Annotated in this window: 98 protein-coding genes, 4 tRNA genes and 1 pseudogene; 63 read left to right on the top strand and 40 right to left on the bottom strand. The window is 66.8% G+C overall.

What is annotated here, in order from left to right; genetic code table 11:
• Positions 1 to 538: 538 nt before the first annotated feature.
• The 3 genes and pseudogenes from QRN21_RS14670 (at position 539) to QRN21_RS14660 (ending at position 3,306) form a co-directional block, all read left to right on the top strand.
• Complete coding sequence (locus QRN21_RS14670) at positions 539 to 2,485, top strand: hypothetical protein (protein ID WP_285364838.1); 1,947 nt, start codon at positions 539 to 541, stop codon at positions 2,483 to 2,485.
• 47 nt (positions 2,486 to 2,532) lie between these two features.
• A pseudogene (locus QRN21_RS14665) lies at positions 2,533 to 2,751 on the top strand (hypothetical protein); the annotation flags it as partial.
• Between the two features lie 24 nt (positions 2,752 to 2,775).
• Positions 2,776 to 3,306: a hypothetical protein gene (locus tag QRN21_RS14660; protein WP_285364835.1), complete on the top strand. Its 531-nt coding sequence runs from the start codon at positions 2,776 to 2,778 to the stop codon at positions 3,304 to 3,306.
• Between the two features lie 597 nt (positions 3,307 to 3,903).
• Here QRN21_RS14660 and QRN21_RS14655 read toward each other — a convergent pair.
• From QRN21_RS14655 to QRN21_RS14645, 3 genes are all read right to left on the bottom strand, one after another.
• Positions 3,904 to 5,040 carry a plasmid recombination protein gene (locus tag QRN21_RS14655; RefSeq protein WP_285364833.1) on the bottom strand — a complete coding sequence of 379 codons (1,137 nt, stop codon included), beginning with the start codon at positions 5,038 to 5,040 and terminating at the stop codon, positions 3,904 to 3,906.
• Complete coding sequence (locus QRN21_RS14650) at positions 5,040 to 6,818, bottom strand: DNA primase family protein (protein ID WP_285364830.1); 1,779 nt, start codon at positions 6,816 to 6,818, stop codon at positions 5,040 to 5,042. Before QRN21_RS14650 ends, QRN21_RS14655 begins: the two co-directional genes overlap by 1 nt.
• A gap of 568 nt (positions 6,819 to 7,386) precedes the next feature.
• On the bottom strand, positions 7,387 to 8,910 hold the full coding sequence (locus tag QRN21_RS14645; protein ID WP_285364827.1) for a recombinase family protein: 1,524 nt from the start codon (positions 8,908 to 8,910) through the stop codon (positions 7,387 to 7,389).
• Positions 8,911 to 8,976: 66 nt separating this feature from the next.
• Here QRN21_RS14645 and QRN21_RS14640 point away from each other — a divergent pair, with 66 nt between their 5' ends.
• On the top strand, positions 8,977 to 9,312 hold the full coding sequence (locus QRN21_RS14640; RefSeq protein WP_285364824.1) for a DprA-like winged helix domain-containing protein: 336 nt from the start codon (positions 8,977 to 8,979) through the stop codon (positions 9,310 to 9,312).
• Positions 9,313 to 9,347: 35 nt separating this feature from the next.
• Positions 9,348 to 10,250 (top strand): tyrosine-type recombinase/integrase, encoded by a 903-nt coding sequence (locus tag QRN21_RS14635; RefSeq protein WP_285364822.1) that lies wholly within the window; start codon positions 9,348 to 9,350, stop codon positions 10,248 to 10,250.
• Positions 10,251 to 10,266: 16 nt separating this feature from the next.
• On the opposite strand, the gene QRN21_RS14630 is transcribed toward QRN21_RS14635, so the two are convergent.
• Positions 10,267 to 10,794: a murein hydrolase activator EnvC family protein gene (locus tag QRN21_RS14630; protein WP_285364821.1), complete on the bottom strand. Its 528-nt coding sequence runs from the start codon at positions 10,792 to 10,794 to the stop codon at positions 10,267 to 10,269.
• A 305-nt stretch (positions 10,795 to 11,099) separates the two neighbouring features.
• On the opposite strand from QRN21_RS14630, the gene rpsB reads away from it, so the two are divergent.
• The 9 genes from rpsB (at position 11,100) to QRN21_RS14585 (ending at position 17,809) form a co-directional block, all read left to right on the top strand.
• Positions 11,100 to 12,044, top strand: coding sequence for a 30S ribosomal protein S2 (gene rpsB / locus QRN21_RS14625; protein WP_053095994.1), 945 nt, complete (start codon positions 11,100 to 11,102; stop codon positions 12,042 to 12,044).
• A gap of 44 nt (positions 12,045 to 12,088) precedes the next feature.
• Positions 12,089 to 12,916: a translation elongation factor Ts gene (tsf, locus tag QRN21_RS14620; protein WP_053095995.1), complete on the top strand. Its 828-nt coding sequence runs from the start codon at positions 12,089 to 12,091 to the stop codon at positions 12,914 to 12,916.
• 90 nt (positions 12,917 to 13,006) lie between these two features.
• Complete coding sequence (pyrH, locus tag QRN21_RS14615; protein ID WP_056278675.1) at positions 13,007 to 13,723, top strand: UMP kinase; 717 nt, start codon at positions 13,007 to 13,009, stop codon at positions 13,721 to 13,723.
• A gap of 66 nt (positions 13,724 to 13,789) precedes the next feature.
• Complete coding sequence (gene frr / locus QRN21_RS14610; protein ID WP_053095997.1) at positions 13,790 to 14,344, top strand: ribosome recycling factor; 555 nt, start codon at positions 13,790 to 13,792, stop codon at positions 14,342 to 14,344.
• A 5-nt stretch (positions 14,345 to 14,349) separates the two neighbouring features.
• Entirely contained in the window at positions 14,350 to 15,489 is a 1,140-nt protein-coding gene (locus QRN21_RS14605) for a phosphatidate cytidylyltransferase (protein WP_056278676.1), read from the top strand.
• The gene (locus QRN21_RS14600) at positions 15,489 to 16,073 is read left to right on the top strand and encodes a DivIVA domain-containing protein (protein ID WP_056278677.1); all 585 of its coding nucleotides are present in this window, start codon (positions 15,489 to 15,491) and stop codon (positions 16,071 to 16,073) included. The genes QRN21_RS14605 and QRN21_RS14600 overlap by 1 nt, the downstream gene beginning before the upstream one ends.
• A gap of 48 nt (positions 16,074 to 16,121) precedes the next feature.
• Positions 16,122 to 16,796: an aggregation-promoting factor C-terminal-like domain-containing protein gene (locus QRN21_RS14595; protein ID WP_285364813.1), complete on the top strand. Its 675-nt coding sequence runs from the start codon at positions 16,122 to 16,124 to the stop codon at positions 16,794 to 16,796.
• A 9-nt stretch (positions 16,797 to 16,805) separates the two neighbouring features.
• Positions 16,806 to 17,093, top strand: a complete 288-nt coding sequence (locus tag QRN21_RS14590; protein WP_082586579.1) for an Rv1322 family protein — start codon at positions 16,806 to 16,808, stop codon at positions 17,091 to 17,093.
• Positions 17,094 to 17,095: 2 nt separating this feature from the next.
• Entirely contained in the window at positions 17,096 to 17,809 is a 714-nt protein-coding gene (locus QRN21_RS14585) for an alpha/beta hydrolase (RefSeq protein WP_056278678.1), read from the top strand.
• Here the strand turns inward: QRN21_RS14585 and QRN21_RS14580 are convergent.
• Positions 17,806 to 18,867: an AI-2E family transporter gene (locus QRN21_RS14580; RefSeq protein WP_053096001.1), complete on the bottom strand. Its 1,062-nt coding sequence runs from the start codon at positions 18,865 to 18,867 to the stop codon at positions 17,806 to 17,808. The two genes, QRN21_RS14585 and QRN21_RS14580, sit on opposite strands and share 4 nt — an antisense overlap.
• Before the next feature lie 179 nt (positions 18,868 to 19,046).
• Here QRN21_RS14580 and QRN21_RS14575 point away from each other — a divergent pair, with 179 nt between their 5' ends.
• Both QRN21_RS14575 and QRN21_RS14570 read left to right on the top strand, forming a co-directional pair.
• A complete protein-coding gene (locus QRN21_RS14575; protein WP_285364809.1) occupies positions 19,047 to 21,065 on the top strand; it encodes a DUF8094 domain-containing protein in 2,019 nt (672 codons plus the stop codon).
• A complete protein-coding gene (locus QRN21_RS14570) occupies positions 21,062 to 21,991 on the top strand; it encodes a tetratricopeptide repeat protein (RefSeq protein ID WP_285364806.1) in 930 nt (309 codons plus the stop codon). Before QRN21_RS14575 ends, QRN21_RS14570 begins: the two co-directional genes overlap by 4 nt.
• A gap of 70 nt (positions 21,992 to 22,061) precedes the next feature.
• Here the strand turns inward: QRN21_RS14570 and glgB are convergent, their stop codons facing one another.
• The 3 genes from glgB to glgX form a co-directional block, all read right to left on the bottom strand.
• Positions 22,062 to 24,266, bottom strand: coding sequence for a 1,4-alpha-glucan branching protein GlgB (glgB, locus tag QRN21_RS14565; RefSeq protein WP_053096004.1), 2,205 nt, complete (start codon positions 24,264 to 24,266; stop codon positions 22,062 to 22,064).
• Positions 24,263 to 26,326, bottom strand: a complete 2,064-nt coding sequence (locus QRN21_RS14560; protein WP_285364803.1) for an alpha-1,4-glucan--maltose-1-phosphate maltosyltransferase — start codon at positions 26,324 to 26,326, stop codon at positions 24,263 to 24,265. Before QRN21_RS14560 ends, glgB begins: the two co-directional genes overlap by 4 nt.
• Before the next feature lie 76 nt (positions 26,327 to 26,402).
• Positions 26,403 to 28,475 carry a glycogen debranching protein GlgX gene (gene glgX / locus QRN21_RS14555; RefSeq protein WP_285364800.1) on the bottom strand — a complete coding sequence of 691 codons (2,073 nt, stop codon included), beginning with the start codon at positions 28,473 to 28,475 and terminating at the stop codon, positions 26,403 to 26,405.
• Between the two features lie 95 nt (positions 28,476 to 28,570).
• On the opposite strand from glgX, the gene QRN21_RS14550 reads away from it, so the two are divergent.
• The 4 genes from QRN21_RS14550 to QRN21_RS14535 are packed head-to-tail and all read left to right on the top strand — an operon-like array spanning position 28,571 to position 33,684.
• A complete protein-coding gene (locus tag QRN21_RS14550) occupies positions 28,571 to 29,746 on the top strand; it encodes a cysteine desulfurase family protein (protein ID WP_056278682.1) in 1,176 nt (391 codons plus the stop codon).
• Positions 29,747 to 29,755: 9 nt separating this feature from the next.
• The gene (gene mnmA / locus QRN21_RS14545) at positions 29,756 to 30,853 is read left to right on the top strand and encodes a tRNA 2-thiouridine(34) synthase MnmA (RefSeq protein WP_187249587.1); all 1,098 of its coding nucleotides are present in this window, start codon (positions 29,756 to 29,758) and stop codon (positions 30,851 to 30,853) included.
• Between the two features lie 42 nt (positions 30,854 to 30,895).
• Entirely contained in the window at positions 30,896 to 33,211 is a 2,316-nt protein-coding gene (gene ligA / locus QRN21_RS14540) for an NAD-dependent DNA ligase LigA (RefSeq protein ID WP_285364795.1), read from the top strand.
• The gene (locus QRN21_RS14535; RefSeq protein ID WP_285364793.1) at positions 33,208 to 33,684 is read left to right on the top strand and encodes a hypothetical protein; all 477 of its coding nucleotides are present in this window, start codon (positions 33,208 to 33,210) and stop codon (positions 33,682 to 33,684) included. Before ligA ends, QRN21_RS14535 begins: the two co-directional genes overlap by 4 nt.
• 103 nt (positions 33,685 to 33,787) lie before the next feature.
• On the opposite strand, the gene QRN21_RS14530 is transcribed toward QRN21_RS14535, so the two are convergent.
• Both QRN21_RS14530 and QRN21_RS14525 read right to left on the bottom strand, forming a co-directional pair.
• Complete coding sequence (locus QRN21_RS14530) at positions 33,788 to 35,632, bottom strand: DEAD/DEAH box helicase (RefSeq protein WP_053096010.1); 1,845 nt, start codon at positions 35,630 to 35,632, stop codon at positions 33,788 to 33,790.
• Positions 35,633 to 35,679: 47 nt separating this feature from the next.
• Entirely contained in the window at positions 35,680 to 37,380 is a 1,701-nt protein-coding gene (locus QRN21_RS14525) for a long-chain-fatty-acid--CoA ligase (RefSeq protein WP_053096011.1), read from the bottom strand.
• 67 nt (positions 37,381 to 37,447) lie between these two features.
• Here QRN21_RS14525 and gatC point away from each other — a divergent pair, with 67 nt between their 5' ends.
• From gatC to QRN21_RS14495, 6 genes are read left to right on the top strand one after another with little or no spacing between them, the layout of a single operon-like run.
• Entirely contained in the window at positions 37,448 to 37,747 is a 300-nt protein-coding gene (gene gatC / locus QRN21_RS14520) for an Asp-tRNA(Asn)/Glu-tRNA(Gln) amidotransferase subunit GatC (protein ID WP_285364790.1), read from the top strand.
• Complete coding sequence (gene gatA / locus QRN21_RS14515; protein ID WP_285364787.1) at positions 37,744 to 39,261, top strand: Asp-tRNA(Asn)/Glu-tRNA(Gln) amidotransferase subunit GatA; 1,518 nt, start codon at positions 37,744 to 37,746, stop codon at positions 39,259 to 39,261. Before gatC ends, gatA begins: the two co-directional genes overlap by 4 nt.
• Positions 39,261 to 40,775, top strand: a complete 1,515-nt coding sequence (gatB, locus tag QRN21_RS14510; protein ID WP_285364784.1) for an Asp-tRNA(Asn)/Glu-tRNA(Gln) amidotransferase subunit GatB — start codon at positions 39,261 to 39,263, stop codon at positions 40,773 to 40,775. The genes gatA and gatB overlap by 1 nt, the downstream gene beginning before the upstream one ends.
• 47 nt (positions 40,776 to 40,822) lie before the next feature.
• Positions 40,823 to 42,079 carry a DNA polymerase IV gene (dinB, locus tag QRN21_RS14505; protein WP_285364783.1) on the top strand — a complete coding sequence of 419 codons (1,257 nt, stop codon included), beginning with the start codon at positions 40,823 to 40,825 and terminating at the stop codon, positions 42,077 to 42,079.
• Positions 42,080 to 42,116: 37 nt separating this feature from the next.
• Positions 42,117 to 42,434, top strand: coding sequence for a hypothetical protein (locus tag QRN21_RS14500; RefSeq protein WP_053096016.1), 318 nt, complete (start codon positions 42,117 to 42,119; stop codon positions 42,432 to 42,434).
• Entirely contained in the window at positions 42,418 to 42,999 is a 582-nt protein-coding gene (locus QRN21_RS14495) for a nucleoside/nucleotide kinase family protein (RefSeq protein ID WP_285364780.1), read from the top strand. The genes QRN21_RS14500 and QRN21_RS14495 overlap by 17 nt, the downstream gene beginning before the upstream one ends.
• 1 nt (position 43,000) lies before the next feature.
• Here QRN21_RS14495 and QRN21_RS14490 read toward each other — a convergent pair whose 3' ends face one another.
• The 6 genes from QRN21_RS14490 to orn form a co-directional block, all read right to left on the bottom strand.
• Positions 43,001 to 43,492, bottom strand: coding sequence for a DUF2017 family protein (locus QRN21_RS14490; protein WP_285364778.1), 492 nt, complete (start codon positions 43,490 to 43,492; stop codon positions 43,001 to 43,003).
• Positions 43,489 to 43,782: an ATP-dependent Clp protease adapter ClpS gene (gene clpS, locus QRN21_RS14485; RefSeq protein ID WP_053096019.1), complete on the bottom strand. Its 294-nt coding sequence runs from the start codon at positions 43,780 to 43,782 to the stop codon at positions 43,489 to 43,491. Before clpS ends, QRN21_RS14490 begins: the two co-directional genes overlap by 4 nt.
• On the bottom strand, positions 43,779 to 44,126 hold the full coding sequence (locus tag QRN21_RS14480) for a metallopeptidase family protein (RefSeq protein ID WP_056278692.1): 348 nt from the start codon (positions 44,124 to 44,126) through the stop codon (positions 43,779 to 43,781). The genes clpS and QRN21_RS14480 overlap by 4 nt, the downstream gene beginning before the upstream one ends.
• 36 nt (positions 44,127 to 44,162) lie before the next feature.
• The gene (locus tag QRN21_RS14475; protein WP_056278693.1) at positions 44,163 to 44,792 is read right to left on the bottom strand and encodes a LysE family transporter; all 630 of its coding nucleotides are present in this window, start codon (positions 44,790 to 44,792) and stop codon (positions 44,163 to 44,165) included.
• Positions 44,793 to 44,917: 125 nt separating this feature from the next.
• Positions 44,918 to 44,993: transfer RNA gene (locus QRN21_RS14470), tRNA-His, on the bottom strand.
• Between the two features lie 36 nt (positions 44,994 to 45,029).
• Positions 45,030 to 45,656 (bottom strand): oligoribonuclease, encoded by a 627-nt coding sequence (gene orn / locus QRN21_RS14465; RefSeq protein ID WP_053096022.1) that lies wholly within the window; start codon positions 45,654 to 45,656, stop codon positions 45,030 to 45,032.
• Between the two features lie 59 nt (positions 45,657 to 45,715).
• Between orn and QRN21_RS14460 the strand changes: the two genes are divergently transcribed.
• Positions 45,716 to 45,791 (top strand) — tRNA-Arg (locus QRN21_RS14460).
• A gap of 24 nt (positions 45,792 to 45,815) precedes the next feature.
• Here QRN21_RS14460 and QRN21_RS14455 read toward each other — a convergent pair.
• Complete coding sequence (locus QRN21_RS14455; protein ID WP_053096023.1) at positions 45,816 to 46,085, bottom strand: hypothetical protein; 270 nt, start codon at positions 46,083 to 46,085, stop codon at positions 45,816 to 45,818.
• Between the two features lie 202 nt (positions 46,086 to 46,287).
• On the opposite strand from QRN21_RS14455, the gene QRN21_RS14450 reads away from it, so the two are divergent.
• From QRN21_RS14450 to QRN21_RS14435, 4 genes are all read left to right on the top strand, one after another.
• A complete protein-coding gene (locus tag QRN21_RS14450) occupies positions 46,288 to 46,833 on the top strand; it encodes a single-stranded DNA-binding protein (protein ID WP_053096024.1) in 546 nt (181 codons plus the stop codon).
• 81 nt (positions 46,834 to 46,914) lie between these two features.
• Entirely contained in the window at positions 46,915 to 47,418 is a 504-nt protein-coding gene (locus QRN21_RS14445; protein ID WP_072591251.1) for a DUF6993 domain-containing protein, read from the top strand.
• Between the two features lie 83 nt (positions 47,419 to 47,501).
• Positions 47,502 to 49,181 (top strand): energy-dependent translational throttle protein EttA, encoded by a 1,680-nt coding sequence (gene ettA / locus QRN21_RS14440; RefSeq protein WP_053096025.1) that lies wholly within the window; start codon positions 47,502 to 47,504, stop codon positions 49,179 to 49,181.
• 7 nt (positions 49,182 to 49,188) lie between these two features.
• Positions 49,189 to 49,677: an acyl-CoA thioesterase gene (locus QRN21_RS14435; RefSeq protein ID WP_285364770.1), complete on the top strand. Its 489-nt coding sequence runs from the start codon at positions 49,189 to 49,191 to the stop codon at positions 49,675 to 49,677.
• 29 nt (positions 49,678 to 49,706) lie between these two features.
• Here QRN21_RS14435 and QRN21_RS14430 read toward each other — a convergent pair whose 3' ends face one another.
• Positions 49,707 to 50,594, bottom strand: a complete 888-nt coding sequence (locus QRN21_RS14430) for an acyl-CoA thioesterase (RefSeq protein ID WP_285364768.1) — start codon at positions 50,592 to 50,594, stop codon at positions 49,707 to 49,709.
• Positions 50,595 to 50,645: 51 nt separating this feature from the next.
• Between QRN21_RS14430 and QRN21_RS14425 the strand changes: the two genes are divergently transcribed.
• Positions 50,646 to 51,311 (top strand): DUF8185 domain-containing protein, encoded by a 666-nt coding sequence (locus tag QRN21_RS14425; RefSeq protein ID WP_285364766.1) that lies wholly within the window; start codon positions 50,646 to 50,648, stop codon positions 51,309 to 51,311.
• A 12-nt stretch (positions 51,312 to 51,323) separates the two neighbouring features.
• Here QRN21_RS14425 and QRN21_RS14420 read toward each other — a convergent pair whose 3' ends face one another.
• The 4 genes from QRN21_RS14420 to pepN all read right to left on the bottom strand — a co-directional run bounded on the left by QRN21_RS14420 (position 51,324) and on the right by pepN (position 57,124).
• Complete coding sequence (locus QRN21_RS14420; protein ID WP_285364764.1) at positions 51,324 to 52,982, bottom strand: FAD-binding dehydrogenase; 1,659 nt, start codon at positions 52,980 to 52,982, stop codon at positions 51,324 to 51,326.
• Positions 52,979 to 53,470, bottom strand: coding sequence for a globin (locus tag QRN21_RS14415; protein ID WP_285364843.1), 492 nt, complete (start codon positions 53,468 to 53,470; stop codon positions 52,979 to 52,981). The genes QRN21_RS14420 and QRN21_RS14415 overlap by 4 nt, the downstream gene beginning before the upstream one ends.
• Positions 53,425 to 54,498, bottom strand: coding sequence for a mechanosensitive ion channel family protein (locus QRN21_RS14410; RefSeq protein ID WP_187249620.1), 1,074 nt, complete (start codon positions 54,496 to 54,498; stop codon positions 53,425 to 53,427). Before QRN21_RS14410 ends, QRN21_RS14415 begins: the two co-directional genes overlap by 46 nt.
• 73 nt (positions 54,499 to 54,571) lie before the next feature.
• Positions 54,572 to 57,124, bottom strand: coding sequence for an aminopeptidase N (gene pepN, locus QRN21_RS14405; RefSeq protein WP_285364762.1), 2,553 nt, complete (start codon positions 57,122 to 57,124; stop codon positions 54,572 to 54,574).
• Between the two features lie 124 nt (positions 57,125 to 57,248).
• Here pepN and QRN21_RS14400 point away from each other — a divergent pair, with 124 nt between their 5' ends.
• Genes QRN21_RS14400 through QRN21_RS14380 form a run of 5 tightly spaced genes read left to right on the top strand, consistent with a single transcriptional unit; the run spans position 57,249 to position 62,114 of the window.
• Complete coding sequence (locus QRN21_RS14400) at positions 57,249 to 58,433, top strand: ferrochelatase (RefSeq protein ID WP_285364760.1); 1,185 nt, start codon at positions 57,249 to 57,251, stop codon at positions 58,431 to 58,433.
• A 37-nt stretch (positions 58,434 to 58,470) separates the two neighbouring features.
• Complete coding sequence (locus QRN21_RS14395; protein ID WP_053096034.1) at positions 58,471 to 58,956, top strand: ribose-5-phosphate isomerase; 486 nt, start codon at positions 58,471 to 58,473, stop codon at positions 58,954 to 58,956.
• 1 nt (position 58,957) lies between these two features.
• Positions 58,958 to 59,956, top strand: coding sequence for an Fpg/Nei family DNA glycosylase (locus tag QRN21_RS14390; RefSeq protein ID WP_056278701.1), 999 nt, complete (start codon positions 58,958 to 58,960; stop codon positions 59,954 to 59,956).
• A gap of 23 nt (positions 59,957 to 59,979) precedes the next feature.
• Positions 59,980 to 60,621, top strand: a complete 642-nt coding sequence (locus QRN21_RS14385; RefSeq protein ID WP_053096036.1) for an FMN-binding negative transcriptional regulator — start codon at positions 59,980 to 59,982, stop codon at positions 60,619 to 60,621.
• Positions 60,618 to 62,114: an amidohydrolase gene (locus QRN21_RS14380; protein ID WP_285364757.1), complete on the top strand. Its 1,497-nt coding sequence runs from the start codon at positions 60,618 to 60,620 to the stop codon at positions 62,112 to 62,114. The genes QRN21_RS14385 and QRN21_RS14380 overlap by 4 nt, the downstream gene beginning before the upstream one ends.
• Positions 62,115 to 62,171: 57 nt before the next feature.
• On the opposite strand, the gene QRN21_RS14375 is transcribed toward QRN21_RS14380, so the two are convergent.
• On the bottom strand, positions 62,172 to 62,657 hold the full coding sequence (locus QRN21_RS14375; protein WP_053096038.1) for a Dps family protein: 486 nt from the start codon (positions 62,655 to 62,657) through the stop codon (positions 62,172 to 62,174).
• Between the two features lie 140 nt (positions 62,658 to 62,797).
• Here QRN21_RS14375 and QRN21_RS14370 point away from each other — a divergent pair, with 140 nt between their 5' ends.
• Positions 62,798 to 63,334: a gamma carbonic anhydrase family protein gene (locus tag QRN21_RS14370; RefSeq protein ID WP_230100818.1), complete on the top strand. Its 537-nt coding sequence runs from the start codon at positions 62,798 to 62,800 to the stop codon at positions 63,332 to 63,334.
• A 29-nt stretch (positions 63,335 to 63,363) separates the two neighbouring features.
• Positions 63,364 to 63,437 (top strand) — tRNA-Ile (locus QRN21_RS14365).
• Here QRN21_RS14365 and QRN21_RS14360 read toward each other — a convergent pair.
• From QRN21_RS14360 to QRN21_RS14335, 6 genes are all read right to left on the bottom strand, one after another.
• Positions 63,419 to 64,045 carry a DUF2238 domain-containing protein gene (locus QRN21_RS14360; protein WP_230100817.1) on the bottom strand — a complete coding sequence of 209 codons (627 nt, stop codon included), beginning with the start codon at positions 64,043 to 64,045 and terminating at the stop codon, positions 63,419 to 63,421. The genes QRN21_RS14365 and QRN21_RS14360 overlap by 19 nt on opposite strands.
• The gene (locus tag QRN21_RS14355; protein WP_285364754.1) at positions 64,042 to 64,875 is read right to left on the bottom strand and encodes an endonuclease/exonuclease/phosphatase family protein; all 834 of its coding nucleotides are present in this window, start codon (positions 64,873 to 64,875) and stop codon (positions 64,042 to 64,044) included. Before QRN21_RS14355 ends, QRN21_RS14360 begins: the two co-directional genes overlap by 4 nt.
• Positions 64,872 to 65,702, bottom strand: coding sequence for a glycosyltransferase family 2 protein (locus QRN21_RS14350; RefSeq protein ID WP_230100815.1), 831 nt, complete (start codon positions 65,700 to 65,702; stop codon positions 64,872 to 64,874). Before QRN21_RS14350 ends, QRN21_RS14355 begins: the two co-directional genes overlap by 4 nt.
• Positions 65,703 to 65,779: 77 nt before the next feature.
• A complete protein-coding gene (locus QRN21_RS14345) occupies positions 65,780 to 66,112 on the bottom strand; it encodes a DUF7882 family protein (RefSeq protein ID WP_056278704.1) in 333 nt (110 codons plus the stop codon).
• Between the two features lie 86 nt (positions 66,113 to 66,198).
• Positions 66,199 to 67,137 (bottom strand): helix-turn-helix transcriptional regulator, encoded by a 939-nt coding sequence (locus tag QRN21_RS14340; protein ID WP_230100814.1) that lies wholly within the window; start codon positions 67,135 to 67,137, stop codon positions 66,199 to 66,201.
• Positions 67,118 to 67,870, bottom strand: coding sequence for an exonuclease domain-containing protein (locus QRN21_RS14335; protein WP_285364749.1), 753 nt, complete (start codon positions 67,868 to 67,870; stop codon positions 67,118 to 67,120). Before QRN21_RS14335 ends, QRN21_RS14340 begins: the two co-directional genes overlap by 20 nt.
• An 80-nt stretch (positions 67,871 to 67,950) precedes the next feature.
• Here QRN21_RS14335 and QRN21_RS14330 point away from each other — a divergent pair, with 80 nt between their 5' ends.
• Positions 67,951 to 68,850 carry an alpha/beta fold hydrolase gene (locus tag QRN21_RS14330; RefSeq protein ID WP_053096042.1) on the top strand — a complete coding sequence of 300 codons (900 nt, stop codon included), beginning with the start codon at positions 67,951 to 67,953 and terminating at the stop codon, positions 68,848 to 68,850.
• On the opposite strand, the gene QRN21_RS14325 is transcribed toward QRN21_RS14330, so the two are convergent.
• Positions 68,822 to 69,295 carry an Lrp/AsnC family transcriptional regulator gene (locus QRN21_RS14325; RefSeq protein WP_053096043.1) on the bottom strand — a complete coding sequence of 158 codons (474 nt, stop codon included), beginning with the start codon at positions 69,293 to 69,295 and terminating at the stop codon, positions 68,822 to 68,824. The genes QRN21_RS14330 and QRN21_RS14325 overlap by 29 nt on opposite strands.
• Before the next feature lie 168 nt (positions 69,296 to 69,463).
• Here QRN21_RS14325 and pdhA point away from each other — a divergent pair, with 168 nt between their 5' ends.
• The 3 genes from pdhA to QRN21_RS14310 are packed head-to-tail and all read left to right on the top strand — an operon-like array spanning position 69,464 to position 72,953.
• On the top strand, positions 69,464 to 70,579 hold the full coding sequence (gene pdhA / locus QRN21_RS14320) for a pyruvate dehydrogenase (acetyl-transferring) E1 component subunit alpha (RefSeq protein ID WP_072591265.1): 1,116 nt from the start codon (positions 69,464 to 69,466) through the stop codon (positions 70,577 to 70,579).
• Between the two features lie 2 nt (positions 70,580 to 70,581).
• A complete protein-coding gene (locus QRN21_RS14315; protein ID WP_056278708.1) occupies positions 70,582 to 71,592 on the top strand; it encodes an alpha-ketoacid dehydrogenase subunit beta in 1,011 nt (336 codons plus the stop codon).
• Positions 71,589 to 72,953, top strand: coding sequence for a dihydrolipoamide acetyltransferase family protein (locus QRN21_RS14310; protein ID WP_056278709.1), 1,365 nt, complete (start codon positions 71,589 to 71,591; stop codon positions 72,951 to 72,953). Before QRN21_RS14315 ends, QRN21_RS14310 begins: the two co-directional genes overlap by 4 nt.
• On the opposite strand, the gene QRN21_RS14305 is transcribed toward QRN21_RS14310, so the two are convergent.
• Positions 72,946 to 73,539 (bottom strand): TetR/AcrR family transcriptional regulator, encoded by a 594-nt coding sequence (locus QRN21_RS14305; RefSeq protein WP_053096047.1) that lies wholly within the window; start codon positions 73,537 to 73,539, stop codon positions 72,946 to 72,948. The two genes, QRN21_RS14310 and QRN21_RS14305, sit on opposite strands and share 8 nt — an antisense overlap.
• Before the next feature lie 112 nt (positions 73,540 to 73,651).
• Here QRN21_RS14305 and QRN21_RS14300 point away from each other — a divergent pair, with 112 nt between their 5' ends.
• Genes QRN21_RS14300 through QRN21_RS14280 form a run of 5 tightly spaced genes read left to right on the top strand, consistent with a single transcriptional unit; the run spans position 73,652 to position 79,614 of the window.
• The gene (locus QRN21_RS14300; protein WP_285364741.1) at positions 73,652 to 75,205 is read left to right on the top strand and encodes a carboxyl transferase domain-containing protein; all 1,554 of its coding nucleotides are present in this window, start codon (positions 73,652 to 73,654) and stop codon (positions 75,203 to 75,205) included.
• A gap of 5 nt (positions 75,206 to 75,210) precedes the next feature.
• A complete protein-coding gene (locus QRN21_RS14295; protein ID WP_285364739.1) occupies positions 75,211 to 77,133 on the top strand; it encodes an acetyl/propionyl/methylcrotonyl-CoA carboxylase subunit alpha in 1,923 nt (640 codons plus the stop codon).
• 2 nt (positions 77,134 to 77,135) lie between these two features.
• Positions 77,136 to 78,284, top strand: a complete 1,149-nt coding sequence (locus QRN21_RS14290) for an acyl-CoA dehydrogenase family protein (RefSeq protein WP_285364736.1) — start codon at positions 77,136 to 77,138, stop codon at positions 78,282 to 78,284.
• 47 nt (positions 78,285 to 78,331) lie between these two features.
• The gene (locus tag QRN21_RS14285) at positions 78,332 to 78,811 is read left to right on the top strand and encodes a MaoC family dehydratase (protein WP_056279055.1); all 480 of its coding nucleotides are present in this window, start codon (positions 78,332 to 78,334) and stop codon (positions 78,809 to 78,811) included.
• A complete protein-coding gene (locus QRN21_RS14280; protein WP_056278712.1) occupies positions 78,808 to 79,614 on the top strand; it encodes an HpcH/HpaI aldolase/citrate lyase family protein in 807 nt (268 codons plus the stop codon). The genes QRN21_RS14285 and QRN21_RS14280 overlap by 4 nt, the downstream gene beginning before the upstream one ends.
• A gap of 26 nt (positions 79,615 to 79,640) precedes the next feature.
• Here QRN21_RS14280 and QRN21_RS14275 read toward each other — a convergent pair whose 3' ends face one another.
• Together QRN21_RS14275 and QRN21_RS14270 are read right to left on the bottom strand one after the other, a co-directional pair.
• Positions 79,641 to 80,228 (bottom strand): histidine phosphatase family protein, encoded by a 588-nt coding sequence (locus tag QRN21_RS14275; RefSeq protein WP_053096051.1) that lies wholly within the window; start codon positions 80,226 to 80,228, stop codon positions 79,641 to 79,643.
• A complete protein-coding gene (locus QRN21_RS14270; protein ID WP_053096052.1) occupies positions 80,225 to 81,064 on the bottom strand; it encodes a Sir2 family NAD-dependent protein deacetylase in 840 nt (279 codons plus the stop codon). Before QRN21_RS14270 ends, QRN21_RS14275 begins: the two co-directional genes overlap by 4 nt.
• Positions 81,065 to 81,162: 98 nt before the next feature.
• Between QRN21_RS14270 and QRN21_RS14265 the strand changes: the two genes are divergently transcribed.
• The gene (locus QRN21_RS14265; RefSeq protein ID WP_072592278.1) at positions 81,163 to 81,966 is read left to right on the top strand and encodes a TrmH family RNA methyltransferase; all 804 of its coding nucleotides are present in this window, start codon (positions 81,163 to 81,165) and stop codon (positions 81,964 to 81,966) included.
• Between the two features lie 18 nt (positions 81,967 to 81,984).
• On the opposite strand, the gene QRN21_RS14260 is transcribed toward QRN21_RS14265, so the two are convergent.
• Positions 81,985 to 82,812, bottom strand: coding sequence for an SGNH/GDSL hydrolase family protein (locus QRN21_RS14260; protein ID WP_053096053.1), 828 nt, complete (start codon positions 82,810 to 82,812; stop codon positions 81,985 to 81,987).
• A gap of 147 nt (positions 82,813 to 82,959) precedes the next feature.
• On the opposite strand from QRN21_RS14260, the gene QRN21_RS14255 reads away from it, so the two are divergent.
• Positions 82,960 to 84,702 (top strand): DEAD/DEAH box helicase, encoded by a 1,743-nt coding sequence (locus tag QRN21_RS14255; RefSeq protein WP_072591269.1) that lies wholly within the window; start codon positions 82,960 to 82,962, stop codon positions 84,700 to 84,702.
• A gap of 125 nt (positions 84,703 to 84,827) precedes the next feature.
• A complete protein-coding gene (locus tag QRN21_RS14250; protein ID WP_056278715.1) occupies positions 84,828 to 85,925 on the top strand; it encodes a VIT1/CCC1 transporter family protein in 1,098 nt (365 codons plus the stop codon).
• A 122-nt stretch (positions 85,926 to 86,047) separates the two neighbouring features.
• Here the strand turns inward: QRN21_RS14250 and QRN21_RS14245 are convergent.
• Positions 86,048 to 86,130: transfer RNA gene (locus QRN21_RS14245), tRNA-Leu, on the bottom strand.
• A 113-nt stretch (positions 86,131 to 86,243) separates the two neighbouring features.
• Here QRN21_RS14245 and QRN21_RS14240 point away from each other — a divergent pair.
• Positions 86,244 to 87,539: a M20/M25/M40 family metallo-hydrolase gene (locus tag QRN21_RS14240; protein WP_056278716.1), complete on the top strand. Its 1,296-nt coding sequence runs from the start codon at positions 86,244 to 86,246 to the stop codon at positions 87,537 to 87,539.
• 45 nt (positions 87,540 to 87,584) lie between these two features.
• Positions 87,585 to 88,409 (top strand): undecaprenyl-diphosphate phosphatase, encoded by an 825-nt coding sequence (locus QRN21_RS14235; RefSeq protein ID WP_053096057.1) that lies wholly within the window; start codon positions 87,585 to 87,587, stop codon positions 88,407 to 88,409.
• 18 nt (positions 88,410 to 88,427) lie between these two features.
• Here QRN21_RS14235 and QRN21_RS14230 read toward each other — a convergent pair whose 3' ends face one another.
• Positions 88,428 to 89,276, bottom strand: coding sequence for a PAC2 family protein (locus QRN21_RS14230; protein ID WP_053096058.1), 849 nt, complete (start codon positions 89,274 to 89,276; stop codon positions 88,428 to 88,430).
• Between the two features lie 91 nt (positions 89,277 to 89,367).
• Here QRN21_RS14230 and QRN21_RS14225 point away from each other — a divergent pair, with 91 nt between their 5' ends.
• The 9 genes from QRN21_RS14225 to lnt are packed head-to-tail and all read left to right on the top strand — an operon-like array spanning position 89,368 to position 99,083.
• Positions 89,368 to 90,051: an HAD family hydrolase gene (locus QRN21_RS14225; protein WP_072591272.1), complete on the top strand. Its 684-nt coding sequence runs from the start codon at positions 89,368 to 89,370 to the stop codon at positions 90,049 to 90,051.
• A complete protein-coding gene (locus QRN21_RS14220; protein WP_053096060.1) occupies positions 90,048 to 91,067 on the top strand; it encodes a tRNA (adenine-N1)-methyltransferase in 1,020 nt (339 codons plus the stop codon). The genes QRN21_RS14225 and QRN21_RS14220 overlap by 4 nt, the downstream gene beginning before the upstream one ends.
• A gap of 10 nt (positions 91,068 to 91,077) precedes the next feature.
• Positions 91,078 to 91,995: a hypothetical protein gene (locus tag QRN21_RS14215; protein ID WP_285364721.1), complete on the top strand. Its 918-nt coding sequence runs from the start codon at positions 91,078 to 91,080 to the stop codon at positions 91,993 to 91,995.
• Positions 91,995 to 92,990, top strand: coding sequence for a helix-turn-helix transcriptional regulator (locus tag QRN21_RS14210; RefSeq protein WP_285364720.1), 996 nt, complete (start codon positions 91,995 to 91,997; stop codon positions 92,988 to 92,990). Before QRN21_RS14215 ends, QRN21_RS14210 begins: the two co-directional genes overlap by 1 nt.
• Complete coding sequence (locus QRN21_RS14205) at positions 92,987 to 93,976, top strand: helix-turn-helix transcriptional regulator (protein ID WP_285364718.1); 990 nt, start codon at positions 92,987 to 92,989, stop codon at positions 93,974 to 93,976. Before QRN21_RS14210 ends, QRN21_RS14205 begins: the two co-directional genes overlap by 4 nt.
• Before the next feature lie 27 nt (positions 93,977 to 94,003).
• A complete protein-coding gene (gene tatA, locus QRN21_RS14200; protein WP_053096064.1) occupies positions 94,004 to 94,261 on the top strand; it encodes a Sec-independent protein translocase subunit TatA in 258 nt (85 codons plus the stop codon).
• A 54-nt stretch (positions 94,262 to 94,315) separates the two neighbouring features.
• Positions 94,316 to 95,074, top strand: a complete 759-nt coding sequence (tatC, locus tag QRN21_RS14195; RefSeq protein WP_056278720.1) for a twin-arginine translocase subunit TatC — start codon at positions 94,316 to 94,318, stop codon at positions 95,072 to 95,074.
• Positions 95,071 to 97,548: a DEAD/DEAH box helicase gene (locus tag QRN21_RS14190; RefSeq protein ID WP_285364716.1), complete on the top strand. Its 2,478-nt coding sequence runs from the start codon at positions 95,071 to 95,073 to the stop codon at positions 97,546 to 97,548. The genes tatC and QRN21_RS14190 overlap by 4 nt, the downstream gene beginning before the upstream one ends.
• An 11-nt stretch (positions 97,549 to 97,559) precedes the next feature.
• Positions 97,560 to 99,083, top strand: coding sequence for an apolipoprotein N-acyltransferase (gene lnt / locus QRN21_RS14185; RefSeq protein WP_285364714.1), 1,524 nt, complete (start codon positions 97,560 to 97,562; stop codon positions 99,081 to 99,083).
• Here the strand turns inward: lnt and QRN21_RS14180 are convergent.
• The 4 genes from QRN21_RS14180 to QRN21_RS14165 all read right to left on the bottom strand — a co-directional run bounded on the left by QRN21_RS14180 (position 99,080) and on the right by QRN21_RS14165 (position 101,768).
• Positions 99,080 to 99,463 carry an RNA polymerase-binding protein RbpA gene (locus QRN21_RS14180; protein ID WP_053096068.1) on the bottom strand — a complete coding sequence of 128 codons (384 nt, stop codon included), beginning with the start codon at positions 99,461 to 99,463 and terminating at the stop codon, positions 99,080 to 99,082. The genes lnt and QRN21_RS14180 overlap by 4 nt on opposite strands.
• A 125-nt stretch (positions 99,464 to 99,588) precedes the next feature.
• On the bottom strand, positions 99,589 to 100,362 hold the full coding sequence (locus QRN21_RS14175; protein WP_285364711.1) for a glycerophosphodiester phosphodiesterase family protein: 774 nt from the start codon (positions 100,360 to 100,362) through the stop codon (positions 99,589 to 99,591).
• Entirely contained in the window at positions 100,359 to 101,285 is a 927-nt protein-coding gene (locus QRN21_RS14170; protein WP_053096070.1) for an SPFH domain-containing protein, read from the bottom strand. The genes QRN21_RS14175 and QRN21_RS14170 overlap by 4 nt, the downstream gene beginning before the upstream one ends.
• Positions 101,286 to 101,294: 9 nt before the next feature.
• On the bottom strand, positions 101,295 to 101,768 hold the full coding sequence (locus QRN21_RS14165; RefSeq protein ID WP_053096071.1) for an NfeD family protein: 474 nt from the start codon (positions 101,766 to 101,768) through the stop codon (positions 101,295 to 101,297).
• Between the two features lie 120 nt (positions 101,769 to 101,888).
• Between QRN21_RS14165 and QRN21_RS14160 the strand changes: the two genes are divergently transcribed.
• Positions 101,889 to 102,653 (top strand): SDR family oxidoreductase, encoded by a 765-nt coding sequence (locus tag QRN21_RS14160; RefSeq protein WP_056278725.1) that lies wholly within the window; start codon positions 101,889 to 101,891, stop codon positions 102,651 to 102,653.
• Positions 102,654 to 102,775: the final 122 nt, after the last annotated feature.

Genomic DNA, 102,775 nt, shown 5'->3' with positions numbered 1-102,775 from the left:
TGGCCGTGATGTGGCCGCTTGCTGGTCAGTTGCCGGTCAGGCAGGGGGAGTCGGCGGGAGGGTGGCCGTGATGTGGCCGCTTGCTGGTCAGTTGCCGGTCAGGCAGGGGGAGTCGGCAGGGGGATGGCCGTGAGGTGGCCACTATCCTGTCACTTTCCGGTCATCGCTGGGGGATCTCGTCCGAGGTGGCCGCGAGGTGGTCACCTGTGGCCGCCTTCCCGTCGCTCTCTGGCCACACCCGCATGACTGAAAAGAGGCGGGGTCGTGCAGTGGTCCGCACCGGCCGTTACGGGCCAGATATGGCGGTTCATCCGCGTGGCCTCGGCGATTGGCCCCAACCGCGACTTCTCGGAGTCAACGCAAGGCGCAGATCGCCTGAGTGCGTATCAGGCGGCCCCGGCGGTCACCGGCCTATCCGAACCTACGTTTGATCTGTCGGCTCCTTTGCGACTCGTCTCTGTGGCATGTTCGCCTTGAGTCGGGGTATCCGCGTCGGAGGTGGAAGATAGCCTAACGTCGACAATGGGGGGACTCACGAATGGCACGACGGCGACTGCGTTACTACGGTTCGGGGGACTTCTCAACGTATTGGCAGGTCGACGACGCGGCATCGATCTTGCGAGCCTTCGGCCGTGGGGCACCGTTGGTCGACGCGACGCACGCCATCGAACTGTACAACGCGCACCGCTTCCAGGATTCAGGCTTCGTACCAGTGTCGACCACAGAGGCGGAGCGGACTGCCCTCGCCGAAGAGAGCGCCCGCGCCAGAATCGCTGTCGCCCGCTTCTTCACTGAGGTGGATGAGTCCAACGTGCGTGATCGCATTCAAGGGATCCCGCGCGAGTACCACTCCGACGTGCTCACGCTGCTCGGCAACAATCGTGCGTTCGAGCGCTGCAGTGCTGAGGTCATGCTCCCAGTACTCGTTGACAACGACATTCATCTGAGCGAGATGTTGTCCAACAAGACGTTGGTGAGGACGTACGACTTAAATCTTCGAGAGCTACTTTTGAACGATTCGAAGAACGCTGAGTTGCTCATACGGCAGCTCTTTTCGAAGGATCGGCGGAAGACGCGCTACCTTCCCAGATCCCTCACCGCTGCAGACTCCCGCGCGCTGATGGCCCGCTATATTCAGGCCACGGATGCCAACTCCCACTACTTGCGTCTTATAGAAACCGCGCCAATCAGCGAGAAAGTTACCGGCGTTGATGCGCGGTTGAAGCTCGAGGCTAGGCGGCGACGGGATCGCGAGACCGAGGCGATCTTCAAACAGAACCCCGGCATCAAGTCAGGTGCCGAGCTACGGATCGTTGACGACCAAGAAGAGCCGGTCGTGTCGCGCCTTGATGGCATGGTCGTGCACTCCTCGTACAGTCGAGCGTGGTTAGAGAAGACCACCGACAACCCGAGTGTTCTGAACAACTTTCAGTACCTCTTCGAGTTCGCTAACGAGAACGCGCTGCTCTTGCTTCCGTCACACCAGGCAGAGCTCGGTGTGTTCGAACGCTTCATGATGACGACGGGACAGACCGACTATCACGTCGGTGCGGCCTACCGAGTTCGAGACATCATGTCGACGCTGCAGACGCAACTCGTGCTGAACTTCCTGGAGAGCAAAGACGTCGAACTGGAATCCGTCGTGTCCTGGTTCTTTCATGACTACCTCCCCGGTGAGTTCGGTGCCCGAGGGTTCTCGTTTAGGGCATCGGCCAGAAGCTCCAGTTTCCTTGAGAAGACAAGGCACCTGCTCGTCGAGATGGAGAGCGTGGTTCGTCAATTCGCGCTGTACGCAGAAGACGGTGGCATCGACCGCGAGCTTCTCGGAATCGCTTCCGACAACGTTCGCTACCACCAGATACCGAGCCTGTTGGACAGCAAGTATCTCTACTCGAGCAATACGCCGGAGATCGAGGGGATTCTCTACGCGCTGTTCTCGGACCAGTCGGCGATGAACTACATCAGCGAGGATCTGCAAGCCGACGACCTGGCCACGTTGCTGCTCCGCAACCGGGTCACCTACGACCAGTTTGAGGAGCATCAGAGGCCGACGCTTGACCAACTCATCGGACTCGGAGTCTTGCTGAACTCTGGCAACCGGGTTCAGATTGGTAACGCGCCCCAGTTCTTGATCCTACGGTCGTTGGTGTCGAACGAAGCTGCAAGCTATGTCCATCTCACGGATCGTGGTCGTGCTGCAGCCGACGAGATGGTCGACCGAGGCTGGCTGCGGCTAGCCGCAACCTTGCTCACGACTGCCGAAGCCGGCTACTTCAACTATCAGCTCAACAAATCGCAGTTTCACAATGGGCCGGAGATCCGCAACAAGTACCTGCACGGTTCGCAGGCGGACCTAGACGGTCCCGGCGCTCACTTCGAGGCGTACATCACAACGCTGAAGCTCACGATAGCCCTAATAATCAAGATCAATGACGATTTCGCGTCTGCAGCGATGCTCATGGGGAGCGAAGAGCAGGATCTCTAGCGAGGCGGCATCCGCAATCAGCGCCGCCCATCAAGTTCTCCCGGAGCACGACCGAAGCTGTGCAGGCATCTGGCGTCGTCGTCACCATGGGACGCGGCGACGCTTGCCCCTACCTACCCGTGAAACGCTACGAGGACTGGAAGCTGGTCGACTCAGCCGGTCGAGGCATCGATGCCGTCGGTCCCATCAGCAATGACAGCCCTGAGCACCCGGCTGTCCTTGAGGCCGACCCATCGCCCAGTGAGTCGGACCTCGTGCGAGCATAGAGTCATCGAGGTCGGGAGGACCAAATGGCGAGTGGCTTCAAGATCAACAAGCAGGTGATTCGGAAGATGACCCGGGAGCTCGAGCGTGAGTTCGCCAAGAACCCGGTTCGCGTGCCTCTTCAGGCAGATGCTTCAGACGTTCGTCTTCCGGCCGCGATGACCATCAACAACTACCACGGCCCCGTAGTCACCGTTACAGGTGATGGCGCTCAGCTCGCTTGGGACAATCACGACGTGACACAGGGGAAGACGAACGTCCAGCAGGTTGCGACTGGCTATGAGGAAGTGGCGGACCTCGTGACTCGTCTGCTCGCCGGGGTCGCGACGTTCAAGTTGGATCCGCAGGACCAGGACGAACTGGTTGAAGCGAGCGAAACGATCCTTCATGAGACCGTGAAGGATCAGCCTGACCGAGGCGTGGTGCGCCGCGGTGTCACGATGTTGAAGGGACTGCTTTCTCCGGTTGCCTCTGGAATCAGTAACGCGGTCACGGAAGAGACTGCGGATATGGCTCGAGACCTGATCACCTCGCTGGGCGCAGCGCTCCCGTCGTAGCGCTCGTTGGAGTGCGTGCGACGAGGTCCGGCAACGTCTGAAGTGAGCGATACTTCGGCTGCATCAAGTCCGATGACGGAGGCCTCATACCATCCGCCGCGTATCCATACTCCGTTGCAATCTCGCGACTCAGTGAACGCGAGACATCGTGTGAGCCGCGGTAAACCCAGGCGATTCGCGGTGTAGCCGGAGTGCCGATCAGGCGGGCGAGCGGGTCGGCGTAAAGCTGTACGGTGCCGACAGCGTCGAGCGAGAGGACCTCGTCCTCGACGATCCCAGGCGACTCAGCTCACACGAGGTACAGGGGTACCGATTTCCGAGGTCCTTCGGACTCCGGGCGCACCGTAATCAGGCGGCACGTTGTCCGTGGCGCAACTCCAGAACTCGTCGGAGGTGCCCTCGCTCGACCGGAGGATGAGGCATGTTCAAGCGTTTCGCAAAACAGACGCGAGTGGCCGTTTAGCCACTGCCACGTGGCAGCCCACCAACTTCGCTGCTTGGCTCTTAACCGTGACGACCCCATCCGATCCGTCCGACGGCTGCGGTGACGGGTGAAGTGGCTACGCAGTTCGTTTTTTCGCAGCCACCTCACGCCCGCTATGGAAGGTCCGGCTCCGCGCGGCCATCGACCGTTAGATCTTGCTCCCGATAAGTCGAGCCAAAGACTTGCCGCCGCATACTCGCTCGGTCGGCCTCGAAGCGTTCCCGAAGCGGCCTCCCCTTGCTGGAGGACCTATCGAGCCAGCGCTCGAAGAAGGGCGGTAGAGCCTCGAGCCGAGCACTAGCGTGTTCCAGGCGCGCCCGCTCCATCTCAGCATCTTCGCGCGCTCGAAGAGCAGTCGCGCGTGCCAACCGCGCGCTCTGTTCGAGCTCCTGGGCATCCTGTTGTATCTGTCGGGACGACGACTTCAGCGACTCCGCTTCGCGCTCGCGCTTCGCCAGCTCGGCTTCGCGATCGTCCACAGCTGACAGTCGCGCGTGCATCCTCATTCTGAGCATCTCCGCGTTCTCACGTGCATCCGCCAGCATCTGCGCTTCCGCGCGCAGTCTCTCCGCGCGAGCTTGAAAGTCGCTACTGCTCAGATGCTCTCTCGACCGTTCGGTCACCCGATACTCAACGTCGTAGCCGCTTGCCGCGACCGCCTCGCGCAGTTCACGATGCTGGCGTTTGAGATCGTGCGGCCCCTTGAAGAAATCCTTCTGTGACAGCCGACCATCGTCGGTCACAGGGGTCATCAAGACTTGCAACTGAGGGTGATACTCATCTAGATGCAGCGACCAGCCGACGACATTCGTTCGGCCGAACTCCCCACACAACCAGTCCAGGGACGCTCCCATATAGCGACGGGCTTCAGCATTGAGACGACTCTGACGCCAGTCAGCGTTGTTCGAAGCGAACCAGGCCGGGTCAAGTTGCAGGACGATCGGCCGCATAAGTACTGCATCGCGGCGGAGCGCTCTGTGTACACTCGTGAGGCGCTTCTGTAGATAGTCGTTCAACTCGTCAGAGGGCGGACGACCCTCGACTGAAGCGGGCGAACGAAACCCTCCGTGACCGTCATTGACGACGGTCACGTTCAACGGGGTGCGCGCGGAATCGATATTCACGTTCAGCTGCGGGAAGTCGAAGCCAGCGGCCTGATCGACATCCCTCGCGATATGCCGGAAGAGATTCCTTGCGTGCGCGCCGCGCTTCACCTTGACGGAGGCATCGAAAGTCATAGTGAAGGCCATCAGTTCGCGCCTCCAACTGTAATTGCAACCGGTACCGGTACCCGCAGGATTCCCTTGTAGTTCGTCTTGAGAGGAAATGGGAAGGTTCGCTTGAGCGGGTCTGAACCCGAGCAAGTCTGATTCATCCAAGCACTCAGCTTGTGCTCGTCGACAAGGGGCTCTGGTGCCGACATTCGCGACCCCGGCCGCATCGACGAAGAGATCACCGACCAGGACTCCGAAGCCTGCAGGTGGTCCTTGAGAGACTCACCGAACTGATTGAACCCTTCCACGGTGCCGCTGGGCTCGACGTTCGCGTACCAGGCCTTGTATGCGTCGTACAGGAAGGCCCAAGGAAGGAGGTCCCAGACAAACTGATCCTTATGCTCTTCCCACCACCCGACGACCTTGTTGTTTGCAGCGAACCATCGTTCCAAGGCAACCCGGGATACTTCAGGAACGGTGAACGAGGTGTGCTGCATGTGGAGGGCGCGCTTGAGCACGTAGCTCAGAACGCCCGGATCTGCCAGGTATTTCTCCTTGATGTCTTTGTTCTCAGAACCCTTGAAGTTCTTCACCATCGGAACGATCAGCATTCGCCGCATCAGTGACTCTGACTTGTCTTTCATGCGCGGGGTCATCTCGTTGTAGCACTGCACCTCAAACCCGTTCCACCGCATCTCAACGGGATCCTTATACTTCGCTTCGACACTGATCACGTCCCCGGTCACGGTCGACTTCCAGTCGCCGAGTTTCGTGGCGAAGGCGCCGACCTCGTTCTCGTCGACAAGATTGACGCTCTTGCTGATGAGTGCTGTAAGAGCGAACCTGTTGCCGAAAGCCGCTAGCGGGATAGAAGCGTGTGCGCGCGGTCCGAGGAGGCTCCGGATGAGGCCGAGCAGCGTGCCCTTCCCGCCCATGCCTTTCGGGCCAACGAGCAAGGCCGACTGATTCCATGCGCAGAACGGGCGAACGGCTGCGCTAACGATCTGCCAGAGCAACTCAGGAACCCCGATGTCGTCCGACAAGCTGCGGAACCACTCCTCCACCTCCCACTCGGTGCCGTCGGGCTGAAGGATTCGAGGACTCCGCGCTGCCGGATCGTAGCTCGATCCGGTCTTTGACAAGAACACCCAATGCGGCGCGAACGGGCGCAGGACTTGACGCGCATGATCGAACACTCCGTTCGCCACAGGAATGAGATGCGGCAGAACGGTGCGACTCACCACCGGTGCATGTGTTGGCATGCGGTTCAGCGCGGAATCGAGCGCGGAGTCTTTAAATGATGGCCGCAGTTCGCTGATCAGCGCCTTGAGGCGCGACACACTCGGGTTGTAGATGCCTTCAAGCGATCCCGATGACTCATAGATCGCGAGCACGCCGGCATCCTCACTCCCATGGCCGTCGGTGAGGTCGATCTTGACCATGCGGTGGCGGGCGAGGAGCATCTGGACGACCGAGTGTTCTTCCAGCGCGTATAGCGGTTTCAGCAGAGGAGCAGGTGTGCCTTTTCGTTCAGCGTTTTCCAGCCAGATCTCCGCATTGACTCTTGTTAGGGCGTTGTCTCGGAGTTGTTCGGGCGACACAGGAACGTCGCCACTGATCTCCTTCAGATAGCGCCCGATGGTCTTGTCGACGAGAGTCTCGACAGAGACACGTACCTGCTGCGTCGTCGTATTCCGACCAGCCGCGGAAGTATTGCTCGTAGCCGTAGCGCTGTTAAGATTGGAGGTGACGCCGCCAAACGTCTGATCCGCTTCAGTGTTCACCGCGCTGGGGCGGATTTCGTTGTTGCTCACGCCGCGGCACCTCCGCGAAGAAGAGCTGCGAAGTGCGCGCACTCGTCATCAGTGAGCGGCCCGCTGGTCGCTAGTACCCGATTCGCGGCAAGGCGAAGCTCGGCTCGGGCAGAGTCGGCCGCGACAGGTGAATCTGCCAGCTCAAGCTGCTCGAGGTCGGAGAGCGTAACCAAATACTTGCGGTTGCTCTCGCTGCGGCTATGGGGGAGAGAGCCATCCTTGAGGCGACGACGCAGAGTGAAGACACTGCCGAAGCGACGGGATCCGTCAACGTTTCGGATCTCTGCGGCTTCGTAGAGGTCAAGAACCCTTTCGACAGCGGTCGGCTTCTGGGAACTGGTTTTAGGCATGGTCGGTCCTTTGTAGGACCGACTTCTGCCACGCTCTATCGCCGGGTTAGTTTCCGAACCTTTCGATCCGGTGGAACGCACGTGGTTCCTATGACGCAACTCTATTCCGGGCAACCCGGATTACAAGTGGGGCTTCGTCATTTTCGTCTTATCAGGACACCAATCTAACACAGCGGTGAAGCAGATATTGCCAAAGCGATATGGACTTAACTCCAGAATCACCCACCTCCGCCTCCATCTCCGTCCCAGTTCCAGGCGACACGGCGCATAGCCCACGCGCGTTCGGAGTGAACCTGTCCGGTTGCGAGGTCAATGGTGCGCTTGCCTTTGTCGGCAGCGTTGATCGTGAGTTTGAGGCCGAGCCTCACTATCGCCCTCCTTCGTGCGAGCACGGGGAGGGCGGACCATCGCTCGGGTATCGAGTCGGACAGCATCAGATCCGTAATTGGTGAATCGGATCGGAGCCGTTCCATTCGCGAGAGTGCGCTTTGCAGTCGCCCCGCAATCTCGTTCAGTTTCTCCCGCGCGCGTTCTCGGGGAATGAGGCCGTCGCCGATCATGTCCGTGAGGTCGTCACGTCGCTTGTGAAGGTCTGCGATCTCTGCCTCGAGGGGAGCACTGTCGTCGGTTGTTCTCAACGCCTGGACTACTCGGGGGTCCGAGAGTTTGAGAGAGATGACCTCTCCGACAAGAGCCTCAACGTAGTCGGCTCGGATCGACACGCAGTGCTTGTCGACGCAGACGTATGTCGTGTGCTTGACGCGCCTTCCTGCGGCGTCAAGGACTGGTAGCCGAGCCTTACCCGCGTCCGCGGCGCCCTTCCGTGTGGTTTGATCTTGGGCGTGCGAGTAGAGGGTGCCGCCGCACACGCCGCACTCAAGCAGTCCCGATAGAAGGTGCTTCGGCGACACCGCCCATGAACGCTTCGTTTTCCGAGCCAGTTTCAGCTCCCTGAAGGCTCGCCAGGTGTCCTTGGTGATGAGCGGAGTCCACTGAGGAGCTTTCCCCGGGGGTAGCTCGACTGGTTCACCTTGATATGTCACGACGCCCGCGTAGTGAGAGTTTTCCAGAAGCCTCTGAACTCTTGAACTCGCCCAGGTGCCGCCCATGACGGGTCTGAACCCGGGGGTATCCCAGCGCTCGATGAGACGGTTCCACCGCTTTGCGACCGAACGGTAGCTGTCACCGCGAAGCACGCACCGGTAGCCGTCACGGATAAGTTTCGCTTCTGAGTCGAGCACGATGATGTCACCGTTGACGCGCTCGTAGCCGAAAGGACGCAAGCTGAACTGCCAGTGGCCGTTGGCTGCGGCCTGGCGATTGGATGCCCTCTGACGCAGCGCCTTCTGCTCAGTTTCGAACTGAGACCACGCGGCGACGGTGCGGGCGACGGCTCGCCCCGAGGGTGTGCTCAGGTCCAATGATCCGGCTGTCACCATGTGCACCGGAATTTCCAGTTGGATGACCTTCTCAAGGTCGCTCGTGAGCCGAAGTAGGCGATCCTGATGCCAGGCAATGACGGAACGGGGGCGATCCATCAGCATCTCTTCGAACTCGGGACGTCGCGCGCCGCTCGTCGCGCTGATGTCGTTATCGACGTACACGCGCACGACGTGAAGGCCCAGGCGCGTGGCCAGTTCCTGACACTCCCGCTGCTGGCGCTCAACCCCGAGTTCTTCGCCGCTACGGTCTTGGGAGATGCGTACGTAGATTGCGCAGGTTGCCTCAGCAGAAAGTGCCACAGACCGAGGGTATCCGTTCACATACCCGCCGGGCACGCGGCTGCGCTCGGACGGCCGCTCGGTGCGGTGCCTGGGCCTGTGACCTCCGCATCGTCGGCCGGCTGTCATCGGCTTCTTCGTGAATACGACGCGAGATGCGTCACTACCACCGCCGAGATACGCGAGTTGTGGGGTGACGCCGCACCCGGGACGACCGTTGGCGGAGCCACGGACCCGGATCGGTCTCGGGTGCTCGACGCCCTGAGCAGTCGCTCCGCACGACCCGTTCTCGAGCTGTCCCGAAGATCGGGGCTCGCTCCCGAGAGGATCGGCGCCCTCCTCGGGCTCCTAAAGCTGGATGGGATTGTCACGCGCGTCGAGAGCGGATGGCGGAAACGGCCGGACGGAGAGCGGCGCGGCTGACACCGCGCGGATTCGCGCTCCTGCACACTTGATCCATGCAGTTCCAGGCAGCAGCACACGCCTTCACCGAGCATCTCTCCCGAGTGCGTCGGCTGTCTTCAGCGACTGTGCGGGCCTACCGATCTGATCTCCGTGATCTCGCGGAGACCGTCGGCGATCGCGAGCTCGAAGACGTCACACTCGAGACACTGCGCGACTGGCTGTGGCGCGCGACTCAACGGGGGGACGCGCGGTCAACACTCGCGCGGCGCGCCGCGGCGGCGCGGTCCTTCTTCAGCTGGGCGCAGGAGCAGCAGCTCGTCGCACACGATCCGAGTCTCCGGCTGGTAGCCCCGAAGCGGGGGCGGACGCTGCCCGTCATCGCCTCTCAGGACGCGATGACGACTCTTCTCGAGGCGCAACGGCACGCCGCCGCCGCCGGTGATCCGATCGCGCTCCGCGACCATGCGATTCTCGAGCTGCTGTACGGGGCAGGGATCCGAGTCTCCGAGCTGTGCGGACTCGATGTCGACGATCTAGACCTCGACCGGGGCACGGCGCGCGTGATGGGAAAAGGCGCGAAAGAGAGGGTGGTGCCCTACGGTGCTCCTGCACGTGATGCCACCGGTGCCTACCTGTCTCGAGGGCGCCCCTCACTCGCCGCACGAGCTGCCCGACCGGCCCCGGCTCTGCTACTCGGCAGTCGAGGCGCGCGGATCGGACCGCGCGCGGTCTATTCGCTCGTCGCCGACGTGCTCGCACCGTTCATCGGGGCGGACACGGTCGGCCCGCATGCGCTGAGACACACTGCCGCGACCCACCTCCTGGACGGCGGCGCGGACTTGCGAGCGGTGCAGGAGATCCTCGGCCATGCGAGTCTCGGTACGACCCAGATCTACACCCACGTGTCCGCCGAACGGCTGACCGCGACGTATCGCCTCGCACACCCGCGCGCCTGAACACCCGGTCACCGATTCACGGGGTCGTGCAGCAGGGGAGCAGCACCGCCCTGGGTACGGCGCCGAAGAGGAGCATCGGGTTGATGTACGCGCCATCCATTCGCACACCGAGGTGCAGAGTGCCGGGCGCCGCGTGGCCACCGGCAGCCACGGTGCCGATCACCTGCCCCGATGAGATCGCGTCTCCCGGCGAGAGCTCGGAGGACAACGGCTCGAACGTCGACACGTAGCCACCGGGGTGCTCGATCGTGATCAGAGGCCTGTCGACGACGGTTCCGCGGAATGCGATCGTCCCGTCGGCGGGAGCGCGGATCACAGCCCCCGGCGTCGTCGCGAGGTCCATCCCTCGATGGCCGGCACCGTACTCGTGCGCGGGAGCGCGATACGGCGACGCGATCGCGCGGCGCTCATCGGTCGGCCAGAGCCAGACGGGATACTTCGCACCTTCCGCGGATGACGCGCGCGCACGCGCCGGGATCGGAGCGACGAGAATCAGGGCGACCAGCAGAAGGAACGCGATGGTCGCGCGTACGCGGGAGTTCATGAGGCAATGGTCCGTCGCTCCCGCCGGCGGCGGGACGCGTCATCGCAACCCCCGCGATCCATGTGGGGAAGACATGGCTTCGGTGCATCGTGCAGGAGGAGTGAGGCCGCCGCATCCTGTATGCTGTTGGAGCACCTCGATCTCGGGGTGACTACGCGTGCCCAGAGCGACTTCGGTCGTGGCATCCACTCCCACTGGTCCTGATTTCACTCAGGCGGGTGTGCGCCGGGCACCAGGGAGTTCGGTCGTCCGATCGACTCGACAACCTCAAGGGCGCAGAATCGCGCCGGAACAAGGAGACGACCATGGCTGTGGTCACCATCCGCCAGCTGCTCGACAGCGGCGTGCACTTCGGACACCAGACCCGTCGGTGGAACCCGAAGGTCAAGCGCTTCATCCTCACGGAGCGCAGCGGCATCCACATCATCGACCTCCAGCAGTCGCTCGGCTACATCGACAAGGCCTACGACTTCGTCAAGGAGACCGTCGCGCACGGCGGCACGATCCTCTTCGTCGGCACGAAGAAGCAGGCGCAGGAGATCCTCGCGGAGCAGGCCACGCGCGTCGGCCAGCCCTACGTCAACCAGCGCTGGCTCGGTGGACTCCTCACCAACTTCCAGACCATCGCGAAGCGTCTCGCTCGCATGAAGGAGCTCGAGGAGCTCGACTACGAGAACCCGGCTGCCTCGGGCTTCACCAAGAAGGAACTCCTTCTCAAGAAGCGCGAGCTCGACAAGCTCCACAAGTCGCTCGGTGGTATCCGCAACCTCACCAAGACGCCGTCCGCTCTCTGGGTCGTCGACGCCAAGCGCGAGCACCTCGCCATCGACGAGGCCAAGAAGCTCGGCATCCCGGTGATCGGCATTCTCGACACCAACGCCGACCCGGACGACTTCCAGTACCCGATCCCCGGCAACGACGACGCCATCCGCTCCGTCTCGCTGCTCACCCGCATCATCGCGGACGCAGCGGCAGAGGGCCTGCAGCAGAAGCACAACCCCGAGACGGGTGACGCTGAGCCGCTCGCCGACTGGGAGAAGGAGCTCCTCGAGGCTCCCGTGCAGGAGTCGGCTGACGCCGCAGAGGTCGATGACGCCGCAGCTGACGAGGCTGCCACCGTCGAGACCCCCGCTGCCGACGAGACCGCTGCTGACGAGGCCGGCGCCGAGGCGCACGACGAGGCCATCGCTGCCGCTTCCGGCGAGGAGACCGCTGAGGTCGCCGCCGCCGAGGCAGCAGACGCCAAGTAATTCCGCGACCACCACACACATCACGAAGCAAGGAGCCACCACACATGGCCAACTTCACCATCGCCGACCTCAAGGCGCTGCGTGAGCAGCTCGGAACGGGAATGGTCGACACCAAGAAGGCGCTCGAGGAGGCCGACGGAGACGTCGAGAAGGCCACCGAGATCCTGCGTCTCAAGGGTGCCAAGGGCAACGCGAAGCGTGCCGACCGTTCGACCAGCGAGGGCCTCATCGTCGCTCGCGAGCAGGACGGCGCAGTGACGCTGATCGAGCTCGCCTGCGAGACGGACTTCGTCGCGAAGAACGAGCGCTTCATCGCACTGGCCGACAAGGTCGCCGACGCTGTCGCGGCCGTCAAGGCCGACTCGGTCGAGGCCGGACTCGCCGCCCAGGCAGGCGACAAGAGCGTCGAGCAGGTCATCTCGGAAGAGGCTGCGATCATCGGCGAGAAGGTCGAACTTCGTCGCGTTCGCACGATCACCGGCGACAACGTCGAGGTCTACCTGCACCGCACGAGCAAGGACCTCCCGCCGCAGATCGGCGTCGTCGTCGCCTACACGGGTGACAACGCCGAGACCGCTCGCAGCATCGCGCAGCACATCTCGTTCGCGAACCCGTCGTACCTGTCCCGCGAGGACGTCCCGGCTGACGCCGTGGAGAAGGAGCGCGAGATCGTCACCGAGATCTCCCGCAACGAGGGCAAGCCGGAAGCGGCTCTGCCCAAGATCGTCGAGGGCCGTGTCTCCGCGTTCATCAAGCAGGTCGCACTGCTCGAGCAGGACTACGCGAAGGACAACAAGCTCTCCGTCGCCCAGGTGGCGAAGGACGCCGGTATCACCGTGACGGACTTCGCGCGCTTCAAGGTCGGCGCGTAACACCGTCGAAGGGGTTCGGATCACATGATCCGAACCCCTTCTTCATGCCCAGAAGGCACTATCTTGAATCGGGACGAGAGGAACACCCCCATGACCGAAGGCAACGGACGCCGTCGCGTTCTCCTGAAGCTCTCCGGTGAGGCGTTCGGCGCCGGACAGCTCGGCGTCAACCCCGACGTCGTCAGCCAGATCGCCCGTGACATCGCCGCGGCCGTCGACCGCGTAGAGATCGCGATCGTCGTCGGCGGCGGCAACTTCTTCCGCGGAGCGGAACTCAGCCAGCGCGGAATGGACCGGGGGCGAGCCGACTACATGGGCATGCTCGGCACGGTGATGAACGCCCTCGCGCTGCAGGACTTCCTCGAGCAGGCCGGAGCGCCGACCCGCGTGCAGTCCGCGATCTCGATGACGCAGGTCGCCGAGCCGTACATCCCGCTGCGGGCCGAGCGGCACATGGAGAAGGGCCGCGTCGTCATCTTCGGCGCCGGAGCGGGCCTCCCGTACTTCTCCACCGACACGGTCGCCGCGCAGCGCGCGCTGGAGATCGGGGCGCAGGAGGTGCTCGTGGCCAAGAACGGCGTCGACGCCATCTACACCGCGGACCCGAACAAGCACGCCGACGCCGAGCGCATCGAGCGCGTGACCTACCGCGATGCCCTTCAGCGCGGCCTCAAGGTGGTCGACTCGACCGCGTTCAGCCTCTGCATGGACAACAACATGGACATGAGGGTGTTCGGCATGGAGCCGGCGGGCAATGTCACGCGTGCGCTCCTCGGAGAGCCGATCGGCACTCTCGTCACCGCCTGAGTCCCTGACGGTGCTCACGCGCCGCGCCAGATAGAATTTCAGAACACCCCGACGATAGGAGTCACCGTGATCGCGGATGTCCTCGCTGAAACCACCTCCCGTATGGCACGAGCGGTCGAGGCCGCCAAGGAGGACTTCTCCACGGTGCGCACGGGTCGCGCCAACCCGCAGCTCTTCCAGAAGGTGCTCGTCGACTACTACGGAACGCCGACGCCGCTCGCCCAGCTCGCCTCTCTGGCGAACCAGGAGGCGCGCACCCTCATCATCACTCCCTACGACAAGAGTGCTCTGAAGGGGATCGAGCAGGCGATCCGGGACATGCCGAACCTCGGCGCGAACCCCACGAACGACGGCAACCTCGTCCGCGTGACGATGCCCGAGCTCACGGCTGAGCGCCGCAAGGAGTACGTCAAGCTCGTCAAGACCAAGGCCGAGGACGCCAAGGTGCACGTGCGCGGCATCCGTCGCAAGGCCAAGGACGAACTCGACGGTCTCAAGAGCGAGCTCGGAGAAGACGAGATTTCTCGCGGAGAGAAGGAACTCGACGCCCTCACGCGCCAGCACGTCGACCTCATCGACGACGCACTCAAGCGCAAAGAGGCTGAGCTCCTCGAGGTGTAGGCGGCATGTCCGACGAACGCACCGATGACGGCACCGACAAGCCGCAGACGCGCCGGGAGGCGCGCGACTCGTCGACCTCGACCGGCGCCATCCCGCTGGTCGATGGCGCCTTCCCGGCGTTCGACGCGACGAGCATCCCGCCACGTCCACCTCTCCCCGCCGAGGAGCGCGCGATGACGGAGTCTCCGTTGGACACAGCTGATCACAACGCGATCAGAGAGCAGTGGCGTGCCGCACGCGACGAGTTCGGGACCCACGTCACGAATGCTCGCGGGCAGCTCGACCAGGCGAACGAGCGCATCAAAGAGCGCACAGGGCGTGACCTGATCCTCGCGACGCTGATCGGGCTGGCGTTCGGCGCCGCCCTGCTCGCCTCGCTGTTGTTCATCAAGGTCCTCTTCGTGCCGTTCGCTTTGGCAGCGGCGCTGCTCGGGGTGTACGAGCTTTCCCTGGCACTGCGCGCGTCCGGGCGGCGGATCGACGTGATCGCTCAGTTCGTGGCGGCGACGCTGCTCGTGCTGTCCGCGTTCTTCCTCGACCTCTGGTTCGTCTGGGTGATGCTGTTCTTCGCCGTCGCATTCGTGATCGTGTGGCGGTTGGTCGCCCAGATGGTCGCCAAGGACGGCAGAACCTACGGCGATGTGCTGACGGATGCCGTCATCGGAGGCTTCGTTCAGATCTACGTGCCGTTCCTCGCGGCGGTCGCCCTGATCCTGCTCAAGCAGGAGGGTGGCCAGTGGTGGGTGCTGAGCTTCATCGCCATCGCCGTCGTGGCGGACACCGGCGCGTATGCCGCCGGGCTGGCCTTCGGCCGGCATCCGATGGCCCCGCGAATCAGTCCCAAGAAGACGTGGGAAGGGTTCGGTGGAGCCGTGGTGGGTTCCATCACGGCGGGTGTCCTCCTCGCGATCTTCCTGTTGCACCTGCCGTGGTGGATCGGCGTGATCTTCGGCGTCGCCATCCTGCTGTCCGCGACCCTCGGCGACCTCGGGGAGTCCATGCTCAAGCGTGATCTCGGAATCAAGGACATGAGCTCCTGGCTGCCCGGTCACGGCGGGCTCCTCGATCGACTCGACAGCATCCTTCCGTCGACGGTGCCCGCGCTGTGCCTGTATTTCCTCTTCTCCTCCTGGGTGGTGCTGTGATGGTCTTCGACGACGTGCGAACATCGGACGGTTCGGTTCAGCCTCCGGCCGCGTTCTCTGTGACGACCGGGCGCGTGCGCGGCTATCACCGCGCAGCGGTCGACACGTTCCTCGCAGCCGCTCGGGCTGCATTCGAAGGCGACGCGGACGATCTCGGCGCAGCCGACGTACGCGTGGCGTCCTTCCCGCTCGTGAAGAACGGCTATGTCGTGGCAGAGGTCGATGCGGCGCTCGGGAGAGTGGAGGACGCGCTGGCGGCTCGCGCGCGTGACCGGGCCGTCCGGTCGCAGGGCGCGGGGGCATGGGTCGAGCAGGCACGAGACGATGCCCAGATCATCCTCGACCACCTCGCGCGTCCGAAGCGTCAGCGTTTCGCGCGCACGGGCGTCCTCACCTTCGGGTATCGCATCGACGAGGTCGACCATGTGGGCACCCGCATCGCCCGCTATCTGCGAGACGGCGAACCGCTGACGGCCGAGCAGCTGCGTTCGGCGGCGTTCCGCATGCAGCGCGGCGGGTACCGGGAAGAGCAGGTGGATGCCCTTCTCGACGCTACCGTCGATGTGATCCTGGCGGTTCGCTGAGCGTTCTGATGGCCGACTCACGCCTCACCGGGTAGACTGCCACTCATCGTGAACTCCCGAAACGACATCACACCTCATCGCAAAGACGTCACGCCGGTGCCTGCATCGGCGGCGCTTTCGGCGCGCAGCGGTAGCCGCCGACGGGGCGTCGTCGGTTTCGTCAGCGCCCTCGCGGTCGTGGGTTTCGCGGCCGCGATGGTCGCCCCGACCGGCGTCGCGCTGGCTCAGCAGCCTGACACGGAAGGCCCCGAGTCGGCGTACTCAGCGGCGCTCACGGAGACGCAGAATCTCACGGTGACCGCGGAGGGTGCCGCTATCGCACCGGTTCAGCGTGGATCGTTCTCGGTCTACGTGACGCCCAAGCCGACTCCCACCCCGACACCGACGACCGCGTCGTCCGGGTCATCGAAACCCGGTCCCAGCGCTCCTCTGTACTACACCGGCGGGGGAGCCCCTGCGGAGTGGATGGCAGCAGCGGGCATCGCGGAGTCCGACTGGGGCTTCGTCGACTACATCGTCTCCCGCGAGAGCGGCTGGAACCCGAACGCGACGAACAAGTCCTCTGGAGCGTGTGGGCTCGTCCAGGCTCTGCCATGCAGCAAGGTTCCCGGCAATGGCTACGACCCGGTGGACAACCTGCGCTGGGCAACGGGATACGCCACGGGTCGATACGGAAGCTGGGCGGGCGCCCACGCCTTCTGGACGAACAACCACTGGTGGTGAGTCGGCCTCATGGCCCGCTCTCGCAGACGCCGTCCGACGCGCCCTGACACCGACGATTCGCTCGATCGACTCCTCGCGTCCTGGAAGCGCACGGAAGTCCGTCGTGGTTCCGAGTGGACCGTCCAGCCGGTGTCGGCAGCTCAGGCGCTGAAGGAGTACATCTGTCCTGGGTGCGGGCGATCGGTTGTTCCCGGAACCGCTCACCTCGTGATCTGGCGCGCAGACGGGGTGCTCGGTGACGCCGCAGACCTCGCGGCACGCAGGCATTGGCACACACACTGTTGGAGGATTGCGTGAGCATGGAGATCCGTGGACCGATCGAGCTGCCTGCGCGGCGCGAAGACATCGCACTGGAGACCGCAGACGAGCTGACACTGGTCGGAGAGCTGGCGGTTCCCGAGTCGTCGGCGCCCGTGGCCACGCTCGTCACGCTGCATCCTCTCCCGACGGCCGGCGGGTTCATGGACTCGCACATCATCCGCAAGGCTGCCGCCCGTCTGCCTGCGCTGGCGGACCTCGCTGTGCTGCGCTTCAACACGAGAGGGACGACCTCTCCGCGTGGCACCAGCGATGGCGCGTTCGATGGGGGAGAGGCGGAGCAGTTCGACGTCGCGGCGGCGATGGGCTTCGTGCGCGAGCGCGGTCTTCCGCGCCCATGGCTGCTCGGCTGGTCGTTCGGCACCGAACTCGCGCTGAAGTACGGTCGGGAACACGATGTCGAGGGGATCATCCTCCTGTCCCCGCCACTTCACCGCGCCACAGACGCCGAGGTGGCGGAGTGGGCCGCCTCCGATGCTGACGTCGTGGTGCTGGTACCCGAGCTCGACGACTACCTCCGCCCGGCCGAAGCACGCGAGCGCTTCTCCGCGATTCCGCATGCGAAGCTGATCGCCGTCGAGGGTGGCAAGCACCTCTGGGTGGGGGAGAGCCAGACTCGGAGAGTCCTCACTGAGATCGTCGCTGCCGTGAACCCGGCAGCTCTTCCGCTGCCGACGGAGTGGCCCGCCGACTAGAGCTCGTTCATGCGAGGGATCAGCACCTGCCGGTAGAGGATCAGGATGCTGGCTGCCACCGGGATCGCGATCAGCGCGCCGAGCAGCCCCAGGAGGCTTCCGCCCGCCAGCGCCGCGACGACGACGACCGCTCCGGGTACGGACACGGCCCGGCTCATGATGCGCGGCGAGATCACGTACGCCTCGATCTGCATGTAGATGAGGTAGTAGATGGCGGCGGCGATCGCTGTCGCCGGTGATCCCAGGCCGGGGATCAGGCACACGAGCACGATGATGGTCGACCCCGTGAGGGTGCCGACGAGTGGAATCAGTGAGAAGAAGAAGGCGACGACGGCGAGCACGGCCGGGAACGGCGCATCGATGATCGTGAGGAAGATCATGCTCAGGATGCCGTTGATGACGCCCTGGGAGACCTGGCCCATGACGTAGTAGCCGACCGAATCGGTGATCTGCTCGGCCAGGTCGATGAAGCGCTCGCGCTTGGATGCAGGAGCGAGCTGGTAGACGGCGCGCTTGAGCGACGGTGTCGAGGCGGTCAGATAGATCGTCAGGATGAGGATGATGAACGCGCCGAACAGTCCGCTCAGCAGTGCCCCGCCGGCGGCGAGCACGCCCTGCCCGATGGACCCCCCGATCTGGGCGAGGTTCGTCTCCAGCCAGTCGGTCACATAGGCGAAGACGTCATCCACCTTGAGATTGGGGAACGTGTCGACCATCCACTGGCGCAGGTCGAGGAGAAAAGTCCCGCGTTGGACGATGGCCGTGATCTCGGCGATGAGCTGCGAGATCTGGTCGACCAGCACGGGGATGACGATCAGGATGATCCCGGCGAAGATCCCGAGCACCGCGAGGATCGTGATGAGCACGGCGAGCCAGCGGGGGAGACGCCTGCGCTCGAGGAAGGAGACGAGCGGGTCCAGGCCGAGACTGAGGAAGAGAGCCGTACCGACGTAGAGCAGCACGGTCGACAGGCTCTCCACGCTTCCGATCAGCAGGATTCCCAGTCCCACGCCGAGCGTCGCCACGAGGGCGGTGCGGAACGGGTTGTGGATCTTCATCGTTGCTCCTCGGAATGGGGGACTCTGCAAGCGTATCCACCGCACCACGACCGGCCGGGACGACGTGCCGCACGTGGTGCCGCATGCCCCTCGTGGGCAACACACAGGTGATTTCGCTAGTCTGAAATGTCGAGTGTTGCGACTCGGGCGTGCGTCCGGGCCGTGTGAGGAGACTATTCGTGCGTTTCGTATGGGCCGTCGTGGCCTTCGTGCTGGCTGCGGGACTGATCGCTGCGGGCATCGCGCAGCGAACCATCTTCATGGGTCCGTCGACTCAGGAAGTCTCAGTCGCTGCAGAGGAACCCGCCCCGTTTGTGCTGATGGACGGCGACGTCCTTCGTGAGCACCCGGGATCTCAGACCTTGCTGGTGCGCGGAGAGGGCGAGATCTTCGCCGCCTATGGCCGCACCGCCGACATGGAAGCGTGGCTTGCCGACTCGTCGTACAACCGCGTGACGGTGGGCGACGACGGTGACCTGGAGGTCGAGCTGGTCCCCGCCGGATCAGCACCGGAAGATGATGGGGCCTCCGAAACCCCCGCCCCTGCCGAGACCCCGGCCGCGGCCGAGACTCCGGCACCGGCGGAGACGCCCGCCGAGGGCGATGCAGCCGCAGAGCCGGGCCGCAACCCCGCCGGCTCCGACCTCTGGCTGGACTCCTTCACCGAGACCGACACACTCATCGCAGACAACATGCAGCTGCCCGAGGGCGTGAGTCTGATCATCGCGTACGACGGCACCGCCGACGCACCGGACGACATCGTGGTGTCCTGGCCGCTGGACACGTCCACCCCTCTCGCCGGACCGCTCATGGCGGCGGGCGCGGCGATGCTTCTCGTCGGACTCGTGCTCTACGTCCTCGCGATCCGGCACCAGCGTCGCGGGCGAGGACCGCGGCGCAAGGGCCCCGGCCCCCTTCCGGCCACCGAGCCGATCGACGTGGCTCAGCTGCCGCCATCGGAACGCGCGGCGATCGACGACACCTCGACCACCGCTGCCGGGGATGAGCCCGGTCGGACCGGCGCAGACTCCGACGCGGCAGCCGCCGGTGACCCGGGGGCAGACGACGCCGCCGGTGCGAAGAACCCGGACCCCGATCGGAAGACGGAGATGCGTGCGCGACCCGTGAACCGTCGACGGCGCCTGCTGGCGGTCCCCGCCCTCGCCGTGACCGCGTTGCTCGCGAGCGGCTGCTCGCCTGACTCATGGCCGCAGCTCGGAGAGGGAACGCCCTCGCCGTCTCCCAGCGCGACGGTGATCGCCCCGGACAATCAGAAGCCCCCGGCAGTGACGGAGGCCCAGGCGAAGCGGATCCTGCAGGAAGTGTCGACGACCCTGTCCGACGCGGACGCGTCGATGGACATCGCTCTGGCCGGCACTCGTCTGGACGGCCCGGCGCTCACGGCTCGCACCACCGAGTACGCGCTTCGGACAGCTCTTCCGGAGACCGCACCGCCCGCCGCACTCCCGACCGATGACGTCGAGGTCGTGCTTCCCGAAGCCACCGACCGGTGGCCGCGCACGGTGCTCCTGCTCTCGAAGAGCGCTGACGACGACACCGTTCCCCCCGTCATCCTGACCATGACGCAGCAGGATCCGTGGTCGAACTACAAGGTCACGAACATGGCCGAGATGTCTGCGGATGCCGTCTTCCCCGACGTGGCTGCGTCGTGGCTCGGCACCTCACTCGTTCCCGACGATTCCGCATTCCTCAGCATCCCGCCGGGAGAGCTTGCGGAGACCTTCGCCGACGTCGTCGACGCGGGCGAGGCCAGCCCTTCCTACGGCATGTTCGACGAGATCTCGCAGAACCTCGCCCAGTCGATTCGCGACAGCCGGCAGGCGGTCGTGCAGACGCTGGCGGACAACGGAGCGGCGGAGACTTCTCAGACCGCCTTCGACATCCTCCCGGCCGATTCCGAGCCGGTCTCGATGACCACGCTGGACAGCGGTGCGATCGTGGCCGTCTCGCTCATCGACACCGAATCGGTCACCCCGACGTCACCGGACGCCGTCATCCGACTGGAAGACGCGAATCCGCAGGCGAAGGCGCTGACGGGTGTCACGGAGTCCGCGAAGGGCTTCACGACCAAGTACGAATTCCAGCTGTTCTTCTCCGTTCCCGCGCAGGGCTCGACGGAGCAGATCCGACTCATGGCGGTCCGACAGGACCTACTCTCCGTCGAGGTGATCAAATGACCGATATCTCTCCCGCCGCGCTCCGTGGAGCCGTCGACCTCTCCTCTCTGCGAAACCGGCCCGCGGCTGCTGCCGCCGGAGCGCAGAGCCCTGCTCCCGGGGCCGTGGACATCGTCGTCGATGCGACCGACGAGTCGTTCGGTCAGATCCTCGAGCTCTCCCGGACAGTGCCGGTGGTCGTCGACCTCTGGGCCGAATGGTGCGGGCCGTGCAAGCAGCTGAGCCCCATCATCGAGAAGGTGACGCGTGAACTCGGCGGCAGGGTGCTTCTCGCGAAGGTCGATGTCGACGCCAACCCGCAGCTGGCCCAGGGATTCCGCGCGCAGTCGATCCCGATGGTCGTGGCACTCATCGCCGGTCAGCCGGTTCCGATGTTCACCGGTGCAGTGCCCGAGCAACAGGTCAGAGAGGTCTTCGCGCAGCTGCTTCAGCTCGCTGCTCAGAACGGAGTGACGGGCACCTTGAACGTCGGAGAGGCGCCCGAGGGCGAGCAGACGCCGGAGGAGCCGCCGATGCCGCCGCTGCACGCGGAGGCTTTCGCCGCGATCGAGAACGGCGACTACGCCGCGGCGGTCGTGGCATACGAGAAGGCTCTCGCGGAGAATCCGCGCGATGAGGATGCGATCGCAGGCCTGGGCCAGGTCCGTCTGCTCGACCGCGTCCAGAAACTCGATCTCCAAGATGCTCGGGCCGCGGCCGCAGCCGGACCCCTCGACATCCAGGCCCAGTTCGATGTCGCCGACCTCGACCTCGCGGGAGGCCATGTCGACGATGCGTTCGGAAGGCTTCTCGACCTGTTCGCCCAGCTGCCCTCGGATGAACGAACGCCAGTGCGCGAACGTCTTCTCGAGCTGTTCGGCCTGATCGGCGTCGCAGATCCACGCGTCATCACCGCGCGCAACAGACTGTCTTCCCTGCTGTTCTGAGCTGAGAGTGCAGCGAGACGGCCCAGGCTCTCTGTCGGGCCGGGGCCGTCTCGCTGTTCGGCAGAGGCCGTCAGCCGCGGCTGATCGTGGGTACGTGCGGGTCGCTCTCGTGGCGCAACCAGATGGTCGACAGTGCGGGTACCGTGATCGTCGCCACGGCCGGTCCGTCGTCCTCCGAGTGCGCGACGACCATGCCGAGATTGCCGGATCCGCGACCGCCGTATTCTGCGGCGTCCGTGTTGAGGATCTCCTGCCACACGCCGGGGATCGGCAGCGCGAGGCTGTAACCGCTGCGCTCGACGCCGGCGAAGTTGCTGATCACCACGAGACGGCCGCCATGTGCGTCGCGGCGTTCGAAGGCGATGACATTGGGATCCCAGCTCGGGGCACCGAGGCGTGAGAACGAGGATCCGTCATTGTCCCGCTCCCAGAGCGGGGCCTGAGCGCGATAGGTGCGGTTGAGCTGTCCGACGAAACCCTGCAGCTGCGCGTGCGACGGCTGGTCGAGGAGCCACCAGTCGAGCTGGCGGGATTCCGACCATTCGGCGAGCTGGCCGAACTCCTGCCCCATGAAGAGGAGCTTCTTTCCGGGGTGACCCCACATGTATCCGAGGTATGCGCGGACATTGGCGAGCTTGTGCCAGTGGTCACCGGGCATCTTCGAGACGAGGCTGCCTTTTCCATGCACGACCTCATCGTGGCTGATCGGCAGCAGATAATTCTCCCCGAACGCGTAGACGAACGAGAACGTCATCTCACCTTCGTGGTGCGCGCGATACATCGGGTCTCGTTCGATGTACTGGAGGGAGTCGTTCATCCAGCCCATGTTCCACTTGAACCCGAAGCCGAGACCCGCGTGGTCGGTGGGTGCGGTCACACCGGGGAAGCTCGTCGATTCCTCAGCGATCATCAGCACGCCGGGGTGCAGGCGGTAGGCGGTCGCGTTGACCTCCTGGAGGAAGCGGATCGCTTCGAGGTTCTCCCGGCCCCCGTGGATGTTCGGCTCCCACTCGCCTTCGTTACGCGAGTAGTCGAGGTACAGCATCGACGCCACGGCATCCACTCGCAGGCCGTCGACATGGAACTCGCTCAGCCAGAACAGTGCGTTCGCGACCAGGAATCCGCGCACCTCAGGGCGACCGTAGTCGAAGATGAGCGTTCCCCAGTCCTGATGCTCACCGCGACGAGGGTCGGGGTGCTCGTACAGCGGCTGTCCGTCGAACCTCGCGAGGGCGAACGCGTCTTTGGGGAAGTGCCCGGGCACCCAGTCCATGATCACGCCGATTCCGGCCTGATGCAGCTGGTCGATGAGGTATCGCAGGTCATCCGGGCTGCCGAAGCGACTGGTCGCCGCGTAGTACCCGCTCACCTGATAGCCCCAGGAGCCGCCGAACGGATGCTCGGCGAGCGGCATGAACTCGATGTGCGTGAAACCGGCCTCGGTGACGTGTGCGATCAGCGGTTCTGCGGCATCGCGGTAGCTCAGGCCTCCGCGCCAGGAGCCGAGGTGCACCTCGTAGACCGACAGCGGCTGAGCGACCGCGTGAGTCGCTGCCCGGCGGGTCATCCACGCGCCGTCTGACCATGCGTAGTCCGACCGCGTGACCACCGATGCGGTCTCGGGCGGCACCTGCGCGGCCTGCGCCATCGGGTCGGCCTTGAAGATCCAGGAGCCGCCGCGGGTGCGGATCTGATACTTGTATGTCGTTCCGACGGCGAGATCGGGGATGAACAGCTCCCAGACGCCACTCACGCCCATCGAGCGCATCGCGTGCGCTTCGCCGTTCCACCCGTTGTGATCTCCGACGACTCGCACGGCTGTGGCGTTCGGGGCCCAGACGGCGAATGCGACGCCGTCTTCGGCGTCTGCGACCGTCGCGTGCGCACCCAGCACCTGCCACAGCCGCTCGTGCCGCCCTTCGGCGATCAGATGGAGATCGACGTCGCCCAGAGTCGGGAGGTGCCGGTACGGGTCGCCGGTGATCGTCTCGTCGTCGTCGCCGTACGCGGTGGCGATGCGATACGCCACCGGGGCACCGTCGTGCTGGGCCTCCCAGATGCCGTGTGCGACGTGATCGAGCTCCAATCGGCTCCCGTCCTCGAAGACGGCTGCGACCGAGGACGCGAGAGGTCGGCGAGCGCGGATCACCGTGACGGTCCGGTCACTCGCATCCGTGAACGGGTGGGAGCCGAGCACCGCGTGCGGGTCGTGATGGGCGCCGGCTGCGACAGCCGCCCAGTCCGGCGATGTAGTGGCATCTTCGACGTAGCTCATGCTCGTCTCCTCACCTTCAGAATGTGCACCGGCTCGGCGAAGGCGTCGAGGCGCACGTAGTTGTGATCGGCCCACGTCCACACGGCACCGGTCAGCAGGTCCTCCACCTCGAACGGCTCGCCAGGTGGTACGCCCCAGATCGTTGTGTCGAGGTGCACGGTGGTCTCACGCACGGAGTGCGGATCGACGTTGGCGACGACGAGGATCGTATCGGAGTGGCCCGTGCCGGTGAACGCGGCATCGAGGTGCTTGCTGTAGACGAGCACCGAGTCGTCGTCGCTCCAGTGCACGGAGAGATTGCGGAGCTGTCGAAGAGCCGGGTGCTCACGGCGGATCTCGTTCAGTCGGCGCAGGAGAGGCGCAAGCGAGTCACCCGATGCCTCCGCGCCCTCCCAGTCCCGGAACTTGAACTCGTATTTCTCGTTGTCGATGTTCTCCTCGGAACCGGGCCTCGCCACGTTCTCGAAGAGCTCGTACCCGGCGTACACGCCGTACACAGGGGCGGCGGTGGCGGCGATGCAGGCGCGGATCCGATAGGCGGCGCGGCCGCCGAACTGCAGGTACTCCGTGAGGATGTCGTGCGTGTTCACGAAGAGATTCGGCCGCATGTAGTCGCTCGTCTCGTGCGAGACGCTGGTGAGGAACTCCTCGAGCTCCGCCTTGGTGTTGCGCCAGGTGAAATAGCTGTAGCTCTGTTGGAACCCCACGGCGGCGAGCGCACGCATCACGGCGGGTCGAGTGAACGCCTCGGCCAGGAAGATCACGTCCGGGTCCTGGGCGTTCACGGTCGCGATGAGCCATTCCCAGAACTGCAGCGGCTTCGTGTGCGGGTTGTCGACGCGGAAGATCTTCACGCCTTCGCGAACCCAGTGCTGCACGATGCGGAGCATCTCCTGGTAGATACCGGCGGGATCGTTGTCGAAGTTCAGCGGGTAGATGTCCTGGTACTTCTTGGGCGGGTTCTCTGCGTAGGCGATGGTGCCATCCGGGAGAGTGGTGAACCACTCGGGGTGCTCATCGACCCACGGGTGGTCCGGAGAGGCCTGCAGTGCGAGATCGAGAGCGACCTCCAGCCCTTCGTTCTTCGCCGCCCTGACGAATGCGCGGAAGTCGGCCGGCTTGCCGAGTTCCGGGTGGATCGCATCGTGGCCGCCGTCAACGGAGCCGATGGCATACGGTGAGCCCGGATCGCCTGGCTCCGTCGTCAGAGTGTTGTTGCGTCCCTTGCGGTTGGTCGTTCCGATCGGATGGATCGGCACCAGGTAGATGACGTCGAAGCCCATGGCGGCGACAGCGGGAAGACGCTTGGCGGCTGTCCTGAACGTACCGCTCTTGACAGTGCCGTCCTTCAGGCGTTTCGCGCCCTCCGAGCGGGGAAAGAACTCGTACCAGGCCCCGACGCCTGCGGCGGTCCGCTCCACGAGCAGAGTGTGCGTGGCAGATGCTGAACGCAGCGTCATGAGAGGCCGCTCATGGAAGAGACCGCCCAGCTCGGCGTCGGTCGAGACCGCGGTGGTGGTCTCTGCATCGCCCCCCGCTAGTGCGGTGGCGTGTTCGCTGATGCGTCTGCGCTGAGCCGCAGGGCGATCCTTCTCTTTCGCTGCGCGCGCGAGAAGTTCGGCGCCGAGGGCTGCCATGACCGGCACATCGACGCCCGCGGCGACCTTCACCTCGGCGGCGTGCGCCCAGGTCGCGAAGTCGTCGGAGAACGCCTCGAAGCGAAACGCCCACGGGCCCTGCATGTCCACAGCGACCTCCGCTGCCCAGCGATCGCTCCCATCGAGCAAGGGCGTCAATCGGTGCAGGGACTCCTCGCCGTTCGGGGCCGTCAACCGGAGCTGCACCCCGATCAGGTCGTGCCCTTCACGGAAGGCGACGACGCTGAACGGCACCACCTCGCCGACGAACGCCTTGGGCGCGAAGCCTCCGGGGACGGACGGTGCGCCGCCCACCAGAGGAATTCGCGTCGCGACGAGTCCGTCGCCGTCCGAGACGGCGCCCAGCGGGCGCGACGGGATCTGCGCGGGGCTTCGGAGAGCCTTCGGACTGATGCTGCTCATACGTGCGGCCACCCCCCGAATGTACCGCTCGCGGCGTGAAGCGGGTAGCTCGCGGAGGGCCCCGGCGCGCCGCCCTTCATTCCACGCGGAAGAGTCGCATGGAGGTGCCGGGGATGGGAAGGACGTCGCCGGAGGCGAACACCTCGCCGCCGTCTTGCGGGCGGTCGTCGGCGCTCGACCACAGCGAGACGAAACGCGTCGCCTCCTCGAGGTCGTCGGGCAGACGCACGTCGATGGGCGACTCCGTCCCGTGCACGATGAGGAGGATCCGATTGGCCGATTCGCGATCGGGGGTCGAGGCCGCCACATACTGCAGAGTGCGGTTACCAGGGTCCGTCCACTGCTGGCTCTCCATCGTCTCGCCGTTCTGGTCGAACCAGTCCATGACAGAGGCGTTGGGGATGTGCTCACCGAGTCGGGCGTACCGGCTCGGACGCAGGGCGGGATTCTCGGAACGGAGCTGGATGAGTCGAGCGACGTGTGCGCGCAGGTCCTCCTGCCACGGTTCCGCGTCCCAGCCGAGCCACGTCATCGACGAATCCTGGGCGTAGGCATTGTTGTTTCCGCGTTGCGTCCGACCGACCTCATCGCCGGCCGTGAGCATGGGGATCCCGGCGGACAGCAGCAGGGTGCCGAGCAGGTTGCGCATCGCCTTTCGCCGGGCAGCGAGGATCGCAGGGTCGTCGGTCGGCCCCTCGATACCGTGATTGAAAGCCCGATTCATGTCTGCACCATCGCGATTCTGTTCGCCGTTCGCCTCATTGTGCTTGACGTCGTACGACACGAGGTCATGCATGGTGAAGCCGTCGTGCGCGGTGACGAAGTTGATGCTGGCCAGCGGTCCCCGAACATCGGCGAAAGTGTTCGACGAGCCGGCGAGACGCGTCGCGAAGCCCCCGATGCCGACCGGAGCGGACGCACGACGCGCATAGTCGATGTCGCTCAGCCAGAAGTTCCTGACCCGGTCGCGGTAGCGGTCGTTCCACTCCATCCAGCCGTTCGGGAAGTTGCCGGTCTGCCAGCCGCCCATACCGACGTCCCACGGCTCGGCGATGAGCTTGGTGTCGCGGAGGATCGGATCGTTCGCGATGGCGGTGAGAAGCGGGTGCTCGGGCGTATAGGTGTGCGAGCCGTCGCGCGCGATCGCGGCCGCGAGATCGAAGCGGAAGCCGTCGATCTGCATCTCCTGCGCCCAGTAGCGCAGCGAGTCGAGCACGAGGCGCGCTCCGGCATCGGTCGAGGTGTCGAGCGTGTTGCCGCAGCCTGTCGTGTCGATGTACGCGCCTGATGCGTCCTGTCGGTAGTAGCTGGCGTTGTCGATGCCGCGCAGACTGGACCGAGGTCCACCGAGGCCCTCTTCCGACGTGTGGTTGTACACGACGTCCAGGATGACTTCGAGTCCGGCTTCGTGCAGCAGTCGCACCATGCCTTTGAACTCGGCGAGAACGGCCTCGGGGCCGCCCTTGCGTGCGTCCTCCGTGGCGTAGGCGTTGTGCGGTGTGAAGAAGTTGAGGGTGTTGTAGCCCCAGTAGTTCGTGAGGCCGCGCTCGAGCAGGCGAGGCTCCGGAACGAACGCCTGGACGGGCAGGAGCTCGATCGAGGTGATCCCGAGAGAGTGGAAGTACTCGATCATCGCGGGATGCGCGAGTCCGGCGTATGTGCCGTGCAGAGCCGGGGGCACATCGGGCTGACGCTTGGTCAGCCCCTTCAGGTGCCCTTCGTAGATCACGGTGCGGTCGAGCGGTATCCGTGGCTTGACGGACTCTCCCCAGTCGAACCCGTCGACGATCACCACGGAGCGCCACTCCTCGTAGCCGTCGCCCTGCGCGAGACCGCGAGCGTAGGGGTCGAGGAGCAGAGTCTCGGGGTTGAACGTGTTCCCCGGCCCGTGTGGCCCTCCGACGCGGATCGCATACCGGGTGCCGGGCTGGAGCAGTTCTGTCGTCACCTCCCAGATGCCGCCGGGAAGGCGTGCGAGATCGACCTGGTCGATGACCCAGTCGAGGTCGGTGGCATCGAAGACGACGAGTTCGATGGAGGACGCGTTCTGTGACCAGACGCGGAGGGTTCCGACGCCGTCGTGAAGGCGCACACCGAGGTTGTCGAGTGCAGTACCGCCGGGCACGGTGATGTCTCGGATCGCGGGCATGAGTACACCATAGAGGTCTGCGCTCGGGTCTCAGGACAGCATGCACTCAGTTCCAGGTGCACGCCACTGCGCGGAAAATGGGGGAGAGTGGAGGGATGCAGCACTATCTCGACCACGCCGCGACGACGCCGCTGCGTCCCGAGGCGCGGGAGGCGTGGCTCGAAGCGAGCGAGATGGTCGGGAATGCGTCATCGACGCACGGTGCCGGCCAGGACGCGCGGCGCCTGCTCGAGGAGGCACGCGAGCGCTCGGCCGCAGTGCTCGACTGCGATCCCATCGAGGTCGTGTTCACCTCCGGGGGCACGGAGTCGATCAATCTCGCGCTTCAGGGGTTGTGGCAGGCGCGGCCGGCGGAGTCGGATGCCATCGTGATGCCGGATGCCGAGCACCACGCGACGATGGACACCGTCGAGGCTCTGGTGGCGGCAGGGGCGGTGCTGCGCGCTGTTCCGGTATATCGCTCGGCGGCCATCGACGTGGACGAGTTCACTGCCCAGCTTCCGGGCGCGGCGCTGGCGACCGCGCTCGTCGCCAACAACGAGGCCGGGACGATCAACGACGCCGCGATGCTGGCGTCGTCGACCGCGCAGGCGCTCGTTCCCCTCCATCTCGATGCGGTCGCGGCCCTCGGACACCTGCCTCTGTCGTTCCGCGCGCTGAGAGGCGATGCGCCCGACTCGGTCGGTCTTGTCGCGATGAGCGTGGCCGGACACAAGATCGGCGCGCCGGTCGGCGTCGGAGCCTTGGTGGTCGCTCGCACCGCGCGGCTCTCCGCACTCCTTCGCGGCGGCGCGCAGCAGCGCGGACTTCGCGCCGGAACGCAGGACGTGGCCGGTGCCGCGGCCTTCGCCACCGCGCTCGAGCTCGCCGAGTCGGAGCGAGAGACGGAGACCGCACGGCTGGCGACGATGCGCGATCGGCTGATCGACGGCATCCTGGCGCGGGTGCCGCAGGCCGAGCTTCTGGGAGACGGCTCGCGACGGCTCCCCGGCAACGCCCACATACTGTTTCCCGGAGCGGTGGGGGAGAGCCTGCTCTTCCTTCTCGACATGGCAGGCATCGCCGCGTCGACCGGGTCGGCCTGCCAGGCGGGTGTGGCGGAGCCATCGCATGTCGTGATGGCGATGGGGCGCAGTGAGCAGGACGCGCGCAGCGCGCTCCGATTCACGCTGGGACGCACATCGACGGACGCCGACGTCGATGCCGTCCTCGCATCCATCGGCGAGGCCTACCTGCGGGCTTCCGGCTCCGGCTCAGCCGCACGCTCGTAGACTGGTCCCATGAGGATTCTTGCGGCCATGAGTGGCGGAGTGGACTCCGCAGTCGCGGCCGCACGGGCCGTGGACGCGGGGCACGACGTCGTCGGCGTGCATCTCGCGCTGTCCCGGGCGGGCGGTACGCTGCGCACCGGAAGCCGGGGTTGCTGCACGATCGAGGATGCGCTCGATGCGCGTCGCGCGGCCGATCTCCTGGGCATCCCGTTCTACGTCTGGGACTTCTCCGAGCGCTTCCGCGACGACGTGATCGCCGATTTCGTCTCGGAGTACCAGGCAGGGCGCACCCCCAATCCCTGCATGCGCTGCAATGAGAAGATCAAGTTCGCCGCCCTTCTCGAGCGCGCCATCGAGCTCGGTTTCGACGCGGTGTGCACCGGGCACTACGCGACGCTGATCCCCACGGACGCCGGTCTCGAGCTGCACAGAGCCGCGGACAACGCCAAGGATCAGTCCTATGTGCTCGGCGTACTCACCGCCGAGCAGCTGGCGCACACCTACTTCCCGCTCGGAACGACTCCGTCCAAGGCAGTCGTGCGTGCCGAGGCGGAGGAGCGTGGGCTGAGTGTCGCGCAGAAGCCCGACAGCCACGACATCTGCTTCATTCCCGACGGTGACACGCGAGGCTGGCTGGCCGAGAAGGTCGGTACCGCCACCGGTGAGATCGTCGACCGCACGGGTTCCGTCGTCGGCTCGCACGAGGGCGCGCACGCTTTCACGGTCGGTCAGCGCCGTGGTCTGAAGCTCGGCGTCCCGGCGGCCGACGGCAAGCCCCGCTTCGTGCTTGAGGTGCGGCCGGTGTCCAACACGGTGGTCGTGGGGCCGAAGGAGGCTCTCGCGACGCGTGAGATCTCGGGCGATCGATTCAGCTGGGCGGGCGCAGCGCCCGTCGACTCCGAGTTCGACTGCGAGGTGCAGATCCGTGCCCACGCCGAGCCGGAAGCAGCCCGGGCATTCGTCTCGCCCGAGGGCGTGCGCGTCGTGCCCGAGCAGCCGCTCAACGGGGTCGCGCCGGGCCAGACCGCCGTGCTGTACGTCGGAACGCGCGTGCTCGGCCAGTTCACGATCGACCGCACCGTGTCCGCAGTGCCGGTCGACGCATAGCGCCTGCCTCTCGATGTCGGCGCCCGCTCGTAGACTGGCGGGGTGCCGGAGAACATCTCGCTGGAAGACGCCCGTATCGAAGCGGACGAGCTGACCACTCGAATCCTCGAAGCGAAGGACGCGTACTACGGGCGCGACACTTCACTCGTCGACGACTTCACCTACGACGGGTGGATGCACAGGCTCGAAGAGCTGGAGCGGATGCATCCCGAGCTGCAGGGTCAGGACTCGCCCACTCAGATGGTGGGGGCGGCCGAGGCCACCGGGCTCGCCACCATCGAGCACGCGGAGCGGATGCTGAGTCTCGACAACGTGTTCTCGATCGACGAGCTCAGGGATTGGGCCGCCAAGACGCGCGCCTCTGCGGGGCGAGCTGTCGACTGGCTCACCGAACTCAAGATCGACGGCCTCGCGATCAATCTCCGCTACGAGAACGGGCGGCTGACGTCGGCGGCGACGCGGGGAGATGGGCGCGTCGGTGAGATCGTCACCGAGAACGCGCTGCGCCTTCCCGAGATCCCCCTCGAGCTCAGCGGCGAAGGTCACCCTCCCATCGTCGAGGTGCGCGGCGAGGTGTTCATTCCCGTGGCCGCCTTCGAGCGCCTGAATGCCGCACAGGCGGAGTTCCGCGACCGGGCCTACGCCGATGCTCTCGCCCGCTGGGAGGCTCGGAGCGGAGCGAAGAAGCCGTTCGACGAAGAGAAGGCGCGAACTGCTGCGGCTCGGCGGTTCCCCTCGTTCGCGAATCCGCGCAACGCGGCGAGTGGTGGCCTGCGTCAGCAGATCGACAAGAAGGAGGGGCTCGAACTCGAGGCGGGGATGCTGCGCATCGAGTCGCTCGCGCTGTACGTGCACGGCATCGGGGCCTGGGAGAATCCGCCGGTCGCCGCACAGAGTCAGGTCTACGACAAGCTGTCGGACTGGGGGCTGCCGACCAGCCCGCACACCAGGGTGTGCACGAGCATCGACGACGTGGTTGCGTTCGTCGAGTACTTCGGCGAGCACCGGCACGATATCGAGCACGAGCTGGACGGGATCGTCGTCAAGGTCGACGAGCTGTCCCTCCACGACGAGCTCGGCGCCACCAGTCGGGCGCCTCGCTGGGCGATCGCGTACAAGTACCCGCCCGAAGAGGTGCAGACGAAGCTGCTCGACATCGTCGTGTCTGTGGGTCGAACCGGCAGGGCGACGCCGTTCGCGGTGATGGCTCCCGCCCAGGTCGCGGGGAGCGTCGTCAGGCAGGCGACGCTGCACAACAAGGACGTTGTGAAAGCCAAGGGAGTGCTGATCGGCGACACCGTCGTCCTGCGCAAGGCGGGCGACGTGATCCCCGAGGTCCTCGGTCCGGTCGTCGAGAAACGCGACGGTACCGAGCGGGAGTTCGTGATGCCGATCGAATGCCCCGAGTGCGGCACGCCGCTGCGTCCGATGAAGGAGGGCGACATCGATCTGCGCTGCCCCAACGCGCGCTCGTGTCCGGCCCAGGTTCGCGGTCGTGTCGAGCACATCGGTTCGCGGGGCGCCCTCGACATCGAGGCGCTCGGAGAAGTCACGGCTGCCGCGCTCACCCAGCCGACCTCGCCGGCGACACCGCCTCTCGAGACCGAAGCCGGACTGTTCGCGCTGACGCTCGATGAGATCGTGCCGATCGAGCTCGTCGTGCGCGACGCCGAGACGGGGCTGCCCAAGGAGGACGAAGACGGCCTCGTGAAGACGAGGGCGCCATTCCGACGCAACCCGACCGCGACAGAGAAGAAGTCGGGGCTGGAGGGCCCCCAGCCCTCCTCTCAAGCTGTGACTCTGCTCGCGGAACTCGAGAAGGCGAAGACCAAGGACCTTTGGCGGCTGCTCGTCTCACTGAACATCCGTCACGTCGGGCCGGTCGCGGCGAGGGCGCTGGCGCAGTGGTTCGGTTCGCTCGACGCGATCCGCGCGGCCTCTCGCGACGAGCTCGCCGCTGTGGAAGGAGTCGGCGGCATCATCGCCGACTCCTTGCTCGCGTGGTTCGATGTCGACTGGCACCAGGACATCGTTCGTCGCTGGGCCGAGGCAGGCGTCCAGTGGGCCACGCCCGGTCATCCCGGTCCGGGCGCGGCAGTCGTCCAGGGCGGTGTGTTGGACGGGATCACGGTGGTCGCGACCGGTTCGCTCGACGGGTACACCCGAGATGGAGCGCAGGAGGCCATCCTCAAGGCGGGCGGTAAGGCCGCGTCGAGCGTCTCCAAGAAGACGGACTTCGTCGCGGCCGGTCCCGGAGCGGGGTCGAAGCTGGGGAAGGCGGAGGAGCTCGGCATCCGCATCCTCGATGCCGCTCAGTTCCACATCCTCGTCACGGAGGGGCCGGACGCTCTGGGATGAGGCGATATGGACCGCTGATCGCCGTCTCCGGCGCGATGGCTGTGGGAGACCCGGGCCGCAACCACCTGCGTCTGACGCCTGATGCGCTCCTGATCCGCCACGGCACAGAGAACCGGGGAATCATTCCCTGGTCCCAGGTGCAGCGAGTGATCCTCGACGTGCCCACCACGCGGTTCCGTCTGCCCGGCCTCTTGAGCACGCTCGTCCTCGGCGCCCTGACGTTCCTCGCCGTGTCCGATCTCGGATTCGACCCTGATGATGGCGCGGTCGAGCTCCTGGCAGACGGGGAAACGTCGATCGCACCGCTGAGCCGTCACCACGTCGGCGGGTACTGGACACCGACGGTGGACGGGGCGCACCGGCTGCTGCAGCATCTCATCGACAACCCGGAGCAGAGAGCGTTGCTCGCGCGCCCTGAACAGCTCATCGACGTGGCCGCGCGTCTCGCTCGCCACAGGCCTTCAGGAGCCTGACGCGCAGGCTGGCCCTTCAGGATGGCTGCCCATCGGTGCACGCGAGCGCGCCGTGCCCGGACTTTCGTCCGGGCACGGCGCGCTCGATGCGTTCTACGGCTGATCAGCCCTTGTGTCGGGGCTTGCGGAACGGCTTCTCGCCTCGCTCATCGGTGCGAGCAGGACGGTCGTCACGGTCGTAGCGCGGACGGTCATCGCGGCGCTCGAACCCACCGCGGGCGCCGTCACGAGGGCCGTCGTTACGACGGGCTCCAGGCCCACGGTCGGGCTTGATCTCGATGAGCCGACCCGAGATGCGGGTGTCCTTCAGCTTCTCCAGGACGGACGAGTCGAGGTTCGCCGGCAACTCGACGACAGTGAAGTCCGGCCGGATGTTGATCGCGCCGAAGTCATCACGACCCAGGCCGCCCTCATTCGCGAGTGCGCCGACGATCTGACGGGGCTCGACGCGGTGACGGCGTCCGACCTCGATGCGGTACGGCTTGTAGTCGCCGCGCCCACGGCGCTCGCGCGGTTCGCGGGTCTCGCGACGCTCGCGAGTGTTGCTCTCGCGCGGCGGACGGTTGTCGTACTCGACCGCTTTCGACAGGGCGTCGTCGGCCGGGTCGAGCAGCAGAGGAGTATCGCCCTGGGCGACGACAGCGAGCGCAGCTGCGACATCGGCCTCGGGCACATCGTGGTTGCGCACGTAGTGGTCGATGATGTCGCGGAACTTCTCGATGCGGGTGCTATCGCTGAGCGCCGTCGTGATCGCGTCGTCGAAGCGGGCGAGGCGCGTGGTGTTCACGTCGTCGAGGCTGGGCAGCTGCATCTGAGTGGGCTGCTGACGCGTGGCCTTCTCGATCGACTTGAGCAGGTAGCGCTCACGCGGGGTGATGAAGCTGATCGCGTCTCCGGTGCGTCCCGCGCGGCCGGTGCGGCCGATGCGGTGCACGTACGACTCGGTGTCGGTGGGGATGTCGAAGTTGATGACGTGGCTGATGCGCTCGACGTCGAGACCGCGAGCGGCCACGTCGGTCGCGACGAGGATGTCGAGCTTGCTCGCCTTGAGCTGGTTGACGCTGCGCTCACGCTGGACCTGGGGCACGTCGCCGTTGATGGCGGCGGCGGAGTATCCGCGGGCACGCAGCTTCTCGGCCAGCGTCTCGGTCTCGTTCTTCGTGCGGACGAACACGATCATGCCGTCGAAGTTCTCGACCTCGAGGATGCGAGTGAGCGCATCCACCTTCTGCGCGTACGACACCACGAGGTACCGCTGCGTGATGTTGGTGCCGGTGGCGGTCTTCGACTTGATGCTGATCTCTTCGGGCTCACGCAGGTACTTCTGCGCGAGTCGGCGGATCTGCGGGGGCATGGTCGCTGAGAAGAGGGCTACCTGCTTCTCCTCGGGCGTCTGCGCGAGGATCTGCTCGACGTCTTCGGCGAAGCCCATCTTGAGCATCTCGTCGGCTTCATCGAGCACCAGGTACTGCAGCTGGGACAGGTCGAGGGTGCCCTTGGCGAGGTGGTCCATGATGCGACCGGGGGTGCCGACGATCACGTGCACGCCGCGGCGCAGCGCCGACAGCTGCACGCCGTAGCCCTGTCCGCCGTAGACGGGGAGGACGTGGACGCCCTTCATCTTCGACGCGTACGACTCGAACGCCTCGCACACCTGCAGAGCGAGCTCGCGGGTCGGAGCGAGCACGAGAGCTTGCGGGGTCTTCTGGGACACGTCGAGGCGCTCGAGCACGGGGAGCGCGAATGCCGCGGTCTTTCCCGTTCCGGTCTGCGCCATACCGACGACATCGCGACCGGAGAGCAGGGTCGGGATCGTGGCGGCTTGGATGGGGGAGGGGGTCTCGTAGCCGAGGTCCTTGATGGCCTTGAGGACGGGGCCGGTGATGCCGAGCTCCTCGAATCCAGGGGTCTCGGGGGCGTCGGTGGGCACAGCGTCTTCAGGAGTCACTGACCAAGGGTAGCGCTTCGCGGGATTCCGCGCCTGTGAGGGCGCCCTCAGGAGCCGGAAGTCAGAGTGAGCAGTCTCTCCTTGACCTGGCGACGCAGCACCTTGCCGATCAGCGATTTGGGCAGCTCGTCGACGATGAACAGACGCCGCGGAACCTTGTACGGGGTGAGGATGCTGCGCGCATACTCGCGGATCGCTTCGACGTCGACGTCTGCCCCCGCGTCGACGACGATCGCGGCGACGACCTCCTCGCCGGAGTGGTCGCTCGGCAGACCGACCACGGCAGCGTCCACGACCTGAGGATGCTGACGCAGAGCGCTCTCGACCTCGGTGGGGGCCACATTGAAGCCACCGGTGATGATCAGCTCCTTGATGCGGTCGACGATCCGGATGAAACCCGCCTCATCGACCGTCACGATGTCGCCGGTGCGGAACCAGCCGTCGACGAAGACGGCCTCCGTCTCCTCCGGCTTGCCGTAGTAGCCGGAGAACACCTGGGGTCCGCGCACCAGGAGCTCACCCGCGGATCCCTCAGGAACGTCGACGGTCGGGTTCTCGGGATCGACGACGCGGCATTCGGTTCCCGGAAGAGGAAGTCCCACGGTGCCGGGCACGCGGTTGTCAGCTACGGGGTTCGCCATCAACACGGGGGAGCACTCGCTGAGTCCGTACCCTTCGACGAGGAAGCCATGCGTCGCCGCCTCGAACGGCACCACGAGTTCGTGCGGCAAAGCCATGGCACCGGAGATCGCGACCTCGATGCCGTCGAGCGAGACATCCTTCGCCTTCGCCGCCGACAGCAGGCGGTCGGCGATCGGGGGCACGAGGGGAAGGAAGGTGGCGGGGTGCTTCTTCATCACGTCGAGCACGAGATCCGGATCGAACTTCGGGAAGAGCACCAGGCGCGCACCCATCGACATCGCGAACGTCAGGCAGAGCGTCAGACCGTATGCGTGGAACATCGGCAGCACCGCGTACACGACGCAGCCCTTGCCGCGCTGGATCGACGGAACCCATGCCTGCGACTGCGCGGCGTTCGCGAGCAGGTTGCCGTGGGTCAGGGCGGCGCCCTTGGGGGTTCCCGTCGTGCCGGACGTGTATTGGATGATCGCGAGGTCGTCGGTGGCGGGCTTCGGGTGCGCGGCAGGGATCGGGGCGGACTGCACCAGTGAGTCCCAGGTGACGGTTCCTCGCACCTTCTCGGTCAGAGCGGCGCGAGACTCACGGGCCTTCGCCACCGGCAGCCGTAGCGCCACACGAGTGAGAAGGGGCATCGCGCGCGTCACATCGACGGAGATGAGGTTCGTCACGGCGAGGTCGGCGGGGAACTCCTGCACCGTGGCGACGACCTTGTTCCACACGATCGCGTGCTTCGCGCCATGGTCCTCGAACTGCTTCCGCAGCTCGCGCGGGGTGTAGAGCGGGTTGTGCTCGACGACGACGGCGCCGAGACGGAGCACCGCGTAGAACGCCACGATGTGCTGCGGACAGTTCGGAAGCACGATCGCCACGGGATCGCCCGCCCGCACGCCGAGGTCGCGCAGTCCTGCGGCTGCTCGGTCGATCGCATTCTGCAGTTCTGAGTACGACGTCTCACGACCGAAGAACTGCAGGGCGGGGGCATCCGGGTAGTCGCGGGCGGACGCGGCGACGATGTCGACCAGCGATCCGGACACGGGGGAGAGGTCTTCCGGGACGCCTGCGGCATAGCTGGCGATCCATGGGCGAGGAGGCTGGTACGAGCTCACCCGCCCAGCATAGGGCGGCTTCGCCGGACTGCAGGGACCCGGTGAGCACGGCAACTAGACTGGGGCCGTGTCTGAAATCACCCCTGATCTTGTGCGTCATCTCGGCGTGCTCGCGCGCATCCAGCTCAACGACGAAGAGGTGTCCCGACTCACGGGCCAGCTCGATGCCATCGTCGACAACATCGCGAAGGTGTCGGAGGTCGCAGGCCCCGACATCGCAGCGACGAGTCATCCGATTCCGCTGAGCAACGTCTACCGTCCCGATGTGGTGGGCGAGACCCTCACACACGAGCAGGTGCTCCAGAACGCGCCGGATCAGGCCGACGGCCGATTCCGCGTCACCGCGATCCTGGGAGAAGAGCAGTGAGCGACATCATCCGCATGACTGCGGCGGAGCTTGCCGACAAGCTCGCCAGCCGCGAGATCTCGAGCGTCGAGGCCACTCGCGCTCACCTCGACCGCATCGCAGCCGTCGACGGCGACGTTCATGCCTTCCTGCACATCAACGAGGGTGCGCTCGAGGCGGCCGCCGCTGTCGACGCCCAGCGTGCGGCGGGTGAGCAGCTCGGCCCGATCGCCGGCGTGCCGCTCGCCATCAAGGACGTCCTCGTGACGACCGACCAGCCGACGACGAGCGGCTCGCGGATCCTCGAGGGCTACCGCTCGCCGTACGACGCCACGGTCGTCGCCCGCTCGCGCGCGGCGGGGCTGATCCCGCTCGGCAAGACCAACATGGACGAGTTCGCCATGGGGTCCTCGACGGAGCACTCCGCCTACGGTCCCACCCGCAACCCGTGGGACCTCGACCGGATCCCGGGCGGTTCCGGCGGCGGATCGGCGGCAGCAGTCGCCGCTTTCGAGGCTCCGCTGGCACTCGGCTCCGACACCGGTGGCTCGATCCGTCAGCCTGCTCATGTCACCGGCACGGTGGGCGTCAAGCCGACCTATGGTGGCGTCAGCCGCTACGGGGCCATCGCACTCGCCTCCAGCCTCGACCAGGTCGGACCCGTCACGCGTACAGTGCTCGACGCGGGTCTCCTGCACGATGCGATCGGCGGGCACGACCCGAAGGACTCCACGTCTTTGCGTGACGTGTGGCCCTCGTTCGCTGACGCGGCCCGTGAGGGCGCGCGCGGTGACGTGCTCAAGGGGCTCAGGGTCGGTGTCATCCGAGAGCTGCCGGACAGCGGGTTCCAGCCCGGTGTCGCGGAATCGTTCCGCAGCGCGCTCGCGATGATGGAGGCGCAGGGCGCGGAGATCGTCGAGATCGGCGCTCCGCACTTCGAGTACGGCGTCGCGGCCTACTACCTGATCCTGCCTGCGGAGGCGTCGAGCAACCTCGCGAAGTTCGACTCGGTGCGCTTCGGCCTGCGCGTCACGCCCCACGGCACCCCCACCGTCGAGGACGTCATGTCCGCCACGCGTGACGCCGGGTTCGGCGACGAGGTGAAGCGACGCATCATCCTCGGCACTTACGCGCTGTCGGCCGGCTACTACGACGCGTACTACGGCAGTGCTCAGAAGGTGCGCACGCTCATTCAGCAGGACTTCGCGAACGCCTTCGCGGAGGTCGACGTCATCGCGACGCCCTCGGCTCCGACCACTGCGTTCAAGATCGGCGAGAAGATCGACGATCCGCTGCAGATGTATCTGAACGACATCACGACCATTCCCGTCAACCTCGCGGGCGTTCCCGGCATCTCGGTCCCCAGCGGACTCGCGTCGGAAGACGGATTGCCCGTCGGCATCCAGTTCATCGCACCGGCGCGGGAGGATGCGCGACTCTACAGGGTGGGCGCCGCCGTCGAGACGCTGCTCGTCGATTCGTGGGGAGCGCCGCTTCTCACGCGTGCACCCCAGCTCGTGGGAGGGACCCGCTGATGGCCACCGCCAAGCTCATGGACTTCGACAAAGCGCTCGAACTGTACGAGCCCGTGCTCGGGTTCGAGGTCCACGTCGAGCTCAACACGCACACCAAGATGTTCTCGGACGCGCCGAACCCGGCGAACGAGCTCTACCACGCCGCCGAGCCCAACACGCTGATCGCGCCGGTGGATCTGGGCCTGCCCGGATCGCTCCCGGTCGTGAACGAGACGGCGATCCGTTCGTCGATCAGTCTCGGTCTCGCTCTCGGATGCTCGATCGCACCGTCGAGCCGCTTCGCCCGGAAGAACTACTTCTACCCGGATCTCGGCAAGAACTACCAGATCTCCCAGTACGACGAGCCGATCGCGTTCGAGGGTTCCGTCGAGGTGGAGCTCGAGGACGGCACGATCGTGCAGATCCCCATCGAGCGCGCCCACATGGAGGAGGACGCCGGCAAGCTCACCCACATGGGTGGCGCGACCGGACGCATCCAGGGAGCCGAATACTCGCTCGTCGACTACAACCGCGCCGGTGTGCCGCTCGTCGAGATCGTGACGAAGACGATCTTCGGCACCGAGCACCGCGCCCCCGAGGTCGCCAAGGCATACGTCGCGACGATCCGTGACATCGTGCGCAGCCTCGGGATCTCCGAGGCGCGTCTGGAACGAGGCAACCTGCGCTGCGACGCGAACGTGTCGCTGCGTCCCCGCGGACAGGAGAAGCTGGGCACCCGCACCGAGACGAAGAACGTCAACTCGATGCGCTCGGTCGAGCGTGCCGTCCGGTACGAGATCCAGCGTCAGGCGCAGATCCTCGCCGATGGCGGGACCATCACTCAGGAGACGCGACACTGGCACGAGGACACCGGGACGACCTCGCCCGGTCGTCCGAAGTCGGATGCGGACGACTATCGCTACTTCCCTGAGCCCGATCTCCTGCCGGTGGAGCCTGCAGCAGAGCTGATCGAAGCCCTGCGTGCCGAGCTCCCGGAACAGCCCGTCGCCCGTCGACGCCGTCTGATGGCCGAGTGGGGCTTCACGGACCTGGAGTTCCAGGACGTGCGCAATGGAGGGCTGCTGGAGGTCGTCGAAGCGACGATCGCCGCCGGCGCGACTCCGGCGACGGCCCGGAAGTGGTGGACGGGCGAGATCACGCGCCTCGCCAACTCACAGGAGAAGGACGTCACCGAGCTGGTCTCGCCCAAGAACGTCGCGGCCCTGCAGAAACTCGTCGACGCCGGAACGCTCACAGACAAGCTCGCGCGTCAGGTGCTCGAGGGCGTCATTGCGGGCGAGGGCACGCCTCAGGAGGTCGTCGACGGCCGCGGACTCGCGGTCGTCTCGGATGACGGTGCGCTGATCGCAGCGATCGACGACGCACTCGCAGCGCAGCCCGATGTGCTGGCCAAGATCAAGGACGGAAAGGTCCAGGCCGCCGGGGCCGTTATCGGCGCTGTGATGAAGGCGATGAAGGGCCAGGCGGACGCCGCCCGTGTCCGCGAACTCGTCCTCGAGCGCGCTGCGCAGTAACCGGTTCCCCCGGGCCTCATGTCCGAGGCCCGGGGGAGAATGGTGTCATGGGTCACGGTGACGGCAGAGGGCGCATCGTGTCGTCCGCGGATGCCGACGACACCGGCACGAGCATCCTGCACGTCGATATGGATGCGTTCTACGCGGCCGTCGAGGTGCTCGATGATCCGAGCCTGCGAGGACTGCCGTTGATCATCGGAGCGCCTGACGGTCGCTCGGTGGTGTCGAGCGCCTCGTACGAGGCTCGTCGCTACGGCGTTCGCGCAGCTATGCCGGTCTCTCAGGCTCTGCGCCTGTGTCCTTCTGCGCGCATCGTCCCTCCGCATTTCCATCGATACCACGCCGTCTCGCGACAGGTCATGGCGATCTTCGAGTCGTTCACGCCTCTCGTCGAGCCGCTCTCTGTCGACGAGGCGTTTCTCGATGTGCGGGGCGTCCGACGTCTGTGGGGAAGCCCTGCGAGAATCGCGCACCTCGTTCGCGAGCGAGTCAGAGAAGAGGTCGGGATCACCTGCAGCGTCGGCGTCGCTGCGACCAAGCATGTGGCGAAGATGGCCTCGACGATCTCGAAACCTGACGGGATGCTGGTCATCGCCGCATCGGAAACCCAGGACTTCCTCGATCCGCGCCCAGTGCGTGCGATGTGGGGTGTGGGCCCGAAAGCCGCCGAAGCGCTGGAGGGACGAGGAATTCGCACAGTGCGGGACATCCGCACCTCGTCGCAGGCGATTCTCGACCGTGCCGTCGGACCGGCTCTGAGCGCTCGGCTCTCGGAACTCGCCCGCGGGGAGGACCCCCGTGCAGTCGAGACCGAGCGGGTGGAGAAGAGCATCGGGCACGAGGAGACGTTCGACACGGACATCATGGACCGATCGTTCCTCAGGGCTGAGCTGCTGCGCCTCGCGGACCGCGTCGCGGCGCGTCTGCGGAAAGCAGAGTGGGAGACCTCGACCGTCGCCATCAAGATCAGGTTCGACGACTTCCGCACCATCAGCCGTTCACAGACGCTCCCGGAACCCACCGCGGTGGGGCAGCGCATCGGCGAAGCGGCTCGGTCACTCTTCGATCAGATCGAGCGACACGATCCCGTGCGGCTCGTCGGGGTGCGCGCAGAGAAGCTGCGTCCCGCCGGCGGTGGCGGGTTCGGCCTGTGGGACGACGATGAGGACTGGCGACGCGTCGAGGGCGCGGTCGACGACGCCGTGGCACGGTTCGGGAGCGCCACGATCAGTCGAGCGCGCCACATAGGGCGCGGTGACGGACGCGGTGCTGCCCAGCATCCCCAGGCCCATGGACTGGATTGACGCTTGTCGCGGACGATTCCTGGACTAGCGTGGAGCCATGCCCAACATTGCACTGGAACTCGGAAAGCAGGCCGCGGCGTTCGGCGTGAAGAGCGCGTACGGCGAACAGCAGGATGTCGATGGAGTGAGCATCACTCCTGTCGCTTTCACCTACTCCGGCTTCGGCGGAGGCAGCGGTGACGGCGCCGAAGGCGGTGGTGGCGGCGGTGTCTCCGTGCCGGTCGGCGTATACGTCCGCCGCGAGGAGGGACTCCGATTCGAGCCCAACATCGTGACGCTGCTCGTCGTCGCCGTGCCGTTCATCTGGGTCACCGGGCGCGCGCTCTCTCGCATCATCCGTGCACTCAAGAAGTGACGACCCGGTCGCTGTCGCGCTCGAGCGCGCAGCGACCCAGATCGTCGAGGACATCCGGATGCTGTCTGCGGCCAATCCGGTCGTCCTCATCGACGGTCGCAGCGGTGCCGGTAAGACGACTCTCGCCCGGATGCTCGTCCAGCGCTGGCCGATCGCCGGACGGGTGCAGCTCGTCGCTCTCGACTCCATCTACCCCGGTTGGGACGGCCTCAGCGACGGAGTGGAGCGAGCACTGAACGGTATTCTGCGTCCGCATGGTCGCGGGTACCTCGGGGAGTGGCGACGCTGGGACTGGGCGAAGGGCGCCGAGGCTGAGACTCACGCGGTAGACCCCTCGCTGGGCGTGCTCATCGAGGGGAGCGGGATACTGACCCCGGCCACCGCGGCGATCGCGGACGTGCGCGTCTGGATCGAGTCCGCCGAAACCGGCCGCAAGGCGCGGGCTCTGGCGCGGGATGGGGAGACGTACCGGCCTCATTGGGAGCAGTGGGCGCGGCAGGAAAGCGATCACATCGCGCGCGATGATCCCCGCTCCCTGGCGACCAGGGCCGTCGAAGTGCCGTAGCTCAGAGGAGGCGGTCCGCCGCTTCGACAGTCAGCTCGAGACGATATCCGAGCCAGTCGTAGACGCCGTACCTCGGGTCGTCGGGATCATGATCGCCATCGTTCTGGATCCCGAGACGCTCGGCGATGACGAGTCGGAGGGCGGTGAGCGTGCGCATCCACGCGTCGACATCAGACAGGGGGATGTCGAGATCGTGCTCTGCGAAGGCTTCGTCCCGGGGCATGTCGCCGAGGTCCCCGCGCATCCCGGCGAGTGCGGTACGGACGATGTCCGCGTCCAGAGCGCGTCGATCCAAGAGATCGTCTCGGGTCGCGTCACGGAACGCGCGCGACGAGTCTTCGTCTTCGGGATAGGGGTCTGGAATCAGGCGACCGATCGCGGGATCCTCGACGTCGCGGTTCGCTCCCACGAGTTCACGGAAGTCGTCGACCAGGTGCACCAGCTGCGCACCCTCGACGCGGGCCATCCGCACCCGTACGGTCAGGTCGGTCACCTCGAAGCCTTTCGGACGGTCGCCCAGAGGCCGTAGTCGTGCATCGCCTGCGCGTGCACCTCCATCGTCTCGCGCGGGCCCGTAGCGACGATGGCCTGACCGTCGTGGTGCACCTGTCGCATCAGCATCGTGGCTCGCTCGAGCGAATATCCGAAATAGGTGCGGAAGACCCGCACGACGTAGCTCATCAGATTCACCGGGTCGTTCCACACGACGACCTCCCAGGGCTCGAGCGGGGCGGCCGAGAGATCGAGCTGTTCGTCGATGTCAGGTGTAGCGAGGGGACTCATGCCCAGCCCAGCGTGTGGAGCTGCTCGTCGTCGATGCCGTAGAAGTGCGCGATCTCGTGCACGAGGGTCGTATGGATCTCGTCGCGAAGCTCGTCATCGGTGTCGCAGGCGGCCAGATGAGACTCGCGATAGACGACGATCCGATCCGGGAGCTCCCCGGAGCCGTATTGCGTGCGCTCCGTCAGAGCCAAGCCGTCATAGAGTCCGAGCAGGTCGAGGCTTCCATCCTCCGGACGATCCTCGACGACGAACACCACGTTCTCCAGCCCGTCGACCATCTCGTCGGGCAGACGATCGAGCTCGTCGATCACGAGCTCTTCGAAGTCCGCTGCATCCATCTCCATCAGCTCCAGCCTATTGCCGGCTGGGGGAGCTGCGCGTCAGTGGAGGAAGACGAGGAGGCCCGCGACGGCGATGAAGAGGACGCCGAAGACACTGTTGAGCGTCCGCTGCCCTCGCGAGGATCTCGTGAGCCTGCGGAACGGCCCGGCCGCTGTGGCGAAGAATCCCCACATCACCACGATGTCGACGATGATGACGGTGCCGATGAGAGTGAGGTACTGGGGGAGTTGGGGCTCGTCCAGTCGGATGAACTGCGGGATGAAGGCGAGGAAGAAGACGATCGCCTTGGGATTGAGCAGGTTGACCCAGAATCCGCGTCTGATCATCGACCAGTGGCCCTCGTGCAGGTCGACGACCGTCCCGTCGTCATCGGCGGCACGTCGAGGCCTCGTGAGGATCAGTCGGATTCCGAGGAAGACCAGGTACGCCGCGCCGGCATACCTGATCACGTTGAAGAGGACTTCGGACTGCGAGACGAGAAGCCCCAGGCCCGCGGCGACGATCACGACATGGAGGACGAGAGCCAGCTGCTGCCCGAGGATGCCCCAGATCGATCGGCGCCAGCCCTGACTCAGAGCGTTCGACATCGTGTTGATGGCACCGGCGCCCGGCGTGAAGCTGATCACCACGCAGGCGGTCAGAAGCGAGAACCACACGGCGAGCGACACCCCGCAATCCTAGGGGCAGCTCAGCGTGCTCTCGATCACCGCCGCCTGGGCTTGAGGACCGAGGCGTCATCCGACGAGGAGAACAGAAGAAGGTCCGAGTCTCTCGACTCGGACCTTCTTCTGAGTGGGGTGAGTAACGGGACTCGAACCCGCGACATCCGGCACCACAAGCCAGCGCTCTACCAGCTGAGCTATACCCACCATGTGCCAATCGCGATTGGCAACCAGACGAGTCTATTACATGTTCGGGGTGAACTCTGACACCGTGCGAGTGGCGATGTCGCGAGCGTCGTCACTCGACGGTCCGGGCTCGTCGACGAAGACCGCCTCACGGTAGTACCGCAGCTCGCGGATCGACTCGAGGATGTCCGCGAGGGCGCGGTGTCCGCCGTCCTTCGCCGGCGCCTGGAAGAACACCCGCGGGTACCACCGCCGCGACAACTCCTTGATGCTGGAGACGTCGACGTTGCGGTAGTGCAGCCACTGGTCCACCTGGCTCATGTACTTGGCCAGGAACATGCGGTCGGTGCCGATGGTGTTGCCTGCGAGCGGAGCCTTGCGTTCGAGGGGGACGAACCGCTTGATGTAGGCGAGGGTCTGCTCCTCGGCCTCGGCCAGCGAGACGCCATGCGGGATCTCTGTGATCAGCCCGGAGGACTCGTGCATCTTCGTCACGAAGTCGTTCATGTTCTCGAGTGCTGCGTCGCTCGGGCGGATCACGATCTGGAAGCCGGGATCGACCGGACGCAGTTCGAAATCAGTGATGACGACGGCGATCTCGACGAGCTCGTCGACGGAGAGATCGAGACCGGTCATCTCACAGTCGATCCAGACGAGGCGGTCGTTCTCTGAGGCAGATACCATGTCGCCATCCTATCGACGGCTCCGACATCCGAGTCGGGCGCGGTACGGTAGTTCTGTGCGCCTCCGTAGCTCAGGGGATAGAGCAGGAGCCTTCTAATCTCTTGGTCGCAGGTTCGAATCCTGCCGGGGGCACCATCGCCTGGGCACGTGTGCGGAGGCTCATCCGTTCCGCAGCGCGGCCACCGCATCGTCTGCGCTCCAGAAGTCTCCGACGAGTCGGAAAGACGACGTGGCGAGGTGGAGGCGTTCCGCCCGATACCTGACCCCGAGGGGATCCGGGACGAGGCGCAGATGCCCGAGGACCCGGTCCTTCGCGTCCTGCACCCGCCAGAGATGGGCTGAGGCGCGCACAAGGTGCTCCTTCTTCGCCGACAGCCGCGGCGTCGCGTGGGGAACCTCGGGGACGGACGTGATCAGGGTGGCGGACATCGAATCTCCTTTCCTGATTCGAACGTATGACCGACCACCGACATTGCGCGGGTGGCATGATGCGGCGGCAAGCGCAGTTCTTCTGCACATGCGGACGTCGATTCTGGTTGTTCAGGATCTGGTGTTCCGCGTGCGCAGGAAGCCCCGCCGGAGCGCACTCTGTAGCGAGCCGGACGCACGTTCCGGGCACAGAGGAGCGAACATGTACGACACAGTGACGATCGTGGGAAACGTTGCGACCGATCCCACCCAGGGGCGCACGACCAGCGGGATCCCTGTCACGAACTTCCGACTCGCCAGCACTCACAGGCGGTTCGACGAATCGACGCGGACCTGGATCGACGTGGTCACGAACTGGTATTCGGTCGCGGCTTTTCGCCAGTTGGGAGAGCATGCCAAGGCCTCGCTGCGGGCGGGCGACAGCGTGATCGTCACCGGGAGGATGAAGATCCGCGCCTGGGAGAACAACGGCAAGCAGGGGACCAGCGTCGACATCGACGCGGATGCGATCGGCCACGACCTCCGCTGGGGCACGACCGCGTATCGCCGTAGTTCCAGATCGACCGTCGACGCGCCTCCGCGAGGTGGCGCGGCGCCGTCGGATGCGGTCAGCGACGACGCGGGGAGCCTGGGCTCGAGCGATGAGATGAAGGACATCGACACGTCGTGGGCCGCGAACGACGCCGAGCCTGCGGGATCAGGCAGCGACCTCGTGGGTTCGTTCCCCTCAGGGTCCGGTGCGTCCTGAGGGCGGGTGAGGACTGCGTCCGACGCACTCGATCGTGGTGAGCCGGACGCGTGCGGAGGAGGACGCCCGTAGACTCGGTTCGTGCTTCGACGACCGGACTCCTCCGCACCGCGTTCAGCGATCGCAGTCGGCATCGGCACGACTCTGGTGCTGCTGCTGACGGCGTGCGGTCCGACAGCCTCGCCCGCACCGGCACCGGGTCCGACCGACGCCGCTGCGTCGCCGGGGCCGTCGGCATCTCCGGCAGGTCCCGTGTTCGTGGCGGACGGCAGTGCGGAGGACAACCTGCCGCTCTTCGCAGCCGTGACCGACGGCGTATGGGCATCCGAGCAGAGGGTTTCCGGCCGCGCGTATATCGATGCCCTGACGGCGGCCGGCTTCGACAAGGCCGCCATGCAGGTGACCGCAGACGTCACGACGGTCGGAAACCCGGTCGAGAGCCTGCAGTTCGCGGTGCGTTGGGGCGACGCGGAGTGCCTCGTCGGCCAGGTGGGACCGTCGACCGGCGAGCCCGTCGCCGTCGTGATGCCCCAGCTCGCAGAGGGGCGCTGTCTCGTCGGTGCGACGCGGGCAATCGACTGGTGATACGGCGGCTCCGGTAGCGAGCCCTGCGATCGCCGGTAGGCTGGAGTGTCGATCTTCGACGCCAACAGAAGGAGCGGTTTTCGGTGGCTGAGTACATCTACTCGATGGTTCGTGCGCGCAAGGCGGTGGGCGACAAGCTCATCCTCGATGACGTCACCATGGCATTCCTCCCCGGTGCCAAGATCGGCATGGTGGGTCCGAACGGCGCCGGCAAGTCGACGATCCTCAAGATCATGGCCGGCATGGACACGCCGTCCAACGGCGAGGCGAAGCTGTCTCCCGGCTTCTCCGTCGGGATCCTGATGCAGGAGCCCGAGCTCGACGAGAGCAAGACCGTCATCGAGAACATCCAGGACGGCATCGCCATCAAGGCGAAGGTCGACCGCTTCAACGAGATCTCGATGCTGATGGCCGACCCGGATGCGGACTTCGACTCGCTTTTGGCCGAGATGGGCACACTGCAGGAAGAGATCGATGCAGCCGATGGCTGGGACCTCGACTCGCAGCTCGAGCAGGCGATGGACGCCCTCCGCACGCCGCCGGCCGATGCCGCCATCGCGCCTCTCTCCGGTGGAGAGAAGCGCCGAGTCGCGCTGGCGAAGCTCCTGCTCCAGAAGCCCGATCTTCTGCTGCTCGACGAGCCCACCAACCACCTGGACGCCGAGAGCGTGCTCTGGCTCGAACAGCACCTGCAGGCGTACAAGGGCGCGGTGATCGCGATCACCCACGACCGGTACTTCCTCGACCACGTCGCCGAGTGGATCGCCGAGGTCGACCGTGGTCGGCTCATCGGGTACGAGGGCAACTACTCGACCTATCTGGAGAAGAAGGGCGAACGCCTCGAGATCCAGGGCAAGAAGGACGCCAAGCTCGCCAAGCGCCTCAAGGAGGAGCTCGAGTGGGTGCGGTCGAGCGCGAAGGGCCGTCAGACCAAGTCCAAGGCACGTCTCGCGCGGTACGAGGAGATGGCGACCGAGGCAGAGCGGACCAGGAAGCTGGACTTCGAGGAGATCACGATCCCGGCGGGTCCCCGACTCGGGAGTGTCGTCATCGACGCGAAGAACCTGAAGAAGGGGTTCGACGGGCGTTCGCTCATCGACGGCCTCAGCTTCAGCCTTCCGCCGAACGGCATCGTCGGCGTGATCGGCCCGAACGGTGTGGGTAAGACGACGCTGTTCAAGACGATCGTCGGCCTCGAGCCGCTCGACGCGGGCGATCTCAAGATCGGTGAGACGGTCAAGATCAGCTACGTCGACCAGTCCCGGTCGAACATCGACCCGGACAAGACGCTGTGGGAGGTCGTCTCCGACGGGCTCGACTTCATCACCGTGGGCAAGACGGAGATCCCCTCGCGCGCGTACGTCTCGAAGTTCGGCTTCAAGGGGCCGGACCAGCAGAAGAAGGCCGGTGTGCTCTCCGGTGGTGAGCGCAACCGACTGAACCTGGCCCTCACTCTGAAGGAGGGCGGCAACCTGCTGCTGCTCGACGAGCCCACCAACGACCTCGACGTCGAGACGCTGAGCTCCCTCGAGAACGCGCTGCTCGAATTCCCCGGCTGCGCAGTCGTGATCACCCACGACCGGTGGTTCCTCGACCGCATCGCGACGCACATCCTCGCGTACGAGGGTACCGACGAGAAGCCCGACCAGTGGTACTGGTTCGAGGGCAACTTCGAGGCGTACGAGGAGAACAAGATCCAGCGCCTCGGTGCAGACGCGGCGAAGCCGCACCGCTCGACGCACCGCAAGCTCACGCGCGACTGACCGCCCGATGTCCGACCTGACACCGGGATCCCGGCTGCACATCCCGAGCCACCTCCGCTGGGGGGATCTGGACGCATTCAATCACGTCAACAACACCTCGATGCTGAAGCTCCTCGAGGAGGCGCGCGTACGCGCGTTCTGGCGTGCGGGTCCCGGTGAGCAGGCGCCATCCACCGCTGTGCTCGACTCAGGCATCGACGAGGGAACGCTGACGCTCATCGCTCGTCAGGAGATCGAGTATCTCGCACCGGTGCCGTATCAACGGCGCCCGCTCGAAGTGCAGATGTGGTTCGGCAAGCTCGGCGGCTCCAGCGTCGAGGTCTGCTACGAGGTGCACAACGACCCGACGGCGGAACCTCGTACGATCTATGCGCGCTCCACCGCCATCATCGTGCTCGTCGATGCGAAGACCGGACGACCCACGCGGCTTACGCAGGAGATGCGCGAGGCCTGGGAACCGTACGTCGGACCGTCCATCGAGTACGCCCACCGGTGAGGTGAGCTGACTCGTCGGCGCCGGCCGGATCACGCCGGTGCGGGCACCCTGACCATGATCTCCTGCGCGACCGAGGCGACGAGGTCGCCCGACTGCGTGTAGATGCGTCCCTGGGCGAGTCCACGGCCGCCGCGCGCGTTCGGAGACTCCTGCAGATAGAGCAACCACTCGTCGACACGTGCGGGACGGTGCCACCACATCGCGTGGTCCAGGCTCGCCACCTTGAGCCCGGGCAGGCCCCAATAGACGCCATGGGCCCGGAGGATCGATTCCTGGATCGTCATGTCGCTCAGGTATGCGAGAGCCGCCCTGTGGATGCGCTGGTCATCGGGAAGCGGCGCCTTCATGCGCATCCACACACCCTGTCGAGGGACGCGGTCGTCTGCGCTCGGCAGAAACAGAGGCGAGTCGATATGGCGCACGTCGGCCGCGCGATCACTGAGCATCCGCACGACGCCGGACGGCAGACCGTCGACGCGCTGCTCATCGGGGAGCAAGGAGTCGGGACCGGGGACATCGGCGGGCATGGGGACGGCATGCTCGAGTCCCGGATCCTCGTCCTGGAAGGACGCGATCATCGAGAAGATCGGTACGCCGTTCTGATAGGCCTGTGATCGGCGAGTCGAGAAGGATCGCCCGTCGTGGATGCGATCCACAGCGATCGTGATTCCCTGACTCGCGTCGCCCGGCCGCAGGAAGTAGCCGTGCATGGAGTGGACGGCCCGATCCTCCGGAAGCGTGCGCTCCGCGGCGAGCAGGCTCTGCGCGAGCACCTGGCCACCGTAGATCCGTCCGGACGGCATCGGATGCGACGAACCGGTGAAGATGTCCTCGGTGGTGCGTGCCTGCGTCGAGTCGAGATCGAGCACGTCGAGGAGTTGTTCGACGGTGCGGATCGCGTGGGCGTCGGCGGTCATGACTTCCTTCCCGCGACTGCGGATGCTTCTGGCGTTGCTAGTTTAGAGGGTGTGCCCCACCAGCTTCTTCTCGCAGACGCCGAGACCGCGAAGGACGTTCTGACCTTCCTCGGACGAGCGACCCGCATCTCCGATGAAGGGGTTCGGCTGCAGGCAGCGAGGGGAGTCCTCGCGCTGACGGGCGCCGCGCTCTCTCCCCACGGCCTGTTCGATCAGACTCCGACCGTGCTGGCGATGCGAGTCGTCCAGGCGGACCCCGAGCTCGAGTGCGACGTCGTCGTCGCCGCGCTCACAGCGACGGACGACGAGCGCGCCCTGACACTGCCGGAGACCGGGCTCTCACCCGCGTGGGCCGGGGTCGCCCCGCCGCGCGGCCACTGGCAGGCGACGTCGACTCTGACGGCATCCGTGATCGCCCGACGTGCCCAGTGGGGGATCAGCGCCGTCGCTCGTGGAGCGACGCCGGGCGCGGGCGAGGAGGCGGTCAGAGCCCTCCGTGCGGCCATCTGGGGCGAGCCCGATGACGATCTCGGCGGTCTGCCGCGCGGAGTGGCATTCGCGGCGGACGCGTTCGGCTTCATCTCCGGCGAGGAGGACGTTCCGGTCATGCAATCGGGGCGATGGACTCGGCTCGCCTTCCGTCGCGGACACGTCCTCTCCCGAGGTCCCGTCGCCTCAGGGCTGACCGCCGTCAGGGGTACGGGCTCCGCACAGTAGACGCGTACGAGCTCACCGCGCGGCAGCGCGCCCGGCCTGACGACCCGAGAAGAGACATCCGCCGAGGAACGTGCCCTCGAGTGCGCGGTAGCCGTGCATCCCGCCGCCGCCGAAGCCGCTCGCCTCGCCCGCGGCATACAGGCCGGGGATCGGTTCGCCGTCGGCTCCGAGAGCGCGGCCGTCGAGATCGGTATTGATTCCGCCGAGTGACTTCCGCGTGAGGACGTGCAGTTTCACAGCGACGAGCGGACCTGCTGCCGGATCCTGGAGCCGGTGCGGTGCGGCGGTGCGGATCAGCCTGTCGCCGCGGTATCCGCGCATGGAGCGAAGCATGCCGATCTGGGCGTCCTTCGAGAACTCGTTGTCCATCTCCAGGTCGCGCGCCACGACCTCCCGTCGGACGTGGTCGATGTCGAGCGATTCGCCGCCGGGATGCCGCTTCATCTGCTCGAGCAGGGACTCGAGATCGTTCTCGACGATGAAGTCCTCACCCTCGTCGAGGAATGCCTGCACCGGGCCGGTCGGTCCCTTCGCCAGTCGGGACTTCACCAGCAGACCGACGTCCTTGCCCGTCAGGTCGGGGTTCTGCTCACTTCCCGAGAGGGCGAACTCCTTCTCGACTATCTGACGAGAGGTGATGAACCACGAGTGGTCGTAGCCGGTGCGGCGGAGGTGGGCGAGCGTGCCCAGCGTGTCGAAGCCAGGAAACAGGGGGACAGGCAATCGCGTCCCCGTGGCATCGAGCCACAGCGACGAGGGTCCGGGGAGGATGCGGATGCCGTGGGACGGCCAGACCGGATCCCAGTTCGTGATGCCTTCGACGTAGTGCCACATCCGGTCACCGTTCACGAGGCGAGCCCCCGCCGCGTCCGAGACGGCGTGCATCGATCCGTCCACGTACGCGGGCACCCCCGTCAGCATGTGCTCGGGCGGCACGCCGAGGCTCGCAGGCCATGCCGCACGCACGAGATCGTGGTTGCCGCCGATGCCGCCCGAGGAGACGATCGTCGCTCCGGCGCTGATCTCGAAGTCGCCGATCGCGGACCGTGACGAGTCGACGCCGCGAAGCGCGGGGCTCGACTCCAGGATCGTTCCCCGTGCGCCGGTGACGGCTCCGTCGGTGGTGACGAGTTCGGTCACCCGGTGGCGGGGCAGGATCGTGATCCGGCCCTCGCGCTCACCCTGTTCGACTGCTGCGGCGAACGGAGCCACGACACCGGGCCCGGTGCCCCAGGTGATGTGGAATCGCGGAACCGAGTTGCCCGGACCGAGTGCACCGTATCCGCCTCGCTCGGCCCATCCGACCACGGGGAAGAACGCGACGCCGCGTTCGCGCAGCCACGCGCGCTTCTCACCGGCCGCGAACTGGAGGTAGGCCTCGGCCCACCGGCGCGGCCAGTGATCCTCCGGGCGGTCGAAGGAGGCCGTTCCGAACCAGTCCTGGGTCGCCAGCGCGAGCGAATCCCGGATCCCCATCCGTCGCTGCTCGGGCGAATCGATGAAGAAGAGTCCGCCGAACGACCACCATGCCTGCCCGCCGAGGTTCGTGCGCGGCTCCTGGTCGACGAGGATCACGCGACGCCCGGCATCCAACGCCTCACTCGCCGCGACGAGCCCGGCAAGCCCCCATCCGATGACCAGTACGTCTGCAGACAGGGGCGTGGTCGTCATGTGCTCTCCGTTGATTCCTGACGTGATCGCGTCTCGAGCGTGGGACGCCCGGCGGAGGGTGCGCCGATGCCGGACGGCTCGAATGTGTTCACCATGGCATACGCGGCTCGTTCCAGGTAGTCCCAGAGCGTCGATTCGTGGAGTGGCGACAACTGCGCCTCGTCCACGGCCGTTCGCATGTGCCGGAGCCACCGGTCACGCGCGTCGGGGTCGACGTGGAACGGCATGTGGCGCATCCTGAGGCGGGGGTGGCCACGAGTCTCGCCGTACGTCGTGGGGCCGCCCCAGTACTGCTCGAGGAACAGGAGCAGGCGTTCCTCGGCGGGGCCGAGATCCTCTTCGGGATACATCGGCTTCAGGACAGGATCGAGTGCGACCTCGCGGTAGAAGACCGACACGATCTTCGCGAAGGTGTCGCGACCGCCGACCTCGTCGTAGAAAGTCACTTCTGGGGGCTCCCGTCGTCGTTCGTCTTCTTGCGTCGCCAGATTCCCCTGTCCGGGATCACAGGCACGCCGGTGACCGCGTTCGGACGGGTCTTGGGCGGATTCGCACCCCGAACCCGGCGTGCACCGTCGAGACCGGTGGGCACGACCGTCGTCATGCTCGGGAGCGCGATCTCGTTCTCGAGCAGGGCCGACCGCAGACGCTTGCGCAGTTCCTGCGCCACGTCGTCCTTGGCGTTCGCGCGAGCCTTGATCACGAGACGGATGACCAGGGCGTCGCCGTCGATCGACTCGAGACCCCACAGCTCCGGCTTCTCGACGATGCGAGTTCGCCACTTCGGATCCTTGGCCAGCGCCAGCGCGGTGTCCAACATGGTCTGCTCGGCCTTGTCGAAGTCCGAGTCGACGGGCACACCGACGTCGATGATCGCGCGCGCCCAACCCTGGGACATGTTGCCGATGCGGAGCACCTCGCCGTTGCGGACGTACCAGAGGGTGCCGTTCACATCACGGACCTGGGTGATGCGCACACTCACGTACTCGACGACGCCTGACGCGAGACCGAGATCGACGACGTCGCCGATGCCGATCTGATCCTCCGCGACGATGAACATGCCGTTCAGCACGTCCTTGACGATGTTCTGAGCGCCGAAGCCGAGGCCCGCGCCGACCGCCGCAGTGAGCAGGGTGAGGGAACCGAGCAGGGTGGGGGACAGATGGTTGACCACCAGCACGATCGCGATCACCACGAGCATCACATTGACGATGTTCTGCAGGATCGTCCCGAGAGTTCGCGTCCGCTGCACGAGGCGCATGTCGGCGAGCGGAGATCGCTCGAGGGCCTGAGTGTCGTCGACGTCTGCCTTGCTCTTCGCACTGTCGACGATCCGGTGCACGACGCGTCGGATGACCACCCGGAGGACCAGACCGATCAGGATGCAGCCGCCGATGATCGCGACGACCCCGAGAGCTTGGAGGCCCACGTCCCGGAGCACGGTGACAGCATCCATCCACCAGTCGGGGAGTGGGGTCTCTGCAGGGTCAGGGTTCGTATCGAATGGCTGCATCATCCCCTCCAGAGTAGCGATCAGGCCTCTGCGCGGGCTGGATGCACCGCACAGAGGCCTGATCGGGAGAGACGGGTCAGTCCTCTGCGTCGCGAGACTGCGCGGCGAGCGACCGCTCGACGTCTGCGAGGTTCTCGAGCACGAGGCGACGGAGTGCCGGTGCGGCGTCCTGATTCGCGGACAGCCAGGCCCGAGTCGCATCGCGCAGTTCGACATCCGCGATGGCGGTGGGGAACAGGCCGACGATGAGGTACTGCGCGATCTGGTAGCTGCGGGACTCCCAGATCGGCACGAGCATGTCGAAGTACGCCGGAACGAACTCGCGGAGCGATTCGGCGCCCGCCGGGTGGACGAACCCGAGTGCGGCCGAACGCACGACCGTGTTCGGAGCGTCGTCACGATCGATCAGCGAGGCCCACGCGGCCTTCTTCGAGGCGGAGTCCGGCAGCGCGGCACGGGCCTGCGCGGCGAACTCGCCGCCCTTCGAGGTGTTGTCCGAGGACAGCGCGGCATCGATGGATGCTGCGTCCGTCGCTCCGATCGTGGCGAGGCCAACAAGGAGCTGCCAGCTGAGGTCCGCGTCGATCTCGAGACCGGGAAGCGTCTCCTCGCCGGAGCGCAGTCGACCCACGATGCCGGCGTGCTCGGGAGTGACGAGCGCGTTCGCGAAGGCCGTCACGAACTGGAGCTGGCTGTCGCTGCCCGATTCGGCGGATTCTGCGAGTGCCCAGAGACCGTCGGCGACCTTCTGGCGGGCCGCCAGGCGGTCCTCCGGCGTGACGTAGAGCGTCGCAGCCGTGCGCAGTTGCGCAAGGGTCGTACGGACCGTGGTCGACTCCGTCTCGCGGTCGATGTTCCCCAGCACCAGATCGATGTAATCGGATGCGGCGGTCTCGGCGTCGCGGGTCTGATCCCACGCCGCTCCCCACACGAGCGAGCGTGCGAGGGGATCACGGATGTCTGCGAGGTGCTCGATCGCCGTGGCGAGGGAACGGTCATCGAGGCGGATCTTCGCGTAGGCGAGATCGTCATCGTTGAGCAGCACCAGGTCGGGGCGCTTGAGGCCGTGCAGCTCGGGGACCTCGGTGCGGTCTCCGTCGACGTCGACCTCGGCATAGTGCGACCGCACGAGTGCGCCGTCCTGGAGGTCGTAGAAGCCGATGCCGAGGCGGTGAGGGCGGATGGTGGGGTAGTCCGCGGGAGCAGTCTGCGTCACGGCGAACCGCGTGATGGTGCCGTCGACGTCGTCGGCGATCACCGGTTCGAGCGTGTTCACGCCCGCGGTCTCGAGCCACTTCTTCGACCAGGTGCTCAGATCGCGACCGCTGGTGGCCTCGAGCTCAGTGAGCAGATCGCTCAGCTCGGTGTTGCCCCACGAGTGCTTCTGGAAGTACTGCGAGACACCCGCGAAGAACTCCTCGATGCCGACCCAGGCGGCGAGCTGCTTGAGAACCGAGCCGCCCTTGGCGTAGGTGATGCCATCGAAGTTCACCTGCACGTCTTCGAGATCGTTGATCTCGGCCACGATCGGGTGGGTGGACGGAAGCTGATCCTGACGGTAGGCCCAGGTCTTCTCCATCGCGTTGAACGTGGTCCATGCCTCGGTCCACTCGGTGGCCTCGGCGGTCGCGATCGTCGACGCCCACTCGGCGAACGATTCGTTCAGCCAGAGGTCGTTCCACCACTTCATCGTGACGAGGTCGCCGAACCACATGTGTGCGAGCTCATGCAGGATCGTGACGACGCGACGCTCCTTGACGGCGTCGGTCACCTTGCTGCGGAAGACGTAGGTCTCGGTGAAGGTCACCGCGCCCGCGTTCTCCATGGCGCCGGCGTTGAACTCCGGGACGAAGAGCTGGTCGTACTTCGCGAACGGGTAGGGGACGCCGAACTTCGACTCGAAGTATGCGAATCCCTCGCGGGTCTTGTCGAAGATGTAGTCGGCGTCGAGGTGCTGCCAGAGGCTCTTGCGTCCGTAGACGCCGAGCGGGATCACCCGGCCCGAGGCGCTGGTGAGCTCGGAGAACGTCGCTTCGTAGGGCCCGGCGACGAGCGCGGTGATGTACGAGGAGATGCGCGGGGTGGGCTCGAAGCCCCAGGTGGCGACCGAGTGGTCGTCGTGCACGATGGGCTCGGGGGTGGGGGAGTTGGAGACGACCTTCCACGACGCCGGTGCGGTGACCGTGAACTGGAACGTCGCCTTGAGGTCGGGCTGCTCGAACACCGCGAACACGCGTCGGGAGTCGGGGACCTCGAACTGCGAGTAGAGGTAGACCTCGCCGTCCACGGGATCGACGAACCGGTGGAGTCCCTCTCCGGTGTTCGTGTAGAGGCAGTCCGCGTCGACCACGAGAACGTTCTCGGCCTGCAGACCGGCGAGTGCGATGCGCGAGTCGGCGAAGACCTCGTCGGGGTCCAGCTGCTCGCCGTTCAGCGAGATCTCGCGCACGTCGCGGGCGATCAGATCGATGAAGGTGGTGCTCTCCGGCGTCGCGGTGAACCGAACGACGCTGCGGGAGCCGAAGACCTCCGCACCCTTCGTCAGGTCGAGCGAGACTTCGTACGACTGAGTGTCGATGACGTCGCGGCGCTCCTGCGCTTCGATGCGGGTGAGGTTCTCTCCAGGCACAGCTGTACTCCCAGGGGTGAGGGGATGCTGCCGCAACCCAGCGCAGTTGGCGCCCACGGCAACCATGACAGCCTACGCCAGCACGGCGGCCTGTCTCACGTCTGGAAGGTGAAAGGATGGAGGGGTGACCGCGATCGAGCCGAACCACGTCCTCTTTGCCTCTGCTGCCGCTGCCGAAGGTGCGCCCTACGTATCGACGCCGACGGCGTACGACGGCATCCTGCTCGCCGGATTCGGAGGGCCGGAGGGACAGGACGACGTCATCCCGTTCCTCCGCAATGTCACGCGCGGTCGCGGTATCCCCGATGAACGACTGGAAGAGGTGGCGCATCACTACCGCCACTTCGGTGGCGTGAGCCCGATCAACGGTCAGAACCGCATTCTCAAGGAGGCCCTGGAGGGCGAGCTCGCACGCCGCGGCATCGATCTTCCGGTGTACTGGGGCAACCGCAACTGGAGTCCGTACCTCGAGGAGGTCGTGACCGAGGCGGCCGCCGACGGGAAGACGACCCTGCTCGCGTTCGCCACCAGTGCCTACAGCTCGTTCTCGAGCTGCCGGCAGTATCGCGAGGACTTCGCACGCGTGCTCGAGGCGACGAAGCTCGGCGACACGGTGACGATCGACAAGATCCGTCCCTTCTACGACCACCCCGGATTCGTCGAGTCGTTCGAGACGGGCGTCCGCGAGGCCGTGGAGGCGTTCCTCGGACAGGGCATCGCCGCCGCGGACATCCAGATCCTGTTCTCGACCCACAGCATCCCGACGGCCGACGCGGAGCGCTCCGGTGCGCGGGACATCGACTGGGGCGAGGGCGGCGCCTACGCGGCGCAGCACCTCGCGGTCGCCGCGTGGGTCATGGATCGAGTCCGCGAGAGCATCCCCGAAGCGGCGGACGTGTCGTGGGAGCTCGTCTACCAGTCCCGTTCGGGTCCCGCCTCGCAGCCGTGGCTGGAGCCGGATGTGTGCGACGTCATCGGCGAACTCCCCGAGCGCGGTCGGAAAGCCGTGGCGGTCGTGCCGGTCGGTTTCATGAGCGACCACATGGAGGTCCTCTGGGACCTCGACACCGAGGCGGCCGAAGCGGCGGAAGAGGCCGGACTGGCTTTCACACGCACTCCCACGCCCGGGGTGGCGCCGTCATTCGTCACCGGCATCGTCGACCTGATCGTCGAGCGGCTGGAAGGCCGCCCCAACGAGGAGCGCCCTCATGTGACGTCGCTGCCGGGTGCGTTCGACGTGTGCCGTCCGGGCTGCTGTGAGAACGTCCGCGCCGGATTCAAGCCGGCCGCCGCCGGCGTGGCCCCGTGAGCACCCGCTGACCCGCGGCGCTTCTAGGATGGATGCCATGCGCATCCATATCGCCACCGATCACGCCGGTCTCGACTTCTCCACGCAGCTACAGGATCACCTCCGCGGCGCGGGACACGAGGTCGTGGACCACGGGCCGATCGAGTACGACGCGCTCGACGATTACCCCGCATTCTGCATCCGTGCGGCGCAGGCCGTCGTCGCGGATCAGGCGGCCGGTGTCGAGACGCTCGGTGTGGTGTTCGGCGGCTCCGGCAACGGCGAGCAGATCGCCGCGAACAAGGTCGAGGGCGTCCGTGCCGCGCTGGTGTGGAACACGTCGACCGCCGAGCTGGCCCGCCAGCACAATGACGCGAACGTGATCTCGATCGGGGCGCGGCAGCATTCCTTCGACGAGGTCACCTCGTTCATCGACACCTTCATCGCGACGCCGTTCTCGGAGGACGAGCGCCACATCCGCCGAATCGGTCAGATCGCGGACTTCGAGCGCAACGGCTCGCTGCTCCCGGATCCGAGAGCCTGAGATGCCCGAGGGACATTCGGTCCACCGCATCGCGCGCCAGTTCGACCGTAACTTCGTCGGCAAGCAGATGCTCGCCTCGAGCCCCCAGGGACGATTCGCCGAGGGGGCGGCCGTCCTGAACGGTCGTGAGGCGATCAGCGTGCAGGCGGTGGGGAAGCAGATGTTCCTCGAGGCCGAAGGCGATGTGTGGCTTCGGGTGCACCTCGGCCTGTACGGAGCGTGGGACTTCGCCGGCGACATCCTGGTCGACCCGACGATCGCCTCTGCGAACGGCCGCATGGGCCAGACGAACCAGCGCGGAACTGTGGTCGACGAGGAGATCCTCGACGATGCCGGAGAGAACTCGCTCGCCTCGATCGGCGCACCCCGCCGGACTCGGGTGCACGTGCGCATGTCGGAGCAGACGAAGGGGCTCGCCGACGAGGGACTCGAATGGCCCCCACCGGTCGTCGGACAGGTTCGACTGCGTCTGATGACCGACATCACGGCTGCCGATCTGCGCGGCCCCACGGCCTGCGTGCTCCAGAGTCCGGAGGAGATGCTCGCAAGCGTCGCCAAGCTCGGCCCGGATCCCCTCGTGGGGGATCCCGCGCAGAACGAGGAGCGCTTCGTGCAGGCGGTGCGTAAGAAGCAGACGGTGATCGCACTTCTGCTGATGGATCAGGCCGTGGTCAGCGGCATCGGAAACGTGTATCGCGCGGAGATGCTGTTCCGACAGCGGCTGAACCCCCACACGCCCGGCCGCGAGGTGCCCGAGGAGGTCGTGCGAGCACTGTGGCGCGACTGGGTGCGGCTGCTGGCCGTCGGTGTGGAGACCGGCCAGATGATGACCATGGATGATCTGTCGCCCGACGCCTATCGGGCGGCGATGGCGAGCCGCGACGATCGCCACTGGGTCTACCATCGTGCCGGTCTGCCGTGTCGTATCTGCGGCACCGAGATCGCCCTCGAGGAGATCGGCGCCCGCAAGCTGTACTGGTGCCCGCGCTGCCAGGCCTGACCGGTCAGCCGTAGGCTGAGAGGATGCGTCAGAACCCCAGTTTCACGCTCGCTGATGTGGCCGAGATCCGTCGGGTCATCGATGCCGATCCGTGGGCGACCATAGTGAGCGACGGACCGGAGGGCCTCGTCTCCTCTCACTACGTCGTGCTGCTCGACCAGGATCGCGATGATCTCACGGTCGTCGGTCACGTCGGCCGGCCCGACGACCTGATCCACGGCTTGGGCGAGAGGGAACTGCTCATCGTGTTCCAGGGGCCGCACGGCTACATCTCACCGGGCTGGTATGGCGATGTCCCGTCCGTTCCGACGTGGAACTACACGGCCGTTCATCTTGCCGGAGTTCCCGAGATACTCAGCGACGAAGAGAATCTCGCCGTTCTCGATCGACTCGTCGACCGTTTCGAGGGGCGGATGCCGGAGCCACGGCAGATGTGGGAACGGCCGAACGACCCCGCGTTCATCACACGGCTGGCCGCAGGGACGGTGGGATTCAGGCTCACCCCGACACGCGTCGTCGCCAAACGCAAACTGAGTCAGAACAAGCCGGCCGAGACAGTGGAGACCATCATCGCCGAACTCGAGGCCGATGGGCCGTACGCACAGCCCGCCCTCGCCGCCGAGATGCGTCGCGCCCAGCAGGCGCGCGTCGGAGCCCGCTCGTGACCGGAGCCGCAGACAGCGTGGCCACCCTGTCGGGCGTCCGGGTCTCAGGACCGGGCAAGGAGTTCCTGATCGACGACGAGCCCGTCGACATCTTCATCGAAGACGGCCGGATCAGCGACATCGCCCCCGCCGGAGCGCTGCCGCCACAGGGGCGCACCCTCGACGGCAACGGAGCGTGGGCCGTGCCGGGCCTCTGGGACAACCACGTGCACACGGTGCAGTGGGCTCTGGCCGCCGAACGCGTCGCTCTCGGTGGCGCGGGCTCCGCGTCGGAGGCGGCTGCGATCATGTCCTCCGCGGCGCCCCTCCCGGACGGGCGGAAGGTCGGCAGCGGGTTCCGTGATGCGATGTGGCCCGATCAGCCCTCGCTCGCACTTCTCGACAGCGCCACGGGAGAAGTGCCCACCTATCTCATCAACGCGGATGTGCACAGCACGTGGCTCAACTCGGCGGCGTTGCGGCTCGAGGGCTTCGACAGTCCGGACGGGATGCTCAGAGAGGAGCAAGCCTTCGAGATCTCCCGTCGCCTGAACGCCGTCGACCCGGAACGCGGCGACAGAGCGGTCCGCGACGCGGGGGAGAGGGCCGCCTCTCGAGGCATCACCGGCCTGGTGGACTTCGACATGGCCTGGAACGCCGATGCCTGGCCGCGGCGTATCCGTGCCGGGTTCGCTGCCCATCGTGTCGAGTTCGCCATCTACCCTTTCGACCTCGGACGTGCGATCCGCGCCGGGCTCCGGTCGGGCGAGCTGCACGAGGCGGCGGACGCACCGGAAGCCGGGCGCGGCCTGATCCGGATCGGGCCGCTGAAGATCATCAGCGACGGCTCGCTGGGCACGCGCACCGCGGCCTGCTCGCATTCGTATCCTGGCGATCCCGAGAACTTCGGGGTGCTCAATGTACCGACCGCCGAGCTCGCCGAGCTGCTCACGACCGCCACCGGCGCAGGGCTCTCGGTCGCGGTGCATGCGATCGGTGATCGCGCCGTCACCGGGGCGCTGGACGCCTTCACGGTGTCGGGTGCCGTCGGAACCATCGAGCACGCTCAGCTGGTGCGGCACTCCGACCTCGCGCGGTTCGGCAGGCTCGGCGTCATCGCGAGTGTGCAACCGCAGCACGCGCTCGATGACAGGGATCTGGTCGGCCGGCACTGGGCCGGGCAGACGTCGATCGGCTATCCGCTCAGTGCCCTCCGAGACGCCGGTGTGGAGATCCGCTTCGGATCCGACGCTCCCGTGGCTCCCCTCGATCCCTGGCAGGCGATCGCCGCGGCGGTCACCCGCACGGACGATGATCGCGACCCCTGGCACCCCGAAGAGCGACTGACGAGGGAACAGGCGATCCACGCGAGCGTCCGCACGGCTCTCCGTCCGGGGGAGGCCGCAGACATCGCCCTGTGCGGCTACGACCCGCTCTCCGCATCAGGTGCGGATCTGCGAGGGATGCCGGTCATGGCGACGATGGTCGCCGGGCGGCTGACCTACGGCGGATGAGCGCGAGAACGAAGAAGGGCACCGGAAGCCCGGTGCCCTTCTTCGTCGCGTGGGTGCTCAGGCTGCGATGTGCGACACGAGGAACCAGCGGTCCTTCTCGAGCCCGCGCATGATCTCGATCGCGACGTCCTGGCTCGTGAGGTCGACCTCGTCGAGCCCGTCGATCGCTGCCTTCACGTCGACGAGGATCGCGTCGATGTCGGAGATGACGGCGCGCACGAGCTCATCGGACTGGGTGAAGCCAGCCGGAACCGACGTCGCACCGCCCTTGGCGGCGACGGCGCTGATGCGCGCGTCGATCGGGAGACCGAGGGCGACGATCCGCTCGGCGGCCGTGTCGGCGAAGTCGCCGGCGTGCGCGACGATGGTGTCGAGAAGCTCATGAACTCCGACGAAGTTGGCGCCGCGGACATGCCAGTGCGCCTGCTTGCCGTCGATCGTCAGCGCCTGGAGACCGAGCACGACGGGGGAGAGGAACTGAGACGCTGCAGCGGCCACGGTCGGGTCGCTGGCGGTGGTGGAAACGGTCTGTACCTTGCTCATTGTGACTCCTCCGGAGTTGTCTCTTCGTGCCTGATGAGGACAACGCTACTCGTCTGAAATCATTCCGCAAGCAAGCGAAGGCTCGGCTTAGTGGCCCGGAATCACGCGGAAATCCGGGCTTGGGAGGATAGTCTCACCTTATGAGCATCGCTGCCGGAGCCTCCGTCCTCGCCCTGCCGGGGAAGTCCCCGCGGATCGCCGCCGACGCGTTCATCGCCGAGGGCGCACGCATCGTGGGAGACGTGTCGCTGGCCGAGGGTGCGAGTGTCTGGTACAACGCGGTCCTTCGAGGCGACTCTGCCTCCATCGCGGTCGGACGCGACAGCAACGTCCAGGACAACGTCTCGGTCCATGTCGACGCGGCGCATCCGGTCGTCATCGGCGCGAAGGTGTCGATCGGTCACAACGCGGTCGTCCATGGGTGCACGATCGGAGACGGTTCGCTCATCGGCATGGGAGCCGTCGTGCTCAGCGGGGCCGTCATCGGCGCCGGCTGTCTCATCGCCGGTGGAGCCGTCGTGCTCGGAGGCACAGAGGTGCCAGACGGATCACTGGTGGCCGGGGTGCCCGCGAAGGTGCGCCGAGCGCTCAGCGACCAGGAGCGTGCTGACCTGATCGCGAACGCCGACGTCTACCTCGCGCACGTCCGGACCCACGCCGCGGCGACACCGATCTGATCGGAATCGACCGATAGGCTGGTCCTCACGGGGCGGTGGCCAAGCTGGTTAAGGCAGTGGGCTCATAACCCAACGATCGCGGGTTCAAGTCCCGCCCGCCCTACTCCTGCTCCGCTTCGCAGCGACGTCATCGGTCGACCGCTGTCGATCGAGGGACGACGTCGCGAGGACTGTTCCGGCGGCGATCCCGCCCAAGGCGCCGAAGACCATGTCGCCGATCGTGTCCTGGTAGGTGACGAAGATCTCGTCACTGAGGTAGGCCCAGCCGAGCCACTCGATCATCTCCCACACCGCGCTCAGCGCCAGCGCCAGGACGGGCGCGAGGATCAGCGAGGTGCGTCGGCTGGCGCCCGAGTCGCGAGTCAGGGGCACGACATCTGCCCGGGTGAGGATCAGTGCGGCGACGACCGTGAGAACCCCCGTGCAGATCAGGTGCAGGAGCAGGTCCCATCCGGGGATCGACCGGTACAGGTCGAGCACATTGCTCCACGCCGCCACGAGCACGGTGGCGCACACGGTGAGGTCGAACCACCCGCGCATGCCCAGAACTCGCGGCAGCATCAGAGCGGGAAGCGCAAGCGCCGCGATGCCGGCGTCGGTCGGGGCGAGCCATATCAGCGCGACGGCGACCCCGATGATGCCCACCGCCCGCACGACGTCGGCCGACCACTCCGTGACGGTGCGCGGCGGTCGCAGGAAGTCCTCTTTCACGGTGTCCTCCCCGTCAGGCGCAGGAGCGCCTGCACCGGGCGATGATCCGAGGGCGCGATCCCGTCGAAGACGTGTGCGTTCACTGCAGCGGCACGGACTCGGACATCCGGACTGACGAGCAGCCAATCGATGCGTCGACCGCCGACCTTCGGACGCCGATATCCGCTGAGGGTGCTCCACAGGGGCGTCAGCCGATCATCTGCCGCGCCCCAGGAGTCGCTCAGATCGGCGCGCGAGACGAGTGTGCGCAGGGCCTGGGAGCCGGGGCCCGCATTCAGGTCTCCCATCACGACCGTCGGAAGGGAGCGCGCGCGAACCAGTGCGGCGATGACCTCGGCAGAACGTCGCCGAGACCGACGCGAGAGATGATCGAGATGGGTGTTGACGACCAGGAACGCGACCCCTGTCGACCTGTCCCTGAACTCCGCGGAGACGACGATGCGAGGAAAGAGCGCTCCCCATGACAGGCTGCCCGGCTCGTCGATCCGTGTCGAGAGAGCGTGTTGGTCCCACCCGCGCAGTTCCAGCCGCGACGCGTCGTAGAGGATGGGTGTTCCCTCACCCGTGCCATCGCGGTTCCTCCCTCTGCCGACGAACCGATGGTCCCGCCCGAGGGCGTCGGTGACGGCCTTCAGCGATCGGGGGAGCACTTCCTGCAGTCCGAGGACGGTCGGCCGCTCCGAGCGGACCATCTCGGCGACCGCAGGCTCGCGATGGCTCCAGCGGTCACGCTTCCGACGCAGGGCGCCTTCCATCGCGCGACGGATGTTGAACGACATCACGTGCAGGTCCGGTGCAGCAACGGGACCGATCAGCGGCACGACCGTCACCGGGCGCTCCGTCCCGCGGTGCTGAACAGGCGGCGGCGGACGATGAGCCGTCCCCAACGCAGGGGTGGGAAGTCGCGGGGCCAGTGCACGAGCACGCTACGGACGCCTCGGTGCACGCGTCGACCGAACTGTCCTGCGGTGAGCGGCCTCATCGACATCCCCATCGTGGTGTGCGGGAGCCGGGCGATGCGGTGGTTCTCGCCGAGGTGGAAGGCGAGGTCGAGGTCGTCGTGGATGTCGGGGTCTCCTCGGTGCACGTCGGACCGCACGGCCTGCCAGGCCTCCCTGCGGAACGCGAGATTGGATCCGAAGAGGGGCAGATGTCCGAGAGTGACGCTCAAGAGGGTCATATAGGCGCCGAGATAGAGCCGCGAGAGTGGCGTGCGCAGGGCTGCCGGCCCGTCCGTGAAGCGCGCGGGCCCAGTGATCGCCCCGAGGTGCTCGTCGTCGTCGAAGGCCGAGACGATGGCCGTGATCCACTGAGCATCCGGTTCGCAGTCCGCGTCGAGGCGCAGGATCAGTTCGCCGAGAGCCGCGTCATACCCGGTCGACGCTGCAGCGGGAATGCCGGGATCGAGACACGTCAGCACGCGCGCACCCCAGGCGAGGGCGACGGAGGCCGACGAGTCGGATGAGCCGTTGTCGACGACGATGATCTCGTCGGCCGGCTGGTCCTGGGCGTGCAGAGCGCTCAGGCAGCGCGCCAGCAGCTCGGCATCGTCCTTGACCGGGATGACCACTGACGTGGTGAGCCGTGTGCCCTGATTCGCCGTCGACGGAAGGCCATCGACCGCCTCCATCGTGTGCCCCTCGGTGTGTGCCGTCATCGGTTCGATCGTGGCATCACCCGACGTCGGGCGCGAGGGACTTGACACCGGCGGGTGCGTGCCGATGCCTGTGGACGTCAGCGAGTGCCCGCGGCGTCGAGGTCGGGCGAGGGGTCGATGACCTCGTCGACGAGCGTGATGCCCCCGCTCGAGTTGGCCGAATGAGCGAGATCCTCGATCCATCGGCGGCTGAGCTCGGGCGTCTCGCTCTCGTCGAAGACGAACCGCAGCGGGATCGACGGATGCAGCCAGACCGTCGAACGGCCTTCGGTGTCACCGTCGGGATGCTTCCACGTGAGTGTGAAGCTCTCGTTGCGACGCAACTTCGTCGCGACGACGACCTTGAGGTGCGCGAGCGCCCGATCTTCGATATGGATCGGCTCCGAGCCGCCGTAATAGAGAGAACCCATATCTCGGAATATATGTCTCAGTCGGCGCCGCTCTCGGCGTGCTGGTCGCGGCGCGCGACACGTGCGAACAATCTGTTCGCATAGTGTCATCGACGGTGCTTCGCCGCCGTCACAGAAGGAAGCACGCCGAAGCTCTCGCGATACGCCGCGGCGAAGCGAGACGGATGCGAGAAACCCCACCGTCGGGCCACCGCGGCGACCGTCGTCGGTGAGCCCGAACGCAGATCGCGGTGCGCTCCATCGAGGCGCGCCTGCCTCAGCGACTCCGCCGGCGTCGTGTCGAGTGCGCGCCGAAAGGCGTATTGAAGGCCTCGCGTCGAGATGTGGACGGCAGCGGCGACGTCGTCGACCGTGATCGGCCGGTGCGAATTCTCGGCGATGAAGGCGAGGGCGCGACGCACCGTCGCCGGCGCCGGCATGCTTTGCGCCGGCCGATGCCGTTGCAGGCGACTCGTCGTCGCGAAGGCCGCGAGCGTCGTCGCCGCGGCATGGCGAGCCAGTTCGCTGCGCACGAGATCGTCATCGTCCGTATCGTCGACGAGATCCGCGGCGCTCATCTCGAGATACGCGAACATGCGATCCCAGGCGGCCCCAGCGTGCGCGGAGCGCGGAGCGAGATCGCCCACGCGGACGGATACGCGGTCGTCGCCACTGATCCTCTTCGCGAGGCGGGTCAGGGTGTCCCGCTCGAAGACGAGTGCCGTGACCCTCGCTCCCGCATCCCAGCGGGCGCGCACTCTCGGACCATCGGAGATCCAGGGGAGACTCGCATCGAGATCTCCTCGATCGGAGTACACCCGGGCATCGGGCCCATCGACACGGCAGACCAGCACCTGGTCCTGTGGTTCGGCTGTCGAGCGCACCTCGGCGGCGAGGTCGTAGCGCACGAGACTCACGGCACCGAGATCGGCAGAGTGCCAGTCGAAGCGGAAGCGTTGCGGGTCGACGTCGTGCAGTACGGCGGACGGGACGAACTGCTTCCAGGTGCTCTCGACACGCGAGACGTCACTGGTACGGAATCGCATCGCGGGGCACCTCCTGAACGGTTCGACGTGCACGGACCGGCCAGGTTCCGTCGAGGCGCTCATCAGGTTCGATGCGGCCCATCCGGATGAAGTACTCCGTGAGGCTCGCCGCCTGAGAGCGGGCCCACCCGATCTGGCGTGTGTGCAGCTCTTCCAGCGTATCCGGAAGCACGAACTGGCGGGCCAGAGCCTGCGCGACCCGGCCGGCGGCCACGGCATCCGCCGCCGCTTCGTGGGCGTCCTCGAGGCGCACCGCATAGAGGGCTGCGACCACCTCGAGCGTGCGTTTGCCCGGACGATAGCGGTCATAGGCCTTGTCGATCACGAGCGGGTCGATGATCGGTGAAGGGTCCTCCAGTGGCGGGATGCCGTGGCGATGCGACTCGTGCGCCAGGAGGGAGAAATCGTATGCGGCGTTGTAGGCCACGATCGGCACACCCTGAGAAAGCAGGGATCGCAGGGCCGCCGTGACCTCTCGGACCACCTCGGCGCCCTGCCGTCCGTGGCGGCGCGCGTGCTCGGTCGTGATCCCGTGCACGGCGGTGGCGCCGTCCGGAATCGGAACGCCGGGATCCGCGAGCCAGTCCCGTGCGGCGATCTCGCGGCCGCCGGCGTCGAGGAGCCCGACGTGTGCGCTGACGATGCGATCGTGCTCCACGTCCACACCGGTCGTCTCGAGGTCGAACACGCCTACGCGAGTGATCCAGTGCGGGAGCGAGGGTGCCGGGGGCATGATCTCACCGTAGAACCGGGCTCCGACATCGGGGCGGAGGCACACGGGGATCCCGCATGCGACGACCCTAGACTTGATCCATGCCCGCGCCCTCTCCGTATGCCGACCGTCTGAGCCGACTGCCGGTCGTGCGTCATGAGGTCGAGGTCAGAGGCGGGACGACCGTGTACTGGGAGTACGGTCCCTCCGACGCAGATGTGACAGTCGTCGCCGTGCATGGATTCCGAGGCGAGCACCACGGTCTCGAGCCGGTTCTCGCGTTCCTTCCCGAGGTCCGGGTCATCTCTCCCGACCTTCCCGGCTTCGGAGAGACGGCGCCCGTCGCCGGGCGCTCGTACGATCTCGATGAGTATGTCGCGTGGCTGACCGAGTTCGCCGCTGCGGTGGCCCCCGGGGCGGTGATCCTCGGGCACTCCTTCGGATCGATCGTCGCCTCCGCGGCCGTGGCGGCAGGGCTCGAGACTCCGCGGCTGATCCTCATCAATCCGATCGGCGCACCCGCCCTCGAGGGCCCCAAGGGCATCATGACGCGGCTGGCCGTGCTGTACTACTCGCTCGGGGCGCGGCTGCCCGAGCGGCTGGGCACTGCTCTGCTGCGGAATCGACTGATCGTCAGAGTCATGAGCATCACGATGGCGAAGACGTCGGACCCGCAGCTGCGACGTTTCATCCACGATCAGCACGACACCTACTTCTCGCGCTTCGCCGACCGCGATGTCCTGCGGGACGCGTTCGTGACGAGCGTGTCGCATGATGTGAGCGAATTCGCCCGCTCGATCCCGACGCCGACTCTGCTCATCGCCGCTCAGCGCGACGACATCACACCGATCGAGGTCGAGCGGGAGCTCGCCACCAGATTCGATGACGCGACCCTCGTGGAGATCGCCGAGGTCGGACACCTGATCCATTACGAGACGCCTGCCGAGGCTGCAGGCGCCGTACGACGATTCCTCAGGATTCCCGTCTCGCGAGCCCGATGAGGCCGGCAACCCGGAAGGGGATGACCTCGCCCATGGCCAGGGAGGTCTCAGTCCGCTCGACTCCGTCGATCGACAGGATGCGCGCATCGGTGTCGAACAGGTGGCGGGCGTCCCTGCACGCGACGCGTGCAAGCAGATCGATCGATCCGCTGAGTCCGTGCGCCTGCACGACCTCGGGAATGCGCGCCAGTTCGTTGATGATCCGCGGCAATTCGGTCTGACGCACGCCGATGCTCACGAACGCCTGAAGGGGGAACCCCAGCACGTCGGTCGAGAACGACCGCTCGTACGACTGGAAGATCCCTGTCTGCTCGAGTCGCGCCATGCGCGCCTGGATGGTGTTGCGGGAGAGTCCGAGATTCTCCGCCAGCGCCACGATCGTCACGCGAGGGTCATCGGCGAGTGCGGCGAGAAGTTCCAGATCAATGCGGTCAAGTCCGGCCATAGTGCCAAACGATAGCAGGCACGATGTACCCCAGATTTGGCAACATGCTCAAGCCGCTCTCGATTGCTTGAGCGAGGTGATGAGCGGACGTACTCTCAAGTGAACCGGCGCTGAGGCCGGGGCCGCGCGTAGAACCCGTGACGACGGCCACGAACGAGGAGGACGACGATGTCACCCCAGATCACTCCGATCGCCGACATGGCGCAGGATCTCGAACTCGCGGAGCGCATCCTCGCGCCGGACGGCGAGCGCGTCGCGAACACTCGTCTCGACGGGTTCGTCGCCGACGTCGACGGTGCCGGACTGCGCGCGCTTCACCGCGACATGGTCATCCTCCGGCGCATCGACGCGGAGGGGGTGGCGCTCCAGCGTCAGGGCCAGCTGGGTCTCTGGGCGCCATGCCAGGGGCAGGAGGCGACCCAGATCGGAACCGCGAGGGCGCTCGCACCGCAGGATTACGTCTTCCCGAGCTACCGCGAGACGGGTGTCATCTATGCACGTGGCGCGCAGCCGGGCGACTTCGTCCGTATGTGGCGTGGTGAAGAGGGCGCGGGTCACGACCCCGCAGCGCTCCGCGTCGCTCCGTTGCAGATCATCATCGGAGCGCAGACGCTCCACGCGGTGGGGTATGCGCTCGGCATCCGTCATGAAGATGCGGACGAGGTCGCCGTCACCTACTTCGGCGACGGTGCCACGAGCCAGGGAGATGTGAACGAGGCGATGATCTTCGCGTCCTCGTATCAGGCTCCGGTGGTGTTCGTCTGCCAGAACAACCACTGGGCCATCTCGGAGCCGGTGTCGGTGCAATCGCAGTATCCGATCGCCGGACGCGCGCCCGGCTTCGGCATCCCGAGCCTGCGCGTGGACGGCAACGACGTGCTGGCCTGCATGGCCGCGATGCGCTGGGCTCTCGCGCACGCGCGGTCCGGACAGGGCCCCGCCTACATCGAGGCCGTCACATATCGCATGGGTCCGCACACGACAGCCGACGACCCGACCCGCTACCGCAGCGACGACGAACTCCAGGCATGGCGTGAGCGTGACCCGATCGCCCGGCTGGAGGCACACCTGCGCTCGATCGGGGAGCTCGACGACGACCAGCTCGCGGACACGCAGAGAGCGGCGGACGCCGCGGCTCGAGACATGCGCGCCGAGTGCTTGGGCATGGTGACGCGTCCTCCGCTCGCGGTGTTCGACGGCGTCTACGCAGAGCCGCACTCGGGCCTCGAGCGGCAGCGCGACGAGTACGCCGCGTACCTCGCGTCGTTCGACGGCGAGGCGTGAGCATGACTCAGATCACTCTCGGAAAGGCGCTCGGAGCAGGTCTACGACGGGCGATGCGCGACGACGACAAGGTCGTGCTGCTGGGCGAGGACATCGGCAAGCTCGGAGGCGTCTTCCGCATCACGGATGGACTGCTCGACGAGTTCGGGCCCCAGCGTGTCATCGACACGCCCCTCGCTGAATCCGGCATCGTCGGCATGGCGGTCGGGTTGGCGTTCCGCGGCTATCGCCCTGTGGTCGAGATCCAGTTCGACGGTTTCGTCTATCCGGCTTTCGACCAGATCGTCGCGCAGGTGGCGAAGCTGCACTACCGGACGCAGGGCCGGGTGAAGATGCCGATCACGATCCGCATCCCCTGGGCGGGAGGCATCGGTGCTGCCGAGCATCACTCGGAATCGCCTGAGGCGTACTTCGTGCACACCGCAGGGCTCCGTGTGATCGCGGTCTCCAATCCGGAAGACGCCTATCGGAGTCTTCGCCAGGCGATCGCGTCGGACGACCCGGTGATCTTCTTCGAGCCGAAGCGGCTCTACCACCACAAGGGCGATGTCGATCTCGACGCCCCGCTCGCGGATGCCGCACCCATGGGACTCGCGCGAGTCGTCCGCACAGGCGATGATGCGACTCTCATCACCTACGGGGCGATGGTGACGACCGCGCTGCAGGCCGCCGAGGCCGCCGAAGACGATGGCATCTCGCTCGAGGTCATCGATCTGCGTTCGCTGTCGCCGGTCGACTACGACACCGTGGCGACGTCGGTCCGCAAGACCGGCCGTGTCGTCGTCGCGCACGAGGCGTCGCGAGAGGCCGGTATGGCGGCTGAGGTGATCGCGAGCGTCACGGAGCGCTGCTTCGAGTACCTCGAGTCGGCGCCGTTGCGCGTGACCGGACACGACGTCCCGTACCCGCCGGCGAAGCTCGAGAAATACCATCTGCCGGATCTCGACCGACTGCTGGACGCCGTCGACCGGGTGCTCGACCGTCCGAACAGCCTGACGGGAGCAGACGCGTGAACGCGGAGTTCAGACTGCCCGACCTCGGAGAAGGACTGACCGAGGCGGAGGTCGTCCAGTGGCTCGTCGCTCCCGGCGATGTCGTCGCGCTCAATCAGACTCTCGCCGAGGTCGAGACCGCCAAGGCGATCGTCGAGTTGCCTTCTCCGCACGCAGGCGTCGTCACAGCCCTGCATGCTGCGGCGGGGGAGACCGTCGCAGTGGGCGCGCCGCTGATCGAGTTCGATGTCGAGGGAGCCGACGACGCTTCGTCTGCCGCCTCGGATGGCGGCGGTGCTGAGGAGAAGGCGCAGCCTAACCTCGTGGGCTACGGAGCTGCGCCATCAGCATCCGGGCGACCGGCCCGACGTGCCAGACGTGCGGTCGGCGGACGGGCGGCGACCGACACGGCCGTGCTCGAAGCGGCGCCGCACGACGCGTCGCCGACCGTGAGCGTCGAGGTCGTCGCCGAGCGGCCGCGCTCCACTCCGCCCGTGCGTGCGTATGCCAAGCGTCTCGGGATCGATCTCGTGCTGGTGGCGGCGACGGTGGGGGATCGCGTGATCACCCGCGGGGATGTCGACGACTACGCGTCTCGCACGGCGACGACCGCAGAACAGGTCGATCCCGCGCCTCCCCGACCGCGGGTTCCGGACGATGCCGCGAGCCTCCGTGATGGCTCTCGGGAGACGCGGATCCCCATCCGCGGAGTTCGCAAGCACACGGCTGCGGCGATGGTCGAGAGCGCGTTCACCGCACCGCACGTCACGGTCTTCCACACGGTGGATGTCACGGCGACGATGGACCTCATCGCCTCGCTGCGGGGCGACCGCTCACTCTCGGAGCATCGGATCGGTCCGCTTGCGGTGGTGGCGAAAGCGGCCTGTCTCGCCTTGAGTCGCACGCCCGGGCTCAATGCCCGATGGGACGAGTCCGCGGGCGAGATCGTGCAGTTCGGATACGTGGACCTCGGGATCGCCGCAGCGACCGAGCGGGGACTCATCGTGCCTCACATCCGCGACGCCGAGTCTCTGACACTCACGGAGCTCGCCGATGCGGTGGCATCTCTCGCCGTCACCGCGCGGGAAGGACGCACATCTCCTGTCGAGCTGGCGGGCGGCACCTTCTCCATCTCGAACATCGGTGTGTTCGGCATCGACTCGGGCACCCCCATCCTGCCTCCGGGGCAGTCGGGAATCCTCGCCGTCGGCGCCGTCCGGCGCCTTCCGTGGGAGTACCGCGGTGAGATCGCCCTTCGCCAGGTGATGACTCTCAGCCTGTCGTTCGACCACCGCATCGTCGACGGGGCGGAGGGAGCGAGGTTCCTCAAGGACGTCGCGGACGTGTTGGAGGAACCGGGGAGGGCGATGCTGCTCAGGTAGTCGCTCGGAGCGCTGATTCCGCCATCGCGGCGAGCACTGTCGCGGTGGCGGAGCGCTGCCGGGACGCCGCGCGCGTGCTGTGCGGCGTCGAGTTGATGAGCCCGAAGCACGCTTGCACCCGCAGACGAAGCTCGTCGGCGTCGGCATCGACCAGAGGGCTCAGGGTCTCGATCCAGAGCTCGATGTATGCGCGCTGCAGCCGGCGGACCTCGGCATGATCCTGAGCGGCGAGATGCGCGACGTCCCGGTCATGCACTCGGATCACATCCGCGTGACCCAGCGCGAACTCCACGTGGAAGGCGACGAGCGCGCGGATGCGCTCCTCGGGTGTGGACCCGCCCGCCGCGACACTCGTGCCGCCCGAGACCAGGTCATCGCTCACCTGGACGAGCACGGCGCCGAGCAGCGCCTGCTTGCCGGCGAAGTGGCGGTAGACCGCCGGTCCGGAGACGCCTACGGCGGCGCCGATGTCTTCGAGGCTCACACCGTTGTATCCGCTCTCGGCGAAGAGCCGTGCGGCTTCTCGGAGGATGGCGTCAGACCGCTCCGCCTTGGCGCGGTCTCGCGCAGTGGGAGGGCTTGTCATCTCAGTTAATCCTCGCTAACCTGATGCGATCGGTTAGTGAACACTAACCGAGAAAGCATCGAATGCGCCAGGGCGATGACGCCGGCGCGATGTGGTCGAGGAGGACGTCACGATGCCCGCAACCCAGCAGTCTCTCGCTGCCGAGCTGCACGAACGACTGACCGTCGCCGCTCAAGGGGGGCCGCAGGCATCCCGGGAACGGCACATCGCGCGCGGCAAGCTCCTCCCGCGTGATCGCGTGACCAGACTCCTCGACGAGGGCAGCCCCTTCGTCGAGATCGCCCCGTTGGCGGCCGACGGACTGTACGGGGGAGAGGCGCCAGCCGCGGGAGTCATCGCGGGGATCGGCCTCGTCCACGGCAGGCACGTGATGGTCGTGTGCAACGACGCGACAGTCAAGGGCGGAACCTACTATCCGCTCACGGTCAAGAAGCACCTGCGCGCACAGGAGATAGCGCTCGAGAATCGACTTCCGTGTCTCTACCTCGTCGACTCCGGCGGCGCCTTCCTCCCCAAGCAGGACGAGGTGTTCCCGGACCGCGAGCACTTCGGACGCATCTTCTTCAACCAGGCCAGGATGTCCGCGGAGGGGATCCCGCAGCTCGCCGCCGTGCTCGGTTCGTGCACGGCGGGCGGAGCCTATGTCCCCGCGATGAGTGACGAGACCGTCATCGTGCGTGGCCAGGGGACGATCTTCCTCGGCGGCCCTCCGCTCGTGAAAGCGGCGATCGGTGAGATCGTGTCAGCGGAGGAGCTCGGCGGCGGCGAACTGCACGCCCGGCGCAGCGGGGTGGTCGACCATCTCGCCGAGGATGACGAGCACGCACTCGAGATCCTGCGCGACATCGTCGCCACCCTGCCGTCGCCCCTCGCTCCGGTCTGGGACGTGGTCGAGTCGCGTCGGCCGTCCGAACCCGGCTCGCTCTATGACGTCGTCCCGGTCGACGTCAACACCCCGTACGACGTGCACGAGGTGATCGATCGGCTGATCGACGGCGGCACGTTCCGCGAGTTCAAGAAGGAGTACGGCACGACTCTCGTCACCGGCTTCGGGCGCCTGCACGGGCACCCGGTCGGGATCGTCGCGAACAACGGAGTGCTCTTCAGCGAATCCGCCCTCAAGGGCGCGCACTTCATCGAGCTCTGCGACCAACGCGGCATCCCTCTGGTGTTCCTGCAGAACATCTCCGGCTTCATGGTCGGATCGGATGCCGAGGCGGGCGGCATCGCGAAGGACGGAGCGAAGATGGTCACCGCTGTCGCCAGCACCCGCGTGCCGAAGCTCACCGTCATCATCGGCGGATCCTTCGGGGCCGGCAACTACTCCATGTCCGGACGTGCATACTCGCCTCGCTTCCTGTGGACGTGGCCGGCCAGCCGTATCTCGGTGATGGGCGGCGCCCAGGCGGCCTCCGTTCTCGGGACGGTGAAGGACGACCAGCTGACGGCTCGCGGACAGGCGTGGAGTACCGACGAGAGGCTCGCGTTCGAACAGCCCATCCGGGAGCAGTACGAGACCCAGGGTGAGCCGTACTACGCCACCGCGCGCCTGTGGGACGACGGCATCATCGACCCCGCCCAGACCCGTGACCTGCTGGGGCTCGCCCTCGATGTGGTCGCGCGAAGCCCTCTGCCCGAGCCGCGTTTCGGCCTCTTCCGGATGTGACCGCAATGACGAACAGTGTCCCCACCTCCCATCGTTTCGACAGCGTCCTCGTCGCCAATCGAGGCGAGATCGCACGCCGGGTCATCCGCACTCTCAGTGCGATGGGCATCCGCAGCGTCGCCGTCTACAGCGATGCGGATGCCGACGCCCCCCATGTGCGCGAGGCCGATCAAGCCGTGCGGATCGGCCCGGCGCCGGTCGCCGAGTCGTACCTCGACATCGATGCCGTGATCGCCGCAGCCCGCGCGACCGGAGCGCAGGCCATCCATCCGGGCTACGGATTCCTCTCGGAGAGCGTCGGGCTGGCCGAGGCATGCGCGGAGAGCGGCATCGTCTTCATCGGTCCGTCGGTCGACGCACTCCAGATCATGGGAGACAAGGCGAAGGCCCGCGACCATGTCGTGCGATCCGGGGTCCCGGTGGTGCCGGGTTTCGATGCGAGAGGACTGTCGGACGCGGAGATCGCTGACGAGGCCGACGCTGTCGGCTACCCGCTGCTCGTCAAGCCGAGTGCGGGCGGCGGCGGCAAGGGTATGGAGGTCGTCGAGGCGGCATCCGGGCTCAGCGCCGCACTGGCGTCCGCTCGACGGGTGGCGCGTTCGGCGTTCGGTGACGACTCCCTGATCCTGGAGCGGCTCATCCGACGCCCCCGGCACATCGAGGTGCAGGTGTTCGGCGACGCTCACGGAACGGTGATCACCCTCGGCGAGCGCGAGTGCACGCTGCAGCGACGTCACCAGAAGGTGATCGAGGAGGCTCCCTCTGCGGGGATCCCCGAGTCGACGAGGGACCGACTCCTCGAAGCCGCCACGCAGGCCGCACAGAGCGTCTCGTACGTCGGCGCCGGAACCGTGGAGTTCCTCATCGACGCCGATCTTCCGGACCAGGTCTTCTTCATCGAGATGAACACCCGTCTGCAGGTCGAGCACCCCGTCACCGAGGAGGTCACCGGCCTCGACCTCGTCGCCCTGCAGATCCACGTCGCGGCAGGCGGACGTCTCGACCCTGCGCCGGGTCTGCACGGTCACGCCGTCGAGGCGCGCGTGTACGCGGAATCGCCGGAGCGCGGATTCCTGCCCTCGACCGGACGCGTGCTGCTGTTCGATCCGCCGCGCGGCGTGAGGGTCGATGCGGCCGTGGAGACGGGCAACGACGTGACCGGATTCTACGACCCGATGATCGCGAAGATCATCGCGTTCGCTGACGACCGGACCACCGCGCTCCGCCTGCTCGATGAGGCTCTGAGCAGGACCGTCGTGCTGGGTGTGGACACGAACATCGGGTTCTTGCGCACACTCTGCCGCGATGAGCGGGTCACGGCCGGGGACCTCGACACGGGACTCATCGAGACGCTTCTGCCGCTCGTCGAGGAGCCGCCATCGCCGACGATGCTGGCCGCCGCACGGCGAACTGTCTCAGGCACGGATGACGCGGTCGGCGCGACCAGGGTGAGTCAGCGAGCGGGCGCGGTGTGGCAGGACCTCACGCAGGACGATCGGCGCGAGATTTCCTTCCGGACCGAACGCGGCGAGGTCATCCCCGCGCCTGCATCCAGCGGCTCGCGGTCGCGCGCCATCGCTGCGGTGGACGACGACGGTGCGGTCTGGGTCAGCGAGGACGGACGCACCGTGCGCCTGGAGCCTCTCGATCGCCGAGCCCTGTTGCTGCACCGTCTGCAGCAGAGGGAGCAGAGCGAGTCCGCGAACGGTCCGGATGCGAGAGCTCCGATGCCGGGAAGCGTGGTGGCCGTGCATGTCCGCGATGGCGACGTCGTGACCGCCGGCACGCCGCTCGTCTCGATCGAGGCGATGAAGATGGAGCACCCGGTGCTGGCGCCCCAGGACGGGACGGTGCGCCTCCTGGTCGCCGTCGGCGATCAGGTTCGACGCGACCAGCCGGTCGCGCACATGACGACGGAGGAGAAGTGACGATGCATGAGCTGACCGATGAAGAGCGCGAACTCGCGGCGATGGTGCGCGAGTTCGCCGAGACGGTCGTCGCGCCGCAGTCCTACGAGGCGGACCGCATGCACACGCTGTCGATGGACGTGGTCGCCCAGATGGGTGACCTCGGGCTGTTCGGCCTGCCGTTCCCCGAGGAGTACGGGGGTCAGGGCGGCGACTACATGGCGCTGGGCATCGCGATCGAGGCGCTCGGACGCGTCGACCAGTCCATCGCCATCACGCTCGAAGCCGGAGTCAGCCTCGGTGCGATGCCCGTCTTCCGCTTCGGCACCGAAGAGCAGAAGCAGGAGTACCTGCCGGACCTGCTCGCCGGCCGAGCGCTCGCGGGCTTCGGCCTCACCGAGCCGGAGGCCGGGAGCGACGCGGGAGCGACCCGGACCACCGCCCGGCTCGACGGCGACGAATGGGTCATCGACGGGTCGAAGCAGTTCATCACCAATTCAGGAACGCCCATCACGCGTTTCGTCACGGTCACCGCGGTCACCGGGAACGAGGGGGGCCGCAAGCAGATCTCGACCATCATCGTGCCCAACGGCACACCCGGTTTCACCGTCGAGGCGCCATACGACAAGGTCGGGTGGAACGCGTCCGACACGCATCCGCTCAGCTTCACCGGGGCACGGGTCCCCGCCGGCAACCTCCTGGGCGAGCAGGGGAGCGGCTTCCGCAACTTCCTGAGCATCCTCGACGAGGGCCGCATCGCGATCGCCGCACTGTCGACCGGCGCCGCGGAGGGCTGCCTCGAGGCAGCCGTCGACTACGCGAAGAGTCGCACCATCTTCGGCAGCGCCCTCAGCACGCGACAGAACGCGCAGTTCACCCTCGCGCGCATGCGTGCCCGAGTGCACACGGCACGGCTCGCCTGGCACCACGCGGCACGGCTCCGTGACGCCGGGCGGCCGTTCGCGGAGCAGGCGGCGATCGCGAAGCTCGTGGCGGGCGAGGCCGCGATGGACAACGCCAGGGACGCGACGCAGATCTTCGGCGGCAACGGCTTCATGAACGAGTTCCCGGTGGCCCGTCACTATCGCGACTCGAAGATCCTCGAGATCGGCGAGGGCACCACCGAGGTGCAGCTCCTCGTGATCGCGCGAGCGCTGGGGCTCGCCGGGTAGCGTGGCAGGATGCCATCCGCTCAGCGAACCGAGGAGGTGAGGTGATCATGCACGACATCGTCCAGCGCGGTCTCTTCTTCGAGGAGTTCGTCACCGATGCCCGATATCTTCATCGCCCTGGGCGCACCGCGACCGAGGCCGACAACGTCCTCTTCACGACGCTCACGATGAACACCCAGGCGCTGCACCTCGACGCCGCCTTCGCCGACGGGCAGCAGCCGTTCGGTGCGCGCCTGATCAACTCGATGTGGACGCTCTCGACCATGGTCGGGGCATCCGTCGCGCAGCTCACGCAAGGCACCCTGGTGGCTCAGCTCGGGTTGGGCGAGATCGCCTTCCCGCATCCGCTGTTCGCCGGTGACACGCTGTACACCGAGAGCGTGGTCGTCGACAAGCGGCTCTCGACGTCGCGAGCGGGGCAGGGGATAGTGACCATCGCGCATACCGGACGCAACCAGGACGGCACAGTCGTCGCCACCGCGACCCGAACAGTGCTCGTGCACTGCCTTCCCGAGGGGGAACGATGAGCTTCGATCTCGGACCGGCACTGCTCTTCTGCCCTGCCGATCGACCCGAACGGTTCCGCGGCGCCCTCGAGAAGGCGGACGCTGTCATCCTCGACCTCGAAGACGCGGTCCTGGCCGAGGCGAAGGCCGCAGCTCGCGACAATCTCGTCGATGCCGACCTGGACCCCGATCGAGTGATCGTCCGCGTGAACGCACCGGGTTCCGACGCCTTCGTCTCAGACCTCGCCATGCTCTCTCAGACCGACTTCCGCACCGTGATGGTCGCGAAGACCGAGAGCGCTGAGAGCCTCACCGCTTTCGACGAGAGGTTCTCGTTGATCGCCCTGTGCGAGACGGCGAAGGGGATCCACGCGGCAGATCGCATCGCAGCACATCCGCAGGTCGTCGCGATGATGTGGGGCGCGGAGGATCTCGTCGCCTCCCTCGGCGGCACATCGAGCCGCACACCGGAGGGTGGCTATCGAGACATCGCGCGCTATGCCCGCTCCCGCGTTCTCCTCGAAGCGGGGGCACAGGGCAAGGGCGCCATCGACGCCGTGCACATCGAGATCGGCGATGTCGCAGGTCAGGAGGCCGAGGCTGTCGACGCTGCCGCGTCCGGGTTCGTCGCGACCGCGTGCATCCACCCGAGTCAAGTGGCGGTCATCCGCGCGGCGTACGCTCCGGACGACGCGACGCTCGAGTGGGCCCGCCGGGTTCTCGCCGCCTCAGCGAGCGAGCGAGGCGTGTTCCGCTTCGACGGACGCATGATAGACGAGCCCGTGCTGAGGCATGCTCGGTCGCTGCTCGGTCGCACCCGCTGATCGAATGACCTGTGGCGGTCTGTCGTTCAGACCAGGATCGCCTGGTCGATGAGACGCAGAGATCCGGGGGAGGCCTCGAAACGGTGGGCGGAACCGTTCGCGAGCACCTCGCCGACGCGCGGCAGCGTGCCGCCCGAGACGTGGTTGATCAGTGACCGGATCACGCCGCCGTGCGTCACGACGATGACGGACTCCGCCACCGGTGCGGAGCGACGGCGAGCATCGCGGGCGATCGCGTCGAGGGCGACCAGCGCCCGTTCGGCGACACCTTCCAGGGTCTCCGCGCCGGGAACCGGCGAGAGCCAATCGCCGTACTTCTCGATGTAGTCGGAGACGAGCATGCCCTCGCCCTCACCGAACTCGCGCTCGCGCATGTCCGGCACCAGCACGGGAGCCCCGAGGCCCAGGCTTTCGGAGATGATCTCTGCCGTCTCCCGCGCCCGCTTCAGCGGGCTGGCGTAGATCGAGTGATGTGTCACGCCCTCGAGACGATCCGCGGCGGTCCGTGCGTCCGCACGGCCCTTCTCGTTCAGGGGGATGTCGGTGGAGCCCTGGATCCGTCGGGCGAGGTTCCAATCCGTCTGGCCGTGGCGGATGAGCGTGAGCAGAGTCATTCGAGGAGCTCCTGGATCGCGGGGAGCACGTCGCTGGTGCCTGCGGCGATGGTGGCATCGGCCCAGACATCCGCGCGAGTCGGCTCGCGGTTGATGATGATGAGGGGGATGCTGCGGCGTCGTGCGCGCTCGACGAGGCGCACACCGGAGTTGACGACGAGTGATGAGCCGGCGACGATCAGCGCATCGCTCGCCCGGAGCAGCGACTCCGCGGCCTTGAAGCGCCCCTGCGGCACGTACTCGCCGAAGAACACGACGTCGGGCTTCAGCATCCCTTCGCACACCGTGCACACCGGCACGATGAAGCCGTCGGTGCTCTCGGGGAGCACGTCGCCGTCGGGAGCGAGCGCCACATTCTCGGGGACGGAGATCCACGGATTGCGCTCTTCGATCTGCACTGCGATGTCGCGGCGATCGAAGACCTGGCCGCACTTCAGGCAGAGAACCCTGCGCATGGTGCCGTGCACTTCGATGACGTGCGAGCTGCCCGCGCGCAGATGCAGTCCGTCGACGTTCTGGGTGATGACGCCGGTGACGTGTCCGGAGGACTCCATGGCGGCGAGAGAGAGATGGCCGGGGTTCGGCTCGGCGCGGGCGAACGCCCGCCAGCCGAGATGCCCGCCGACCCAATAACGACGCCGCGCCGTCTCATCGGCCAGGTACCGCTGGATCGTCATGGGATCAGTCCGGTTGCGCGACCCTTCGCCGCGGTAAGCGGGGATTCCCGAGTCCGTGGAGATCCCGGCGCCCGTGAGCAAGGCGATCTTCCGACCGCGCAGGAGTTCGGCGGTGCGAGCGATGGTGGTCGACAGTTCGACCGGACTCGATGCGCTCACAGGACCTCCCTGTGCGAGTCTACGGCGTGCGCAGGCCCGCTCGACGCGTCGCGGCCGACCGCGACGGCGACTCGGAGAGCGATGGCAGACTGGGGCTCGTGGAACTGCTGCGCGTGACGAATCCCGATGATCGACGACTCGACGACTATCGCGCACTGACCGACACCGCGCTCCGAAGTGTGAGCGACCCGGCCGGCGGGCTGTACATCGCCGAATCGACGAAAGTCATCGCGCGAGCCGTCGCTGCGGGGCATCGTCCGCGATCGGTCCTCGTTCAGGAGCGGCGGGTGGAGGACATCCGAGCGATCGTCGGCGAACTCGATGTACCTGTGTACGTCGTCCCGGACGAGGTGGCGGAGGCGCTGACCGGTTTCGCCGTGCACCGGGGCACGATCGCCTCGATGCATCGTCCTGACCTGCCGACGGTGCGTGAGGTCATCGACTCCGCCACGCTCGTGCTGATTCTCGAGAACGTCGGCGATCACACGAATGTCGGCGCCGCATTCCGTGCGGCCGCCGCGCTCGGAGCGGATGCCGTGCTGGTGTCTCCCGGGGGAGCCGACCCCCTGTACCGGCGCAGCGTGCGCGTCAGCATGGGAACGGTGTTCCAGGTGCCGTGGACCCGTATCACGGACTGGGCGTCCGCCGTCACCGACCTTCATGCCGCGGGGTTCGACGTCGCGGCCCTCGCGCTGAGCGACGACGCGGTGACTCTCGACGCCTATGTCGCGTCGCGTCCCGAGCGCGTCGCTCTCGTCATGGGATCCGAAGGCGACGGACTCTCACGCACCGCCCTCGACGAGGCAGACACCGTGGTGACGATTCCCATGTCGGGAGGCGTCGACTCGCTGAACGTGGCGTCTGCCGCGGCCGTGGCGCTGTGGGCGCTCGGACGCCGCTGACGGGATGAGATGAGATGGTCAGTCGGACGACGGGAAGATGATCGGCGAGGGCTCGGGACGCTTCGCGACGATGTGATCACCGGATGACTCATGGCGAAGACGCCGCAGCACCCACGGAACCAGATGCTCCCGCGCCCAGCCGAGGTCTTCGGAGCGCGCCTCCCGCCAGGTGCGCAGCGGAAGCGGCTCGGGCTGCATGGACTCGAGGTCGTTGGGCACGTTGAGCGCGCGCAGCGCCATGCGGGCGACCTCATGATGGCCCAGCGAGTTGTAGTGCAGACGGTCGTCATCGAAGAACCGCATGTCCTGCACGACCTTGAGCGCCCACTGGTCGGCGACGATGCAGTCGTGGCGCTCGGCGATCGCGCGGACGTTCTCGTTGTAGATCGCGACCTTGCCGCGGAACGCTCGGAAGACAGGAGTGAAGGCGGTGTCGATCCCGGTGAACAGCAGCACGGCGGCACCCGTCGATGACAGGCGTGCGACGGCGTCCTCCAGCTGGACGGCGATGGCGTCGGGGTCGGTGCCCGGACGGATCACGTCGTTGCCGCCCGCGCAGATCGAGATCAGGTCGGGATGCAGCGCCACGGCGGGTTCGATCTGGTCGCGCACGATCTGGGCGATCAGCTTGCCGCGCACGGCGAGGTTGGCGTACGCGAAGTCGTCGACCTGACGCGAGAGCACCTCGGCGACGCGGTCGGCCCAGCCGCGGTGGCTGCCGGGCTGCGAGGGGTCGGGGTCGCCGATCCCCTCGGTGAACGAGTCGCCGATCGCGACGAACCTCCGCCAGGGGTGCGGATTCTCGTTGTCGAGTTCCGGGGTTCGGATCGAATCCTGGTCTGTCATCCAGCTCTCCTTCGCGAACGAACGCGGCCCATCTGGGGCGGCCACGCAGTGACCGAGCCTACTCGGGTGCGTGGGCTGTGGGGAGGACGCGCGCGGCGGATCGCGTGAGCGTGCCGAGTGTCGGCGGCAGCGATTATCGTTGACTCGATGCTTTCTCCGTCCTTCCCCCAGCGCGCCCCCTGGGGTACTGCGAACAAGCTGCGCGCCTGGCAGCAGGAGGCGCTCGAACAGTACTTCCAGGCGGATCAGCGTGACTTCCTCGTCGCGGCGACACCCGGTGCAGGCAAGACGACCTTCGCGCTCACCCTCGCGGTCGAGCTCATGCGCATGGGGGAGGTCAACCGGATCATCGTGGTCGCGCCGACCGAGCATCTCAAGACGCAGTGGGCCGATGCAGCAGCGCGGGTGCACATCCGTCTGGATCCCCGGTTCCGCAACAGTCATTGGGCGCCGGCGCGGCATTACCACGGCGCCGTCGTGACCTACGCGCAGGTCGCGGCGAAGTCGTCGGTCCACCGTCATCTGACCGAGGATGCGAAGACCCTCGTCGTCCTCGACGAGGTGCATCACGGCGGAGACGCCCTCAGCTGGGGTGATGCGATCCGAGACGCGTACGGGCCGGCGAAGCGCCGACTGCTGCTGTCCGGGACGCCCTTCCGCAGCGACACCGCACCGATCCCGTTCGTGGAGTACCACCCTGACGAGTCCGGTGCACGGATCTCCCGCACCGACTACAACTACGGCTACGGTCGCGCCCTGGCCGACGGCGTCGTCCGCCCCGTGCTGTTCCACATGTACGCCGGCAAGATGCGATGGCGCACGAGCACCGGAGACGAACTCGAGACGCATCTCGGGCAGGACAACACCAAGGACGTGACCTCGCAGGCCTGGCGCACGGCGCTCGACCCCGAGGGCGAGTGGATGCCGGCTGTGCTGTCCGCAGCCGATCGTCGTCTGACCGAGATCAGGCATCACGTTCCGGATGCCGGCGGCCTGGTGCTCGCGACCGATCAGACCGTCGCGCGTGCCTACGCCAAGATCCTGCACAGCATCACCGGTCAGCAGCCGACGATCGTCCTGTCCGATGACGCGACGGCCTCCGAACGCATCGAGAAGTTCAGCAACAGCGAGGACCGCTGGATGGTCGCGGTGCGCATGGTGTCCGAGGGGGTGGACGTGCCGCGCCTCGCGGTCGGCGTCTACGCCACGTCGTCGTCGACGCCGCTGTTCTTCGCTCAGGCCATCGGCCGATTCGTGCGAGCACGCCGCCGTGGCGAGGCCGCGAGCGTATTCCTCCCTCAGGTGCCGGTCCTGATGGGTCTCGCGAACGAGATGGACAAGCAGCGCGATCACGCGCTCGACCGTCAGTCGAAGGACGACGACGGGCTCGAGGACTCGCTGCTCGACTCCGCGAACCGCGAGGACGACGCGTCCGACGCGCTGACCCAGGAATTCAGCTATCAGGCGCTCTCTTCGGTTGCACACTTCGACCGGGTCGTGTTCGAGGGCCAGGAGTTCGGTCAGCTGGCCGAGCCGGGCACCCCCGAAGAAGAGGAGTTCATCGGCTTTCCCGGTCTTCTCGAGCCCGAGCACGTGCACGAGCTCCTGATGCAGCGACAGGCACGGCAGACGCGACTGCGAGAGACGAGAGAAGCCGAGGCGGGCCCCACCGAGACGACGACGCTCCCTGCGCCCCTGCACCGCACGCTGCGCGAGCAACGGCAGCTGCTGAACAGCCTCGTGGGGCTGTACGCCCGTCAGAAGGGCGAACCGCATGGCGCGGTCCATGCCGAGCTGCGCCGGATCTGCGGCGGACCAGCAGTCGCCCAGGCGACCGTGACGCAGCTGCAGTCCCGTATCGACGTACTCCGCAAGCGCGTCCGCTCCTGAACCCTGGCGTCGGTTCGGATACCCGAAAAGCTGGCAATACCGTCGCCGGGTGCGACGGAGACGGGCTCCCGAAGCTAGCGTTGAACGGTTGCCCCGAGAACGGGGACCGTCGATCAGGAGACTTCATGACAGCCCCCGCTGCCGCCGAGCCCACCGCCGCAGACCGCCGCCGCTGGGCGCGGTACCTCGTCGAGGAACGCGCCGAAGGACACGTGTACCAGAAGCTCGCGAGCCGACGCACGGGTGAGGAGCGTGAGATCCTTCTCAGCCTCGCCGACGCCGAGCGGCGCCATGAGCAGCACTGGCTCGATCTGCTCGGCGCGGAACCGGGCCGATTGCCACGCGCCGGCATCCGCTCCCGCCTCCTCGGCTGGATGGCGGGCCGCTTCGGATCCATCTTCGTGCTCGCCCTCGCGCAGAGCGCCGAGGCACGTTCACCGTACGACTCGGAGCAGTACGCGACGCCGGCGATGCGCGCTGACGAGAAAGTGCACTACGAGGTGGTTCGCGGTCTCGCTGCGCGGGGCCGGCGTCGCCTGTCGGGCTCGTTCCGCGCAGCGGTCTTCGGGGCCAACGACGGCCTCGTGAGCAACCTCGCGCTCGTGCTCGGCATCGGCGCCACGGGCGTCAGTTCGGGTTTCGTCCTGTTCAGCGGCATCGCAGGCCTGCTCGCCGGGGCGCTGTCGATGGGGGCGGGGGAGTTCGTGTCCGTGCGGTCTCAACGAGAGTTGCTCGCGTCGACGGAGGCCAACGAGGATGCCGCGGCATCCGCCGCCGACCTCGACATCGATGAGAACGAGCTCGCTCTGGTATACCGGGCGCGCGGGATCGGCCAGCAGGAGGCTCTGGAGCGCGCACGGCGCATCGTCGATGCCGCGCGCGCCGGCGTGGAACGCACCGCCACAGGGCCGGTCCACGTCCATGCCGGAGACGACCACGAGATCGTCGGCAGCGACTGGACCGCTGCGATCTCGAGCTTCCTGCTCTTCGCATCCGGCGCGATCATCCCCGTGCTCCCGTGGCTCTTCGGGCTCGAGGGGACCACAGCGGTGGTCGTCGCTCTCGTGCTCGTAGGCATCGCGCTCCTGTCGACGGGAGCGATGGTCGGCATCCTGTCCGGAGGGCCGCCCCTGCGTCGTGCGCTGCGTCAGCTGGCGATCGGTTTCGGAGCCGCAGCGGTCACGTACGTGCTCGGTCTGGTGTTCGGCGTCGGCGCGGTCTGACAGGCGCCGGCCCGACCGCGTCGGACAGGACTCGGCGATCCACGCGAGTCCTGTCCGATGACACGGCGACATCGGAAACGAAGAAGGCCCCGGATATCATGTGGATATCCGGGGCCTGTCTGTGCGCGGAGGGGGACTTGAACCCCCACGCCCTTACGGGCACTACGACCTCAACGTAGCGCGTCTACCATTCCGCCACCCGCGCAGGTGTTGGATGTTCGTTGCCGAACGAAGATTTACATTAGCACGAGCTTCGGGGCACTCAGAAACCGACGGCGACGCCCGGGCGCGCCACGGCCTTTCGATAGCCTGGACTCCATGACTGACGTGTCTCTGCCCGAGGTGGTTCGCATCGCGCGCGACCTGATCCGATTCGACACCTCGAACTTCGGCGGGGGCAACGCGAAGGGCGAGCGGGAAGCGGCCGAGTACGTCGGCGCCTATCTGCAGGATCTCGGCCTGGAAGTCGAGTACTACGAGCCCATCCCGCGGCGCACGAACGTCATGGCGCGGGTGCCCGGACGCGACCGGAGCAAGCCGGCGCTCGTGGTGCATGGCCACCTCGACGTCGTCCCGGCCATGGCCGAGGACTGGACCGTCGATCCTTTCGCGGGCGTCGTCAAGGACGGCATGCTCTGGGGGCGGGGCGCCGTCGACATGAAGAACATGAACGCGATGATCCTGACGGCGGTCGGCGACCTGCTGCGAGCGGGCGAGCAGCCCGAACGCGACCTGGTGCTCGCCTTCTTCGCCGATGAGGAGAACGGCGGAGTGGAGGGATCGGCTCTCGTGGTGCAGAACCGCCCCGAGTGGTTCGAGGGCGCGACCGAGGCGATCAGCGAGGTGGGCGGCTATTCGATCACGGTCGACGATCGCCGCGCCTACCTGCTGCAGGTGGGGGAGAAGGCGCTCATCTGGATACGCCTCGTGGCGAAGGGCCGCGCCGGCCACGGAAGCCGTCTCCACGACGACAATGCGGTCACGAAGCTCGCGGAGGCCGTGGCGGCCCTGGGTCGCACGCGGTGGCCCCTGCGACTCACTCCCACCACCGAGGCACTGCTGCAGGGCTTGAGCGATCTCACCGGGCGCTCCGTCGACGACCCGGATGCCCTCGCGGCGGCTGCAGGGCCCGCCGAGGCCTTCCTCCGTTCGTCGTTCCGCACGACGACGAACCCGACCGCCCTGTCCGCCGGATACAAGCACAACGTGATCCCCGAGCGTGCCGAGGCGCTGATCGACGTGCGGGTGATCCCCGGAACCGAAGACGACGTGCTCGCAGAGCTGCAGCAGATCGTCGGCGACGAGATCGAGATCCAGACGGTGGTGCGGGACATCGGCATGGAGACGCCTTTCGACGGCGAGCTCGTCGAGGCGATGGTCGCGAGTCTCGGCCGGCATGACCCCGGTGTGCCGGTCATCCCGTACCTGCTGGGTGCAGGAACCGACAACAAGGCGCTCGCGTATCTCGGGATCACCGGGTACGGGTTCGCGCCTCTCCGGCTTCCCGCAGACCTCGACTTCACCGGGATGTTCCACGGGGTCGATGAGCGGGTGCCCGTAGAATCGCTTGTCTTCGGTCAGCGGGTGCTGGCCGATCTGCTGCGCACGTATTGAGCTCTCGGCTCCACGTCCGCGCACCACGACTCAGAAAGCTCCTCCATGCACTTGTTCGAAGCGCTCATCCTCGGCATCGTCCAGGGACTCACCGAGTTCCTCCCGATCTCCTCCAGCGCCCATCTGCGCATCCTCGGCACCTTCCTGCCGTCGGGCGAGGATCCCGGTGCCGCGTTCACCGCGATCACCCAGATCGGCACGGAGGCGGCGGTGGTGGTGTTCTTCTGGCGCGACATCGTGCGGATCATCGCGCAGTGGTTCCGGTCGCTGACCGGCAGGGTCCCGCGCAGCGATCCGGATGCGCGCATGGGATGGATGATCATCATCGGCAGCATCCCGATCGTGGTCCTGGGGCTGCTCTTCCAGGACCAGATCGAGACCGTCTTCCGCTCCCTCTGGATCGTCGCGATCATGCTGATCGTCTTCGGCATCCTGCTCGGGATCGCCGACCACGTCGGCGCGAAGCGGCGCAAGCTCGATCAGCTCACCTACCCGCACGGCATCGCGTACGGCTTCGCGCAGGCTCTGGCGCTGATCCCTGGAGTCTCGCGCTCCGGTGGAACGATCACGATGGGACTCTTCCTCGGCTACGAGCGTGCCGCTGCCGCTCGCTACGCGTTCCTGCTCGCGATCCCCGCCGTGTTCGGCAGTGGCTTCTACCAGGTGTTCAAGAGCTGGGACGAGCCGTCGTTCTTCTCCTTCGGAGACACGCTCGCGGCGACGGGCATCGCATTCGTCGTGGCGCTCGGCGTGATCGCGTTCTTCATGAACTACATCTCGAAGCGGAGCTTCCTGCCGTTCGTGATCTACCGCATCCTCCTGGGGACCGTCCTCCTGGTGCTGCTGGGGACCGGCGTCATCGCGGCGTGATGACGAGGGCCCCGGCGACTACCGCTTGTGGTCGCCGGGGCCGTCGCCACGGCGCTTGAGATAGCGCTCGAAGGCCTGAGCGATGGCATCGCCCGACGCATCGGGGGAGTCCCACGTGTCGCGCGTGCGCTCGAGCTGATGGATGTACTCGGTCATGTCCTCGTCGTCCGCGGCGGCGGCATCGATCGATGCCTCCCAGGCGGCGGCCTCGGTGCGCAGGTGGTCGCGAGGCACGTCCACGCCGGTCAGCTCCTCGAGCCGATCGAGAAGAGCGAGGGTCACCTTGGGCGACGGTGTGGCGGAGGCGACGTAGTGCGGCACGCTCGCCCACAGACTGGCGGTCGGAATGCCGGCGCTCTCGGCGAAGTGCTCGATGACGCTGAGAATTCCGACGGGGCCTTCGTAGAGCGAGCGCTCGAGGCCGTGCGCCTCGCGGACCTGCTCGTTCTGGCTCGACGCGAAGATCGAGATGGGGCGGGTGTGGGGCACGTCGGAGAGCATCGCGCCGAGCGTCACGAAGCCCGTGATGTCGTCGCGGAGAGCGACGTCGATGAACTCCGACGCGAAAGCCTGCCAGGTGCGCGCAGGCTCCACGCCCGTGAGGATCCAGAACTCGGGACCGGGACCCGGGTCGCGCGGGCGCCAGAGTCCGGCTTCGGGCCAGGTGAGCTGGCGACGCCCTTCGGCGTCCATCTTCGTCGCAGGGCGCGTGTACTGGTAGTCGAAGTACAGCTCCGGGTCGATCGAGTGCACGAGGTCGTAGTCCGTCGTCTCGCGCAGTGCGGCGACCGCGCCGCTCGCGGCTTCCCCTGCGTCGTTCCACCCGTCGAAGGCGACGATGACGATGCGTGAACCGAGGCCATCCATCGTGGGCTCCCTTCGTGGATTCCGGATCGGTATCCCTCCAGGCTAGTCCGACGGCGCGGGGACGGGGTGGAGCCACGGGTAACATGGTTCGGTGAGCAGACAGCCCCGCGCGATCCTCTGGGACATGGACGGAACACTCGTCGACACCGAGCCGTACTGGATGGCGGCCGAGACCGCGCTGGTCGAATCCTTCGGCGGCACGTGGACCCATGAGGATGCGCTTCAGCTCGTCGGCAACGGACTCATCGACAGCGCGATCATCCTTCAGAACGCGGGCGTCGACATGGATGCCGAGGCGATCATCTCGCTCCTCACCGACGGCGTGCAGGATGCACTGCGCACGCAGGGAGTGCCCTTCCGGCCCGGCGCCCGCGAGCTGCTGCAGGACCTGAGGTCAGCGGGGATCCCCACAGGACTCGTCACGATGTCGCTGCGTCGCATGGCGCTGAGCGTCGTCGACCTGATCGAGTTCCAGGCCTTCGACATCGTCGTCGCCGGCGATGATGTGACCAACCCGAAGCCCCACCCCGAGCCCTACCTCCACGCGGCATCCCTGCTCGAGATCGACATCGCCGATGCTGTGGTCATCGAGGACTCGCCGACCGGGCTCCGCGCGGGCATCGCATCCGGCGCCGTCGCCCTCGGCGTGCCGCATATCGTCTCGCTCGATCACGTGGGCGCGCATGAGCTGTGGCCGAGCCTCGAGGGGCGCACCGCCGCCGACCTGATCGAACTCTTCGACCGAAAGACCTCCATGACGGGAGCCACCCGATGACCGACACCACCTCACAGCGGCCGAGCGGGCCGTTCCGCGAGGGCGATCGGGTGCAGCTGACCGGCCCCAAGGGTCGCCTGCACACCGTGACCCTCCGAGAGGACGGCGAGCTGCACACGCACCAGGGCGTGCTCCGGCACCGCGACCTCATCGGTCTGCCCGACGGCTCAGTGGCCGCGAACAGCTCGGGACACGAGTACCTCGCGCTCCGGCCTCTGCTCCGCGACTTCGCGATGTCGATGCCGCGCGGCGCCGCGATCGTCTACCCCAAGGACGCCGCGCAGATCGTGATGCAGGCCGACATCTTCCCCGGTGCCGTCGTCGTGGAAGCGGGTGTCGGGTCGGGTGCCCTTTCGCTCTCGCTCCTGCGGGCCATCGGTCCGGTCGGCCGGCTGGTGTCGTTCGAGCGTCGTGAGGACTTCGCCCAGGTCGCACGGGGCAACGTCGAGACCTTCTTCGGCGAGACGCCGGACACCTGGGACGTCGTGGTGGGAGATCTCGCGGATGCGCTGCCGGCGGAGTTCCCGGCGGGCACGGTCGACCGTGTCGTACTCGACATGCTCGCGCCGTGGGAATGCATGGATGTCGTCGCCGACGCACTCACCCCCGGCGGCGTCGTGCTGTGCTACGTGGCCACCGCCACGCAGCTCTCGCGGGTGGCCGAGTACATCCGGAGCACGGGCCTGTTCACGGATCCCGAGGCGTCCGAGACGATGGTTCGCGGCTGGCACGTCGAGGGTCTCGCCGTGCGGCCCGATCACCGGATGGTGGCGCACACCGGCTTCCTCCTCACGGCTCGTCGGCTGGCGCCGGGCGCCGTGGCCCCTCAGGTGAAGCGCAGGGCATCGAAGAGCAGCTACGGCGATGCGGATGTCGAGGCGTGGACGCCGGGGGCTGTCGGCGATCGCGAGATCAACGACAAGAATCTGCGCAAGCGGGCGAGAGAGGCCGCGAAGGCCGCTGAGGGCGCCCGTCTCGCCGCCGGTTCGCGCGAATCCGAGCCACCGACGGAATAGACTGGAGCGCGTGCGTAAAACGTCCGCCGTTCTGGCAACCATCAGCCTCGCCGTCCTCACTCTGACCGGATGCGCCTCGGCGCCCTCGTTCGCCGGTGATGCGTGCGATCGGGCGGCGGCATCGACCGCATCCGTGAAGGATTCGGTCACCGTCGAGGGCGACCTCGGAGAGGCTCCGGACGTCACCGTGTACAGCCCGGTGAAGGCGGACGAGACGTCCTTCGCCGACGTGGTGACCGGCGAGGGAAACACCCTCACCACCACCTCCCAGCCGATGGTGCTCGACATCGCCTTCTATGGCGGCGAGAGCGGCGAGAAGCTGTACGAGTCCGAGTTCAACGGCGACCCGAGCCGTGTGCACAGCATCTCCTACTGGGCAGAGCGGTCCGCCGGTCTCGAGACCGTGTTGGAGTGCGCGACCGGAGGCAGCCGGATCGTCGCGGTGCTGACCCCCGAGGACTTCGGCGAGGCGAATGTCGAGGCCTTCGGTCTCGAAGAGGATGAGAACGTGGTCGCCATCATCGACCTCCAGGATGTCTACCTCGCTCACGCCGAGGGCTCATCGCAGTTCAACGACGCCCGGGGCCTGCCGACGGTCGTCCGCGCTCCCGATGGCACCCCCGGAGTGATCATCCCCGACAGCGACGCCCCCACCGAGACCGTCACTCAGACGCTCATCAAGGGTGACGGGGAGAAGGTCGAGAAGGAATCGACCATCGTGACCAACATCATGGCGCTCGGATGGGACGACAAGACGGTCACCTCGAGCACGTGGGGTGCCGAGCCCAACATCGGCCCCGCAGCGAAGGAGCTCGTCGGCGCGACGGGCGGCTCCCAGCTCCTGGTCGTCGTGCCCGAGGCAGACGGAAACCCGGCGACCGCGATCGTGGTCGACATCCTGGGCGTCGTTCCCGTCCCGGAGCAGTGATGGCGGCCCGTATTCCCGCGGAAGAGCGCCTGACGAATCTCGTCGTGGCGCTCATGGCCACGGAGATCGGGCTCACGAAGCAGCAGATCCTCGACAACGTGTCGGGTTACCGTCAGCGCGCCGATGCGGGCGTGCGTTCGGATGCACTCGAGAAGATGTTCGAGCGCGACAAGGACGAACTGCGCACTCTCGGCGTCCCCGTCGAGACGATCGGGGATCAGGCCGATCCGAATGACCTCCGCGAAGCGCGTTACCGTATTCCGCAGGCGGAATACGACCTGCCCAGCGATATCGAGTTCACGGCCGCGGAGCTCGCCGTGCTGCAGCTGGCGGGGAGCGTGTGGAGCGCCGAGTCCGCATCCGGCGACGCCAAGGCCGGCGTGCGCAAGATCCGGGCGCTCGGGATCGACGGCGACGAACCGATCATCGGGTTCGCGCCGCGGATCACCGCGCGCGATGCCGCTTTCCCTCCACTGCAGGATGCCATCGAGAAGAGCCGCGTGGTCGTCTTCGACTACCTCAAGCCGGGGGAGGGCGCACCGCGGCGCCGCAGCATCCGCCCGCTCGCACTCGTCGACTATGAAGCGAGATGGCACGTGTTCGGCGTCGATGTGGACATCGAGCAGGACCGCATGTTCCTGCTCAGCAGGATCGTCGGCGATGTGAAGATCACGGCGAAGGCATTCGACCCTGCGCTGCGCGAGGGCGCGGGGGAGCGTGCCCTGGCCGGTCTCGAGCGCGTCGCCGCTCAGAACTCTGCGCTGCTCGAGGTCACACCCGGCACCGAGGCGTCGCTGCGGCTCGGCCGCCGGGCGACTCCGGCGGCGACCCAGGGCATCCTCGTCCCGTTCGTGGACCTGCACATCTTCGCCGATGAGCTCGCGTCGTACGGTCCCGAGGTGCGGGTTGTCGAGCCTGCGGAGCTCCGCTCGGCCGTCGTCGATCGCCTGACCGCGGTCATGGCGACGAATTCGGATGCGGGGGAGGTCCGATGAGCACCCTAGGCAAGCCGCTGCTCGCCGCTGACCGAGTCCGCGTCTATCTGACTCTGGTGCCCTATCTCCTCGAGCACGGACAGGTCTCGCTCGCCGAGGCGGCTGCCGAGTTCGGTGTGACCTCGACGGAGATGCGGCAGATGGTCGAGAAGCTCACGGTCATCGGCCTGCCCGGTGATTCCGGCTTCTGGCAGCAGCCGCAGGAGATGTTCGACATCAACTGGGACCTCCTCGACGAAGAGGACATCATCGAGATCACCAACGATGTCGCTCTGCGCCGGGTTCCTCGATTCACGGCCCGAGAAGCCGCCGCGCTCCTCGCGGGCCTGCAGATGGTCGCGGCCGTGCCGGCGGTCTCCGACTCGGGATTGGTCAGCGGCCTCATCTCGAAGCTCTCGCGGGGCGCGGCCGATGCGCCGGCCGAGGTCGTCGTCGCACCCAGCGCCGTCGACGAGGTCCGCCAGGTGGTGTCGAGGGCCGTGCAGAACGGCGTCGCCGTGTCGTTCACGTATCAGGCTCCCGATGCCGCGCCCACGACGCGCACCGTGGATCCCGTGCAGGTGCTCATCACCAACGCGCAGTGGTACCTGCAGGGGTGGTGCCACATGCGACAGGCCATGCGCACCTTCCACCTGGATCGCGTGAGCGATGCCCGGCTGACCGACATCCCGATCACGCACGCGGGCGAGCACGTCCCGGAGGCCTTCTCGGCCGTCGAGGACGAGGGGGAGGTGCGAGTGCGGGTGCCCGAGCGGATGGCGCCCTTGCTCGGGGACTTCCTGACGGCCGACAACTCCGACGTCAGCGATGGGATCGTCACCGTTCGGCTGCATCTCGCAGACCCTCGGGGAGTGAAGCGACTGGCGGCGAAGTTCGGCGGCGCCCTCGAAGTGGTGGATCCCGGCGTCGCTCGAACTGCGGCGCGGGAATGGGCTGCGGCCGGACTCGCCCTGTATCGCCACCCCGAAGGCGACAACGCCCGTTAGACTTTCACCAAACGACGAAGGAGAATCATGGGCGCTTTCGGTTGGCCACATCTGCTGATCATCCTCGCCGTCATCCTGCTGCTCTTCGGTGCGGCGAAGCTGCCGGCACTGGCGAAGAGCCTCGGTCAGTCCGCCCGGGTGTTCAAGGGCGAGATGAAGGCGATGAAGAACGAGGACGCGACTGATGCCGCAGATCCGGCATCCCCGACCACCACGACCTCGGTCGCAGACACCACGGTGACGGCTCGCGACACGGATCCGGGTCAGCCTCCTCGATCCGCCTAGTTCGTGTCCGCTCTCGATTCCGCCGACCAGGAGACGCCGGGCCGTGACAGGCGGATGTCTCTCGGCGCGCACCTGATCGAGCTCCGTAAGCGTCTGTTCATCGCGGCTGGTGCCCTGGTGGTCGGCATGATCATCGCCTTCTTCGTGACAGGGCCGATCATCGACCTGCTCTCGGTGCCGATCGCCACGATCGCGGAGCAGCAGGGGCGCGAGTACACCGGCCTGAATTTCACCACCGTGACGAGCGGGTTCGATCTGCGCATGCGGATTGCCTTCGCAATCGGACTCCTGATCTCCGCGCCGGTGTGGCTGTGGCAGGTCTGGGCCTTCGTCATGCCGGGGCTCACGAAGAAGGAGACCCAGTACACCTGGGGATTCCTCGGGGCGGCCATCCCGCTGTTCTTCGGCGGTTGCACGGTCGCGTTCTTCGTGCTTCCGCATGTGATCGAAGTCATGGCATCGTTCGTCCCCACCGGCATGGCGCAGTTCTTCGACTACTCCACCTACTACGACTTCGTCTTCAAGTTCCTGCTCGTGCTCGGCATCGCCTTCGTGCTGCCTGTCTTCCTGGTGGCACTCAATCTCGCCGGCATCATGTCGGGCCGCGACATCCTGAAGGGCTGGCGAGTCGCCATCCTGGTGTGCACGATCTTCGCCGCCGTCACGACTCCGCCTGCTGATGTGTTCTCGATGCTGCTGCTGATGGGATCGATGATCGTGCTGTACTTCGCGGCGACCTTCATCTCGATGCTCTTCGACCGACGCAAGCGCAAGCGCGACGCCGCTGCAGGCATCGAACCCGTGGCCGTATGAGCTCGCCGGCCGAACGATACGCCGCGGCTCGACAGGCGGCAGGGCACCCGGCGACCGTCGCCTTCGCCGCGAACCAGAAGTTCGAGCTCGACCCCTTCCAGGTCGAAGGATGCCACGCACTCGAAGACGGCCAGAGCGTGCTCGTCGCCGCGCCGACCGGTGCAGGCAAGACGATCGTCGGCGAGTTCGCCATCCATCTCGCGATGCAGACTCCGCGCGACAAGGCCTTCTACACGACGCCGATGAAGGCGCTCTCGAATCAGAAGTTCCGCGAGCTGGTCGATGTGTACGGCCCGGACGACGTCGGTCTGCTCACCGGCGACACGAACATCAACGGCAACGCCCGGATCGTCGTGATGACGACCGAGGTGCTGCGCAACATGATCTACGCCGACTCGGCCGCGCTCCAGGACCTCCGCTACGTCATCATGGACGAGGTCCACTACCTCGCGGATCGTTTCCGCGGGGCAGTGTGGGAGGAGGTGATCATCCACCTGCCGCAGCACGTACGGCTGGTCTCCTTGAGCGCCACCGTCTCGAACGCCGAGGAGTTCGGGGACTGGCTCGACACCGTGCGCGGGGACACCGAGGTGATCGTCTCGGAGATCCGTCCGGTTCCACTCGAGCAGCACGTGCTCGTCCGTGATGATCTGCTGCCGCTCTTCGACGATCGGGCGGGGATCGCGACCGCACAGGTCAATCAGGAGCTGATGCGGATCCGCTCCTTCACCGGCTCCAACTACGACAACAATCGTTCGGCGCAGGAGTATCGCAGCAATCGCCATGCCGGCCGACAGGCGCAGCGCCCCCCACGGGGCGGACGTCGCCCCGTCCGTTCCGCGAACGTGCGTCGGATCGAGCGCATGGATCGCCCGGACGTGGTGCGGCTGCTCGAGCAGGCCAACCTCCTGCCTGCCATCTTCTTCATCTTCAGCAGAGTCGGGTGCGATGCGGCGGTGCAGCAGGTCCGGAGATCGGGCGTGCGGCTGACGTCGACCGAGGAGCGCGCGGAGATCCGAGCGATCGTCGAGGACCGGACCCGTTCGCTGCAGGATGAGGACCTCGGCGTGCTGGGCTACTGGGAGTGGCTCGAGAATCTCGAGCGCGGTGTGGCTGCGCACCATGCGGGTCTGCTGCCGGCCTTCAAGGAGGTCGTCGAGGACCTCTTCAAGCGCAAGCTCGTGAAGGTCGTCTTCGCCACCGAGACCCTGGCTCTGGGCATCAACATGCCCGCGAGAACCGTCGTTCTCGAGAAGATGGAGAAGTTCAACGGCGAGGCCCGAGTCGCGATCACATCGGGGGAGTACACGCAGCTCACCGGTCGCGCGGGACGACGCGGCATCGACGTCGAAGGTCACGCGGTGGTGCAGTGGACCGAGGGCATGGATCCGCAGGCGGTCGCGGCCCTCGCCTCTCGCCGCACCTATCCGCTGAACTCCAGCTTCCGGCCGACGTATAACATGGCCGTCAACCTGATCGATCTGTTCGGCAAGCCCCGGGCCCGCGAAGTGCTCGAGTCGTCTTTCGCGCAGTTCCAGGCCGACCGCGCAGTCGTCGGACTGGCGAGACAGGTCCGCGAAGCGGAGGAGTCGCTGGACGGGTACAAGGCGGCGATGGTCTGCGATCACGGCGACTTCCTGGACTACGCCTCGATACGCCGCGAGCTGAGCGATCTCGAGAAGAAGAACCGCCAGGACTCGAACGCGCCGCGCACATCGCGCGACAAGCGCATGAAGCAGATCCACAGCCTCCGCACGCGCATGCAGCGTCACGGATGCCATCGATGCCCTGATCGCGAAGCCCATGCGCGCTGGGCCGAGCGGTACTGGAAGCTCAAGCGTCAGAACGATCGCATCCGCCGACAGATCGAGACGAGGACCGGCACGGTGGCTCGCGTCTTCGATCGCGTCGTCGAGGTGCTCGAGACCCTGGACTATCTCCACCGAGACGACGAGGGGGAGACAACGCTCACCGAGGCCGGGCGGACGATGCGCCGGATCTACGGCGAACGCGATCTGCTGGTGGCCGAATCTCTCAGGCAGGGGCTGTGGAACGGTCTCGACGCGCCGTCCCTCGCTGCGATGGCCTGCTGCCTCGTCTACGAGCCTCGTCGCGACGAGGCGAACGCGGGGGAGCGGGACCTGCCCCGCGGTGCCTTCCGCGCAGCGTACGAGAAGACGACGACCCTGTGGGCCGAGCTGGACGACCTCGAGAAGGACCACCATCTGCCGGGATCCGAGCCTCTGTCGGCGGGCCTCGCCGGTGCGATGCACTCGTGGGCGCGAGGAGGGATGCTGGACCGCGTCCTCGTGGACGCAGACATGGCGGCCGGCGACTTCGTGCGATGGGCCAAACAGACGATCGATCTGCTCGATCAGCTCTCGATCGTCGCGGAAGACGGTGCGCTGGCCCGCAACGCCCGCGTGGCTCTGGACGGCGTCCGTCGCGGCATCGTCGCCTATTCCTCGATGTGAGAATAGGAAGGATGCCCGAACCCCGCGTGCCGCAGCGCCCCCTCCTGCCGCTCTCGCTCGCCCTCCCCGCTGCGGCGATGGCCGCGCTCCTGATGAATCTGTCCTATCCGTCCACTGCGGTGTGGGTGCTGGCTTTCCCGGCCACCGCGCTGCTGCTCGTGGCGCTGATCGGTCGACGGGCCGGCGGAGCTCTGGCGGTCGGACTCGTCTACGGTGTGCTCTTCTTCGGACTGCTCGTGTCGTTCACGTCTCGCTACCTGGGCCCGCTGCCCTGGGCGGCGCTGAGTGTCCTGGAAGGCGCGCTCACGGCGGTGGCCGTGATCCTGATCACCCTCGCCTATCGCTGGATGCCCCGAGCCTTCCCGAGCGTCTGGGCGCGGCTCCTGCTCCTTCCGGCCGTGGTGGCGGCGCTCTGGGTCGGGCGCGAGGTGTTCGTCGGCTCCTGGCCCTATGGAGGGTTCCCCTGGGCTCGTCTGGGCATGAGCCAGGCCGAGAGCCCGCTGGCTCACGTCGCGTCCTGGACCGGCGTGAGCGGTCTCAGCTTCCTGATGGTGTTCCTCGTCGCCCTCGTGATCCAGGTGGTGCGCGAACGACTGTGGCGCCGGCCGGCTGCGCTGATCGCACCGGTCGTCGTGACCGTGGTTCTGCTGCTCACACCGCTCTTCCCCACGACCACCAGCGGGTCGCTGCGCATCGCGGCGGTGCAGGGGAACGGGCCGAGCGGGTATTTCGACGAGCGCGAGCCTTACTCGCTCATCGACGCGCAGACCGACGCGACCGAACCGCTCTACGGCGAGGACGTCGACCTGCTGGTCTGGCCCGAGGGGTCGCTCGACTTCGATCCGTTCCAATCGGACTCTCTGGCGAGAAGAATGAGCGCGATCGCCTCGCGTGTCGGCGCACCGCTGCTGGCGAATGCCGCCACGGAACGAGACGGTCTCTTCTACAACACGTCGATGCTCTGGACGGAAGAGGGCGCCGACGGGCAGGTCCATGACAAGCGGCATCCGGTCCCCTTCGGGGAGTACGTCCCCGACCGCGCCTTCTTCAGCGCACTCGCACCCGATCTGATCGGTCTGATCCAGCGCGAGTACACCCCGGGCTCGAATCCGCCGGTCGTCGACGTCGACGGTGTGAAGGTCGGGCTGGCGATCTGCTTCGACGTGATCTACGACGACGTGATCAGCGAGGGCATGGCAGACGGTGCCGAAGTGCTCGTCTTCCAGACGAACAACGCGGACTTCCGTGGGACGAATGAGAATCTGCAGCAACTCGCCGTCGCGCGGATGCGTGCGATCGAGACCGGCCGCAGCGTCGTGAACATCTCGACGGTCGGCACCAGCCAGGTGATCCGCGCGGATGGCACGACGGTCTCGAGCCTGGATGCAGGAAAGGCCGGAGCGTTGCTCGAGGATGTCGAGCTGCGCTCCGGCCTGACTGCTGGAGTCGTCCTGGGACCCTGGATCCAAGGTCTTCTGGTCTGGGGCGGACTGGGCGCGCTGGCCTTCGGGTGGTTGCGCGCCCGCAGGCGCTAGGCGCCGATCTTCTCGCGGGTCGGGTCTTCACCTGCGCCGCGGCGGGCACGGATGAAGGCGAGTCGCTCCTCGAGGAGCTCCTCGAGCTCTGCGCGGGTACGACGCTCGAGAAGCATGTCCCAGTGTGTGCGGGCGGCCTTCTCGTCCGTGGCATCGAGCGTGACGGCCTGGCCGTCGACGTTCAGGCGCGCGTCCGCTCCGCAGGAACGGCATTCCCACGTCTGGGGCGGCTCTGCGTCCGCCGAGAACATCAGGTTCGTGACATGGCCGCAGGTGTCACAGATGTAGGTGGTTTCACGGCGCTCCATGAAAACGACGCCCTCTTCGCTCTGTAGGCTCTGGGCGCCGAGTCGGATGCCGCGTAGGCTGCGATCTGCCATTGTGTGGTCCTCTCGTCGCTGTCAGGTATAACGCTCCAGCCTGTGCGCTTCATCCATACGAGCGCGTTCTCGGCGCTATTCACAGCGGAATCCCAGCGCCACAGCGTAATGGCGGCGTGGCGGTCTCAGCGGCCGATCGTGACCAGCGCGAGATCGGCGCGGTCGGTGACGATGCCGTCGACACCGAGCCGGACGAGTCGTCGCATGGAGTCCGCGTCGTTCACCGTCCACACGTGAACCTCGACGCCGCGCCGGTGCGCCGCTCGGAGGAGCGCAGGCGTCAGCACCTTCACGCCGCGATGCCGCTCAGGAATCTGCAGCACGTCGATGTCGAGCAGAGCACGCCCGGGGGAGAGGCGCAGAGTGGAGAGAGCGCGGACCGCGGCGATGGTGCGGCTGCCGCCCGACGTCGCCGGTCGGAGCGGAGCCCCCGCGCGCAGGACCGCTGCGATCGTCGCACGTCGGTTCGCATCGGAGAAGCTGGTCACGAGAACTCGATGCGTGTGTTCCGCCAGGAGGGGGCCGAGGGGTGCTGCCGCGTCGACGGTCTTGACGTCGATGTTGAAGCGCGTGGTCGGGAAGGCGGAGAGTGCGTCAGCGACCGTGAGTAGCCCGCCGTGGTCGGAGAAGATCGCGGCGAGTTCGCGGGTGCGCACCTCACCGACGGGACGGGGATCGTCGGCCAGTCTGTGCAGCGTCGCGTCGTGGAAGAGCACGACGTCACCGTCGGCCGTCACCCGGCAGTCGGTCTCGATGTACTCTGCTCCGGCGGCATGAGCGGCGGCGACGGCGGCGGCCGAGTTCTCCCAGACACCGGAGTCCCCGCCCGCCGCGGTGATCAGACCGCGGTGAGCGAGGACTCGGGGGTGACGCGCCTTGACGAAATACGGGTGCGTCACGCGCCCGGCAGGTTCGTCGGGGGCTGTCCCGGTCGCGGGGTGAACGCGGTGCCGATGCCCTTGAGCGCCTCGGTCAGCTCGCTCGGGATGATCCAGAGCTTGTTCGACTGGCCTTCGCTGATCTTCGGAAGCATCTGCAGGTACTGGTACGCGAGCAGCTTGTCGTCAGGCTCGCCCTGGTGGATGGCGGTGAACACGTTCTGGATCGCTTCGGCCTCACCCTGGGCGCGCAGCACGGCGGCCTGCTTGTCGCCCTCTGCGCGGAGGATCTCGGCCTGTCGCGCACCTTCGGCCTCGAGGATCGCCGACTGCTTGGTTCCCTCAGCCGTGAGGATCGCCGCTCGACGGTCCCGCTCGGCGCGCATCTGCTTCTCCATCGAGTCCTGGATGGAGATGGGCGGGTCGATGGCCTTCAGCTCGACGCGGCCGACGCGGATTCCCCACTTGCCCGTCGCCTCGTCGAGCACGACGCGAAGCTGTCCGTTGATGTTGTCACGACTGGTCAGGGCCTCTTCGAGGTTGAGTCCACCGACCACATTTCGCAGTGTCGTCGTCGTCAGCTGCTCGACGGCGCCCAGGTAGTTGGCGATCTCGTATGTCGCAGCGCGAGCATCGGTCACCTGGAAGTAGACGACGGTGTCGATCGAGACCACCAGGTTGTCCTCGGTGATCACGGGCTGCGGTGGGAAGGACACGACCTGCTCGCGCATGTCGATGAGGGGACGCAGCCGGTCGATGAACGGCACCAGGATGTTCAGACCCGGCGTCAGTGTCTTGTGATATCGCCCCAGGCGCTCGACCACGCCGGCCGTGGCCTGGGGGATGATGCGGATGGAGCGAGCCAGCGTGACCACCACGAAGATGATGATCGCGATGACGAGGATCCACCCGATCGCTGCGGGGATGAACGATGCATCGTCCAAGAGACTCTCCTAGTCGTTGACGGGACGGACGGTCGCGGTCGCGCCGTTGATCGTCATGACGGCGATCGGTGATCCTTGCGGGATCGGCACGGCTCCGGCGGTGCGGGCGGTCCAGGTGTCGCCGTTGCTCAGCTTCACCTGGCCGGAGATCTGGGTGATGTCCTGCAGCGCGATGCCTCGGAGATCGAGAAGTGCGTCGACGTTGGACTTGGTCGGGTCCTCGCCTCGATGCAGGCGTTTGATCAGCGGCGGACGCAGGAACAGGATGAAGAGCGCGGCCGCCGCGGCGGCGATCAGCACCTGTACCCAGACCGGGATGCCGAGGAAGTCCGTGACGAGCCCGACGACGCTGCCGAAGCTCAGCATCAGGAAGGTGAAGTCGAGAGTCAGCATCTCGATCACCAGGAAGATGGCGATCAGGATCAGCCAACCGATCCATGCCCATTGGTCGATGAACTGAACGAATGTCGCGAAGTTGTCCATGCGGCCTCCTTTGCGGTCAACCTATCACGCAGGTCGAGCCCGGTCCCGGCTGGACGGGGCCGGCTTGATAGTCTGAAAGCGCCGTGTCATCACGGCGAATCACGCATCAGAGGAGTCACTGTGACCGACGTTCTTCCCGCAGGTTCTCTCGAGGGCAAGGTCGCCCTCGTCACCGGCTCGTCTCGAGGCATCGGGGCGGACACCGTGCGCTACCTCGCCGAGGCCGGCGCCGACGTGGTGATCAACTTCCGCAACAAGGCCCCACGTGCAGAGAAGCTCGCCGGGCAGCTGCGCGAGCTGGGCCGCCGCGTGCTGGTCGTCGGTGCCGACCTGACCGATCCCGCGTCCGTCGGCGAGATGTTCGATGCGGTGAAGGCCGAATTCGGACGCCTCGACGTCCTCGTCCTCAATGCCTCCGGCGGCATGGAATCGGGAATGGCCGAGGACTACGCCCTGACCCTCAACCGCGACGCGCAGCTGAACGTCCTCGACGCTGCTGTTCCGCTGCTCGGCGACGGCGCGCGGGTCGTCTTCGTCACGAGCCACCAGGCGCACTTCATCCGCACCACCCCGACCATGCCGGAGTACGAGCCCGTCGCCCTGTCGAAGCGCGCCGGAGAAGACGCGCTCCGCGAGCGGATCCCCGGCCTCGCAGAGAAGGGCATCGGCTTCACCGTGGTGTCCGGAGACATGATCGAAGGCACGATCACCGCGACTCTGCTCGAGCGCGCCAACCCCGGAGCGATCGCGGAGCGGCGCGAATCCGCAGGCAAGCTCTACAACGTGTCGGAGTTCGCCGCGGAGGTCGCTCGCGCGGCAATCGACGCTGTCCCCGCCGACAACACGCGTCTCGTCGGCGATGTGAGCGCATTCGCCGCGGAGTGAGCGGCTGATACCACCGAAAGAGCCCCGTCCGCGTGGACGGGGCTCTTCGCGTTACCGGGGGGGGGGGGGGGGGGGGAGCAGGGGGCGGAGGGGGCCTTCCCCGACCCCACGAACCCCCTGGC

The sequence above is a fragment of the Microbacterium sp. LMC-P-041 genome, assembly GCF_030209555.1.
In the GTDB taxonomy this organism is placed as follows: domain Bacteria; phylum Actinomycetota; class Actinomycetes; order Actinomycetales; family Microbacteriaceae; genus Microbacterium.
Note: the sequence above shows the minus strand (reverse complement) of the source record. Positions and strands in the feature narration are given on the sequence as shown.

What these genes read in the sequence shown, in the direction of transcription:
- QRN21_RS14670 (WP_285364838.1), top strand. Translation starts at nt 539, where the DNA reads ATGGCACGACGGCGACTGCGTTACTACGGTTCGGGGGACTTCTCAACG.
- QRN21_RS14660 (WP_285364835.1), top strand. Translation starts at nt 2,776, where the DNA reads ATGGCGAGTGGCTTCAAGATCAACAAGCAGGTGATTCGGAAGATGACC.
- QRN21_RS14655 (WP_285364833.1), bottom strand. Translation starts at nt 5,040, where the DNA reads ATGGCCTTCACTATGACTTTCGATGCCTCCGTCAAGGTGAAGCGCGGC.
- QRN21_RS14635 (WP_285364822.1), top strand. Translation starts at nt 9,348, where the DNA reads ATGCAGTTCCAGGCAGCAGCACACGCCTTCACCGAGCATCTCTCCCGA.
- QRN21_RS14630 (WP_285364821.1), bottom strand. Translation starts at nt 10,794, where the DNA reads ATGAACTCCCGCGTACGCGCGACCATCGCGTTCCTTCTGCTGGTCGCC.
- rpsB (WP_053095994.1), top strand. Translation starts at nt 11,100, where the DNA reads ATGGCTGTGGTCACCATCCGCCAGCTGCTCGACAGCGGCGTGCACTTC.
- tsf (WP_053095995.1), top strand. Translation starts at nt 12,089, where the DNA reads ATGGCCAACTTCACCATCGCCGACCTCAAGGCGCTGCGTGAGCAGCTC.
- pyrH (WP_056278675.1), top strand. Translation starts at nt 13,007, where the DNA reads ATGACCGAAGGCAACGGACGCCGTCGCGTTCTCCTGAAGCTCTCCGGT.
- QRN21_RS14605 (WP_056278676.1), top strand. Translation starts at nt 14,350, where the DNA reads ATGTCCGACGAACGCACCGATGACGGCACCGACAAGCCGCAGACGCGC.
- QRN21_RS14600 (WP_056278677.1), top strand. Translation starts at nt 15,489, where the DNA reads ATGGTCTTCGACGACGTGCGAACATCGGACGGTTCGGTTCAGCCTCCG.
- QRN21_RS14590 (WP_082586579.1), top strand. Translation starts at nt 16,806, where the DNA reads ATGGCCCGCTCTCGCAGACGCCGTCCGACGCGCCCTGACACCGACGAT.
- QRN21_RS14585 (WP_056278678.1), top strand. Translation starts at nt 17,096, where the DNA reads ATGGAGATCCGTGGACCGATCGAGCTGCCTGCGCGGCGCGAAGACATC.
- QRN21_RS14580 (WP_053096001.1), bottom strand. Translation starts at nt 18,867, where the DNA reads ATGAAGATCCACAACCCGTTCCGCACCGCCCTCGTGGCGACGCTCGGC.
- QRN21_RS14570 (WP_285364806.1), top strand. Translation starts at nt 21,062, where the DNA reads ATGACCGATATCTCTCCCGCCGCGCTCCGTGGAGCCGTCGACCTCTCC.
- glgB (WP_053096004.1), bottom strand. Translation starts at nt 24,266, where the DNA reads ATGAGCTACGTCGAAGATGCCACTACATCGCCGGACTGGGCGGCTGTC.
- QRN21_RS14560 (WP_285364803.1), bottom strand. Translation starts at nt 26,326, where the DNA reads ATGAGCAGCATCAGTCCGAAGGCTCTCCGAAGCCCCGCGCAGATCCCG.
- glgX (WP_285364800.1), bottom strand. Translation starts at nt 28,475, where the DNA reads ATGCCCGCGATCCGAGACATCACCGTGCCCGGCGGTACTGCACTCGAC.
- QRN21_RS14550 (WP_056278682.1), top strand. Translation starts at nt 28,571, where the DNA reads ATGCAGCACTATCTCGACCACGCCGCGACGACGCCGCTGCGTCCCGAG.
- mnmA (WP_187249587.1), top strand. Translation starts at nt 29,756, where the DNA reads ATGAGGATTCTTGCGGCCATGAGTGGCGGAGTGGACTCCGCAGTCGCG.
- QRN21_RS14535 (WP_285364793.1), top strand. Translation starts at nt 33,208, where the DNA reads ATGAGGCGATATGGACCGCTGATCGCCGTCTCCGGCGCGATGGCTGTG.
- gatB (WP_285364784.1), top strand. Translation starts at nt 39,261, where the DNA reads ATGGCCACCGCCAAGCTCATGGACTTCGACAAAGCGCTCGAACTGTAC.
- dinB (WP_285364783.1), top strand. Translation starts at nt 40,823, where the DNA reads ATGGGTCACGGTGACGGCAGAGGGCGCATCGTGTCGTCCGCGGATGCC.
- QRN21_RS14500 (WP_053096016.1), top strand. Translation starts at nt 42,117, where the DNA reads ATGCCCAACATTGCACTGGAACTCGGAAAGCAGGCCGCGGCGTTCGGC.
- clpS (WP_053096019.1), bottom strand. Translation starts at nt 43,782, where the DNA reads ATGAGTCCCCTCGCTACACCTGACATCGACGAACAGCTCGATCTCTCG.
- QRN21_RS14480 (WP_056278692.1), bottom strand. Translation starts at nt 44,126, where the DNA reads ATGGAGATGGATGCAGCGGACTTCGAAGAGCTCGTGATCGACGAGCTC.
- orn (WP_053096022.1), bottom strand. Translation starts at nt 45,656, where the DNA reads ATGGTATCTGCCTCAGAGAACGACCGCCTCGTCTGGATCGACTGTGAG.
- QRN21_RS14455 (WP_053096023.1), bottom strand. Translation starts at nt 46,085, where the DNA reads ATGTCCGCCACCCTGATCACGTCCGTCCCCGAGGTTCCCCACGCGACG.
- QRN21_RS14450 (WP_053096024.1), top strand. Translation starts at nt 46,288, where the DNA reads ATGTACGACACAGTGACGATCGTGGGAAACGTTGCGACCGATCCCACC.
- QRN21_RS14435 (WP_285364770.1), top strand. Translation starts at nt 49,189, where the DNA reads ATGTCCGACCTGACACCGGGATCCCGGCTGCACATCCCGAGCCACCTC.
- QRN21_RS14430 (WP_285364768.1), bottom strand. Translation starts at nt 50,594, where the DNA reads ATGACCGCCGACGCCCACGCGATCCGCACCGTCGAACAACTCCTCGAC.
- QRN21_RS14420 (WP_285364764.1), bottom strand. Translation starts at nt 52,982, where the DNA reads ATGACGACCACGCCCCTGTCTGCAGACGTACTGGTCATCGGATGGGGG.
- QRN21_RS14410 (WP_187249620.1), bottom strand. Translation starts at nt 54,498, where the DNA reads ATGATGCAGCCATTCGATACGAACCCTGACCCTGCAGAGACCCCACTC.
- QRN21_RS14395 (WP_053096034.1), top strand. Translation starts at nt 58,471, where the DNA reads ATGCGCATCCATATCGCCACCGATCACGCCGGTCTCGACTTCTCCACG.
- QRN21_RS14390 (WP_056278701.1), top strand. Translation starts at nt 58,958, where the DNA reads ATGCCCGAGGGACATTCGGTCCACCGCATCGCGCGCCAGTTCGACCGT.
- QRN21_RS14385 (WP_053096036.1), top strand. Translation starts at nt 59,980, where the DNA reads ATGCGTCAGAACCCCAGTTTCACGCTCGCTGATGTGGCCGAGATCCGT.
- QRN21_RS14375 (WP_053096038.1), bottom strand. Translation starts at nt 62,657, where the DNA reads ATGAGCAAGGTACAGACCGTTTCCACCACCGCCAGCGACCCGACCGTG.
- QRN21_RS14370 (WP_230100818.1), top strand. Translation starts at nt 62,798, where the DNA reads ATGAGCATCGCTGCCGGAGCCTCCGTCCTCGCCCTGCCGGGGAAGTCC.
- QRN21_RS14350 (WP_230100815.1), bottom strand. Translation starts at nt 65,702, where the DNA reads ATGACGGCACACACCGAGGGGCACACGATGGAGGCGGTCGATGGCCTT.
- QRN21_RS14345 (WP_056278704.1), bottom strand. Translation starts at nt 66,112, where the DNA reads ATGGGTTCTCTCTATTACGGCGGCTCGGAGCCGATCCATATCGAAGAT.
- QRN21_RS14340 (WP_230100814.1), bottom strand. Translation starts at nt 67,137, where the DNA reads ATGCGATTCCGTACCAGTGACGTCTCGCGTGTCGAGAGCACCTGGAAG.
- QRN21_RS14335 (WP_285364749.1), bottom strand. Translation starts at nt 67,870, where the DNA reads ATGCCCCCGGCACCCTCGCTCCCGCACTGGATCACTCGCGTAGGCGTG.
- QRN21_RS14330 (WP_053096042.1), top strand. Translation starts at nt 67,951, where the DNA reads ATGCCCGCGCCCTCTCCGTATGCCGACCGTCTGAGCCGACTGCCGGTC.
- QRN21_RS14325 (WP_053096043.1), bottom strand. Translation starts at nt 69,295, where the DNA reads ATGGCCGGACTTGACCGCATTGATCTGGAACTTCTCGCCGCACTCGCC.
- pdhA (WP_072591265.1), top strand. Translation starts at nt 69,464, where the DNA reads ATGTCACCCCAGATCACTCCGATCGCCGACATGGCGCAGGATCTCGAA.
- QRN21_RS14315 (WP_056278708.1), top strand. Translation starts at nt 70,582, where the DNA reads ATGACTCAGATCACTCTCGGAAAGGCGCTCGGAGCAGGTCTACGACGG.
- QRN21_RS14305 (WP_053096047.1), bottom strand. Translation starts at nt 73,539, where the DNA reads ATGACAAGCCCTCCCACTGCGCGAGACCGCGCCAAGGCGGAGCGGTCT.
- QRN21_RS14300 (WP_285364741.1), top strand. Translation starts at nt 73,652, where the DNA reads ATGCCCGCAACCCAGCAGTCTCTCGCTGCCGAGCTGCACGAACGACTG.
- QRN21_RS14295 (WP_285364739.1), top strand. Translation starts at nt 75,211, where the DNA reads ATGACGAACAGTGTCCCCACCTCCCATCGTTTCGACAGCGTCCTCGTC.
- QRN21_RS14290 (WP_285364736.1), top strand. Translation starts at nt 77,136, where the DNA reads ATGCATGAGCTGACCGATGAAGAGCGCGAACTCGCGGCGATGGTGCGC.
- QRN21_RS14285 (WP_056279055.1), top strand. Translation starts at nt 78,332, where the DNA reads ATGCACGACATCGTCCAGCGCGGTCTCTTCTTCGAGGAGTTCGTCACC.
- QRN21_RS14280 (WP_056278712.1), top strand. Translation starts at nt 78,808, where the DNA reads ATGAGCTTCGATCTCGGACCGGCACTGCTCTTCTGCCCTGCCGATCGA.
- QRN21_RS14275 (WP_053096051.1), bottom strand. Translation starts at nt 80,228, where the DNA reads ATGACTCTGCTCACGCTCATCCGCCACGGCCAGACGGATTGGAACCTC.
- QRN21_RS14260 (WP_053096053.1), bottom strand. Translation starts at nt 82,812, where the DNA reads ATGACAGACCAGGATTCGATCCGAACCCCGGAACTCGACAACGAGAAT.
- QRN21_RS14255 (WP_072591269.1), top strand. Translation starts at nt 82,960, where the DNA reads ATGCTTTCTCCGTCCTTCCCCCAGCGCGCCCCCTGGGGTACTGCGAAC.
- QRN21_RS14250 (WP_056278715.1), top strand. Translation starts at nt 84,828, where the DNA reads ATGACAGCCCCCGCTGCCGCCGAGCCCACCGCCGCAGACCGCCGCCGC.
- QRN21_RS14240 (WP_056278716.1), top strand. Translation starts at nt 86,244, where the DNA reads ATGACTGACGTGTCTCTGCCCGAGGTGGTTCGCATCGCGCGCGACCTG.
- QRN21_RS14235 (WP_053096057.1), top strand. Translation starts at nt 87,585, where the DNA reads ATGCACTTGTTCGAAGCGCTCATCCTCGGCATCGTCCAGGGACTCACC.
- QRN21_RS14230 (WP_053096058.1), bottom strand. Translation starts at nt 89,276, where the DNA reads ATGGATGGCCTCGGTTCACGCATCGTCATCGTCGCCTTCGACGGGTGG.
- QRN21_RS14220 (WP_053096060.1), top strand. Translation starts at nt 90,048, where the DNA reads ATGACCGACACCACCTCACAGCGGCCGAGCGGGCCGTTCCGCGAGGGC.
- QRN21_RS14210 (WP_285364720.1), top strand. Translation starts at nt 91,995, where the DNA reads ATGGCGGCCCGTATTCCCGCGGAAGAGCGCCTGACGAATCTCGTCGTG.
- QRN21_RS14205 (WP_285364718.1), top strand. Translation starts at nt 92,987, where the DNA reads ATGAGCACCCTAGGCAAGCCGCTGCTCGCCGCTGACCGAGTCCGCGTC.
- tatA (WP_053096064.1), top strand. Translation starts at nt 94,004, where the DNA reads ATGGGCGCTTTCGGTTGGCCACATCTGCTGATCATCCTCGCCGTCATC.
- tatC (WP_056278720.1), top strand. Translation starts at nt 94,316, where the DNA reads ATGTCTCTCGGCGCGCACCTGATCGAGCTCCGTAAGCGTCTGTTCATC.
- QRN21_RS14190 (WP_285364716.1), top strand. Translation starts at nt 95,071, where the DNA reads ATGAGCTCGCCGGCCGAACGATACGCCGCGGCTCGACAGGCGGCAGGG.
- lnt (WP_285364714.1), top strand. Translation starts at nt 97,560, where the DNA reads ATGCCCGAACCCCGCGTGCCGCAGCGCCCCCTCCTGCCGCTCTCGCTC.
- QRN21_RS14180 (WP_053096068.1), bottom strand. Translation starts at nt 99,463, where the DNA reads ATGGCAGATCGCAGCCTACGCGGCATCCGACTCGGCGCCCAGAGCCTA.
- QRN21_RS14165 (WP_053096071.1), bottom strand. Translation starts at nt 101,768, where the DNA reads ATGGACAACTTCGCGACATTCGTTCAGTTCATCGACCAATGGGCATGG.